This is a genomic window from Halorussus pelagicus, from assembly GCF_004087835.1.
GTDB lineage: Archaea > Halobacteriota > Halobacteria > Halobacteriales > Haladaptataceae > Halorussus > Halorussus pelagicus.
In genome coordinates this window covers 1,681,136-1,794,071 of the sequence record NZ_CP035119.1, presented here as the reverse complement: position 1 = coordinate 1,794,071, position 112,936 = coordinate 1,681,136, and the positions used below count along the sequence as shown (strand labels likewise).

The 112,936-nt window shown below is 65.1% G+C and carries 107 protein-coding genes, 2 tRNA genes and 1 other RNA gene (2 of these 110 cut by a window edge); 61 read left to right on the top strand and 49 right to left on the bottom strand.

What is annotated here, in order from left to right; genetic code table 11:
* From EP007_RS08925 to EP007_RS08910, 4 genes are all read left to right on the top strand, one after another.
* On the top strand, positions 1–400 hold the final stretch of the coding sequence (locus EP007_RS08925; RefSeq protein ID WP_128477323.1) for an RNA-guided endonuclease InsQ/TnpB family protein. 824 nt of this gene lie to the left of the window's left edge; the window shows 400 of its 1,224 coding nt (coding positions 825–1,224); its start codon lies beyond the left edge, outside the window; the stop codon is at positions 398–400.
* Positions 401–509: 109 nt separating this feature from the next.
* Positions 510–1,739, top strand: a complete 1,230-nt coding sequence (locus tag EP007_RS08920; protein WP_128477322.1) for an NAD(P)/FAD-dependent oxidoreductase — start codon at positions 510–512, stop codon at positions 1,737–1,739.
* 58 nt (positions 1,740–1,797) lie between these two features.
* On the top strand, positions 1,798–2,970 hold the full coding sequence (trpB, locus tag EP007_RS08915) for a tryptophan synthase subunit beta (protein ID WP_128477321.1): 1,173 nt from the start codon (positions 1,798–1,800) through the stop codon (positions 2,968–2,970).
* Positions 2,971–3,095: 125 nt separating this feature from the next.
* The gene (locus EP007_RS08910; RefSeq protein ID WP_166035510.1) at positions 3,096–4,460 is read left to right on the top strand and encodes a CapA family protein; all 1,365 of its coding nucleotides are present in this window, start codon (positions 3,096–3,098) and stop codon (positions 4,458–4,460) included.
* A gap of 22 nt (positions 4,461–4,482) precedes the next feature.
* On the opposite strand, the gene EP007_RS08905 is transcribed toward EP007_RS08910, so the two are convergent.
* On the bottom strand, positions 4,483–4,977 hold the full coding sequence (locus EP007_RS08905) for a deoxyuridine 5'-triphosphate nucleotidohydrolase (RefSeq protein ID WP_128477319.1): 495 nt from the start codon (positions 4,975–4,977) through the stop codon (positions 4,483–4,485).
* A gap of 164 nt (positions 4,978–5,141) precedes the next feature.
* Between EP007_RS08905 and EP007_RS08900 the strand changes: the two genes are divergently transcribed.
* The 3 genes from EP007_RS08900 to EP007_RS08890 all read left to right on the top strand — a co-directional run bounded on the left by EP007_RS08900 (position 5,142) and on the right by EP007_RS08890 (position 8,936).
* On the top strand, positions 5,142–7,118 hold the full coding sequence (locus EP007_RS08900; protein WP_128477318.1) for an aconitate hydratase: 1,977 nt from the start codon (positions 5,142–5,144) through the stop codon (positions 7,116–7,118).
* Positions 7,119–7,867: 749 nt separating this feature from the next.
* Entirely contained in the window at positions 7,868–8,380 is a 513-nt protein-coding gene (rimI, locus tag EP007_RS08895; RefSeq protein ID WP_128477317.1) for a ribosomal protein S18-alanine N-acetyltransferase, read from the top strand.
* Positions 8,381–8,447: 67 nt separating this feature from the next.
* A complete protein-coding gene (locus EP007_RS08890; protein WP_128477316.1) occupies positions 8,448–8,936 on the top strand; it encodes a DUF5810 domain-containing protein in 489 nt (162 codons plus the stop codon).
* A 6-nt stretch (positions 8,937–8,942) separates the two neighbouring features.
* Here the strand turns inward: EP007_RS08890 and EP007_RS08885 are convergent, their stop codons facing one another.
* Complete coding sequence (locus tag EP007_RS08885) at positions 8,943–9,317, bottom strand: rhodanese-like domain-containing protein (RefSeq protein ID WP_128477315.1); 375 nt, start codon at positions 9,315–9,317, stop codon at positions 8,943–8,945.
* A gap of 169 nt (positions 9,318–9,486) precedes the next feature.
* Between EP007_RS08885 and EP007_RS08880 the strand changes: the two genes are divergently transcribed.
* The 3 genes from EP007_RS08880 to EP007_RS08870 all read left to right on the top strand — a co-directional run bounded on the left by EP007_RS08880 (position 9,487) and on the right by EP007_RS08870 (position 13,264).
* On the top strand, positions 9,487–9,786 hold the full coding sequence (locus tag EP007_RS08880) for a DUF7562 family protein (RefSeq protein WP_128477314.1): 300 nt from the start codon (positions 9,487–9,489) through the stop codon (positions 9,784–9,786).
* 104 nt (positions 9,787–9,890) lie between these two features.
* A complete protein-coding gene (locus EP007_RS08875; RefSeq protein ID WP_128477313.1) occupies positions 9,891–11,168 on the top strand; it encodes a ribonuclease catalytic domain-containing protein in 1,278 nt (425 codons plus the stop codon).
* A 149-nt stretch (positions 11,169–11,317) separates the two neighbouring features.
* Complete coding sequence (locus tag EP007_RS08870) at positions 11,318–13,264, top strand: hybrid sensor histidine kinase/response regulator (protein WP_128477312.1); 1,947 nt, start codon at positions 11,318–11,320, stop codon at positions 13,262–13,264.
* Here the strand turns inward: EP007_RS08870 and EP007_RS08865 are convergent, their stop codons facing one another.
* Entirely contained in the window at positions 13,265–13,801 is a 537-nt protein-coding gene (locus EP007_RS08865; RefSeq protein ID WP_128477311.1) for a GNAT family N-acetyltransferase, read from the bottom strand. It abuts the gene before it with no gap.
* A 137-nt stretch (positions 13,802–13,938) separates the two neighbouring features.
* On the opposite strand from EP007_RS08865, the gene EP007_RS08860 reads away from it, so the two are divergent.
* Positions 13,939–14,586, top strand: a complete 648-nt coding sequence (locus tag EP007_RS08860; protein ID WP_128477310.1) for a helix-turn-helix domain-containing protein — start codon at positions 13,939–13,941, stop codon at positions 14,584–14,586.
* 9 nt (positions 14,587–14,595) lie between these two features.
* Here EP007_RS08860 and EP007_RS08855 read toward each other — a convergent pair whose 3' ends face one another.
* On the bottom strand, positions 14,596–15,126 hold the full coding sequence (locus tag EP007_RS08855) for an NUDIX hydrolase (protein ID WP_128477309.1): 531 nt from the start codon (positions 15,124–15,126) through the stop codon (positions 14,596–14,598).
* Between the two features lie 231 nt (positions 15,127–15,357).
* Between EP007_RS08855 and EP007_RS08850 the strand changes: the two genes are divergently transcribed.
* On the top strand, positions 15,358–15,849 hold the full coding sequence (locus EP007_RS08850; RefSeq protein WP_128477308.1) for a metal-dependent transcriptional regulator: 492 nt from the start codon (positions 15,358–15,360) through the stop codon (positions 15,847–15,849).
* A 9-nt stretch (positions 15,850–15,858) separates the two neighbouring features.
* Here the strand turns inward: EP007_RS08850 and EP007_RS08845 are convergent, their stop codons facing one another.
* The 5 genes from EP007_RS08845 to EP007_RS08825 form a co-directional block, all read right to left on the bottom strand.
* A complete protein-coding gene (locus EP007_RS08845; RefSeq protein ID WP_128477307.1) occupies positions 15,859–16,269 on the bottom strand; it encodes a DUF5809 family protein in 411 nt (136 codons plus the stop codon).
* Positions 16,270–16,721: 452 nt separating this feature from the next.
* Complete coding sequence (gene yciH, locus EP007_RS08840; RefSeq protein WP_128477306.1) at positions 16,722–17,015, bottom strand: stress response translation initiation inhibitor YciH; 294 nt, start codon at positions 17,013–17,015, stop codon at positions 16,722–16,724.
* Positions 17,016–17,180: 165 nt separating this feature from the next.
* On the bottom strand, positions 17,181–19,454 hold the full coding sequence (locus EP007_RS08835) for a transglutaminase TgpA family protein (protein WP_243700354.1): 2,274 nt from the start codon (positions 19,452–19,454) through the stop codon (positions 17,181–17,183).
* Complete coding sequence (locus EP007_RS08830; protein WP_128477305.1) at positions 19,451–20,584, bottom strand: DUF58 domain-containing protein; 1,134 nt, start codon at positions 20,582–20,584, stop codon at positions 19,451–19,453. Before EP007_RS08830 ends, EP007_RS08835 begins: the two co-directional genes overlap by 4 nt.
* 1 nt (position 20,585) lies before the next feature.
* The gene (locus tag EP007_RS08825) at positions 20,586–21,563 is read right to left on the bottom strand and encodes an AAA family ATPase (RefSeq protein WP_128477304.1); all 978 of its coding nucleotides are present in this window, start codon (positions 21,561–21,563) and stop codon (positions 20,586–20,588) included.
* Positions 21,564–21,772: 209 nt separating this feature from the next.
* On the opposite strand from EP007_RS08825, the gene EP007_RS08820 reads away from it, so the two are divergent.
* Together EP007_RS08820 and EP007_RS08815 are read left to right on the top strand one after the other, a co-directional pair.
* Positions 21,773–22,339, top strand: coding sequence for a hypothetical protein (locus EP007_RS08820; protein ID WP_128477303.1), 567 nt, complete (start codon positions 21,773–21,775; stop codon positions 22,337–22,339).
* A gap of 133 nt (positions 22,340–22,472) precedes the next feature.
* Positions 22,473–23,081, top strand: a complete 609-nt coding sequence (locus EP007_RS08815; RefSeq protein ID WP_128477302.1) for a TetR/AcrR family transcriptional regulator — start codon at positions 22,473–22,475, stop codon at positions 23,079–23,081.
* Between the two features lie 30 nt (positions 23,082–23,111).
* On the opposite strand, the gene EP007_RS08810 is transcribed toward EP007_RS08815, so the two are convergent.
* A complete protein-coding gene (locus tag EP007_RS08810) occupies positions 23,112–23,453 on the bottom strand; it encodes a DUF7573 domain-containing protein (RefSeq protein WP_128477301.1) in 342 nt (113 codons plus the stop codon).
* A gap of 112 nt (positions 23,454–23,565) precedes the next feature.
* Between EP007_RS08810 and EP007_RS08805 the strand changes: the two genes are divergently transcribed.
* A complete protein-coding gene (locus tag EP007_RS08805; protein WP_128477300.1) occupies positions 23,566–23,772 on the top strand; it encodes a hypothetical protein in 207 nt (68 codons plus the stop codon).
* A 10-nt stretch (positions 23,773–23,782) separates the two neighbouring features.
* Here the strand turns inward: EP007_RS08805 and EP007_RS08800 are convergent, their stop codons facing one another.
* Entirely contained in the window at positions 23,783–24,763 is a 981-nt protein-coding gene (locus EP007_RS08800) for a 5,10-methylenetetrahydromethanopterin reductase (RefSeq protein WP_128477299.1), read from the bottom strand.
* Positions 24,750–25,517 (bottom strand): coenzyme F420-0:L-glutamate ligase, encoded by a 768-nt coding sequence (locus EP007_RS08795; RefSeq protein ID WP_128477298.1) that lies wholly within the window; start codon positions 25,515–25,517, stop codon positions 24,750–24,752. Before EP007_RS08795 ends, EP007_RS08800 begins: the two co-directional genes overlap by 14 nt.
* Positions 25,518–25,969: 452 nt before the next feature.
* Between EP007_RS08795 and EP007_RS08790 the strand changes: the two genes are divergently transcribed.
* Both EP007_RS08790 and EP007_RS08785 read left to right on the top strand, forming a co-directional pair.
* Entirely contained in the window at positions 25,970–27,628 is a 1,659-nt protein-coding gene (locus EP007_RS08790; protein ID WP_208023476.1) for an Hvo_1808 family surface protein, read from the top strand.
* Positions 27,629–27,716: 88 nt separating this feature from the next.
* Positions 27,717–29,003, top strand: coding sequence for an NUDIX domain-containing protein (locus EP007_RS08785; protein WP_128477297.1), 1,287 nt, complete (start codon positions 27,717–27,719; stop codon positions 29,001–29,003).
* A 32-nt stretch (positions 29,004–29,035) separates the two neighbouring features.
* On the opposite strand, the gene EP007_RS17425 is transcribed toward EP007_RS08785, so the two are convergent.
* The gene (locus EP007_RS17425; protein ID WP_166035509.1) at positions 29,036–29,176 is read right to left on the bottom strand and encodes a hypothetical protein; all 141 of its coding nucleotides are present in this window, start codon (positions 29,174–29,176) and stop codon (positions 29,036–29,038) included.
* A 115-nt stretch (positions 29,177–29,291) separates the two neighbouring features.
* Positions 29,292–30,347, bottom strand: a complete 1,056-nt coding sequence (locus EP007_RS08780) for a hypothetical protein (protein WP_128477296.1) — start codon at positions 30,345–30,347, stop codon at positions 29,292–29,294.
* Positions 30,348–30,533: 186 nt separating this feature from the next.
* On the opposite strand from EP007_RS08780, the gene EP007_RS08775 reads away from it, so the two are divergent.
* Both EP007_RS08775 and ddh read left to right on the top strand, forming a co-directional pair.
* On the top strand, positions 30,534–31,058 hold the full coding sequence (locus tag EP007_RS08775) for a helix-turn-helix domain-containing protein (RefSeq protein WP_166035507.1): 525 nt from the start codon (positions 30,534–30,536) through the stop codon (positions 31,056–31,058).
* A gap of 226 nt (positions 31,059–31,284) precedes the next feature.
* Positions 31,285–32,214, top strand: coding sequence for a D-2-hydroxyacid dehydrogenase (ddh, locus tag EP007_RS08770; RefSeq protein ID WP_128477294.1), 930 nt, complete (start codon positions 31,285–31,287; stop codon positions 32,212–32,214).
* A 1-nt stretch (position 32,215) separates the two neighbouring features.
* On the opposite strand, the gene EP007_RS08765 is transcribed toward ddh, so the two are convergent.
* Together EP007_RS08765 and engB are read right to left on the bottom strand one after the other, a co-directional pair.
* On the bottom strand, positions 32,216–33,166 hold the full coding sequence (locus EP007_RS08765; RefSeq protein WP_166035505.1) for a type I restriction enzyme HsdR N-terminal domain-containing protein: 951 nt from the start codon (positions 33,164–33,166) through the stop codon (positions 32,216–32,218).
* A 174-nt stretch (positions 33,167–33,340) separates the two neighbouring features.
* The gene (engB, locus tag EP007_RS08760) at positions 33,341–33,961 is read right to left on the bottom strand and encodes a GTP-binding protein EngB (RefSeq protein ID WP_128477292.1); all 621 of its coding nucleotides are present in this window, start codon (positions 33,959–33,961) and stop codon (positions 33,341–33,343) included.
* A gap of 307 nt (positions 33,962–34,268) precedes the next feature.
* Between engB and EP007_RS08755 the strand changes: the two genes are divergently transcribed.
* From EP007_RS08755 to EP007_RS08745, 3 genes are all read left to right on the top strand, one after another.
* On the top strand, positions 34,269–35,570 hold the full coding sequence (locus EP007_RS08755; RefSeq protein WP_128477291.1) for a TIGR00341 family protein: 1,302 nt from the start codon (positions 34,269–34,271) through the stop codon (positions 35,568–35,570).
* 108 nt (positions 35,571–35,678) lie between these two features.
* Entirely contained in the window at positions 35,679–36,425 is a 747-nt protein-coding gene (locus EP007_RS08750; protein WP_166035503.1) for an SIMPL domain-containing protein, read from the top strand.
* Between the two features lie 101 nt (positions 36,426–36,526).
* Positions 36,527–37,846 carry a TIGR00341 family protein gene (locus EP007_RS08745; RefSeq protein ID WP_128477289.1) on the top strand — a complete coding sequence of 440 codons (1,320 nt, stop codon included), beginning with the start codon at positions 36,527–36,529 and terminating at the stop codon, positions 37,844–37,846.
* Between the two features lie 25 nt (positions 37,847–37,871).
* Here EP007_RS08745 and EP007_RS08740 read toward each other — a convergent pair whose 3' ends face one another.
* Positions 37,872–38,837: an NOG1 family protein gene (locus EP007_RS08740; protein ID WP_128477288.1), complete on the bottom strand. Its 966-nt coding sequence runs from the start codon at positions 38,835–38,837 to the stop codon at positions 37,872–37,874.
* A gap of 150 nt (positions 38,838–38,987) precedes the next feature.
* Here EP007_RS08740 and EP007_RS08735 point away from each other — a divergent pair, with 150 nt between their 5' ends.
* The 6 genes from EP007_RS08735 (at position 38,988) to EP007_RS08715 (ending at position 42,426) form a co-directional block, all read left to right on the top strand.
* Entirely contained in the window at positions 38,988–39,410 is a 423-nt protein-coding gene (locus tag EP007_RS08735) for a hypothetical protein (RefSeq protein ID WP_128477287.1), read from the top strand.
* An 86-nt stretch (positions 39,411–39,496) separates the two neighbouring features.
* Positions 39,497–40,885, top strand: a complete 1,389-nt coding sequence (thiD, locus tag EP007_RS08730; protein ID WP_166035501.1) for a bifunctional hydroxymethylpyrimidine kinase/phosphomethylpyrimidine kinase — start codon at positions 39,497–39,499, stop codon at positions 40,883–40,885.
* 96 nt (positions 40,886–40,981) lie between these two features.
* Positions 40,982–41,113 (top strand): hypothetical protein, encoded by a 132-nt coding sequence (locus tag EP007_RS18180; RefSeq protein WP_281062921.1) that lies wholly within the window; start codon positions 40,982–40,984, stop codon positions 41,111–41,113.
* Between the two features lie 7 nt (positions 41,114–41,120).
* A complete protein-coding gene (locus EP007_RS08725) occupies positions 41,121–41,621 on the top strand; it encodes a hypothetical protein (protein ID WP_128477286.1) in 501 nt (166 codons plus the stop codon).
* A 122-nt stretch (positions 41,622–41,743) separates the two neighbouring features.
* Positions 41,744–42,037 carry a hypothetical protein gene (locus tag EP007_RS08720; protein ID WP_128477285.1) on the top strand — a complete coding sequence of 98 codons (294 nt, stop codon included), beginning with the start codon at positions 41,744–41,746 and terminating at the stop codon, positions 42,035–42,037.
* A gap of 191 nt (positions 42,038–42,228) precedes the next feature.
* Positions 42,229–42,426, top strand: a complete 198-nt coding sequence (locus EP007_RS08715) for a heavy-metal-associated domain-containing protein (protein WP_128477284.1) — start codon at positions 42,229–42,231, stop codon at positions 42,424–42,426.
* A gap of 285 nt (positions 42,427–42,711) precedes the next feature.
* On the opposite strand, the gene EP007_RS18175 is transcribed toward EP007_RS08715, so the two are convergent.
* The gene (locus EP007_RS18175) at positions 42,712–42,837 is read right to left on the bottom strand and encodes a hypothetical protein (RefSeq protein WP_281062920.1); all 126 of its coding nucleotides are present in this window, start codon (positions 42,835–42,837) and stop codon (positions 42,712–42,714) included.
* Positions 42,838–43,060: 223 nt separating this feature from the next.
* On the opposite strand from EP007_RS18175, the gene mutS reads away from it, so the two are divergent.
* The 5 genes from mutS to acs all read left to right on the top strand — a co-directional run bounded on the left by mutS (position 43,061) and on the right by acs (position 54,874).
* Positions 43,061–45,853 (top strand): DNA mismatch repair protein MutS, encoded by a 2,793-nt coding sequence (mutS, locus tag EP007_RS08710; protein WP_128477283.1) that lies wholly within the window; start codon positions 43,061–43,063, stop codon positions 45,851–45,853.
* Positions 45,854–45,922: 69 nt separating this feature from the next.
* Positions 45,923–48,616, top strand: a complete 2,694-nt coding sequence (locus EP007_RS08705) for a PKD domain-containing protein (RefSeq protein WP_128477282.1) — start codon at positions 45,923–45,925, stop codon at positions 48,614–48,616.
* A gap of 107 nt (positions 48,617–48,723) precedes the next feature.
* Positions 48,724–50,664 carry an acetate--CoA ligase gene (locus EP007_RS08700; protein ID WP_128477281.1) on the top strand — a complete coding sequence of 647 codons (1,941 nt, stop codon included), beginning with the start codon at positions 48,724–48,726 and terminating at the stop codon, positions 50,662–50,664.
* Between the two features lie 252 nt (positions 50,665–50,916).
* A complete protein-coding gene (locus tag EP007_RS08695; RefSeq protein ID WP_128477280.1) occupies positions 50,917–52,722 on the top strand; it encodes a bacterio-opsin activator domain-containing protein in 1,806 nt (601 codons plus the stop codon).
* Positions 52,723–52,882: 160 nt separating this feature from the next.
* Positions 52,883–54,874: an acetate--CoA ligase gene (acs, locus tag EP007_RS08690; RefSeq protein WP_128477279.1), complete on the top strand. Its 1,992-nt coding sequence runs from the start codon at positions 52,883–52,885 to the stop codon at positions 54,872–54,874.
* A gap of 139 nt (positions 54,875–55,013) precedes the next feature.
* Here acs and EP007_RS08685 read toward each other — a convergent pair whose 3' ends face one another.
* Both EP007_RS08685 and EP007_RS08680 read right to left on the bottom strand, forming a co-directional pair.
* Positions 55,014–55,322, bottom strand: coding sequence for a metallophosphoesterase family protein (locus EP007_RS08685; protein ID WP_128477278.1), 309 nt, complete (start codon positions 55,320–55,322; stop codon positions 55,014–55,016).
* A 51-nt stretch (positions 55,323–55,373) separates the two neighbouring features.
* Positions 55,374–55,574 carry a metallophosphoesterase family protein gene (locus EP007_RS08680; RefSeq protein ID WP_128477277.1) on the bottom strand — a complete coding sequence of 67 codons (201 nt, stop codon included), beginning with the start codon at positions 55,572–55,574 and terminating at the stop codon, positions 55,374–55,376.
* 132 nt (positions 55,575–55,706) lie between these two features.
* Between EP007_RS08680 and mutL the strand changes: the two genes are divergently transcribed.
* The 3 genes from mutL to EP007_RS08665 all read left to right on the top strand — a co-directional run bounded on the left by mutL (position 55,707) and on the right by EP007_RS08665 (position 59,065).
* Positions 55,707–57,920, top strand: a complete 2,214-nt coding sequence (gene mutL / locus EP007_RS08675; RefSeq protein WP_128477276.1) for a DNA mismatch repair endonuclease MutL — start codon at positions 55,707–55,709, stop codon at positions 57,918–57,920.
* Positions 57,921–57,985: 65 nt separating this feature from the next.
* Entirely contained in the window at positions 57,986–58,597 is a 612-nt protein-coding gene (locus EP007_RS08670; protein ID WP_128477275.1) for a DUF7342 family protein, read from the top strand.
* Between the two features lie 6 nt (positions 58,598–58,603).
* On the top strand, positions 58,604–59,065 hold the full coding sequence (locus tag EP007_RS08665) for a hypothetical protein (RefSeq protein WP_128477274.1): 462 nt from the start codon (positions 58,604–58,606) through the stop codon (positions 59,063–59,065).
* Between the two features lie 5 nt (positions 59,066–59,070).
* Here the strand turns inward: EP007_RS08665 and EP007_RS08660 are convergent, their stop codons facing one another.
* From EP007_RS08660 to EP007_RS17420, 4 genes are all read right to left on the bottom strand, one after another.
* On the bottom strand, positions 59,071–60,375 hold the full coding sequence (locus EP007_RS08660; RefSeq protein WP_128477273.1) for an O-acetylhomoserine aminocarboxypropyltransferase/cysteine synthase family protein: 1,305 nt from the start codon (positions 60,373–60,375) through the stop codon (positions 59,071–59,073).
* Between the two features lie 101 nt (positions 60,376–60,476).
* Complete coding sequence (locus EP007_RS08655) at positions 60,477–61,244, bottom strand: SIR2 family NAD-dependent protein deacylase (RefSeq protein ID WP_128477272.1); 768 nt, start codon at positions 61,242–61,244, stop codon at positions 60,477–60,479.
* A gap of 94 nt (positions 61,245–61,338) precedes the next feature.
* A complete protein-coding gene (locus EP007_RS08650) occupies positions 61,339–62,313 on the bottom strand; it encodes an oxidoreductase (RefSeq protein ID WP_128477271.1) in 975 nt (324 codons plus the stop codon).
* Between the two features lie 62 nt (positions 62,314–62,375).
* On the bottom strand, positions 62,376–62,519 hold the full coding sequence (locus tag EP007_RS17420) for an FmdB family zinc ribbon protein (RefSeq protein ID WP_166035499.1): 144 nt from the start codon (positions 62,517–62,519) through the stop codon (positions 62,376–62,378).
* 135 nt (positions 62,520–62,654) lie between these two features.
* Here EP007_RS17420 and EP007_RS08645 point away from each other — a divergent pair, with 135 nt between their 5' ends.
* A complete protein-coding gene (locus EP007_RS08645; RefSeq protein ID WP_128477270.1) occupies positions 62,655–63,371 on the top strand; it encodes a DUF7119 family protein in 717 nt (238 codons plus the stop codon).
* Between the two features lie 390 nt (positions 63,372–63,761).
* Here EP007_RS08645 and EP007_RS08635 read toward each other — a convergent pair whose 3' ends face one another.
* A complete protein-coding gene (locus EP007_RS08635) occupies positions 63,762–65,069 on the bottom strand; it encodes a M20/M25/M40 family metallo-hydrolase (protein ID WP_128477268.1) in 1,308 nt (435 codons plus the stop codon).
* Positions 65,070–65,152: 83 nt separating this feature from the next.
* Between EP007_RS08635 and EP007_RS08630 the strand changes: the two genes are divergently transcribed.
* Positions 65,153–65,265: transfer RNA gene (locus EP007_RS08630), tRNA-Lys, on the top strand.
* A 495-nt stretch (positions 65,266–65,760) separates the two neighbouring features.
* Here EP007_RS08630 and EP007_RS08625 read toward each other — a convergent pair.
* Together EP007_RS08625 and EP007_RS08620 are read right to left on the bottom strand one after the other, a co-directional pair.
* A complete protein-coding gene (locus EP007_RS08625) occupies positions 65,761–66,348 on the bottom strand; it encodes a DUF7090 family protein (RefSeq protein WP_128477267.1) in 588 nt (195 codons plus the stop codon).
* A 66-nt stretch (positions 66,349–66,414) separates the two neighbouring features.
* Positions 66,415–66,855 carry a DUF2391 family protein gene (locus EP007_RS08620; RefSeq protein WP_128477266.1) on the bottom strand — a complete coding sequence of 147 codons (441 nt, stop codon included), beginning with the start codon at positions 66,853–66,855 and terminating at the stop codon, positions 66,415–66,417.
* Between the two features lie 150 nt (positions 66,856–67,005).
* Between EP007_RS08620 and EP007_RS08615 the strand changes: the two genes are divergently transcribed.
* Entirely contained in the window at positions 67,006–67,707 is a 702-nt protein-coding gene (locus EP007_RS08615; RefSeq protein ID WP_128477265.1) for a class I SAM-dependent methyltransferase, read from the top strand.
* A 191-nt stretch (positions 67,708–67,898) separates the two neighbouring features.
* Here the strand turns inward: EP007_RS08615 and EP007_RS08610 are convergent, their stop codons facing one another.
* Complete coding sequence (locus EP007_RS08610) at positions 67,899–68,747, bottom strand: hypothetical protein (protein WP_128477264.1); 849 nt, start codon at positions 68,745–68,747, stop codon at positions 67,899–67,901.
* A gap of 142 nt (positions 68,748–68,889) precedes the next feature.
* The gene (locus tag EP007_RS08605; RefSeq protein WP_128477263.1) at positions 68,890–69,465 is read right to left on the bottom strand and encodes a DUF1684 domain-containing protein; all 576 of its coding nucleotides are present in this window, start codon (positions 69,463–69,465) and stop codon (positions 68,890–68,892) included.
* Positions 69,466–69,838: 373 nt separating this feature from the next.
* On the opposite strand from EP007_RS08605, the gene EP007_RS08600 reads away from it, so the two are divergent.
* The 3 genes from EP007_RS08600 (at position 69,839) to EP007_RS08590 (ending at position 71,686) form a co-directional block, all read left to right on the top strand.
* Positions 69,839–70,261 carry a DUF5807 family protein gene (locus EP007_RS08600; RefSeq protein ID WP_128477262.1) on the top strand — a complete coding sequence of 141 codons (423 nt, stop codon included), beginning with the start codon at positions 69,839–69,841 and terminating at the stop codon, positions 70,259–70,261.
* Between the two features lie 86 nt (positions 70,262–70,347).
* Positions 70,348–70,626 (top strand): hypothetical protein, encoded by a 279-nt coding sequence (locus EP007_RS08595; RefSeq protein ID WP_128477261.1) that lies wholly within the window; start codon positions 70,348–70,350, stop codon positions 70,624–70,626.
* 67 nt (positions 70,627–70,693) lie between these two features.
* Positions 70,694–71,686: a carbohydrate kinase family protein gene (locus EP007_RS08590; protein ID WP_128477260.1), complete on the top strand. Its 993-nt coding sequence runs from the start codon at positions 70,694–70,696 to the stop codon at positions 71,684–71,686.
* A 9-nt stretch (positions 71,687–71,695) separates the two neighbouring features.
* Here EP007_RS08590 and EP007_RS08585 read toward each other — a convergent pair whose 3' ends face one another.
* The 3 genes from EP007_RS08585 to EP007_RS08575 form a co-directional block, all read right to left on the bottom strand.
* Positions 71,696–72,514, bottom strand: coding sequence for a BtpA/SgcQ family protein (locus tag EP007_RS08585; protein WP_128477259.1), 819 nt, complete (start codon positions 72,512–72,514; stop codon positions 71,696–71,698).
* A complete protein-coding gene (locus tag EP007_RS08580) occupies positions 72,511–73,650 on the bottom strand; it encodes a DHH family phosphoesterase (protein ID WP_128477258.1) in 1,140 nt (379 codons plus the stop codon). Before EP007_RS08580 ends, EP007_RS08585 begins: the two co-directional genes overlap by 4 nt.
* A gap of 102 nt (positions 73,651–73,752) precedes the next feature.
* Positions 73,753–74,184 (bottom strand): universal stress protein, encoded by a 432-nt coding sequence (locus tag EP007_RS08575; protein WP_128477257.1) that lies wholly within the window; start codon positions 74,182–74,184, stop codon positions 73,753–73,755.
* Positions 74,185–74,391: 207 nt separating this feature from the next.
* Between EP007_RS08575 and EP007_RS08570 the strand changes: the two genes are divergently transcribed.
* Complete coding sequence (locus EP007_RS08570) at positions 74,392–76,887, top strand: ABC transporter ATP-binding protein (protein WP_128477256.1); 2,496 nt, start codon at positions 74,392–74,394, stop codon at positions 76,885–76,887.
* Positions 76,888–77,168: 281 nt separating this feature from the next.
* On the opposite strand, the gene EP007_RS08565 is transcribed toward EP007_RS08570, so the two are convergent.
* Positions 77,169–78,113: a twin-arginine translocation signal domain-containing protein gene (locus EP007_RS08565; RefSeq protein WP_166035497.1), complete on the bottom strand. Its 945-nt coding sequence runs from the start codon at positions 78,111–78,113 to the stop codon at positions 77,169–77,171.
* Between the two features lie 161 nt (positions 78,114–78,274).
* Between EP007_RS08565 and EP007_RS08560 the strand changes: the two genes are divergently transcribed.
* The 6 genes from EP007_RS08560 (at position 78,275) to EP007_RS08535 (ending at position 85,333) form a co-directional block, all read left to right on the top strand.
* Positions 78,275–79,051 carry a helix-turn-helix transcriptional regulator gene (locus EP007_RS08560; RefSeq protein WP_128477254.1) on the top strand — a complete coding sequence of 259 codons (777 nt, stop codon included), beginning with the start codon at positions 78,275–78,277 and terminating at the stop codon, positions 79,049–79,051.
* 291 nt (positions 79,052–79,342) lie between these two features.
* A complete protein-coding gene (locus EP007_RS08555) occupies positions 79,343–81,007 on the top strand; it encodes an ABC transporter substrate-binding protein (RefSeq protein WP_128477253.1) in 1,665 nt (554 codons plus the stop codon).
* A 110-nt stretch (positions 81,008–81,117) separates the two neighbouring features.
* A complete protein-coding gene (locus EP007_RS08550; RefSeq protein ID WP_128477252.1) occupies positions 81,118–82,836 on the top strand; it encodes an ABC transporter substrate-binding protein in 1,719 nt (572 codons plus the stop codon).
* A gap of 65 nt (positions 82,837–82,901) precedes the next feature.
* Positions 82,902–83,915 (top strand): ABC transporter permease, encoded by a 1,014-nt coding sequence (locus EP007_RS08545; RefSeq protein WP_128477251.1) that lies wholly within the window; start codon positions 82,902–82,904, stop codon positions 83,913–83,915.
* A complete protein-coding gene (locus EP007_RS08540) occupies positions 83,912–84,877 on the top strand; it encodes an ABC transporter permease (RefSeq protein WP_128477250.1) in 966 nt (321 codons plus the stop codon). The genes EP007_RS08545 and EP007_RS08540 overlap by 4 nt, the downstream gene beginning before the upstream one ends.
* Positions 84,878–84,880: 3 nt before the next feature.
* Complete coding sequence (locus tag EP007_RS08535; protein WP_128477249.1) at positions 84,881–85,333, top strand: DUF7268 family protein; 453 nt, start codon at positions 84,881–84,883, stop codon at positions 85,331–85,333.
* Positions 85,334–85,729: 396 nt separating this feature from the next.
* Here the strand turns inward: EP007_RS08535 and EP007_RS08530 are convergent, their stop codons facing one another.
* Together EP007_RS08530 and EP007_RS08525 are read right to left on the bottom strand one after the other, a co-directional pair.
* Positions 85,730–87,040 carry a dihydroorotase gene (locus EP007_RS08530; RefSeq protein ID WP_128477248.1) on the bottom strand — a complete coding sequence of 437 codons (1,311 nt, stop codon included), beginning with the start codon at positions 87,038–87,040 and terminating at the stop codon, positions 85,730–85,732.
* 96 nt (positions 87,041–87,136) lie between these two features.
* Complete coding sequence (locus EP007_RS08525; RefSeq protein ID WP_128477247.1) at positions 87,137–87,838, bottom strand: lipoate--protein ligase family protein; 702 nt, start codon at positions 87,836–87,838, stop codon at positions 87,137–87,139.
* Here EP007_RS08525 and EP007_RS08520 point away from each other — a divergent pair.
* Positions 87,837–88,796 (top strand): hypothetical protein, encoded by a 960-nt coding sequence (locus EP007_RS08520; protein WP_394346042.1) that lies wholly within the window; start codon positions 87,837–87,839, stop codon positions 88,794–88,796. The genes EP007_RS08525 and EP007_RS08520 overlap by 2 nt on opposite strands.
* Positions 88,797–89,819: 1,023 nt before the next feature.
* On the opposite strand, the gene EP007_RS08515 is transcribed toward EP007_RS08520, so the two are convergent.
* Positions 89,820–90,392: a cysteine hydrolase family protein gene (locus tag EP007_RS08515; RefSeq protein ID WP_128477246.1), complete on the bottom strand. Its 573-nt coding sequence runs from the start codon at positions 90,390–90,392 to the stop codon at positions 89,820–89,822.
* Positions 90,393–90,511: 119 nt separating this feature from the next.
* Between EP007_RS08515 and EP007_RS08510 the strand changes: the two genes are divergently transcribed.
* Both EP007_RS08510 and EP007_RS08505 read left to right on the top strand, forming a co-directional pair.
* Positions 90,512–91,999 carry an Hvo_1808 family surface protein gene (locus tag EP007_RS08510; protein WP_128477245.1) on the top strand — a complete coding sequence of 496 codons (1,488 nt, stop codon included), beginning with the start codon at positions 90,512–90,514 and terminating at the stop codon, positions 91,997–91,999.
* 116 nt (positions 92,000–92,115) lie between these two features.
* Complete coding sequence (locus EP007_RS08505; RefSeq protein WP_128477244.1) at positions 92,116–93,267, top strand: nicotinate phosphoribosyltransferase; 1,152 nt, start codon at positions 92,116–92,118, stop codon at positions 93,265–93,267.
* A gap of 54 nt (positions 93,268–93,321) precedes the next feature.
* Here EP007_RS08505 and EP007_RS08500 read toward each other — a convergent pair whose 3' ends face one another.
* Positions 93,322–93,924, bottom strand: a complete 603-nt coding sequence (locus tag EP007_RS08500) for a TIGR00296 family protein (RefSeq protein ID WP_128477243.1) — start codon at positions 93,922–93,924, stop codon at positions 93,322–93,324.
* 186 nt (positions 93,925–94,110) lie between these two features.
* On the opposite strand from EP007_RS08500, the gene rnpB reads away from it, so the two are divergent.
* Together rnpB and EP007_RS08490 are read left to right on the top strand one after the other, a co-directional pair.
* Positions 94,111–94,556: RNase P RNA component (gene rnpB / locus EP007_RS08495), an RNA gene on the top strand.
* Between the two features lie 416 nt (positions 94,557–94,972).
* Entirely contained in the window at positions 94,973–97,489 is a 2,517-nt protein-coding gene (locus EP007_RS08490) for a heavy metal translocating P-type ATPase (RefSeq protein ID WP_128477242.1), read from the top strand.
* 18 nt (positions 97,490–97,507) lie between these two features.
* On the opposite strand, the gene EP007_RS17415 is transcribed toward EP007_RS08490, so the two are convergent.
* The 5 genes from EP007_RS17415 to EP007_RS17410 all read right to left on the bottom strand — a co-directional run bounded on the left by EP007_RS17415 (position 97,508) and on the right by EP007_RS17410 (position 102,014).
* The gene (locus tag EP007_RS17415) at positions 97,508–97,672 is read right to left on the bottom strand and encodes a hypothetical protein (RefSeq protein ID WP_166035495.1); all 165 of its coding nucleotides are present in this window, start codon (positions 97,670–97,672) and stop codon (positions 97,508–97,510) included.
* A gap of 180 nt (positions 97,673–97,852) precedes the next feature.
* Positions 97,853–98,872 (bottom strand): histone deacetylase family protein, encoded by a 1,020-nt coding sequence (locus EP007_RS08485; protein ID WP_128477241.1) that lies wholly within the window; start codon positions 98,870–98,872, stop codon positions 97,853–97,855.
* Between the two features lie 158 nt (positions 98,873–99,030).
* Positions 99,031–99,462, bottom strand: coding sequence for a histone family protein (locus tag EP007_RS18170; protein ID WP_128477240.1), 432 nt, complete (start codon positions 99,460–99,462; stop codon positions 99,031–99,033).
* Between the two features lie 283 nt (positions 99,463–99,745).
* The gene (locus tag EP007_RS08475) at positions 99,746–101,215 is read right to left on the bottom strand and encodes a single-stranded DNA binding protein (protein WP_128477239.1); all 1,470 of its coding nucleotides are present in this window, start codon (positions 101,213–101,215) and stop codon (positions 99,746–99,748) included.
* Positions 101,216–101,405: 190 nt separating this feature from the next.
* Positions 101,406–102,014: a hypothetical protein gene (locus EP007_RS17410; protein WP_166035380.1), complete on the bottom strand. Its 609-nt coding sequence runs from the start codon at positions 102,012–102,014 to the stop codon at positions 101,406–101,408.
* A 129-nt stretch (positions 102,015–102,143) separates the two neighbouring features.
* On the opposite strand from EP007_RS17410, the gene EP007_RS08470 reads away from it, so the two are divergent.
* A tRNA-Arg gene (locus tag EP007_RS08470) sits at positions 102,144–102,216 on the top strand.
* Positions 102,217–102,626: 410 nt separating this feature from the next.
* On the top strand, positions 102,627–103,271 hold the full coding sequence (locus tag EP007_RS08465) for a DUF309 domain-containing protein (protein WP_128477238.1): 645 nt from the start codon (positions 102,627–102,629) through the stop codon (positions 103,269–103,271).
* A 538-nt stretch (positions 103,272–103,809) separates the two neighbouring features.
* Here EP007_RS08465 and azf read toward each other — a convergent pair.
* Together azf and EP007_RS08455 are read right to left on the bottom strand one after the other, a co-directional pair.
* Positions 103,810–104,565, bottom strand: a complete 756-nt coding sequence (azf, locus tag EP007_RS08460; RefSeq protein WP_128477237.1) for an NAD-dependent glucose-6-phosphate dehydrogenase Azf — start codon at positions 104,563–104,565, stop codon at positions 103,810–103,812.
* A 53-nt stretch (positions 104,566–104,618) separates the two neighbouring features.
* Entirely contained in the window at positions 104,619–104,855 is a 237-nt protein-coding gene (locus tag EP007_RS08455) for a hypothetical protein (RefSeq protein ID WP_128477236.1), read from the bottom strand.
* Positions 104,856–104,940: 85 nt separating this feature from the next.
* On the opposite strand from EP007_RS08455, the gene EP007_RS08450 reads away from it, so the two are divergent.
* Positions 104,941–105,168 carry a DUF7860 family protein gene (locus tag EP007_RS08450; protein ID WP_128477235.1) on the top strand — a complete coding sequence of 76 codons (228 nt, stop codon included), beginning with the start codon at positions 104,941–104,943 and terminating at the stop codon, positions 105,166–105,168.
* 92 nt (positions 105,169–105,260) lie between these two features.
* Here EP007_RS08450 and EP007_RS08445 read toward each other — a convergent pair whose 3' ends face one another.
* Entirely contained in the window at positions 105,261–105,869 is a 609-nt protein-coding gene (locus EP007_RS08445) for a translation initiation factor IF-2 subunit beta (protein ID WP_128477234.1), read from the bottom strand.
* A 154-nt stretch (positions 105,870–106,023) separates the two neighbouring features.
* Between EP007_RS08445 and EP007_RS08440 the strand changes: the two genes are divergently transcribed.
* The gene (locus tag EP007_RS08440) at positions 106,024–106,479 is read left to right on the top strand and encodes a dihydroneopterin aldolase family protein (protein WP_128477233.1); all 456 of its coding nucleotides are present in this window, start codon (positions 106,024–106,026) and stop codon (positions 106,477–106,479) included.
* 57 nt (positions 106,480–106,536) lie between these two features.
* Here EP007_RS08440 and EP007_RS08435 read toward each other — a convergent pair whose 3' ends face one another.
* Complete coding sequence (locus EP007_RS08435) at positions 106,537–106,941, bottom strand: CBS domain-containing protein (protein ID WP_128477232.1); 405 nt, start codon at positions 106,939–106,941, stop codon at positions 106,537–106,539.
* 194 nt (positions 106,942–107,135) lie between these two features.
* On the opposite strand from EP007_RS08435, the gene EP007_RS08430 reads away from it, so the two are divergent.
* Complete coding sequence (locus tag EP007_RS08430) at positions 107,136–107,672, top strand: DUF5790 family protein (RefSeq protein ID WP_128477231.1); 537 nt, start codon at positions 107,136–107,138, stop codon at positions 107,670–107,672.
* Positions 107,673–107,700: 28 nt separating this feature from the next.
* On the opposite strand, the gene EP007_RS08425 is transcribed toward EP007_RS08430, so the two are convergent.
* Positions 107,701–108,438, bottom strand: a complete 738-nt coding sequence (locus EP007_RS08425) for a creatininase family protein (protein WP_128477230.1) — start codon at positions 108,436–108,438, stop codon at positions 107,701–107,703.
* 197 nt (positions 108,439–108,635) lie between these two features.
* On the opposite strand from EP007_RS08425, the gene EP007_RS08420 reads away from it, so the two are divergent.
* Entirely contained in the window at positions 108,636–108,953 is a 318-nt protein-coding gene (locus EP007_RS08420; protein WP_128477229.1) for a DUF5789 family protein, read from the top strand.
* A 48-nt stretch (positions 108,954–109,001) separates the two neighbouring features.
* Complete coding sequence (locus EP007_RS08415) at positions 109,002–109,976, top strand: ornithine cyclodeaminase family protein (RefSeq protein WP_128477228.1); 975 nt, start codon at positions 109,002–109,004, stop codon at positions 109,974–109,976.
* Between the two features lie 9 nt (positions 109,977–109,985).
* Here the strand turns inward: EP007_RS08415 and EP007_RS08410 are convergent, their stop codons facing one another.
* Both EP007_RS08410 and glnA2 read right to left on the bottom strand, forming a co-directional pair.
* Positions 109,986–111,503 carry an MATE family efflux transporter gene (locus EP007_RS08410; RefSeq protein WP_243700353.1) on the bottom strand — a complete coding sequence of 506 codons (1,518 nt, stop codon included), beginning with the start codon at positions 111,501–111,503 and terminating at the stop codon, positions 109,986–109,988.
* Positions 111,504–111,730: 227 nt separating this feature from the next.
* A protein-coding gene (glnA2, locus tag EP007_RS08405; RefSeq protein ID WP_128477227.1) for a gamma-glutamylputrescine synthetase crosses the window boundary here: on the bottom strand, positions 111,731–112,936 show its 3' portion. The gene runs 135 nt beyond the window's last position; the window shows 1,206 of its 1,341 coding nt (coding positions 136–1,341); its start codon lies beyond the right edge, outside the window; its stop codon occupies positions 111,731–111,733.

The following is a 112,936-nucleotide window of genomic DNA, read 5'->3' as shown; positions in this document are numbered from 1 at the left end:
CGGGTTGGTCGAACTGCCGGGCAACTCCCGAAACCGCGCTGGCGCGGCGTGGGGAACGTTCCTGCGGATGCTCGAGTACAAATGCGAACGCGAAGGAACGCGCTTCGTCGCGGTGAATCCAAGAGGGACGACCAAAGAGTGCGCGTCCTGCGGCGTTTCGACGGACAAGCCGCTGTGGGTGCGCGAACACTCCTGTCCTGCCTGCGGGTTTGAGGCGGACAGGGACGCGAACGCGGCGTGGAACATCCGTTCTCGCGGTATCACGAAGCGGTTAGGAGCGGGACGCTCCGAAGTAACGCCTGTGGAGACTGCGCTCCCTGTGGATACGCCTGTATCTGCAAAGCGCGTCCTCGAAACAGGAAGCCCCACCCTCAAGCGCGAGCCGTCAGGCGAGCGATAGGGCGGGGTAGTTCACTGCGTCGTGCGACGACAGACAGGAGATTTCGTCTGTTCTGTCCCCGCCCCTCGCGCACGGCAACGATTAACATCTGGGCGACCGACGAGTGCGTATGAACGTCGCTATCGTGGGCGGTGGTATTGTTGGTCTCGCTAGCGCGTACTATCTCGCCGAGCGCGGGGCAGACGTGACCGTCTACGAGAAAGGGTCGCTCGGAAGCGGTAGCACCGAGCGGTCGGTCGGCGGCATCCGCGCGCAGTTCTCGACGCCGGTCAACGTCGAGTTATCGCTGGCGAGCATGGCGGTCTGGGAGGCGTTCGCCAACGAGTTCGGCACCGACATCGCCTACCGGCGGCCGGGCTATCTCTTCGCGGCCCGCGAGGAGGCGACCGCTCGCGCGTTCGAGGAACAGGTCGCCATGCAGAACGACCTCGGGGTGCCAAGCGAACTGCTGGCTCCCGAGGAGGCGACCGACCACTGTCCCGGTCTCCGCGCCGAGGAGTTCGTCGCGGCGACCTACTCGCCGACCGACGGATTCGCCGACCCGCACCTCGCGCTACAGGGGTTCGCCGAGGCCGCCCGCGAGTCGGGCGCGGAGATTCGGACGCGGACCGCCGTCACAGAGATTCACCGCGAGGGCGAGGCGAACGATGCGGAAGTGACCGGTCTCACTGTCAAGGGAAGTGAGCGCCGCGACGCCGACTTCGTGGTCAACGCCGCCGGACCGTGGGCGCGCCGAGTCGCCGCGATGGCGGGCGTCGAGATTCCGGTCGCGCCCGAGCGCCGTCAGATAGCCGTCGTGGACCCCGAAACGCCGGTCCCCGAGGACGTACCGCTGACCATCGACCTCGATACCGGGTCGCACTTCCGGCCCGAGCGCGAGGGGAAGGCGCTCGTCGGCGGCCACTTCGGGGGCGACAGCGAGGAACGTCGTTCCTCGGAAAGCGCAAGCGGTAAAACTGCGACTGGCGAGGACCCGGAGGCCGACCCGGAGCAGGACCCCGACGGATTCGACCGGAAGATAGACCTCGACTGGGCGGTCGAGGCCGTCGAGCGCGCGAGCGACTGCGCGACCTACTTCGGGCCGGACTCCGAGATTCGCCGCGGGTGGGCGGGTCTCTACGCGGTCACGCCCGACCACCACCCCATCGTGGAGGAGACGCGACCGGGGTTGGTCAACGCCGTCGGCTTCTCGGGCCACGGGTTCCAGCACGCGCCCGCGACGGGGCAACTCGTCGCGGAACTCGTCCTCGACGGCGAAGCGTCGCTGGTGGACATCTCGGCGTTGGGGAGCGACCGGTTCGAGCGCGAGACGTTACTCGAAGAGCGAAACGTCGCGTGACGCCAGCGGTTCTGTGCGGAATCGTACATTTATATACACCGATACTCAACAATGAGATATGACAACAGAAAACACGAACAATGGCGACTTCGAGGGATTCGGCGGCCGTCACGTCCCGGAATCGATGGCGGAACCGCTCGCGCACCTCGCGGACGCCTTCGACGAGATTCACGACACCGAGCGATTCCGCGAGCGGTTTCGCGGCTACCTCGAAGAGTTCGCCGGGCGACCGACGTCCGTCTTCCACGCCGAACGGCTCTCCGAGGCGTTCGGCGCGCAAATCTATCTCAAGCGCGAGGACCTGCTCCACGGCGGCGCGCACAAAATAAACAACTGCCTCGGACAGGGCATCCTCGCCGAGGAGGCGGGCAAGACGCGACTCATCGCCGAGACCGGGGCGGGCCAGCACGGCGTCGCCACCGCGATGGTCGGCGCGCTGTTGGGCATCGACACCGAGATTTACATGGGGAAAAAGGACGCCGAGCGCCAGAAAATGAACGTCTTCCGGATGCGTCTGCTGGGCGCAGAAGTCACGGAAGTCACTCGCGGCGGGGCCGGACTCGCCGACGCGGTGGACGTGGCGCTCGAAGACTTCGCGGAGAACATGGAGGACACGCATTATCTCGTCGGTTCGGTGGTCGGTCCCGACCCCTTCCCGCGGATGGTCCGGGAGTTCCAGTCGGTCATCGGCCGCGAGGCCCGCGAGCAGATTCGGGAGGAGACCGGGCGACTCCCCGACGCCGCGGTCGCCTGCGTCGGCGGCGGATCAAACGCCATTGGTCTCTTTCACGCGTTCCGCGACGACGACGTGGCGTTCTACGGCGCGGAGGGCGGCGGCAAGGGCGAGGGGTCGGGCCAGCACGCCGCGCCGCTCGCGGAGGGCGAGGAAGGCGTGATGCACGGCATGAAGACCCGCACGCTGGACGACGACACCGAAGTCCACTCGGTGTCGGCGGGACTCGACTACCCCGCGGCCGGTCCCGAACACGCGATGTTCGAGGCGGTCGGCCGGTGTGACTACCGGGCGGTCGAGGACGACGACGCGCTCGACGCCTTCCGGAATCTCGCGGAACTAGAGGGCATCATCCCCGCGCTCGAATCCAGCCACGCCGTCGCGCTCGCCGAGAAGTTGGCCGCCGACATGGACGAGGACGACGTAATCTTGGTGAACCTCTCGGGCCGGGGAGACAAGGACATGACGCAGGCCGCCGAGCTGTTCGACCTCGGGTGAACCGGAACGGTACGTGGTCCCGCCCGCTCGGGACTCCCATCCCGGTTCACTATCGAGACGTGATATGACACCGTTACGCGCGACGTGACGGAATCCATAACTGTTCTCGCACGTCACCCAACCCCGTGACGACAGATTCGTTTACCTTCGCCGCCACCGGCGATGCGATTATCGCTCACTCGGCGCTCCGGTTTGAGGACGAGAGCGAACGGTTCGACGCGCTGCTCGACGTGTTCCGCGGTGCGGACGCGGCGGTGACACAGGTCGAACCGGTGTTAGTTGACGAGGGCTGCCGACACGCATCGATTCGGCAGGTAACCGACCAGTACCAATACCTCGCTCCCTTCCCAGGCGCCATCATGGGAACCGAGCCGTCCGTCCTGGACGAACTGACGGAGATGGGGCTGAATCTGTTCACCGCCGCCTCGAATCACGCGCTGGACTTCGGACGGGACGGACTCGAGACCACGCTCTCGGCCATGCGCGAGCGGGAACTGACGTTCGCCGGTATCGGACGGGACCTGGCCGACGCCCGAGAGCCAGCGTATCTCGAAACTGAAGCTGGCCGCGTCGGGCTGATAGACGCGTCGACGAGCGTCCCGCCAGGCGGCGAGGCCGGCGTTTCGACGGCCGAATTCGACGGCGAGTGCGGCATCAACCCGCTCCACGTCGAGTGGACGTACAGAGTCACGCCCGAGCAACTCGACCGGCTTCGCGCAATCGCCGAAGAGACCGGTATCGAACGGGTCAAGTGCGAGTGGCTCCGGCGGGAGAACTCCGACTGGGCGAGCGACGACGCGTTCTACTTTATGCAGATGCGGTTCGCTCCCGCGACCGAGCAGCGGCCGCCGGGAATCTATCAGTCCGTCCATCGACGCGACCGCGAGGCGCTTCTCGACCAGGTCGGGAACGCCGACGCGAGCGCCGACTGGGTGGTGATGGCTCTGCACTCTCACCAAGCCGAAAGCGGCAACCGGAACACGAGCGAGACGCCGACGTTCCTCCAGCGGTTCGCCCGCGAGTGCGTCGACGCCGGTGCCGACGCGGTCGTCGTGACCGGTCCGCACACCCTTCGGGGCATTGAACTGTACGGAGGGAGGCCGATCTGCTACTCGCTCGGGAACCTCTTCTTCCAGGAGGAGACTATCTATCGAATTCCGGACATCGTCGGTGAGAACGCCGCTTCGACCGTTCCGGACGTGCGCGGAGACGACGCGTCGGAGGAGGCGGACACGGACGTCGACCACGACGCGGACAACTGGATGTCCGTCGTCCCGGCGTGCGAGTTTGACAAAGACGGAGCGCTCGACCGCGTGACCCTCTATCCGTGTACCCTTCAGCCAGGGGCTGAACCGCCCCGCCGCGGAACGCCGGTCCTCGCCACTGGCGAGCGGGCGAATTCAATTCTCCGGACGGTCGCCCGCCGCTCGGAACCGTTCGGAACGAGCGTCCGTATCGACGGTGACGTCGGGGTTATCGAGCCCTCGTGAGAGATCGAGCGGTTCGCGTCGCTCAGAACTCGGTGATTTCGACGTTCTCGCCCTGATACGACCCGTCGTAGGTGCCGTCGTGGTCGGCCTCCGCGAGGACGAGTTGCGCGATGCGCGCGCCCGTCTCGATTTCGATGTCGTGGTGGACCTCCAGCAGGCCTTCGCCCTTGCCCTCGTAGCCCGCGTCCCAGACGGCGGTGTTCAGCATACAGGAGTTGCGCAGAAGCGACGACCGAGGGTAGATGTAGCCGACGTGATTCGCCGGGATGTGGACGGTTTCGGCGTACTGGACGATGTAGCCGCCAGCGGTGAGGTAGTACGTCTCCGGGGCGTCGTCGGCGACCTGCTCGGTTTCGAGTTCTCGGCGCTCGCCGACTTCCTTGTCGTCGCGCCCGATGCGGCCGGGTTCGCGTTGCTCGTACACTGCTTCGAGCGTGAGGTCCACGCCGTTGGGCTGAATCTGGTCGTCGTCGGTCTCCGAGACGTGTTCGGCGACGAAGGAACCGCTCTCGAACATACTCACGAAAACCTATCGCGGACGTATAGCCGTAACGGAGTCTACGCACCACGAACGGTCAGTAGTTCGCGTAAGAATTGCCACTCGGCGTCCGGATTTTCAATAATCGTGATGAACCGAAACGCGCGGGATTTATAACCGAGGAGAGTCGATATTCGGACGATATGGGACAGACACTAACGGAAAAAATTCTGGAGGACCACCTCGTCGAGGGAGACCTCGAAACCGGCGAGGAGATCGGTATTGAAATCGATCAGGTTCTTACACAGGACACGACTGGGACGCTCGTCTGGCTACAGTTCGAAGCGCTCGGACTTGACGAAGTACAGACCGAGCTGGCCGCGCAGTACTGCGACCACCAGACCTACCAGTTCGACTTCAAGAACACCGACGACCACCGCTTCCTTCGGTCGGCCGCGGGCACCTACGGTGCGCACTTCTCCCGACCCGGAAACGGTATCTGTCACAACGTTCATAAGGAGAACTTCGCCGCACCCGGCAAGACGATGCTCGGTTCGGACTCCCACACGCCGACCCCCGGCGGACTGGGCGAACTCGCCATCGGTTCCGGCGGTCTCGACGTAACCGTCGCCATGGGCGGCGGCGCGTACTACATCGAGATGCCGGAAGTCGTCGAGGTCCGACTCGAAGGCGAACTCCCCGAGTGGGGAACCGCGAAGGACGTTATCCTCGAGATGCTTCGACGCCTCAGCGTGAAGGGCGGCGTCGGCAAAATCTTCGAGTACACCGGTCCGGGCGTCGAGAGCCTCTCGGTCCCCGAGCGGACGACCATCACCAACATGGGTACCGAACTGGGTGCCACGTCCTCGATCTTCCCGACCGACGACAACACCAAAGACTACCTCGAACGCCTCGGCCGCGGCGACGAGCACGTCGAAATCGGTCCCGACGAGGACGCCGAGTACGCCGACCAGATCACCATCGACCTGAGCGACCTCGAACCGCTCATCGCCAAGCCGTCGATGCCCGACAACGTCGTGCCCGTCAGCGAAGTCGAGGGCACGGAAGTCGATCAGGTCATGATCGGCTCCTGTACCAACGGCGCGTACGAGGACATCCTCCCGGCCGCGAAGATGCTGGAAGGCCGCGAGACGAACAAGACGACCGAGATGATCGTCGCACCCGGTTCCAAGCAGGCCTCCGAGATGCTCGCCAAGGAGGGCTGGGTTTCCGAGATGATGGCCGCAGGGGTCAACTTCTCCGAGGCGACGTGCGGTGCCTGTATCGGCATCGGTCACGTCCCGGCCAGCGACTCCGTCTCGCTGCGTACCTTCAACCGGAACTTCGAGGGCCGTTCGGGCATCGAGGACGACAACGTCTACCTCTGCTCGCCCGAAGTCGCAACCGCGGCCGCCATCAAGGGCGAAATCGTGGACCCGCGCAACCTCGCCGACGAACTCGGCGACCTCGAGGACCCCGGATTCGAGATGCCCGAGAAGTACACGGGCAGCAAGGCCGACCTCATCGCGCCCGACGAGGCTCCCGACGACGAACTCATCAAGGGACCGAACATCGGCGACGTGCCGCTGAAGGACGAACTGGACGCCGAACTCTCCGGTCCGAACCTCCTGAAGATGGAGGACAACATCACGACCGACCACATCATCCCGGCGACCAGCGACATCCTGAAGTTCCGCTCGAACATTCCGAAGCTCTCGGAGTTCACCCTCTCGCGAGTGGACGACCAGTTCGCCGACCGCGCCAAGCAGTCCGACGGCGGCTTCCTCGTGGCTGGCGAGAACTACGGTCAAGGTAGTTCGCGCGAACACGCGGCGCTCTGTCCGATGTACCTCGGCGTCGAGGGCGTCCTCGCCCAGAGCTTCGCCCGCATCCACAAGGCGAACCTCTTCAACTTCGGTCTCATCCCGCTGACCATCGACGAGGACACCTACGAGAAGATCGACCAAGGCGACAACATCGAAATCGTGGACGACGTGGCCGAGGCAGTCCGCTCCGGTCAGGAAGAGTTCACGGTGCGCGTCAACGACGAGTGGGAAGCGACGGCCCACCTCGACGCGTCCCAGCGCGAGCGCGAGATTCTCGCCGACGGTGGCAAGCTCTCGCACACGAAGAAGCAGGCCGAGTCCGGCGGCGACTCGCCCGCGCCCGCAGACGACTAAGTAGTACGCCACTTCTTTCATCTTTTCTCACGTTCGCTAGCGACTGGTACCGTCGGGGCGACCGCGGCGGACTCCTCGGTTGGCGGGCGAGCAACTCCCGAATCCGAGTACGGTACGGGCCGAGAGTGCCGGAGAGACGTAGCTCAAAAAAGGAAGTTCGCGTACGAAACCGAGCCGTCTAAATAACACGATTATTCGATGCACTCTATTTCGTCGAACGGCGGTCGTCCGCAATCGAACAGCGTGATTCCAAACACGATTTTTCACCTCCACCAATTCCGCCTCGGCGACCTGCTCGTCACGATAAGCGATTGGACGCCGACAGGAGCGACGCCGAGAAACGACGGAGTCGCGTTACGAAATCGTCCGTAGGCCGATTCGACTGGACGGAACCCTTAGACTTCACAGAACGGTTCGTCGTATGGTGGGCGGGAGCCGCAACCGGTCATGATGAATCCGAACATACTGTCTCACCTCCAGTAATACGTTACCAATTCACGCACTTAAATTTATATCATCTTCTTTTTCTTTGCAGGGTAAAATTTCAATTATACCGACAACAGCGATGCTTCTGATAGTCGAACAGTCTACGCCGACGCCCGCAAAAGGTGGGGTGGGTGGGGGAGATTTCGGGAGCTTGCACTTCCGGCCGGAGAGTGCATTTCGTTCTTATGATTAGGGCTACTAAAGAATTTCGGGGAGTCGGTCGGGCATGACACTCTTAAGCGTCGGGCGAGAAATCGCGGTCAGTGACAACGACTCCCGCGGAGGACGGTGACGACGTACGGATACGGCAGGCGGTACAGGCCGACCTGTTGGCCGTGCTACGAATCGAGCGGGCATCGTTCGACCAGCCGTGGCCCTTCTCGGCGTTCGAGCGGTATCTCGGCGACCCCGGTTTTCTCGTCGCGGCCGCGCGCGAGGAGTCAGCGGGCTATCTCGACGACGACAGTGACGAGAGTGTCGTGGGCTACGTGGTCGCCAACCTCGTCCCGAACCACGGCCGGGCGTTCGGCCACATCAAGGACATCGCGGTCCACCCCGACTACCGCGGCGAGGGTGTCGGTGCGGGACTGCTCAAGCGCGCGCTCACCGTCCTCGGAGCGCGCGGTGCCCAGAGCGTGAAGTTGGAGGTCCGGGCGAGCAACGACCGCGCGGTGGGGCTGTATCAGGACTTTGGCTTCCAGTATCTGCGAACTATCCCGCGGTACTACGACGACGGCGAGGACGCGCTGATTATGGTCGTGGACCTAGACGAGTAATACTCTCGAAGAGGGACGGCCCACGTCGAGCGTGGCGCTTTTCGGCGCGGGCGACCAACTGCGGCGCATGGGATACGCTTGTCCGGTCTGCGAGACGCCCCAGTCCGACGCCGAACACCTCGCTAACCACCTCGCGTTCACGGCGATGCTCGGCGACGACGACCACGAGGCGTGGCTGGACGACCACGCGCCGGGGTGGAACGAGGACGGCGAGGACGAACTGGCCGAGCGAATCGAGGAGTACGCCAAGGAGGTCGGCTTCCCGCAGGTCTTCGAAGATACGACTCACGACCACGACCACGGCCACGACCACTTCGAGGACGAGTTAGAGCGCGCCAACTCGCAGGGTCGCGGGTCGATGGCCAGCAGTGCCCGAGCGGGTGCCAGCGGTGCCGCCGCGCTCGACGGCGACGCCCAGTCCATCCTTCAGGAGGCCCAAGAGATGACCGAACAGATGCTCGACGACGAGAGTGAACAGAAAGAGGCCGATGCTGGCGAGGAGAGTGCCGACGGCGATACGAGCGCCGACAGCGACGGCAAAAGAGACGAGCGGTAACGGCGGTCAGAACGGCGATTGGGGACCTTCGTCCGAGTCGCCGCTCGCATTCCCGCCAGCGTCGGCAGTTTCCAGTTCGTACTCCCACTTCGAGAGACCGCCCGCCATGCTCTCGACGCGCGCGTCGTCGGGCACGCCCTCGTAGGACGCGACGAGTCGCGCGGCCTGCACGCTGGATTGACCGTGCGGACAGACGGTGACGACTCGCTTCGCACCGTCGAGTCGCTGTATTTCGTCGGCGAGCGCGTGAAACGGAATGTTCTCGCTGTCAGGGATGTGTCCGCGCTCGAACTCCGCTTCGGAGCGGATGTCCACGATTCGGACCTCGTCGTCGGCGTCGAGAAGTTCCCGAACCTCGTCGGGAGCGATTTCGGCGTCCATCGACTCGGCGTTGTCGGTCCGGGCGAATAAGCCCCGCGATGCCCGAGAGTCGTCTCGGGACGGGCAGTACAAACCGTGAGGAAGCCGCCAGCAGGTCACGGGCGCGTCGGACGTATCTGGCGAACCGTTGACCAAAAATCGCAAGTAATGCCCACCCGTGGGTACGAGTATGTGGGGTTCCCGGAGCAACCGGGGCAGAGACTCGGTCGATTGCATCGCCTGCGGCGAGACCGTCCCGCGGTCGGACGCCCGCGAGTACGACAAGGAGGGCGACCGCTGGGACCGGAAAGGTAAGGATTTCGAACATCTCTGCAAGGGCTGTCACACCGACCTCTGTCACCAGCCGCGGGACGAACTCGAAGACCTGCTGGTGGACATCGACGCCGGAGGATTGGCCGAGATGGAGTTTCTGGACAGGTACTGGCAGGCCGTCGAGGAGCGATACGGACCGCTGGACCACGAGCGATAAGCGTCGGCTACCCGACGGCCGATTTCCCACGACGGGCGCTTCGTTGCGAGCGAGTCGCGTACCGCTCCGACACGACTAACTACTCGACTCCGCTATCGTACGGTATGACGAGTGACACGCAAGCCGAGGCCGGAACCCCCGAGGGACAAGGCCCGGTCGAGATTTCGCCCGAACTCGCCGACAAACTCGAAGAGAAACGCAAGGACCTCTTCGAGAAGTTCGAGATTCGTGACGAGTTTCCCCAAGAGGTACTGACCGAGGCCGAGAAGCGCACCGAGGATATCCAACAGGAGATTCAGGACGAGGTTGACGAGCGCGAGGACCTCCGGGAGATGACGACGTGGACCACCGACCCGGTGGACGCACAGGACTTCGACGACGCCCTCTCCATCGAGGAGCGCGACGACGAGTACGTCCTCTGGGTCCACATCGCCGACGTGACCCACTACGTCAATCCCGAGACGAACATGTGGGAAGAGGCCGTCGAGCGCGCCAACACGGTCTACCTGCCCGCCTACACGATGCACATGCTTCCGCCGGTGCTTGCGGAGACCGTCTGCTCGCTGGTGCCCAACGAGGACCGACTCGCCCACACCGTCGAGATGCACCTCGACAAGGAGAATCTGGGCTACGAGAACATCGAGATTTACAAGTCGGTCATCAACAGCGACGAGCGACTGACCTACACGCAGGCCGAGCGCCGAATCGACGACGAGGACGCCGACCTCCACGAGGAGAACAAGTTGGCCTTCGAGTTGGCCGACAAGATGCACGAACAGCGCAAGGAAGAGGGGAGCCTCGTTCTCAACCCCCGCCGAGACCGCGCTCACACCATCATCGAGGAGTGCATGCTGAAGGCCAACAAGGCCGTCACGCACACGCTGATGTGGGACCGCGGCGTCGAGGCGATGTACCGAGTCCACCCGCAACCGAGTCCCGACGAGTGGGGCGAGGCCTTGCAGGAGATTCAGGACCTCAACGGCGTCTCGGTTCCGGGGTCGAAGTGGGACGACCCCCGCCAAGCGGTCAACGCCACGCTCGAAGAGTCGCCGGACCGACAGCTCGACAAGATTCAGTGGGCCGTCATGAAGGTGATGCCCCGAGCGCGGTACATGAACGACCCGTTTGGTGGCCACCACGCCCTGAACTTCGAGATCTACGGCCACTTCACGAGTCCCATCCGACGACTCTCGGACCTCATCAACCACTGGATCGTCTACACCAACGACGTGCCCGAAGACCTCGTGGCGCTCTGTGACCGCGCCAGCGACAAGCAGGCCGACGCCGAGGCCTGCGAGCGCGAGTACAAGCAGTTCCTCGAAGAGGTCGGTCTCGACGCCGCGGCGGTCAACAACCGCGGTCTCGAAGTCGTCGAGGAGTAACGCGACCACGGTCGTTCCTTCGGGGACCGCGGAAATCCCGATTTCGACGCCGATTTTCGAGACTATGGGGAATAATTCGCCCGGCAGAGTTTTTGATGTACATATTATATAGAAAAAATTTATAGTTCGATGTCGGCGTTTAACGGACAATGGTATCTGCTAGCAAGCGAGTTCTCGTCGTGGACGACGAACCAGGTCTCGCGGACGTGGCGGCCGAGTATCTCCAGCGAATCGGCGACGACATGTCCGTCGTCACCGCGACTGCGGCGAGTAACGCGCTCGCCCGACTGGACGAAGACGGCGACTTCGACTGCGTCGTCTCAGACTACAACATGCCCGAGATGAACGGGTTAGAACTGCTGGAGGCGGTACGCGAGCGATACCCCTCGCTCCCGTTCATCCTCTACACCGGGAAGGGGAGCGAGGAGATCGCCTCCGAGGCCATCTCGGCGGGCGTGACCGACTACCTCCAGAAGGAGACTGGCACCGACCACTACGAGGTGCTGGGAAAGCGCATCGAGAACGCCATCTCCCAGAACCGCGCCAAGGTGGAACTCCGCCAGACGCGCCACAAGATAGAGGCCCTCCACGAGACCGCGGCGCAGGCAGCGACCTGCACCGACCGCGACGACCTCTGTGACCTCGCGGTCGAGGCCGCCGAGGAGATTCTGGAGTTCGACCTCTGCGACATCAGCCTCGTGGTGGACGGCCGACTGGTCCCGCAGGCCGTCTCGAAAGGCGTCCCCTCAGACGGGTACTACCGCTCGACGCCGGTCGATGCCGACGACAACCTCGCGGCGCGGGCGTACCGAAACAACGAGTCGATGCGTCTCACGGACCTCGGCAGCCACGAGTTCGCCCCCGCAGAGTCCGACTATCGGTCGGCGCTGACCATCCCCATCGACGACCACGGCATCTTTCAGGCGGTTTCGCGCGACGTGAACGGGTTCGGCGACCGCGACCTCGAACTCGCGGAGTTGCTGTTAGCCCACGTCTCGGCCGCGCTCGACCGAATCGGTTCCGAGGAACAACTCCGGGCCGAGCGCGACAAGTTCGCCGCGCTGTTCCACAGCATTCCCCACGCCATCGGCATCGGCGGGTTCGAGGACGGCGACCCCGTCATCTCGGAAGCGAATCCGACCTTCGAGGCGGTGTTCGGGTGGGACATCGACGACATCGCGGGCCGACCGGTTGACGACCTCATCGTCCCCGACACCGAGGCGGCCGCGGCCGAGGCCGCCACAATAAACCGACGCATGCAGGAGGGCGACCACGTCACCGGCAAGGAGGTCCGTCGCGTCACCGCTGACGGCCCGCGGGACTTCCTCCTTCACACCGTCCGCGCGCCCAACGAGAACGCCAACGGGTTCGTCATCTACACCGACATCACCGACCAGAAGCGCCGCGAGCGCGAACTCCAGCGACAGAACGAGCGCTTCGACGAGTTCGCGGGCGTCCTCGGTCACGACCTGCGCAACCCCCTCGAAGTCGCCGACGGCAACGCCCGACTGCTTGCCGACGACTGCGACAGCGAGTACGTCGAACCGCTTCGGGACGCGCTCGGCCGCATCGACGAACTGGTCGAGGAGGCGCTGGAACTCGCCCAGCAGGGCCGGACCGTCCGGGAACCGACCACGGTCTCGCTCCCCGACGCGGTCGAGGAGTCGTGGGAGATGGTCGAGACCGGCGAGGCGACGCTCGTGACCGCCGACCCGCCCGCGGAGGTGTCGGGCGACGAGTCCCGACTCGGCCGACTGTTCGAGAACCTGTTTCGAAATGCGGTCGAACACGGTTCGACCAACCCTCCCTCGGAGACTCGGGAGGACGCCGTGGAACACGGCCACGAGACCACCACGGTCGAGGTCGGCGGTCTCGCCGACGCCGACGGACTCTACGTCGCCGACGACGGCGTGGGCGTCGAGGGCGACCACGACCGACTCTTCGAGCGGGGATACACGACCAGCGAGGACGGGACCGGTCTCGGCCTGCGAATCGTGGAGGACATTGCGCGCGCTCACGGCTGGTCGGTCCGGGCGACGGACGCCGAAACCGGCGGACTACGCGTCGAGATACGCTTTACCGGCGTCGGAACCTAATTACAGCTCCTTTTCGCGGACGTAATCTGTGACGGTCTCGCCCTCGAACTCCGACTCGCGCGAGCCGACCGTCCGGTAGCCCCGCGACTCGTAGAAGGCGTTGCCGACCTCGTTGTCCGCCAGCACGACGAGGCGGACTCGCTCGGCACCCCGGTCGGCGGCCCACGACTCGATTCGCTCGGCGAGGGCGGTGCCGACGCCCTCGCCCCAGTGGTCGGGGTGGATGTAGAGGCGCGGGAGTTCGGCCGCTCCGTCGTTTTCGCCGTCGAGGAGGCTCTGGCCGAATCCGAGCAGTTCCGCTTCGGTCTCGCCCTTGTCGTCGTCTCCGCCGCCCGCCTCGCGTTCGGCGACCAGAAACAGGCCATCCTCGCGCTCGACGGACTGGCGCAGGCGATAGAGGTCGTACCAGTCGTCAACGACCTCCTCGACCGCGTCGGTCCCGAGGAGGTCGTCGTAGGTCTCGTGCCACGACTCGCGGGCGACGCGGCGCACCGCTGCCACGTCGCTCGTCGTCGCCGGGCGAACGTTCGCGTCCATGTGGGTTCGGTGTGCGACCGGCGACAAATAGCTTCCGCGAGCAGGAGACCGACGACCGCCGCGAAATCGGTGAGGCGCCGATTTCGCGCCGCCGGGTGCCACTTCGGTTTTAGGTGTGGGCGTCTTCCTAGAAGGGAATGAGCATCATCGCGGAGTTCACGACGCCAGCGGAGGCGTTCGCGCTGGGCGACGTGCTCGCGGCCCACCCCAACGTGCGCGTCGAGTTGGAGAAGGTCGTGCCGACCCGCAGAGAGATTCTGCCGTTCTTCTGGGCGTGGGGTTCGAATCTGGCGGCGTTCGCCGAGACGGTCCGCGAGCAGTCGGTCGTGGAGTCGCTGGAGCGAGTCGAAGGCATAGACGACCGCGTTCTCTACCGGGTAGTGTGGGCCGAGGGCACGACCGACCTCGGGCGAATCCTCCGGGCCACCGACGCCACCGTGTTGGAGGCCAGCGGGCAGGACGACGCGTGGCGGTTCGAACTCCGGTTCGCGGACCACGACGACGTGCGGGCGTTCCAATCGAAGTGCGTCGAACGCGACATCTCGCTGGAACTGCGGCGACTCCACACGCTGACCGAACTCGCCGCCGACGGGAACTACGGATTGACGCCCGAGCAACGCGAGACGCTACTGACCGCGCTCGAACGCGGCTACTTCGAAGAACCGCGCGACATCACTCTGGAAGAACTCTCCGAGGAACTGGGCCTGTCGCCCACCGCGGTGTCCGGGCGGATGCGCCGCGCCGAGTCGAAACTCATCGCGCGGACGCTGGTCACGGAGTCGTGAGGTCCCCCCTCAGAGCAGGCCCTCCTTCTCGGCAAGCAGGAGCGCCTCGATGGTGGCGTCGTTTGCCGGGTCCTCGCGTGCGGCGTCAAGGGCGTCCTCGACGGGCATGGCTCGGACCGAGAGGAACTCGTTGCTGTCCAGTTCGCGCTCGACGGGGGTCAGTCCCTCCGCGAAGACGATGCCTCGCTCGTGGCGCAGGACGCCGGTCGAGCAGTAGAAGTCCTCCAGCAGGCTGATGCCCGCGGGGTCGAAGCCGGTCTCCTCGCGCAACTCGCGCGCTCCGGCCTCGGTGTAGGACTCGCCGTCCTCCACGATTCCGGCCGGACACTCCAGACACTCCTCGCGGATGACTGGTCGGTACTGCTCGACGAAGACGACCTGTCCGTCGGTGACGGCCAAAATAACGACCGCGGGCGGAAGTTCGGCCCAGTAGTAGCGCTTCGTGGACCCGTCGGGTTGCTCCACGAGGTCGTAGCCGCCGGTGTACCACACGGTTTCGTACTCTTCGACCGACTCGATGACGCGCCAGTCGTCGCTCATGGGAACTGGGTCGGGGTCAGAGGGCTAAAACGTGGCTACTTCGGAGACGGTGCTACCTCGGAGTTTCACCACTTTACGGTCGGCGCGTGGCTGATGCGGTGGGGATGGGGTATGAGTGGTGTCGGCAATAGCTAGCTCTCACTCGTCCTCCACCGTTGCACGACAGTATCAACTCGCGTCCCGTAGGTATCCGGGAACAAAATTATACCCTCTCACAACTACGCTAGTAGCATGACCGAGGTATCCGAAAGCGTCGGGCGCTACCTCCGGGCCATCCACCTGCTCACTGCCGAGACCGACCGGCGGGCCGAGACCGGCGAACTCGCCGCGGTGCTGGACGTGAGCGACGCGAGCGTCACCAACATGGTCACGACGTTGGCCGACCGGGAACTCGCCGACTACGAGAAGTACGAGGGCGTCGTCCTCACTGGCGAGGGCGAGTCGGCCGCCCGCGAGTTCGCGTGGCGGCGCTGCGTCGCCGAGAACTTCCTCAAAGACGACCTCGATGTGGACGTGGCGACGCTCCGCGAGACCGACAAGGATGACGCGCCGGACCCCCGCGCGCTCGGGCAGGTCCTCTCCGAGGAGGCGGCCCATCGCCTCAAGGACCTCGTGGACCACCCCTGCGACGGGAAGTGTCGCGCGCCCCACGACGAGTACAGCGAGTGTAGCGACGAGGTACAAACGACCGCCGAGCGCGTCGAGTCCGAGTCCCAGTCCTAAGCGGCGACCTTACAGCAACTCTCGGTAGACGCGCCCGAACGCCTGCCGTCGGAGGGTCGCCACCGCCGCGCGCTCCTCGCTCTGGTAGGTCGCGGCGACCGCGGTCTCGCCGAGCGCGTCGTGCCACGCGACGTTATCGACGTTCTCCGCGCCCTCTTCGAGTACCTCGCGGTCGCGGTCAGCCAGCCACTCCTCGTACTCCTCTCGCGTGCCGGTCCGAACTTCGAGAAGCGACGCGAACAGGGCGTCGCGGGCGGTCTCGATGACCTCGCCGGTCACGCGCTTGTCGTACTCGTCGGGCGCGAACTGCATCGCTTTCGCGGTTTCCTTGACGACGGTCTGGGCCGCCGGGCCGACCGCCTCGTAGCGGTCGCGGGCCTCGGTTTCCGTCTCGGGTGCGAGAAAGCCGTGAGTCTCCATAGCCGGGCGTTCGGCGGCCGGGGACTACTTGGTTTCGTCCTCGCTCGGTGCCGTCTTCGCTCATCTGGCGGTGGCGTCGCTCGGGCGTCATCGGCGTCGCGCCGCGCTCCGACGACCCTCTGGCGCGCTACGGGAGGGACGTGGCGAGGAAGTTCACGATGCGGTCGAGGAGTTCGTTTTTCTCTCCGTCGTCGAAATCGGCGTCCGAGCGGGAACTCATGGACGCGAGTACGACCGAGACCGAAAAGTATCTACCGACGGTCAGGTTCGACCGAGGGCGGAACGAGCGTCTGAGACCTGAACGAGCATTGGAAAAGATAGCTCTCTCGGTGGTAAGGAACGACGGAGATGGCCGAGCGCGGCGACGCCGAGGAGCGACAGGCCGCAATCGCCCGGCCAGATTGTGGTAGTTACTCGTTGACCCTATAACACAGCGCAAAACCGACGCGAGGTTAGGCTACGTTGAAACCCTTGTCACGTAGGAAATCCTCGACGCGCCCGGTGTGGTTGCCCTGAAGCTCTATCTGGCCGTCCTCGACGGTCCCGCCGCAGGCGAACTTGGACTTGAGGTCCGAGGACAAACTGTCCAGATCGACATCCTTGGGGTCGAAGCCTTCGATAATCGTTACCTCTTTACCGTAGCGTCGCTCGTCGATGCGGATATTAATCTGCTGGGACTCTTTGGCAACGTCCTCGCAGACGCAGAGCTCTTGAGGCAGCCCGCACGTCGAGCACACTTCCGACATTACAGTTCGGGAATTGGTCGTAGGGGTACAAAACTGTGTCGCTAGTTACCCGACCTGACTCGCGAGAAAAACCGAACGAGAACGCGACCGCTCGGGGCGACGCTGCGGCGTCTCACCGCCTGCCACGGCGTCGGCGCCCGCCAGACTCCACTCCCCGTCGAACTCTCACCGCTCGCCAAAGAGTCCCCGGCGGTCTCGGACGAGTTCGTCCACTAGCGCCACCGCTTCCTCGGCGAGACCGTCCTCGACCGCTCCGGCGTAGCGGACTCGCTCGTAGATGGTCCCGACGCGCTCGGCCCGGTCGTCGAGACCGTAGCGGGTCTCCAGCGCCGCGAGGTACTCGCGGCGCGTCTCGCCCGGTTCGCGCTCGCGGTACTCCCCGGCGAGCAGTCGTTCGAGCCTGTCGAACGCCCGGTTCACGTCGGTCTCGGGGTCCCGGCGGGGTTGCCACCGGAGCCAGACCGCCCGTCGCGCGCGGTCCAGTAGGCCGGTCCGGCGCGCGACTGCGAGCAGGCCCACGACCACGAGCGCGCCCAGCACCGCCTGTTCGCGCGACGGCGCAGAAATCGGAATCCCGCCGCCCTCGTCCCCGGAGTCGCCTCCCGGCCCGGTTCCGTCGCTGGTGGTGAACCCGTCGGTTCCGTTCAGGCCCTCGTCGGGATTGATGGGTTGTCGGTCTTCGAGACCGGGACTCGACGTGTCCGGACCGGTCGTCTCGTTCCCGGCGGCGGTCGTCTCGGGGTCGTCGGCGACCGTCGTCGTCTCGGTCGTCGTGGGCGTCCACGTCGATTGTGCGCTCTCGTCGGTGTCAACGTCCGAGACGTTGTTCTGGCGGGCCTGCTCGACGCGATTGTTCTCGACCTGTTGGCGCGAGCCGCCGGGCGTGGGGTCGAACTTCACCCATCCCATCTCCGGGACGTAGATTTCGACCCACGCGTGGGAGTCGAGTCCGCGAACGACCCACTCGTCCTCGGCGACGCGCTCGCCGGGCGTGTAGCCCACGACGAACCGGGCGGGAACGTCTTGGGTCCGGAGCATCGACACCATCGCGGTGGCGTAGTAGGTGCAGTAGCCCGCCTCCATGTCGAAGATGAAGCTCTCGGCGATGTTGCCGTCCGGTCGAGAGACGTTCTGGGAGTAGTCCTTGTTGGTCTCCAGCCACCGCTCGACGGTCTCGGCTTTCTCGTACGGCGTCGTCGCGTTCGCCGCCGCGGTGATTCGGTTCGTCCGCTGTCGGATGCGGTCGGCCGAACTGCCCGGTAGTTGGAGATAGCGGTTCTCGACGTACTCGGGGTAGTCGGTGCCAGCTAGTCGGAGTTGCCTGTCGGTAACGTTGAGGACGCGACTCTCGACCGTGTAGGACTCGCCCTGCCGGAGCGCGCCCACAGGGTCGTACGCCCCGAGCGAGCTGATGCGGGTGTTGTCGCGGTCGCCCGCGACCAACCGAGTCGGCTTCCACGCCGCGGGCATCGCGCCCATCCGCTCGGTCTCGACCGTGACGGTCTGCTCAACGGTGCGCGTCGGACCGGGCGGCCCGGCCCGCGAGCGGTAGTCGGTGGCGTCGCCGGTCCGAATCCAGCCGTTGCCGTCGTAGCGGTCGTAGGCCGCCACCCGCCAGTAGTTCCGCTCGTCCGATTCGACCGAGAACCGGACCTTCGGCGAGAGACGAATCGACCCCTGAATCGACATGCGCTCGTCGTTGGTGACGAACGCGTCCTCGACGGTCGGGGTACTCGCGCCGCCGCCCGGCAGGATGGGACTCGCCGCGCCGCCGGGCACGATGCTGACCGTCGAGGACAGCACCACCATCCCGACCAGCACGACCGCCAGCGTATCGACCTGCGCGGCGGTCCCGCCCCGGCGCGCCAAGGTTCCGAAGCCGAGGGTCGCGGCGGTCCCGAGCGTCCCGACGAGCGTGGCGAACTGGCCGAGGTCGCCGGTCAGCACGAAAAAGCCCAGCGCGGTCCCGGCCGCGCCGACCGCCAGCGCGTAACGACGCCGGAGGACGAGATACCACGGCGCGAACACCATCGCCGGGGCGACTCCGAGCGCCCACGCGCCGACCTCGGTCATCCGGAGGACCGACAGTCCCGTCAACAGCGCGATGTTGTCGCCGACGACCTTTTCGAGCGAGAACGCGACCAGATACGTACTCGGCACCGCGAGGTAGTAGCCGACGAGTCCGACCGCCAGCAGGACGGCCGCGAGCGCGGCGGCCTGAAGCGGGCGGAGTCGCCGGGCAGTCGCCGCCCCGGCGAGGAGCGTCACGACGAGGAGCGCGACCAGCGTCGTCGTCCCGCCCACCACGTCGGTGACGTGGAAGAGGACGCTCAGGTACGCCGCCGCCGTGACGCCCAGCGACCCGACCGCGAGCCAGTGGTACGACACCGTCGCGTCGCCCAGTTCGAGCGCGCGGCCGACCGCGCCGTCCGCGCTCACTTCGACTCACCTCCGGCGAACGCCGCCCCGCCGTCGGTGACGGCGGTCGTGTCGGTGTCCGTCGAGTCCGCGGTGTCGCTCGGGCCACCGGTGTCTGCCGACCCCCGAGCGCCTAAGTCCCGGTGTTCACCAGCGCCGTCGCCGCTCGCGGACCGCTCGCGCCCGCCGGACAGTTGTCCGAACGTGACGGTCCGGTCGCCAACGGTGACCAGCACGTCGTCGTCCTCGGCGTCCGAGCGGACGAGAACGTCGGTCCCCTCCCGGCGCGAGTCGCCGACCGTGCCGGGATAGGTCCGGGCTAACAGGGTCAGCAGTTCGGTGCGGTGGTCCGGTCCCGCGTCGGGTTCGACCCGACCACCGGGGACAGTCAGACCGACTGCGAGTCCGGCGTCGAGCAGGTGGGTCAAGACGCTCGCGGCCGCCGCAGCCACGTCGTCCATCCGGCCGCCCTCGGCCTCCGCGAGCAGTTCGACCCGTTCGCGGTCGGTCTCGGTCTCGAACTCCATCACCACGAGGTCGTCGGCCGCGCGCTTGGCGCTGGACTTCCAGTGAACGTCCCGGAGCGGATCGCCGCGCTCGTACTCCCGGAGTTGGTCGAACCGGTCGCGCCCGCCGATGCCGAACTCCCGGCGGAGCGCCGCGAGGTCGCCCGCGTCGTGCAGGTGGTGAATCTCGGGGAACACCACAAGGTCGTTGCTGACGGGGTAGGTGTAGGTCTCCGACCAGACGCCGAGTACGTCCTCGGCGACGACTTCGACCGGGCCGACCGACCGGACGCCGCGCTCCCGGAGCGTCACGTCGAACGCCAGCGACTCGTCGGCGATGGTCGTCTCGACTTCGGTGTCCGCCACGTCGAGACCGTCGTCGGCGTCGAGGCGGACCGTCGCGGCCAACGGCGTCGGGGCCTCGAAGTCGAGCGCGACCGAGACCGTCTCTCCGGCGAATCCGTACTCGGGCGTCTCGGTTCGGAGTTCCAGTTGTCCCGCGTACCGGACCTGCGCGTAGCCCGCGACGAGTGCGACCGCGACGGGACCGACCACCGCGTTCAACGAGCGGGCGCTGAACCACGCGGCCATCGAGAAGCCGACGACCGCGACGGCCGCGAGCGCCCATCCGCGTCGGGTCAGCATCTCACTCCACCGGAACCGACTCGACGGCCTCAGTTATCAGTTCCCGACCAGACTTCCCGCCCGACGCCGCGCCGGTCCGGACTCGGTGGGCGAGGACGCTCTCGGCCTCGGACTGCACGTCGTCGGGAATCACGTAGTCGCGGCCCTCCAAGACCGCGCGGGCTTGGGCCGACCGGAGGAGCGCGATGGACCCGCGGGGACTCACGCCGAGGTCGGCGTGGTCGCGGGTGTAGTTGGCTAGTCGGGTGACGTACTCCCGGACGGCGGCCTCGGCGGTGACGTTCTCGACGGTTTCGCGGGCGGCCAGCACGTCCTCGGCGGTCGCAACCGACTCCAACTCGTCGATGGGGTGGCCGCCGGTCACGCGACGCAGGACCTCCGACTCGTCCTCAGGGGAGGGGTAGCCCAGCGTCAGGCGCTTGGTGAATCGGTCCACCTCGGCGATGGGGAGGTCGTAGGTTCGGTCGGCCTCCACGTCGTTCTGGGTAGCGATGACGGTGAAGGGTTGGTCGAGTTCGTAGCTCTCGCCGTCCACGGTGACTTGGGTCTCCTCCATCGCCTCCAGCAGGGCCGACTGGGTTTTGGGCGGCGCGCGATTGATTTCGTCGGCGAGGACCACGTTGCCGAAGACGGGACCGGGCCGGAACTCGAACTCCCGCGTGCGCTCGTCGAAGACGTTGACGCCGGTCACGTCGGTCGGCATTAGGTCGGGCGTGAACTGGACCCGCGAGAACTCACAGTCGATGGAGCGGGCGAGCGACCGGGCGAGCATCGTCTTGCCGACGCCGGGCACGTCGTCAAGCAGGAGGTGGCCCTGAGCGAGAATGGCCGTGACGATGTGTTCGGTCACGTCGTGGTGGCCCACGATGACCCGCTCGACGTTCTCGACCACGCGCTCGGCGACGGCGGCCGCCTCGTCTACCGGGAGCGGGTCGGGTGACGCGTCGGTTCGTCGCTGAGGGGAGTTAGCTTCCGTCATGGATTGGTGGTCTGCACGCAGAGGGCGGAACAGTCGGCGACCGGACCGTCGGCCGCCGAAGCGTGCGGGTACTACACGTACGTTTCGGGGCCACCTTTGAAACTTTTGTCCCGGCGATAACCTGTTTGGTAATTACCACTCGATTCCCGACGAGTGATACGTGACGGGAGAAGAACAAGAATTACGGGCCAAGAGCGCGTTCGACCCGTATGGCCACTGACGCCCGTCGGGAAGAACCGCTGGCAGAGGTTATCTCCGGTATCCTGTACGAAATCGCTGGCTGGCTTTCTATTCTTCTAGGTCTGGCGGCCGCGGTCAGCGTCGTCGCCCACGCGTTCAGCAGTCGCGCGGCGGTCGGTCCGCTCGCGGTCCTCACGGTGTTTTCGGCCCTCTTTCTCGCTTTGGGCGTATCTGTCCATCCGGGACTCCGCGATCGAATCGAACGGCGTCACGGAATCGGTCGGTTCGGGCGGGCGACGACGGTAGACCAGCGCGTCGTTCGACCCCACGAAACCCACCCGGAGCAGTGCGTGCGGTGCGGCGCGGGCGTCGAGCGCGGGGTCGTGCGTCGCTACCGCGAAGAGTACGTCCTCGCCGGAGTTCCGGTTCTCACGGCGTCGGCGGGCCGCAACTCCTACTGCGCCGAGTGCGCGCTGGACGAACTGAGTACGCCCGAAACCGAGGATTTAGGCGACGACGAATCGTCGAGTCGCGGCGAGCAGTCGGTCAGCGACGACCGCGAGATATCGAAGCCATCCCGAGAGACGACTCGGTGAGACGCTTCGCGTCGGTCGAACGCCGACGTCTCCAACGTCTTTCGATTCACGCCATTTCTAGCTCGAAGTTGAAAGTTACAACAAATAAATACGAGAGTTAAAGTTCGCCCCGTGCTACGATTTCGCCAATCACATGCCGCCCGATGGTCTCTTCGACGACTCGGCCGACGACACCCGCGTGGCCATCATGGAAGCCACCTATCAGGCGCTCGTTGAGTACGGCTACGCCGACCTGACGATTCAACGCATCGCCGACGAGTTCGACAAGAGCAAGTCACTGCTCTATCACCACCACGACGGGAAAGACGACCTGCTGGTCGATTTCCTGGGGTTCGTCCTCGACTACTTCGAGGAGGGCGTGCCCCTCGGGGAGGGCGCGCGCGCCGACGAACGACTCCGGTCGTTCGTCGGGGCGTTCGCCGCCGGGGACGCCGGGCCGAGCGAGGAGTTCGCCGGAGTCGTCGTGGAACTGCGCGCGCAGGCGGTCCACGACACCGACTACGAGGCGCAGTTCACTCGGAGCAACCAGTTTTTCCGCCAGCATATCGCCGACATCATCGCGGATGGCATCGAGGAGGGCACCTTCAGGGAGGTGAACCCCGACCAGACCGCCGGATTTCTGCTCACGCTCGCCAACGGCGCGATGACCGACTCCGTGACGACCAACTGCCCGGAGACGACGCGGGACGCCCGCGACGAACTGGACGCGTACATCGAGACTCGCCTGCTGAAACCGAAGTGAAAAAGCGACGCGCCGCGCGCCCCGCGACGACTACCACTCCTTGCAGTCGGCACAGACCAGCGCGCCGTGTCGCTCGCCGTCGGCCCGCCAGCGGCGCTCGGCCGACGCGCCGCAGTCGGCGCACTCGCCGCCCTCCGGCGACCACCCGTAGGTCGAGACGGCGGGGTCGGCGTCCTCGACAGTCGGGGTGGAATCGGTCGGCGTCGAGTCCGCTGGCGATTCGGCAGTCGCCGAATCGCCAGCGGGCGCGTCCGAATCGGTCGGTTCAGCGTCGGCGAGTTCCGATTCGTCCGTCTCGGCGTCGCTGTTTTCGGCGTCGTCGGCCTCCTCGTCGGGCGACGCGAAGGCGTCGAGCGATGCGTCCTCTGGCACGGCCGCGACTACGGCGGCCCCCGTCGTAAGGGTAGCGGAGCGCAGTCGATAGCCGGTAGACCGCTCGCACGCATACGGAGCAAACAAGTATCCCGACTCCACAGATGTAGACATGGCGAGCATCATCCAGAACGTCGTGGACATGATCGGCTACTTCACCGACGCCGCGCTGGCGTTCCCCACTTCCATCATCCTGCTGGCGGTCGGGTTCGTCTTCGTCGCGGGGTCGTCGCTCGCGCTGGCGTACCTCGCGGCGGGCGCGGCCATCGACTTCATCATGCCCGACTCGGTCGGACAACCGCCCGCACAGCGCCGATAACGTTCTCCTTCTACTCGGCCTCGTCCAGCGCCGCCGCGACGAGACCGACCGACTCCGTCGGGTCCGGACCGAGCGGCGACCCGGCGACGAAGCTATCGGCGTACTCCAGCACGCCCGCCATCTTCTCGGCGGCTTCGTCGGGCGTGCCAGCGATGCAGAAGGCGTCTATCATCGCGGGCGTCACGCGCTCGAACGCCGCCGCAAAGTCGCCCGACTCGATGGTCTCGCCGATTGCCTCGGCCCGCTCGCGGTCGATGCCGTGTCTGTCGAGGACCGGCGGGGCCGCTCCGGCCGCGATGAACGCGACCGGCGGGCGCGCGGCCTCCCGCGCCGCGTCGGCGTCCTCGGCGACGCTGACGCTGGCGTAGGCCGCAAAGTCGAAGTCGCCGCGCCCGTCGGGCCTGTCGGCCAACCCCTGCCCGACCTGCTCGTCGGCCCACGCGAAGTCGTCGGGGTGCGAGGCGTTGACCAGCACGCCGTCGGCGTGTTTCGCGGCCATCCGAATCATGTGGGGTCCCTGCGCGCCGACGTAGACCGGCACGTCGCTCACGGCGTCCGGGTAGTTAAGGCCCGCGTCGGTCGCCTGAAAGGTGCCGTCGTGGTCCACGCGCTCGCCCGCCCAGAGCTTCTGGGAGACCTTCATCGCCTCCAGCACGCGCCGGAGCGGCCTGTCGCGCTCGAAGCCGAGATTTCGGAGCGTCGAGCGGTCGCCCGCGCCGAGACCGCAGAGCGCCCGGCCGTCGCTGACCTCGTCAAGCGTGGCGACCCGCGACGCGAGCGAGACCGGATGAGTCTCGTAGGGGTTGGCGACGCCCGGCCCGACCCGGAGGTCGTCGGTCGCCGCGGCCACCCTATCGAGGACGGCGAAGGGGTCGCGGTTGTTGTAGTGGCAACTGGCAAAGAGGGCGTCGAAGCCCTCGTTTTCGGCGCGCTGGCCGATTTCCACGAGGTCCGAAATCGGATGCTCGGGCGTGAGTTCAATTCCGCGCAAACTCCCACCCCCTGAGCGCCTGCCGGACGAAGTCGCCGTCCACGTCGCGGTAGAGGTTGTCGCTCCCCTCGTGGTCGCCGAACTCCCAGTCGCGGACGACCGCCACGGGGAGACCGTCGTCGCCCTCGCCGGTCACGAGGTTTGCGGCCGCCGCGAGTTCGTCCACCACGGTCTCGACGGTGACTTCGAGTTCGTGGCCGTCGCGGTCCTCCTCGCCGCGCCAGTCGCGCGAGGCCGGGATGCCCGACCACCCGATTGCGACTCCGCGCTGGCCGTGACGGAAGGGTCGCCCGGAGGTGTCGGTCACGACGACGGCGGGGTCGGCATCGAGATTTTGGCGAATCCGGGCCGCGCTCTCGCTCGGGCGTTCGGGCAGGAGCAGGAGGTCTGCGCCATCGTCGCCCACGTTCGAGCGGTCGATGCCCGCGTTGACGCCGACGTGGCCGAACTTCGTCGCCGTCAGCAGGAACGGCGCGTCCATGATTATCTCGGTACTCTCCTCAAGCACGGCCTGCGCGAACCGGGGGTCTTTCTCCTCGCCGGAGATGTCTTCGAGTCGTTCCGCGAGTTCCGTCGCTCTGGGTCCCGCCGGGAACTCCTCCAAGTCGGCGCGCCGCCCCTCCGCTTTCGAGACGATGGTGCTGGCGACCAGCAGTACGTCGTCGTCTCGAAGGTCGGCCTGCGCCTCCACGAGGGCCGCGAGGTCGTCGCCCGGCCGGACTTCAGGGAGTCCCGGCACCGCGAACACGTCCATGCCCGGAGATTGGCGCGTCGGCGGTAAAAACCCGCCCGAAATGGGCAAGCGATACGACGGCGGTGCTCGGTGGCAGGAGAAGAGACGAGCGCGCTGGTAGAAACATCGTCCGGCGCTTGCGGGCGCGGCGCACAACTGCGCGCCGCGCCCATCCGCGAGAGGTCTGCGCGAGCGAAGCGAGTGCAGGCTCGTCAGAGTGTGCCTCTGACGGTGGATGAGTGAACGACCGAACGTAGTGAGAGAGTGAGCGAATCGGTTGGGGAGGCGTGAGGTTCGCGGTCACGGTGCCGTGCGGGTGCAGTATGAGTGTCTCAAGTCTGAAGCTAGCTTCTTCGAATCCGTCCACCGAGACCCACAAGCGAGACTGACAACCTCTCCCGACGCTCCACACTCGCGGGCGATGACCTTTATCCCCGACGCGTCCGTGCTTTCTCTCGGGGGAGATGTGGGTAATGCAACCACGGGGCAGTAGACTGACGGCCGTACTATTGGTAATCGCACTGCTCGGGTCGGGAGTCGCCGGGGCGACGCTCAGTGGCGCGGACGCCGACGCGACGCCCGGAGACACCGACACAGGGGTCACCCCGGCGGAACCGACGCCGAGCGCGAGCGCACAGGACGGGAGCGACGCGGCCCGGACCGCGAGTTGCGCGGCGACCCCGCCCGAGAACGGGTCGGACCCCGACTCCGACGTGAGGGGGTGGGAGAACGGCATCTGGTACGACGAGTCCATCGACGTGGACCAGAGCGACGGGGTCCAGCGGGGCGAGCGCAAGCGAATCGTCTCGCGGACGATGGCCCGCGTCGAGGCGGTGCGGTGCGTCGAATTCGACCAGACCGTTCCCGTGTCGGTCATTAGCCGCGAGGAGTTCCGGCGAGCGCAGGCGAGCCAGAACGTCCCCGAGCGACTTCGGACGTTCGACAACGGGAAGTTCGAGGCCCTGTTGCTCGTCGGCGAGGACAACGACTCCATCGCGGTCCAGACCGAGAACCGCGGGAGCGGCGTCCTCGGGTTCTACAGCCCGCAGACCGACGAAATAGTGGTCATCGCTGAAAGCGCCGAGGAGCTTCGCCTCGACGAGTTGACGCTCGCGCACGAACTGATGCACGCGTGGCAGGACCAGCAGTTCGACCTCGCCGGAAGTCCGTTCGACGCGAAACTGCGCGACCAAGTGAACGCCCGGAACGGTCTCGTCGAGGGCGACGCGAGTTACACCGAAACGCTCTACGAGCGACGGTGTAGCGAGGGGTGGCAGTGTCTCGACGCGCCCGAGCGCGGCCAGCGCGGCGAACTCGCCAACATCGGCGTCTACCTGCTGAAGTTCCAACCGTACAGCGACGGTCCCGCGTTCGTCCGGATGGTCCGGAACGTGGGCGGATGGGACGCCGTGAACGCGATGTACGCGAACCTACCAGCGAGCGCCGAGCAGGTCATCCACCCGCTGAAGTACCGGAGTGACCCGCCGACGAACGTGACGCTGACCGACGCCACGACCGACGCGTGGGAGCGCGTACGAGCGCCCGACCGGCCCGGCTACGCCCGACTCGGTGAGGCCGCGGTGATGATGACGTTCGTCTACCCGTACTACGACAGCGGGAGAGAGACCGAAATCGTCCCGGCCGAAGAGTGGTTCGACTACAACCAGTCGGGCGGTCTCAGTGAGACCGACCCGCTCAACTACGAGTCGAACTACTCGACTGGCTGGGACGGCGACCGACTCCACGTCTACGAGAACGAAGAGGGCGAACTCGGCTACGTCTGGAAACTCGCGTGGGACTCGCCACAGCACGCCCAGCAGTTCATCAGGGGCTACCAGCGCGTCCTCGAATACTGGGGCGGCGAGCAGGTCGGCCCGAATACGTGGCGCATCCCCGACGGCGGGTTCGCCGACGCCTTCCACCTGAAGGTAGACGGCCGGAACGTGACCATCGTGAACGCGCCGACCGTCGAGGGTCTCTCGGAAGTCAATCGGGATATCGGCCCGATTTCGGCGGCGAACCAGTCCGTCGAGACCGTCGCCGACCCCGCCGAGATAGTCGGAAACGAGACGACGAACGCGACGGCAAACGCGACGACGGCCGAAGGAAGCGTCACGGCCGCGGCGTCGTAGGCGCGTTCGCCATCGCCGACCGATTTCGCTGAGACTTCTTTCGCGGTGCGAACCCGAAATTCAAGCCGTCCGAACCCGATCTGTCGGTATGGACGAGACACACGTCGTCACCTGCTTTCTGCGGAATCGCGGCGAGGTCCTTCTCTTGGGCCGCTCCGAAGAGGTCGGCACCTACCCCGGCGAGTGGGGCGGCGTCGCGGGCCACGTCGAAGGTGCCCCGGACGCCGGAAGACAAACTGCGTCCCCCGAGTCCGCGCTCGCCGCGGCCCGCGAAGAAATCGCCGAGGAGACCGGACTGCTCGACGCCTGCACGCTCGCCCGCGAGGGCGTCCCGTTCAGTTTCGAGGACAAGGACCTCGACACCGAGTGGACCGTCCATCCCTACTGCTTCGACTGCGAGCGACGCGACGCCGAGACGAACTGGGAGACCAGCGAGTTCGAGTGGGTCCACCCGACCGAAATCCTCCGGCGCGAGACCGTCCCGAACCTCTGGGCGTCCTACTCGCGGGTCGGACCGACCATTCAGCAGGTCGCCGAGGACGACAGGCACGGGTCAGCGTACCTTTCGGTCCGGGCGCTCGAAGTCCTGCGCGACCGGGCGGGGTCGTTCGCGGCGAACGACCCCGACGCAGACAGGTGGTCCCAACTCGTCGCCATCGCCGAGCGACTGCTCGACGCCCGGCCGAGCATGGCCGCAGTCGGCAACCGAGTGAATCGCGCAATGGCCGAAGCGAGCGACGAGCGGACCGCCGAAGCGGTCGAGCGGGCCGCCCGCGAGGGCATCGAGCGCGCCTTCCGCGCCGACGAGGCGGCCGCCGAGAACGCCGCCGACGAAATTCGCGGCGAGCGCGTCCTGACCCTCTCACGGTCGGGTACCGTGCTGGACGCCCTTCCCGCGGCCGAGCAAGTCTTCATCGCCGAGTCGCGCCCGGCGCGGGAGGGCGTCGGCGTCGCGGAGGCCCTCGCAACTGAAACCGACGTGGCGCTCCACACCGACGCCGCCATCGCTCGCGTGCTGGCGACCGAGGAGGTGGACGCCGTGGTCGTCGGCGCGGACGCGGTACTCCCCAACGGGCGCGTAGTGAACAAGACCGGCACGCGGGGCGCGGCGCTGGCCGCGAACAGGGAAGGCGTCCCGGTCTACGCCGTCGCCGCGAGCGACAAGGTGCGGACCGACGACGAGACGTATCCGGAAGAGGGCGACGCCGAAGACGTGTACGACGGCGACGCCGAAATCAAGGTACTGAATCCGACGTTCGACGCGACGCCCGCGGACGCAATCTCGGGCGTCGTCACGGAGCGCGGCGTGCTGGACGCGGGAGAGATTTCGGAAGTAGCGGACGAACTGCGGGAGTTGTCGGCGTGGCAGGAGTGAGTTCGGAACCGTCGGCGTGGCGCGACTGACCGTCAGTCGTCGTCCGCGGGCGCGCCGACGGCCCGCCTCGCCGAGCTATCGCCGTAGAGCGTCCGAACGGCGAGCAGACCGGCGACGCCGACGAGCGCGACGCAGGTCGGATACTCGACGCTCGGGTCGTCGTCGCCAACCAACCGACTCAGACGAACCGGGTAGTCAGTCGAGAGGCAGGGGTATTGGCATCTTCTCTTCGGACGACGGCTCCGTCAGCGCAGGTTCGGTTGACGGGTGACTGTCGGCGGCTACCGATTAGCTGTCGTCGGTCGTCTCAGCGAGTTCCCTTGTCGTTGTTTCACCCTCGTCCGCGCTCGCTCCGCGGACGACCACCTCTTCGATAGTGTCTTGGTCCCACATGAAGTGGACGAACGGCTGGGTCTCGCCGTTCGGTAACTCGAACTGGGTCGGCACCGGACTCGGCGTCGGACCCTCCGGCGTGGCCTTGATGGGCGGCAGGAACAGGTGGGTGTGGTGCGGGTGGCCGAGGAAGCGCTCGTCCGCCGTGAGCGGAAGTTCCTCGTCGAGCGCCAACCCGTAACTGTCGGCCTTGCGGACGTTCTCGCTGGTCATGAAGTGGATGACGCGCCCCTCGTCAACGAGTTCGTCGTTGACCCGTAGCGCCCCGACGCCCCACAGCGCCGCGTAGTTGAACAGGCGCGGCATGAGCGGCGTGCCCGTGCCGGTGATTCCGTGTAACCACGTTCCGGTCACGACGCCGCCACCCGTCTCCCACGGCGGAAACGGCGGTTTGACGATGTGGTCGAGTATCACCTCGTACTCGTTGCCAGCGGGGTCGTTGAACCGGGCGGTCACCTCGGCGGTGTCGCGCGTATCACCTGATTCGCCCGGCGTGTCCCACGGCTGGCGGTCCCGGTACGTCACGTCGAGTTCGCCCGCGGCCTCCTCGGCGGCGTCGCTGTACCCCGTCAGGATTTCGGTGACGGTGAATGCCGACCCGTCCTCGGTCGTCCGGCGCTGTTCGACCGGAAGCCCCACCTGATACGTCTGTTCTTCTAAGAGTTGCTTTACCGGACCCTCCGCGGTATCGACCCAGTGTCGGCCGGTCCGGCGCGGATTGTCCGGCGTCCCGAAGACGTACTCGCTTATCCGTCGCCTCCCCGGAAGCACCCAGTGGGCGGTCCTCCCGCGTTCCTGAGTGACGCGAACGTCGATTCCCGGCCAGTCAAGGTCGCCGCTCTGCCGGTCGCGGTCGAATCGAATCGGTACGTCGGCGATGCGGTCGGTTCCCAGCGCGCCGACCCCCGCGAGCGCGCCGAGTTGCAGGAACTCTCGTCTGTCGTGTGTCATCGTTCTCCCCCGCGAAACCGACTACGGGGGTGTACATAAGCGCAGTGCGGTCGTGCGCTCGGCATGCGAAAGCGAGAGACGAGCGACTATCTTGCGATGGAGGCGCGCCCCGGCAGCTTTCCCGGTCGAACTGTCCGATACTCGACCCACCAAACACCCTTGAGGAGTTGTACCGAACAAGAGCGTATGGCTCACGGTAGCGACCGAATCGAAGTGTACGAGTGCCGAGAGTGCGGCAATATCTCGCTCGACAGTGTTTCGTCAACCTGCTGTGACGGTCGAGTGGTAGCCGTCGATGGCGACGGAGTGGTCGAGTCGCCGGAACTTCCGGACCTCCTTCGGAACGTCTTCGGTATCTCCGAGACGGGACTACACGTCTGTCTCTGTCTCATGGAGGAGAACGAAGCGACCGCCGCGGAAATCGCCGAGCGACTCGATATCGACCGAAGCACCGTCGGCAGACAACTGAACCACCTGACCGACATCGGCCTGCTGGACAAGCGCCAGCGACTCCTCGAAAGCGGCGGCTACGTGAACGTCTACTCGCCCGTTCCGGTCGAGACGGTTCAGAAGCGGCTCAGGGTCGGTCTCTACGCGTGGGTGAACGACGCTCTCGACTTGGTCGAGAACGTGAACCGGGAGAAGATTCGGGCGATGGCTCGCGGCGACGACGGCGGGAGCGACGACGGAGCCAGTATCTACTGGGAGTAGCGTTGCTCGTGCGGTCGTCGGGTGACGGAGTAATCGATAGTCCGTGGTCGGTTACGTCGGCGAGACACGACTACGGACACGCAAGAGCCAAAAGTCCGACTCGCCTACTTCCGGCAGGCGGCAGTGACGAGGGTTACCCCCACCGAGCCCCTTGTGACGAGGCCTTTTACCCGAGCCGCCTTCTGCGACCCGAAGATTCAACCGCTGAGACGCACAAAACTCACGCATGCAGATACAGCGCCTCGGAATTCACGACTCGGTGAGTGCCGTCTTTCCGCCGGAACGACTCCGCGAGGAACTCTCGGACCTCGACCTCGCGGTCCCGGTTGTCGGCGACGACGAACTGGGCGACTGCGACGCGGTCGTGACCTTCGGGTACTCCGACGCGTTCCTCGACGCCGACCTCCAGTGGATTCACTCGATTCAGGCCGGATACGACCGATTCCCTCTCGACGCCTTCGAGAAGCGAGGCGTCGCGCTGACCAACAGCACGGGCATCCACGACACCAGCGTCGGCGAGTTCGCGGTCGGTCTCATGCTCTCGTTCGCGCGCCGACTTCACACCTACGTCCGCGCGCAGGCCGACCGCGAGTGGAGCCGTCCCGCGTGGGACACCCCGTTCACGCTCGACGGCGAGCGCCTCTGCGTCGTCGGTCTCGGAACGCTCGGGCAGGGCATCGCCGAGCGCGCCGACGCGCTCGGCATGGAGGTCGTCGGCGTCCGGCGCTCGGGCACCCCGACGCCACACACCGAGGAGGTCTACACGCCCGACGAACTTCACGAGGCCGTCGCTGACGCCCGGTTCGTCGCGCTCGCGGTCCCGCTGACCGACGAGACGACGGGACTCGTCGGTGCCGACGAACTGTCAGCGATGCGTGAGGACGCCTACCTACTCAACGTCGCTCGCGGGCCGGTCGTCGCGCAGGAGGAACTGGTCGGCGCGCTCCGCGACGGCGACATCGCGGGCGCGGGTCTCGACGTGTTCGAGGAAGAACCCCTGCCCGAGGAGTCGCCGCTGTGGGACTTCGAGGAGGTGCTGGTGACGCCCCACCACGCCGCGGCCGAGCGCGACTACTACCGGCATATTGCGGGACTGGTGCGGGAGAACGCCGAACGCGCGGCGTCGGGGACGGAGTTGACGAATCGGGTGGTGTAAGCTACGAGTATTGTTCGCCGAGGTATAGAATGTTTTGTTTAATTTGCTCTGTTTTTTGATTGGCTTCGACGAATAGACCGTTTTCTAGCTGCTTCGGTCGCTTCATCTTATCTCCTTGTTGGTCTACTGGTCCGGTGTTGACAAGATAACGTTTCCGACCCATTGGAATAGGAACATCAGTCTCCTCAAGATAGCCTTGTCTAAGCAAAAAGTTAACAAACGCTTGCAGTTGACTCGCTCCACTCTTTTGTTCCTGCAGGATTATATTGCCGTCCTGTTTCACGATTCCTATCTCGCGTTCTACCTCCGCCCAGAACCCATCAGAAGTGTCGGGTTCTGCGTATCCAGCCTCCGCCTCTTCTTTCAACTCAGCGACAAGATTGTCCACGAGCGTCTTCGCCTCGTTTTCGGCCTGTTTAGAAATCGAGTCGCCAACTCGCTCGGCGATAGTTCGCGCGACTTCCTCAGCGATTTCTTCCTTGTTGTCTCGAAGTTCGTCCTTCGCCTGTTCGATTTCGGTGATTCGCTGTGCGATTTGCTCGGCCTCACCCGTTTCGATGGACTGTTTCGAAAGCGCAGAGAGGAGGTTCGACTTCTGAGACAGTTCGTCAATCTTTGCACTACCGAGGCGTTCGACCGTTACCTTCGCATTTTCGACGTGACGCTGGTAGATTTCGTTTTCCCGACCGTTGGTGAGTAGCCCCCAGTCGATGTTCTGGTTGCGCATGTACGACCGTAGTTGCTCGCGGTGGTCGTCCGAGAGCGACGAGTCCGAACTTTTCGCTTCGACGAAGACGACCGGCGTATCCTCCAGCAAGAGCGCGTAATCGACCTTGTAAGTCCGGGTCGCCATCGGAACCGGATACTCTAACTCCACGTCGGTCGCAAAATCCCAGTCGAGAAGCTCTATCAGGTCACGGACAAGTTTGGCCTTCGTGTTGGCCTCGTCCATCTGTGGATTCGCATCGAGGATGTTCCTCACGTACGTAGCGTATTCCTCGATAGCTGCCGTATCCATCTTATTCCGAAGAGGTGTGGATAGTCCCTTAAAGAATCCTGTTATCGTGTTCGAAAAAGAGAGAACAGACCGTCCGCAGTTACGAACAGAACTCCGCCGCCACACTCGTCACGAGAAGAACTTCATCAGGTCGTCGCGCTTGGCTTCGTGGAGGTGGTCTTTGACCGCCTCGTTCAGCGCGTCGATGTTCCCCCGCTTGGCGCTAATCGGCGCGATGGTGTCCTGCCACTGCTTCCACGGCGGGTGGAGTCCGAGTCGGTCGGCGAGTTCGTTCAGGCGCTCGTCCTCGTCGTCCACCTTGTCCATCTTGTTGACCGCGACGACGGTCGGAATGCCAACGTCCCGGAGGAAGTAGAACATTTCCACGTCGTAGGGAATCTCGTCCTCGCCCGAGTGGCGGTCGATGATGTCCACCGCGCTCTTGCCGTCCACGACGAGAATCCCGACCAGAATCTTGTCGGCGTTGTCCTCGACGTAGCGTACGATGTTCGTCTTTATTTGCTCGCGTTGCTCTTCGGGGACGCCGGACATGAAGCCGAACCCCGGCAGGTCCGACAGCACGAAGTCTTCGCTGGCCCAGTCGTAGTGGTTGGGCGAGCGCGTGACGCCGGGCTTGCTCCCCGTGTCGAAGGTGTGGCCGGTGATTTCCCGCATGAGCGTGGACTTGCCGACGTTCGACCGGCCGACGAAGACGACTTCGGCGTCGCGGTTCGGGCGACTCTCGAACATACCGATACGTAGTCGCCACGGGTTTTAACGGTGAGGTTCTGTGAGTCCGAGCAGGCGAGTCCGACTCGGACGAAGAGTCGGCGGACACGACCGCAACCGGCGAGGCGCTAGCTTTAGGCGTGAGCAATTAGACCGCGACCGCACTGCGACGGCGCAGAACCGCGACGGCGCAGAACCGCAACCGCGTTCGCGGCGCATCCCGTGGCCACTTTCAACTCACGATTCCGACGCCCGGTAAACCCCCTCGAAACCCGCCGTTGTCCCCGTCCCGCGACTTATTTACCCCTTCCGTGTCATCTCGAAGCATATGCGGCTCGTGCAGGTTTCAATTCCGGCGGGCAAGCGAGAGTTAGTCGCCAACGTCCTCGAAGAGGAGGGCGTCGATTACATGCTGACTGACGAGACCAGCGGTCGGGAGTACACCGCCATCGCGTACTTCCCGCTCCCGACGGCCGCCGTCCAGCCGATTCTCGACAGGCTACAGGACGCCGGACTCGGCGAGGACCCCCACGCGGTCATCATCGACGCCGAGACCGACACCTCCCGCCAGTATGAGGAACTCGAACAGCGATTCGCCGAGGAGAACGACGACACCTCGACCATCGCCCGCGAGGAGATTCGGACCGAAGCCCGCGAGATGACTCCGGAGTTCCCGACGTTCGTGGCGATGACCGTCATCAGCGCGGTCGTCGCCACCGCCGGAATGCTGTTGGACTCCCCGGCGGTCGTCGTCGGGTCGATGGTCATCGCGCCGCTCATCGGCCCGGCGATGGGTGCGAGCGTCGGGACTGTTCTCGGCGACCGACAGCTGTTCCGTCGGGGGGTCAAGTACCAGTTCCTCGGCGGGTTCGCGGCCATCGCGTCGGCAACCATCTTCGCGGTCCTCGTGCGGTACGGCTTTCTCGTACCACCGGGGACCGACATCCTCGACATCTCGCAGGTCAGCGGCAGGCTAACGCCGGATTTCCTCTCGCTTGCGGTCGCGCTCGGCGCGGGCGCGGCGGGCGTCCTGAGCCTCGCGTCGGGCGTCTCGGTCGCCATCGTCGGCGTCATGATCGCCGCGGCGCTCGTCCCGCCCGCCGCCGCGGTCGGCATCGCCATCGCGTGGCAACAACCGCTCGCGGCGGTCAGTTCGCTGGTTCTCGTCCTCATCAACATCTTCTCGATAAACCTCGCGGGACTGGTCGTCCTCTGGTATCTGGGCTACCGACCGAAAAACTGGTTCGAGCGCAGCGAGACGCGCTCGGCGCTGTTCAAGCGCATCGGCGTCCTCGTGGCCCTGATCGCTCTGCTATCGCTGTTCCTCGGCGGCGTCACCTTCACCAGCATCCAGAACGCGACGTTCCAGAATCAGGCCCAAGAGGAGGTGTCGGGGGTCCTCGGCGAAGAGGGGACTCCCTACGAGGAGGCCCGACTCTTCGGCATGGAGTTCGAGGAGGGCGGCACGCTCCCGTTCGACCAGTCGAAGAGCGTCGTCGTCACCGTCGGGCGTCCGCCCGGCGAGAAGTACCCCGGTCTCGCCGAGCGGTTGGGCCAGCGCATCAACCGCAATACCGACCAGAACGTCGATGTGCAGGTCAGATACGTCGAGTACGACGACGCCGGATAGGTTGGGCGAGCGCGCGAACAGTCGGTGCAGGCACGCGCCGCCCGATAGGTCAAACCGCTGTTTCACTCTTGGAGAGGTTTTTGCCGGGCGGCGGCGTACCGCGAAATGATGTCGAGGAAACTACTTGCAACGGTGGGTGTCGCGCTCCTGTTGGTGACTGCCGGATGCGCTGGCAGTCTCAATCCGACGGAGAGCGCGAACGCACAGACCGAACAGGGAGACAGCGGCAGCGAGACCATCGGCGTCTCGGCGTCCGGGCAGGCCGCGGCCGAACCCGACCAAGCCGTCCTACAGGTCGCCGTCGTCGCCAGCGACGACGACGCCAACGCGGTCCGGGAGCGACTCGCGCAGAACGCGACACAGATGCAGGAGGCGCTCCGAAACGCTGGCGTCGCCGACGACCGAATTCGAACCGTCCAGTACAGCATCGACCAGCGGTACCGCGAGGAGAACGGCGAGCGCCGAGCGGCCGGGTTCGAGGGGGTCCACGCTTTCGAGATTACCCTCTCGAACGTGTCTCGTGCAGGGGGCATCATCGACACCGCGGTCTCGAACGGTGCCGACCGCGTCGATAGCGTCCAGCTCACGCTCTCCGAGGAGCGCAAACAGGAAGTCCGCGCGGATGCGCTCCGCGACGCGATGGACAACGCCCGCGCCGACGCCGACGTTATCGCCGAGAGCGCGAATCTAACCGTTTCGGGCGTTCACACCGCGACGACTAGCGACGTTGGTTTCAGCCCCATCCGGACCGAGTCGCTGACCGCCGATGTCGCGGGCGACGCCGGGACCAGCATCGAGTCCGGTCCCGTCACCGTCACGGCGCAGGTGTCGGTGACGTACAACGCGACAGGATAAGGAATCCACTCCGAGCCACGCAGACGACGCCAGCGACTGCGGCCCGCGGTCGCTTGCCTTGCGGCCTGAATCCTTTTCTTCTGCACTCGCGTGGCTCCCGTGTGCGACTCATCCACGTTCTGGTTCCGGCCGAGCGCCGCGAATCGATTCTCGATGCGCTCGACGAGAAAGACATCGACTACGCCGTCCTCGGAACCGACGGGCGGGCGAGCGAGGAGGTCCTCGTGGAGTTTCCGCTCCCGAGCGACGGCGTCGGCGACGTGATGGACGCGCTCCGGGACGCCGGACTCGAAGAAGAAGACTACACCGTGATGGCGAACGCCGAGACCGCTTCGACGCCGAACATGGAGCGCTTAGAGAACAGATACGCCAACGACTTCGACCCGCTGACTCGGAAAGAACTCCGGTCGAAGGCCCGCGACATGGCCCACGACCGGAACTCCTTCGTCTGGATGATATTCCTGAGCGCCATCATCGCCACCGCGGGGTTGCTTGTCAACTCGCCCGCGGTCGTGGTGGGTTCGATGGTCATCGCGCCGTTCGTCGGACCGGTACTGACCGCGGCCGTCGGCGGCGTGACCGGCGACCGGGAGATGCTCAGGGACAGTATCTGGTTGCAGGCGGTCGGAATCGTCGTCGCCGTCGGCAGCGCGCTGGTGTTCGGCTACCTCCTCAAGACGTTCGCGTTCGTTCCGCCGCTGGAGATCACCGCGCTCGGCCAGATTAGTTCGCGCGTCGCGCCGGGACTGATGACTATCGCGGTCGGTCTCGCCGCCGGGGCGGCGTCGGCGTTCGGACTATCGACGAAGGGACCGACCTCGCTCATCGGCGTCATGATAGCCGCGGCGCTGATTCCGGCCGCCGGGACCGTCGGCATCGCCGTCGTCTGGGGCTACCCCGTAATCGCCGCCGGGTCGCTGTTGCTCTTGCTCATCTCGATACTGGCAATCAACGTCGCCGCGTTCGTCACGCTCGGGTATCTCGGCTACCGCCCCAACGGGTTCGACCGCGGTCTGTTGACCCCCCGCGACTCCACGAGTACCGCGACGTTCGTACTGGGGGTGGTGGCGCTGCTCGTCGTCGTTGCCGGGACCGGGACTGCCACCTACCAGCAAATCACCTACGAGCGAACGGTGAATCAGGAGGTGAGTTCGGTCCTCGACAACTCGGAGTACGCGAATCTCACCTACGTCTCGACCAACACCGAGTACGCGTTCAGCGGGCCGTGGTTCGAGTCCGAGACGGTTACCGTCACCATCAGTCGCACGTCCGATGGCGAGTATCCCGGACTGGCGACTCGCCTTCAGCGACGCCTCAGCACCGCGACCGGTCAGAACCCCTCGGTCCGAGTTCACTTCGTGGACTACGAGGTCGCCAGTTCGTCGCAGTCGTCGCTGGCGAGGCCCACTCAGGAAGCGTAGCGTAATAATTCGAGCCGTGCGCCTATCAGTCTCGGTCCTCGAAGGGCAGTTCCGGTTCGTATCCGGTCGCGTCCACGGCGGCGTCGAGTACGTCGTCAACGTTCTCGCCGTTCTCGACGCTCATGTAGGCGTCGGCCTCCACGTCCGTCGAGAGGTCCGACTTGTTGCAGACTGTCAGCACGTCCACGTCGCCGAATCGCTCGGCGAGGGCGTCCCGGAGTTCGAGTTGCGCGTCGATGGGGTAGCCACAGTAGCCGCTGGCGTCCACAACGAAGACGATGGCGTCCGCGAGGTGCGTGAGGGCCGAAACCGCCTGATTCTCGATGTCGTTGCGCTCGTCCTCGGGGCGGTCGAGCAGGCCGGGCGTGTCCACGATTTGGTACCGGATGTGGTCCTTCTCGAAGTGGCCGACGCGGACGCCCTTGGTCGTGAAGGGGTATTCGGCGATTTCGTTCCGGGCGTTCGTGACCTCGTTGACGAACGATGACTTGCCGACGTTGGGGTAGCCAGCGACCACGACGGTCGGTTCTTCGGGGTCGATTTCGGGGAGTCGCCGGAGGTCTTGGTGGGCGTCGCCGATTCGCAGGAGGTCGTCCTCGACTTCCTCCACGATGTCGGCGAGGCGGGCGAACCCCTGCTTGCGAATCTTGCGGTCGGCGTCGGCGTCGCCCGTGAGTTTGCCCTGATACTCCCGGCCGATGTTGTGGGTCTTGCGACTCGCCCACTGAATCTCCGAGAGACTCTGGCGCAGTTCGTCCACGTCAACGATGGCGTCCGCCAACTCGTAGTAGAACGGATGAACGTCGTCGAAATCGGGCCACTCGGCGGCCACGTTCTGCAAGTTGTCGCTCAGGATGTTAGAAGCGGTCTGGAGCATCGACTGCTGGGCCTCCGACCCGCTCTTGGCCCGACCGGCGCGTGCGGCCCGCGAGAAGGCTTTGTCGATGAGTTCCTCCGACGTAGGTGTCGTCGGCAGGTTCTCGAAAATCATAGAGATATGTAGGGTCTCGCGGGCTTAAAAGGGCGTCCATACGAGCGTGAGCGAAGCGGAGAATACCCAGCCAGAAGCCGAGCGGACGTGCGCCGAGTGGTGACACAGCAACCATCGTTAACTACCCCGGAAACTAACCAAAATAAACGCATGTTTCCCCTCCAAAGACGCCGACGACGCGCTGTTTCAACTCTCGCCGGACTCTCCGGAGCGTTCCTGCTCTACTGGTCGGTCTCGGCGCTCTTCTCGGCGTCGTATACCCCCGACACCGTCCCGGCGGTCGATTCGTTCCTCGGCGGCATCGACTGGATATGGCTCGCGGGACTGGGCGCGTTGCTCGTCCTCGTCGGCCTGAGACGACCCCTGCTTGCGCTCTCGCGGCGCTCGCGGGTCGTCTCGGTCGCGCTCGGCGGGGTCGGTGCGTGCCTCGTCGCCGCGTGGGTCGGGTTCGTCGCGCTCTCGCTCAGTAGCGTCGGCGGAATAGTGTTCTTCTCGCCGGTTCTCGGAGTGGGCGGTCTCCTGCTGTCGGTCGGCGTAATCGGTCGAAAGTCGGCGGACGAAGGACCGGAGTAGCCGGTCAGCCTCGTCTCTCGAATCGGTGGCGGAACCCCCACTCCGACCAGCCACCTTGAAGTACCACTAAGTTTTACCAGCTAGTAATGAGCGACGAAGACGCCTCCCCGCCGACCGAGACGCGGATTCCGTTCCCCATCGAAATGCCCGTCGCGCTCACCGTCGCCGGAAGCGACTCCGGCGGCGGCGCGGGCGTGCAGGCCGACCTGAAAACCATCGAGGCTCACGACGCCTACGGGACGAGCGCCGTGACTGCCGTCACCGCACAGCACACGCGCGGCGTCGAGTCCACGCACGTCCTGCCAACCGAGGAAGTCGCGGCGCAACTCGACGCCGTGACCGGCGACTTCGACGTGCGGGCGGCCAAGACCGGGATGCTCGCCGACGCCGACATCGTGGAACTGGTCGCCGAGCGCGCGGCCGCGGCCGACTTCCCGGTCGTCGTGGACCCAGTGATGGTCGCGGCGTCGGGCGACCGACTGCTCGACTCTGCGGCCGAGGATGCCTACGCCGACCTCGTGAGCGAGGCCGCGCTCGTGACGCCCAACGCAGACGAGGCCGCCGTACTGACCGACGTGGAAGTCGCAGGCCGGGAGTCCGCCATCGAGGCGGGCGAGCGCCTGCGCTCGATGGGTGCCGACGCCGCCGTCGTGAAAGGCGGGCACGTCCCCGGCGAAACCGTGCGCGACGTGCTGGTGACGCCAGACGGGGTCCGGACCTTCGAGCATCCCCGTATCGATACCGAGGCGACCCACGGGTCGGGATGCACGCTCTCGGCCGCCATCGCGGCCCGACTCGCGGGCGGCGAGTCGCTCACGGAGGCTGTCGAGGCGAGCGCGGCGTTTCTGGAGCGCGCGGTCAGGTACCACCTCGACGTGGGCGAGGGACCGGGCGCGGTGCATCACGCCGTCGGGATGCGAAATCGCGCGGCGCGCGAGCGGACCGCCGAGGAAGTCCGCGAAGTCGTCCGGAAATTCGCCGAGGCGGACCCGTCCGCGCTCGTTCCCGAGGTTGGAATGAACGTCGTCGGCGCGACGCCCTACGCCGAGGCAGTCGGGGAAACGGCGGCGGTGGAGGGCCGAATCACCCGGACGTTCTCGGGCGTGAAACCCAACCGCGGCGTGCGCTTCGGCGCGTCGAGTCACGTCGCGCGTTTCCTGCTGGCCTGCCGGGAGTTCGACCCCGACCTGCGTTTCGCCGCGAACTGCCGGTTCGACGCCGACGTGGAGACCGCGCTCGACTCGCTGGACTGGGACGTCGCGGCGTACGACCGGGGTTCGGAACCGAGCGAGGTGAAAACACGCGAGGGGAGTACGATGCAGTGGGGCGCGCGGCAGGCGTTCGAGTCGGCGGGGCGGACGCCGGTCGCGGTGGTCGATAGGGGCGAAGTCGGAAAAGAGGCGATTACGAAGGTCCTCGCGCCCGACTCGGAGACGCTGGCCGAGCGCGTGCTGGCGCTGTCAGAGGCCCTGTAGCAGTCGGTTAGCGTTCCGGCGAAGAAACTACCTGTCGGAGTCATCTCCTGAAGCTTTTAATAGCTGTAAGCGCGTACTATCACCCAGTGAACGTGTATGAGTGAGAGTGCTACTGAAGTGTGGTCTCAAATTAAGGATAAATATTGGGACCGCGAGTGGGACGTAGATGAGATGTTGGCGGACGACGAGTCCTCTCACGAGCAGTCGGTACCGACCGCCGACGATTAACCGGTGAATGCGAATTCTCGACTCTAATCTCTGGGTGTTCGCATTTACCGGAACGAACCGCCGTGCCGCGAATTTCGTCGAGGACGCGATCTCCTGCGAGACGGAAATCGTTCTCGACGCCTACGTCGTCAACGAAGTTTTAGAGGCATTCGAACGTTCGACACTGCTTCAAGGACCAGAAACAAGCGAGGCAATGAGTCACTTTCTCAAACTGGTACGGGCAACCTCCTGCATCATACAGGATTTCAGTGAAGCGGAGCGCTACGAATACGACCTCGAACTCGAACGACAGCAGGAGTACAACAAGCTTCTCGGGCAGATTCTCGATATTCAAGCGAAAGACGCACCTATTCTCCTTCTCGCCTCGAAATACTACAACGAGAGTCCGACCGTGTATACGAACGACAAAGACTTTGCGGACCTCACTCCGGGGGAGTATGGACTGCCAAATATCGAACTCGAATACGTCCCGGACAGTGACGAAGAAGTTTCCGTTCCGGAGTTGTAAGGCATCAAGGTTCACGGGAGCGTCGGGTCGTCTATCCAGTTGCCCCAACGCAGGTGTTGTCTACCCAGTCCTCGTAGGTCTTCGACCGTACCTTCCTTCCGGGTCCGGTCCGAAGTCCGAGTATGACCACTTCGGACGACGCCACCGACCTCACTTCGCTCGTCGCCGACCTGCACGACCACCTCGAAGCGACCGCGGAGTTGCCCGTCGAGACCCGCGCGAGCCAGTGGCTCGGTGAGACCCAAGCGGTCTGCGAGGACGCGCTCGGGCCGGACGTTCCGGAGACCGTAATCGAGAAGCGCGTCGAACAGGTCCGGATGCTCCTCTCGAACGTCGAGACGACGGGAAGCGACGCCGCCGACGACCACGTCGTCGCGGCGCGCGAACTGGTCGATGAAATCGAGTCTCGCCTCTAGGCCTGTTGCACTATTTGGGGCAGGATTCGGCGAGGCAGTTGTCCATGCACTCTTCGTCGGTGTCGCTCGGGTCGAGTTTTGCTAGTGCTATCGCATCGGGACGAAGATACCGAACGTCGTACGCTCGACGGCGAAGAGAATCCGGATTCGAAGGGGAAAGTCCGAAGAATGACCACCCCCTAGAGCGAGACATGGCGAAACAGATTACCGTCGAAGGCATGAGCTGTGGCGGCTGTGAGGAGACCGTCGAGAACGCACTGCGCGACGTACCGGGTGTGGAAGACGCCGACGCGGACAACGAGTCCGACAGCGTGACCGTCAAGGGCGAGGCCAGCGACGACGACCTCGTGGCGGCCGTCAAGGACGCTGGCTACACGGCGAAGGCCTGAGTTCGGCGTCGGTCCGTCGTCGTTCCCGCGTGCGTCTGTGTCCGCACAAAACTGTGCGGACGCAGTGTATGGGAAAGACATGGCGTCTTCGATAGCTTGGGACGATTTTCGAGGGGAGTAGCCGATCACGGTTTCCGAATGCGTTGGGAGAGTAGTCGTGTTTCCCAAATCTTTATACGCGGTCCGAGAACAATGTTTATTCGTCGGTAGACGACGACTAGACTTCGGTCGTCTGCGAAGCGAGCGAACACCGAGTACCGAAAAAAGTGGAAATCGGTCGAAGGTCTAGTCCACTAATTCCAACACGATTCCGGCCACGAACAGCGGCCAACCCAAGGGCATCTCAGTGCCGATGAGGGTGCAACCGCCAACGATGAACGCGACCGGAAGTTCGTTTCCTTCCCGTTTCATTTCTCTTTAGGCAGTCGTTTGCTCCGCACGGAACGATGCCTAGCGTCCCGTGCTATCGAAATTCAGTGAAGCACCCCGTATAGTCGTCACCTATTTTCCCAATCAGTTATACGGTAGGATATTTCCGACGCCCTACCGCCGAACCCGCACCGTTTTAGTCGCCGACGCCCCTCCGAATCGACTATGACTCTACTCGCGCGGACCCTCCGGGGAGGTGGCCGACATGGCGCAACCTGACGGCGATGTCGGGGGCATCGTCGGCGAGTTCTTCTCGCTGAAGGACGAGACTGACGCCGACTATCTGGTGATGCAGGTCGGGGACTTCTACGAGTTCTTCGGCGACGACGCCGAGGAGGTCTCGGACCTCCTCGATTTGAAGGTCTCCCAGAAGTCCTCGCACGGTTCGAACTACCCGATGGCTGGCGTCCCGGTGGACAAACTCACGCCACACCTCAAGCAGTTGGTCGAGCGCGGCTTCCGCGTCGCGGTGGCCGACCAACACGAGACGCCCGACGGCCACGCCCGCGAGATAACGCGAGTCGTGACCCCTGGCACCCTGCTGGAGACGACCGACGCCGACGCCCAGTACCTCGCCGGAGTCGTCCGGGCCGAGGACGACCGCTACGGACTCGCCTTCGCCGACGTGACCACGGGCCGGTTCATGGTCACGGCGGTCGATGGGCCGGACGCCGACGCCGCCAGCGACCGCGCGTTCACCGAACTGTACCGGTTCGACCCCGCCGAAATCCTGCCCGGCCCGGAGGTCCGCAACGACGACGCCGTCCTGAAGCGAGTCCGCGAGCGCACCGACGCGACGCTCACGCTCCACCGCGCCGAGGCCTTCGCCCCCGGCCGGGCGACCCACGAGACGAAAGCGCAGTTCGGCGAAGAGACGCTGGTGAGCATCGGTCTCGACGGCGGGGCGAGCGGGAGTCGTGGCGGCGACGCGCCCCAGATTCAGGCCGCGGGCGCACTACTCTCGTACGTCGAGGAGACCGGCACGGGCGTCAAATCCTCGATGACGCGCCTCCAAAACTACGAGGGCGACGACCACGTCTCGCTCGACGCGACGACCCAGCGCAACCTCGAACTCACCGAGACGATGCAGGGCGACCGCGACGGCTCGCTGTTCGCCACCATCGACCACACCGCGACGAGTCCGGGCAAGCGCCTCCTGAAAGAGTGGGTCCAGCGCCCCCGCCAAGACCTGCCGACGCTCCGGCAACGCGCCGACGGCGTGGCGGCGTTTGCGAACTCCGCGCTCGCCCGCGAGACCGTGCGCGAGACCGTGGATGGGGCCTACGACCTCGAACGACTGGCGAGCAAGGCGGCCCACGGGAGCGCGGACGCCCGCGACCTCCTGCGGGTCCGGGAGACACTGGCGCTCCTGCCGGAAGTCGCCGACGCCGTGGCGAGCGACCCGACGCTGGCCGACTCGCCGCTGGCGGACATCGTCGCCCGGCCCGACCGGGAGGCGGCCGCCGCGCTCCGCGAGGAACTGGCCGCCATCGTGGAGGACCCGCCCAGCACCGTCACCGAGGGCGGCCTGTTCCGGCGAGGCCACGACGACGAACTGGACGACCTCATCGAGCGCCACAAGGAGGCCGAGGAGTGGATAGCGACGCTGGACGACCGCGAGAAGCGCGAGACCGGCATTACGCACCTCACCGTGGACCGTAACAAAACGGACGGCTACTACATTCAGGTCGGCAACTCCGAGACCGGGAAGGTGCCCGACCGCTACGACCGCCTCAAGAGTCTGAAGAACTCCGAGCGGTACACCACCGACGAACTGAACGAGCGCGAGCGCCGAATATTCCGCCTCGAAGAGCGCCGCGGGGAGTTGGAGTACGACCTCTTCACCGACCTGCGCGAGCGAGTGGCCGCGCGGGCCGACCTCCTGCAGACCGTGGGCCGAACCCTCGCAGAACTCGACGCGCTGGCCAGTCTCGCGGTCCACGCCGTCGAGAACGACTGGGTGCGCCCCGACCTGCGCGAGTCGGGCGACCTCGACATCGAGGCGGGCCGCCACCCCGTCGTGGAGCAGACGACCGAGTTCGTGCCCAACGACCTCCGGATGAATGGGGCGCGGCGATTCCTCGTTGTCACGGGACCGAACATGTCGGGGAAATCGACGTACATGCGACAGGTCGCGCTGATAACCCTGCTCGCGCAAATCGGGAGCTTCGTCCCCGCATCGTCGGCCGATATCGGCGTCGTGGACGGTATCTACACCCGCGTCGGCGCGCTGGACGAACTCGCACAGGGGCGCTCGACGTTCATGGTTGAGATGCAGGAGTTGAGCAACATCCTCCACTCCGCGAGCGAGGACTCGCTGGTCATTCTGGACGAGGTGGGCCGCGGTACCGCGACCTACGACGGCATCTCCATCGCGTGGGCGGCGACGGAGTACATCACCAATCAGGTCGAGTCGAAGACACTCTTTGCGACTCACTACCACGAACTGACCGCGCTCGGCGATAGCCTTCCGACCGTCGAGAACGTCCACGTCGCCGTGGACGAGGAATCGCCGTCCTCGGGCGACGGCGGTTCGCCGGAGCCGACCGCCGGGAGCGACGTGACCTTCCTCCGGACCATCGAGGAGGGACCGACCGACCGCTCGTACGGGATTCACGTCGCGGGGTTGGCTGGGGTTCCCGACCCGGTCGTCGAACGCTCGCGCGAGGTGCTGGACCGACTGCGAGACGACGAGGCCATCGAGGTGCGCGGGAGCGACACCGGAGACGGCACGACGCAGGCAGTCTTCGACTTGGAGTCCGGACAGTTCGAGACCGCAGATGCGAGTAGTTCGAGCGAGGGCGAATCGTCGTCAGCGACGGACGAACCGTCGTCAGCGACGGACAAATCGTCCTCGGCGGCGGACGAACCATCGCTGACTCCCGAGCAGGAAGCGGTGTTGTCGGAGGTCCTCGACACGACGGTCAACGACCTCACGCCGGTCGAGGCGCTGTCGAAGATTCAGGAGTGGAAGTCGGAGCTGAAGGACGCGGAGTAGGTGACGGCGGGTTTATGTTTTCCAGAGCGTAATACTCTTAGTTCCGACATACCCGTCTGTTTATGTAGAATGCCTCCGGGAACTGATACACGAGATTGGACAGCGGGGCGACTGCGGCGTCGCGCGCCAGCGACCGCGCGGTCGCTGGGTGTACTTTTACTCGGCGTCCTGCTGCTCTGTGGTGGCTTCGCTGGGACCACCGCCGGGACCGGGGTCGCGTCCGCACCGCCCGCGGACACCTGCGTGTCGGTCGCCACCTTCGACGCCGACGGGAACGACCACGAGACGACGGTGGCGTTCGAGCGAATCGACGGCGACCTCACAAAGGTCGCCGAGACCGACGAGGATAGCGGTCCCGCCGGGTGCATGAACGAAGACCAAGATAACTCCTACATCTTCGAACTGCCAGCGGGCGAGTACCACGCCCACGTCATCAACAACGGCAACGAGCGCCGCTGGGGTCTCTACAGGGTGACCATCCCGGACACCGACGAGGAGACGCTGGTGTTCGAGCGCGGTGCCGTCTACCACACCGACGCGGACGTGTCCTCGCCGCGCGACTCCCGGCGCTTCGAACCGGGCGAGGACGCGGAGTTCGAGGCACGACTGTACAACGACAACCCCTCGGGGTGGAACTCCGGGACGAGCGACCCCGTCGAGGTAGAGCGCGTCACCCCCAAGGTGTACGTCTACCCCAACGGCGCGTCCAGACCCGACAGGCCGACCAAGCGCCTCTCCGCCGAGAGCGTCTCCGGCGGTCGCCACGAGTCGATACGCGATTCGATTCCGATTCCCGACGAGACCGGAACGTACCGAGTAGCCGCCCAACTCGTCACGGAGTTCGAGGGGTACGGACGGGACTACACGACCGACTACGTTGACCTCGGGACGATTGAGGTCGCCTCGTTCGAGCCGCCCCGAATCGAGAGTCGGTCGCCCGGCTCGGGCGGACCGAGCATCGGTCCCGAGGACGAAACGACCTTCTCGGTCGATGTCACCGACCCGGACAGCACGCCGTCGGTGACGTGGTACGTTGACGGCCAGCGAGCGGGAAGCGGCCAGCAGTATCGCTTCGCCGCCGAGCGATTCGGCGACGGCGACCACCGAGTCCGAGCGGTCGCCAGCGACGATACGGATTCGACCGACGACGCCGTCGCCGAGTGGACCGTCGATGTGGCCGAGGCCCCGGAGCTAACCGACGTGCGGCCGGGAAGCACCGAGACGATTCCCGGACGCACCGTGGAACTTGCCGCCAGCGGCGACTCGTCGGACCTCTCCTACGAGTGGACGATAGACGGCGAGTCCGTCTCCGGGCCGGACGTGGAGACGACGTTCGAATCGACCGGCGAGAAGCAGGTTCGCGTCGTCGCCGAGAACCGCCGGGGCATCTCGACCGAGCGGTCGTTCACCATCGACGTGAAACCCCGGCCGCCGTCGGTCGGGGAGGTGACGGTCTCTCCGTCGTCGCTGACGGCCGGTGAGGAAATCAACCTCTCGGCGAGCGCGACCGACACGACCGACCGAGACGTGGACCTCTCCTACGAGTGGACGGTCGGCGACGAGACCTACGACGGCGAGACCGTCTCGACCACCTTGCGGACGGTCGGGTCGCGGGACATCGACCTGACCGTGACGAATCAGTTCGGAGCGTCGATAACGCGAACGCGGACGGTCGAAGTGGAAAACGACGACCCGGAACTCGAACGGGTCTCCCCCGAGGAGTTCCCCACGCCGAAATCCGGGGTGGAACAGCGATTCGTCGCGTCGGTGACCGACGCCGACGCGTCGCCGGAGACGGTGAAATGGTCGGTGGACGGGGAGGTCGTAGCCGAGCGAAAGGCGTCGTCGGGAAGCCAGCGGGTGACGTTCTCACATGCCTTCTCGTCGCCCGGCGACCACACCGTCGAAGCGACCGTCGAGGACGGCCACGGGGGACAGGAGACGATTTCGTGGGAGGTCCGTGCGGCCAACCGAGCGCCGGAACTGAGCGTCGAATCGCCCGACTCCTCGTCGCTGTCGCTCCTGTCAGGGAGTTCGAAAGCGTTCGAAGTCGCCGCCTCGGACCCGGAGGGCGACGCCGTGAGTTACCGGTGGTATTTCGACGGCGAGGAGGTGGCGACCGGCGAGCGGTTGAACCGCACGTTCGTCGGTTCAGGGACTCGAAACGTCACCGTCGTCGCCGAGGACGCTAACGGCGGGACCGACCGCGAGAGTTGGTCGGTCGCGGTTCGGAACTTCAGGAAGCGTCCGGAGGTCGAGTCCGCGGCGACGATTCAGCGACTGGACCGGAACGGTTCACAGGAGTTCATCACCCTCTCGCTTCGGAATCCCGACGTGAACTCGCGGACCGCGCACGTCGAACTGGCGCTCTCGCCGCCCAACGGTATCGAGGTCAACGGCGGCCGGAACGTCGAGGAGGGGAGCATGGCCGAGTACGTCAACGAGGCCGTGGTCCGGCCGGGCGAGTCGGCCAGTCTTTCGGTCGGCGTCGCAATCGGCGACGACTCGCTCTGGGGCCAGCGAATCGAGATTCCGTATCAAGTCGTCTACTATCCGGAGGGAAGCCGAGACAGTTACCGGGTCGTCGAGAACGCGACAAAGGAAATCTTCGTCGGCGACGAGGCGGCGCTCGCCGCGGCCAACGAGTCGGACGCCGAATCCGACTCGCAGGGCGCGACGGGGATCGACGGGAGCGTCCCCGGTTTCACCCCGGCGCTCACGCTTCTCGCGCTCGGTCTCGGAGTGCTCCGGGCGCGACGCTGAGGACGCGACGAGTCGCCGAACGACCTCGTTGACCGTCTTGCCGGGGCGACCGCTCGCCGTCTGGCGAGACGAACGATTTTTCCCCTGTTTCCACCAAACTCGACGCAATGGCCGACCGGAGTCCGGAGGAGACGACCCGCGAGCGCGAGTGGGTGGACCCGCCCGAGTCGTTCGCCGAGCAGGCGAACGTCACGGCGGCCGACCGCGACGCGTTCCGGGACGCGGGGTGGCCCGAGTGCTGGCGACGGCCCGCCGACCTGCTGGACTGGGACCGCGGGTTCGACGCGGTGCTGGACGACGACGGGCCGATGCGGTGGTTCCCCGGCGGGCGACTGAACGCCTCGTCCAACTGCGTGGACCGACACGTCGCCGCGGGGCGCGGCGACGAGACGGCCGTCGCGTGGGAGGGGAAACTCGGCGAAACCCGGACGTACACCTACCGGGAGCTACACCGCGAAGTCAACGCCTTCGCGGCGGCCCTGCGGGAGATGGGCGTCGGCGAGGACGACGTGGTAACGCTCTACCTGCCGATGATTCCGGAGTTGCCCGTCGCCATGCTCGCCTGCGCGCGCATCGGCGCGCCCCACTCGGTCGTGTTCGCGGGCTTTTCCGCCGACGCGCTGGCGACGCGACTGGAGGGTGCCGAGTCGCGGTTCCTCGTCACCTGCGACGGCTACTACCGGCGCGGGGCCGCGCTCGACCTGAAGCGCCGGGCCGACAACGCCTGCGTCTCGGTGGACCACGCCGTCGAGCAGGTCGTGGTGAACCGCCTCGACGACGAGCGCAGGGCGGGCGACCACCGCGCGTACGCCGACCTCGTGGCCGAACACGCTGGCAAGGAGGTCGAACCGGTCGCGCGCGACGCCGAGGACCTGCTCTTTTTCATCTACACGTCGGGGACCACGGGCGAACCGACGCTGGTCCGGCACACGACCGGGGGCTATCTCACGCACGTCGCGTGGACGAGCCACGCCGTCCTCGACTTGGGACCCGACGACACCCACTGGTGTTCGGCCGACGTGGGGTGGATTACCGGCCACTCCTACGCGGTGTACGGGCCGCTTGCGCTCGGGGCGACGACGGTGTTGTACGAGGGGACGCCCGACCACCCCGAAACCGACCGCCTCTGGGAGATAATCGAGCGCAACGAGGTTGACGTGTTCTACACTGCGCCAACGTCGATTCGGGCGTTCATGAAGTGGGGCGAGGAGCATCCCGCGCGCCACGACCTCTCGTCGCTCCGCCTGCTCGGGACGGTCGGCGAACCGATAGACGAGACGGCGTGGCACTGGTACCGCGACCACGTCGGCGACGGCGAGTGCCCGGTCGTGGATACGTGGTGGCAGACCGAGACGGGCGGCATCGTCCTCTCGACGCTCCCCGGCGTTGACCGGATGCGCCCCGGCGCGGTCGGCAAGAGTCTGCCCGGCATCGAGACGGCCGTCGTGGACGAGATGGGCGAGGAAGTCGCCGACGGCGAGGCGGGCCAACTGGCCGTCACACGCCCGTGGCCGGGAATGGCCCGGTCGCTCTGCGAGGCGAGCGGGTGGGGTGGGCGTCGGACGCGAGAGGTCGATGGCGGGTGGCAGTACGCCACCGGCGACAACGCGGTCCGCGACGCCGACGGCTACCTCCACCTGCTCGGGCGGGCCGACGACGTACTGAAGGTCTCCGATAGGCGACTCAGTACCACGGAAATCGAGAGCGCCATCGTCGGCGTCTCCGGCGTCGCGGAGGCCGCCGTCGTCGTCGGTGCCGACGACGACGCCGCCCACCAGTCGGAGATTCACGCCTTCGTCAGCCCCGAGTCGAACGTCGCGGGCGACGACGCGCTCCGCGAGCGCGTCGGGGCGGCCGTCGAGGCGGCCATCGGACCCATCGCAGTCCCCAACGCGGTGACGTTCGCGCCCTCGCTCCCGAAGACGCGCTCGGGGAAAGTCGTCCGGCGGTATCTCGCCGCCATCGCCAACGGCGAGGATTTGGGCGACACCAGCGCGCTCCGGAATCCGGAGGTCGTCGGAGAGTTGGAGTCGCTTCTGGACAAGTAGCCACTCGGCGTTTCGTTTCTTTTTGAGAGTGCGAAATCGAGGATTTTGGCCGGGAGCGCGGGGTTTGAGTCGCGTAGGCATCTATCGACGACTGGGACTCAAAGCGTCGTTCCGTGACGATGCCGTAGCCGCAACGGGCCGCGACAGTACCGCAACCGCGACAGAAACCGACTCCGACGACCCCGAAAAAGGGATACACGCTTCTCGCATCACCGAAAGTTTATTCGTGTTTCTTCAAGAATACGAAACAGAATGTCCGCCGACTCGCGCGACGACTACCTGACCACCGCGGAGTTCGAGCGGCTTCGGCGACGCGCCGAGACGTACCGCGAGGACCTCGTGGTCGCGCTCGCCGGGCGCGTCGGTCTCCGGGCCGCGGAGATACCCCGAATCCGGCCCGCGGACCTCCGGGAGCGAGAGCGCGGCGGTCGGAGCCACTTCCTACTCACGGTGCCCGAGAGCGACGACGTGCGCGAAAGCGGGGACCCGCGCGAAAGGGACGCCGACATCCGCGAGGCGTACGTCCCGCGGGCGGTCGCTCACGACCTCCGGAAGTTCGCCAACGCCACCGACGTTGGCCAGCGCGACCCCCTCGTGGACGTGTCGCCCCGGCGCGTCCAGATGCTCGTCGGCGAGGTGGCCGACCGGACCGCCGACCTGCGGGACGTGACCTGTCGGGACCTCCGCCAGCATTTTGCGCGGCGACTGCTCGCCGAGGAGGGCGTCCCGCCCCGCGTCGTCGCGGCCGTCGGCGGGTGGGCGAGCGTCCAGAGTCTCGCGCCGTACCTTGAGGACCCCACGCCCGCGGAGGTCGTTGACGCCTTCGCCGACGACGCCCGAAGCGCTGCGCCTCGGCGGACAGGCCCGCCTCGGAGCGACCACCGCGCCGACGCGCGAAGCGACGACTTGCTCGCGTGCGCTGGCGAACTCGGCGAGGCGCTGGCGGACGCTTCGACAACCGAGGACGCCGAGCGCGTCGCCTGCGAACGCCTCGCCGACGCCTATCGGGCGGTCTGGGTCTGCGACGAAGACGGGACGGTCCGGGCGAGCGCCGCGCCGGAGGGCACCGACGGCGTGCCCGCCGACGCGCTACGGGGGACCGACTTGCCGGACGAGAGCGCGAGCGAGGCCGCGACGGTTGATTCCGTACCGGGCGGCCCGCTGGCGCGGTGTTCGGTCGCGGTCGCGCCGCTTCGGTCGAGCGAGACCGTCCACGGCCTGCTCTGTGTCGCCCACGACTCGTTCTCGTCGGCCGACCGGACGTTTCTCGCGGACGCCGGGCGGCGCGTCGGCCGGACCGTCACCGCAATCGCGCGCAAGCAGTTGCTCTTGGCCGACACGGGCGTCGAACTCTCGCTCCGGACGACCGACGGCGGGGTCTTCCTCGTGGGGGCGTCTGCGGATTTGGGCTGTCGATTCGAACTCGAAGGCGTCGTCCCCGTCGAGGACTCGCTACTCTACTTCGTCACCGCGAGGGGTGCCGCGGTCGGGGACGTGCTGGAGCGAGTCGCGGACGCGGACGCCGTGGACGACGCCCGCCTCATCCGGGACTACGGCGACGGCGCGCTCTTCGAGTTCGCCGTCTCCGGCGAGTCCGTCGCGCCGATGCTGGTCGAGCGCGGCGGCACGGTCCGCGAGTTGTCGGCCGAGGGCGGCGTCGCCGACGTGTCCGGGGTCTTCTCGCGGCGCGTGGACGTGCGCCGCGTCGTAGAGGCCGTCGAGTCGGCGTTCCCCGAGACCGACCTGCGCTCGAAGCGCGACATCGAGGAACCGGTCCGGAGCGCGGCCACGGTCCAGCAGACGGTTCGGGACCGAATCACCGACCGCCAGCGGAGCGTCCTCCGGGCGGCCTACCTCGCGGGCTACTTCGAGTGGCCCCGCGGGAGTACCGCCGAGGAACTCGCGGCCTCGATGGGCGTCTCGTCGCCGACGCTCCACAACCACCTCCGGAAGGCCCAGCAGAAGGTGCTGGACGCGGTGTTCGACGACCCCGACACGCGCGGGGCGACGGAGTTCAGCGCGGGAGCGACCGACGGACTCGACGCCGGTAGACACTAGCTATTTAACCGTGCTGGCGGGCGGTGGCGTCGAACGCATACGACGGGAGTGATTAAAGGTCCTAAAACACACTTATGAAAGCTATACGGCACGAAATTCGGGGTTTGATATAGTTAGTTCCAGCACTTATATAGCTAAGACGGAGTTGTGAACACGTCTCATGCCGGAAAAACACGATACCGAACTCGAAGCCCGACTGGAAGATCAAGAGCGATTCGTCCCGCCCGAATCGTTCGTCGAGCAGGCGAACGTCTCCGACGACGCCGTCTACGAGCGGTTCGAGGAGGAGTGGCCCGAGTGCTGGGAGGGAGCCGCGGACCTCCTCGACTGGAACGAATCGTACGACGAGGTGCTGGACGACTCGAACCCGCCGTTCTACGAGTGGTTCACGGGCGGAGAGCTGAACGCCTCGGCGAACTGTATCGACCGGCATCTGGACGAGCGCGGCGACGAGGCGGCCATCGAGTGGGTCGGCGAACCGACCGACGAGAACAACCGGACCTACACCTACGAGGAGCTACACCGCGAGGTCAACGAGTTCGCGGCCGCGCTCCGTGACCGAGGCGTGCAAGAGGACGATGTGGTGACGCTCTACATGCCGATGGTACCGGAGCTACCCATCGCCATGCTCGCCTGTGCGCGCATCGGCGCGCCCCACTCGGTCGTGTTCGCGGGCTTCTCCGCCGACGCGCTCGCTACGCGGATGAACGCCGCCGACTCGGAGTATCTCGTCACCTGCGACGGCTACTACCGCCGCGGCGACCCCCTCGAACACAAGGCGAAGGCCGACGAGGGGCTGTCGGGCGTCGAGCACGAAGTCAGCGACGTGGTGGTCGTTGACCGCCTCGGCGACGACTACGACCATCCGATGGGCGAGAACCACACCGCCTACGCCGACCTCGTGGCCGAACACGAGGGCGCGGAGGTCGAACCGGTCGCGCGCGACGCCGAGGACATGCTCTTTTTGATGTATACTTCGGGGACCACGGGCGAACCGAAGGGCGTCAAGCACACGACCGGCGGCTACCTCGCGTGGAGCGCGTGGACCTCCCAAGCCGCGCTGGACATCAAGCCCGAAGACACGTACTTCTGCTCGGCGGACATCGGGTGGATTACGGGCCACTCCTACATCGTCTACGGGCCGCTCGCGCTCGGGACGACGACGATGATGTACGAGGGCACGCCCGACTACCCGGAGAAAGACCGCCTCTGGGACATCGTGGAGACCTACGAGGCCGACCAACTCTACACCGCGCCGACGGCGATTCGGGCGTTCATGAAGTGGGGTCCGGAGTACCCCGACAAGCACGACCTGTCGAGTCTGCGCCTGCTCGGGACCGTCGGCGAACCAATCAACCCGAAGGCGTGGAAGTGGTACTACAAGCACATCGGTGGCGAGGACTGCCCCATCGTGGACACATGGTGGCAGACCGAGACCGGCGGGATGATGGTCACGACGCTCCCCGGCGTGAAGGACATGAAGCCGGGCAGTGCAGGACCGCCGCTCCCCGGCGTAGACGCCCAAATCGTGAACGCGCAGGGCGAGGAGGTCGAACCCGGCGAAGCGGGCTATCTGACGGTCCAGAAGCCGTGGCCGGGGATGCTCCGGACGCTCTACAACAACGACGAGCGATACGTTCAGGAATACTGGGCGGAGTATTCGGACACCGACAGCGACGACCCCGACGACTGGGTGTACTTCCCGGAGGACGGCGCGAAGATAGACGAGGACGGCTACATCACGGTTCTCGGGCGCGTTGACGACGTACTCAACGTCTCGGGCCACCGCCTCGGCACGATGGAAATCGAATCTGCCATCGTCGGCGTCGAAGGCGTCGCCGAGGCCGCCGTCGTCGGCGGCGACCACGAGATGAAGGGTGAGGCGGTCTACGCCTACGTCATCACCGAGGACGGCTACGACGAAGACGACGAGATGCGCGACCGAATCGTGGAGGGCGTCGAGGACGGAATCGGTCCCATCGCGCGCCCCGAAGAGGTCGTCTTCACGCCCGAACTCCCCAAGACTCGCTCCGGCAAAATCATGCGCAGACTGCTCGAAGACGTTGCCAACGGCGAAGACCTCGGTGACACGTCCACACTCCGGAACCCCGAGGTCGTCCGGGAGATAGAGGCGAAGGTCGGCGACGACTGAGAACCACTCCATCCTTCGATACTCGAACCGAAATCGAACGAACACGCGACGAAACTGTGCAAGACAAACCCAGTCACGGACCATGTCAGATAATAACTCGCATCAGTCAGACACTTCCTCACGGGAATTTGACGACGATTTACGAACCGACGAACAGACTCGCGTCGTCAAGGAGTCGGTCAAGCCATGTGAATCGAGTGATGCAGTCGAGTAGCGTCGGGAGACCGAGGGGTGTGTAGTCTATCAGTTCGACCGAGAGGTTGACGCGGCGCTCGTCCGGATTGACGAACGGAAACCGGTCGGGCCAGTTGTTGTGGTGGTGTCCGTGGAGGACCCACCCGCGCCAGTTGGTCGGCGCGTCGTCGGGGTCATGGACGCAGTAGAACGGGACGCCTTCGTACTCGAATTGATAGGTCTCGCGTATATCGACCCCGTCGAGCGTGGGCATCATCCACTCGTCGTGGTCCCCGAGGACGAACTAAATCGTCCCGTTCAGACGCTACACCCACGACGCGAATACGCCGAAGTCGTTCGCCATCGTGAGGTCGCCGAGGAAAATCACGTCGTCGTCCTCGCCGACGGTGGCGTTCCAGTTGGCCACGAGCGCGTCGTTCATCCGTTCGACCGAGTCGTACGGTCGGTCGCAGTAGTTGATGATGTTTCGGTGGTCGAAGTGCGTGTCGGAGAGGATGAACTTCACAGTCGCTCTTCCAGTCCCGCCGAAATAGTCTCTCCGACAGCATCGGGTTTGAAAGGGTCGTGCCGTCTCGTTGCAGGTGATGACGACCGGCACCGTCGCCCTGCGACCGACCGAGACCACCGACGCCCGACCATGAGCGACCGAATCACCCAGTTGGACGACGCCACCGTCCGCCAAATCGCCGCCGGGGAGGTCGTCGAACGCCCTGCCTCCGTCGTCAAGGAGTTGGTCGAGAACAGCCTCGACGCCGACGCCGACCGCATCGACGTGACCGTCGAGGACGGCGGCACCGACCGAATCGCGGTCAGCGACGACGGCATCGGCATGAGCGAGACCGACCTCCGGGCCGCGGTCCGCGAACACACTACGAGCAAAATCGAAGACGCCGACGACCTCGACGCGGGGGTGACGACCTTGGGGTTCCGGGGCGAAGCACTCCACACCGTCGGCGCGGTCTCGCGCGTGACCATTACCTCCAAGCCGCGGGCCAGCGGCGGAGACGGCGGCCGAGCGACCGAACTTCGGATGGCGGGCGGCGAGGTCGAGTCGGTCGGTCCCGCCGGTCGCCCCGTGGGGACCACGGTCGAAGTCGAGGAGTTGTTCTACAACACTCCCGCGCGCCGGAAGTACCTCAAGACGACGACCACGGAGTTTTCACACGTCAACACGGTCGTCACGCGCTACGCGCTGGCCAACCCCGACGTGGCGGTGTCACTGACCCACGATGACCGGGAGGTGTTCGCCACGACCGGTCGGGACGACCTTCGGTCGGCGCTCCTCTCAGTGTACGGCCGCGAGGTCGCCGAGTCGATGATAGCAGTCGAGGGCGACTCCGAATCCGCGTCGGTCTCGGGCCACGTCAGCGACCCAGAAACGACCCGAAGCACGCGCGAGTACATGTCCACCTTCGTCAACGGCCGGTACGTCAGTTCGCCGGTCGTCCGCGAGGCGGTCCTCTCGGCCTACGGCGGCCAACTCTCCGCGGAGCGCTACCCCTTCGCGGTCCTCTTCGTGGAGGTCCCCCCGAACGAGGTCGATGTAAACGTCCACCCGCGCAAGATGGAATGTCGGTGGAGCGACGAGAGCGCGGTCAAAAACGCCGTCGAGAGTGCAGTCGAGGACGCCCTGCTCGACCACGGACTCGTTCGCTCGTCGGCCCCGCGCGGCCGGAGCGCGCCAGACGAGGCCAGCATCGCGCCCGAGTGCGAGAGCAAGAGCAACGAGGAGCGCGAGACCCAAGCGAAACTCGTGGACGCCGACGAACGCGAGCAGGCCACGCTGGACGAGCGTCCGGACACGGAGAGCGCGACGGCGAAATCGGTCGAGAGAACTACGGACCCCGACGAGTCGAGTTCTGGGGCACATTCGGACGCGGTGGAGGCAGGACGCCGCGATAGCGGGGCGACGACCGGGACGACTTCGGTCGGCGGCGAGACGGCGGGCGACACCACCGAGACCGCTACCGGGACCACCGACACCGCCGAGACGGCCACGACGACTCCCGCGAGTTCCGACACCGAGAGAACTGCGCGGACGGCCACCGACGCGACCGCCAACACCGCCGACCCGACCGGAACCGCGACCGACGCCGACCGGAAGTTCGCGGCACCGACCGAGTCCGGGACGTTGGCGGGCGAGACCACAGAGGACCCCGAGTTCGACACCCTGCCCCGGATGCGGATTCTCGGCCAACTCCACGACACCTACGTCGTCGCCGAGACTCCCGATGGACTGGTGCTGGTGGACCAGCACGCGGCCGACGAGCGAGTCAACTACGAGCGACTGCGCGCGGAGTTCGCCGACGACTCGACCACCCAGATGCTCGCCCGGCCCGCCGAGTTGGAGTTGACCGCGGGCGAGGCCGCCGTCTTTGAGGAGTACCGCGAGGCGCTGGAACGACTCGGGTTCCGCGCCGAGCGAAAGGACGAGCGCGACGCTGGAAGCGCGCAGAACGACGGAGCGAGCGACGGCGAGGACGAACCCGCGAGCGGCCGCACCGTCGTCGTCCGGACCGCGCCGACCGTGCTGGACGAGACGCTGGACCCCGCACTCCTCCGGGACGCGCTCGGAGAGTTCGTCTCGACGAACCCCGACGACCGCGGCGAGACGGTGGAAGCGGTCGCCGACGACCTGCTCGCGGATTTGGCGTGCTACCCATCGATTACCGGGAACACATCCTTGCGGGAGGGGTCGGTCGTGGAACTGCTCGCGGCGCTGGACGACTGCGAGAACCCCTACGCCTGCCCGCACGGGCGACCGGTGATAATCGAGTTCGGCGAGAAGGAGATAGAAGACCGGTTCGAGCGCGACTATCCGGGGCACGCGGGGCGGCGCGGAGAGGAATAAGTATAGTTTCTCGGAGAAAACTATTTTTGTTCGTGTGGTGTACCGTACTGGTAGGACCACCGACAATGACGAGTCAGAATACACCGCCGTCCTCGCCGTGGGAGGGCGACGTGAACGAGGCCGCAGTCGAGGAGTGGGTCGAAGCGACGACGCCGTTCGAGCGCGTCCACGAGGTGCTGGACGTGACGAGCGAACCGCAGTTCGCCAAGGAACTCGGCGAGCGCGCGCAGGTCAGCGAACCGACCGCCAGAGACCACCTCTCGACGCTCGCCGAAATCGGACAGGCGGAGACGGTCCCCGCAGAGCAGGGCACGAAGTACAAGCGGTCCGCCCAAAGTGTCGCCGTCCGGCGTATCGCGTCGATTCACCGCGAGTCCTCCAAACCGGAGTTGACCGACGCCATCGAGCGACTCCGCGACCAAATCGCCGACCTCCGCGAGGAGTACGGCGCGAACGACCCGGACGACCTCGCCTACGAACTCGACTCCGGCGACGAGGGCTGGCAGGACCTCGCCCGGTGGCGGACACTCGAAGAGAACTTGGACATAGCGAAGGCTGCGCTCTCGCTGTACGATTTCGACCCGGACGACGAGAGCGCCGCAGGTGCCAGCGACGAGCGCGTCGGAAACAAGACCAGTGGAGCGTTCGCCGGAACCGAATCGGGAGCGAACGTCTGAGAGCCAATGCTGGCTGAAGACGACTTGGACGGTGACGTAGGGGCACCCGATGTGGCCGCCATGGAGCAAATCCGGGAGGTGTTCTCGAACCTCGACGGACTCGTAGACGAGAGCGAAACGGGACTGAACAACCTCATCAACCCGCGAGAGCTTCACGTCCACTTCGACGACGGCATCGGGGGCGCAGAGTGGGCACGATTCGACGTGACGTGGTACCGGACAGGCTGTTACACGTTCCATCACGTCGATTCCAAGACCGTGAACTTCCGGTGGGACCGCCACCCGAAGGACGGCGCTCCCGGCCGCCACTTCCATCCGGCACCGAACGCACCGTCGAAAGACGCCGAGGCGTCCTGCATTCGTGTCGAAGAGCCGAAAACGGTGGCTCGGGCGATTCACAAACTCTGGCGACGAGCCTACGAGACCGAGTCGCTGACCGCTCTCAACGACGCCGAAAATCCGCCCTGACCCGATTAGGCTCGCTTCTGTGCCGCCGCGATAGCCTGCTCTAAGTCCGCGATAATGTCCTCCACGTCCTCGATGCCGACCGACAGGCGAACGAGGTCCGGCGTCGTTCCGCTCGCCAACTGCTCTTCCTCGGTGAGTTGCTGGTGGGTCGTGCTGGCCGGGTGGATGATGAGCGTCTTCGCGTCGCCGACATTGGCGAGCAGACTAGCGAGGTCGGTCTCCTCGGTCACGGCGCGTCCGGCCTCGTAACCGCCTTCCAGTCCGAACGTTATCATGCCGCCGTAGCCGCCATCGAGGTACTTCTCGGCGTTCTCGTGGGTCTCGTGACTTTCGAGTCCGGGGTAGTTGACCCACGCCACGTCGTCGTGGCCCTCCAGATACTCGGCGACCGCCAGCGCGTTCTCGGCGTGGCGCTCGACGCGGAGGGGCATCGACTCCAACTTCTGGAGCGTGACCCACGCGTCGAACGGCGACTGCTGGTTGCCCAAGTCACGGAGTCCGCGAGCGCGAGCGGCGAAGGCAAAGGCGGCGTCGCCGAACCGCTCCTTGAAGTTGACGCCGTGGTAGGCCGGGTTCTCGTCGGCGATTTCGGGGTAGTCGTCGGCGTCCCAGTCGAAGGTCCCGCCGTCGATGAGCGCGCCGCCGACGGTCGAACCGCTCCCGTGGAGCCACTTCGTCGTGGAGTGCCAGACGAGGTCCGCGCCGTGGTCGAGGGGGTTGCAGAGGTACGGCGTGGCGAAGGTGTTGTCCACGAACAGCGGCACGTCGTGGTCGTGAGCAATCGCCGCGACGCGCTCGATGTCCGGCGTGACGAGCGCGGGGTTGCCGACGGTTTCGAGGTGGACGAACGCGGTGTCCTCGTCGATGGCCTCCTCGTAGGCCGAATAGTCGAGCGTGTCCACGAACTTCGCATCGACGCCCCGGCGCGGCGCGGTGTGCGTGAAGTAGGTGTAGGTGCCGCCATACAGCGACGACGCCGTGACGACGTTGTCGCCGACCGAGGCGAGCAGGAAGGTGGCTAAATCGAGCGCGGCCATGCCGCTCGACGTGGCGAGGGCCGCCTCGCCGCCCTCCAGCGTGGCGAGGCGCTCTTCGAGCGTGGCGTTCGTCGGGTTCGTCAGCCTGCTGTAGATGTTTCCGGGTTCTTCGAGCGCGAACAGCGAGGCGGCGTGGTCGGCGTCGTCGAAGACGTACGAGGTGGTCTGGTAGATGGGCGGCGCGCGCGACCCCGTGGCCGGGTCGGGGTCTTGGCCCGCGTGGACGCTGTCGGTGTGAATCGAGCGGTCGTCGGCGTCGTCGGAATCGGTCATGGTCGTTTCCACCGAGGCGGGCCAGCGGCTTAGGTCGGCGGGTGGTCGCAACTTCTGCTTCGGGGCCGCGGTTCCGGCAAATTTTCGCTCGGACGGCGACCCTACTCGCCGAGCGCGTCCCGGAGCGCGGGCAGGACCTCGGTCACGTCCTCGCGGAAGACGTAGTCGGCCCGCTCGTCCAGCGGCGTCTCGTCCAGATTGACCACGACGAGGGTCGCGCCGCCGTCGGCGGCCGCCGCGGGGAGCGACGCGGCGGGTTCGACCGTGAGCGACGACCCGGCGACCAGAAACGCGTCGCTGGCGTGGGCGTGTTCGTGGGCGCTGGCCAGCGCGCCTCGGGGCAGTTGCTCGCCGAACAACACCGCGTCGGGCTTGAGCGCGCCGTCGCAAACGTCGCACCGCGGCGGCAGGTCCCCCGACTCGGCGCGCTCGTGGGCGTCATCGGCGGCGGTGGTCCGCCCGCAGTTCCGGCAGGCCGCGCGCCGGACGTTGCCGTGGAGTTCCACGATTTCGTTCGCGTCGGCGGAGACGCCGCTCGCGGCGTCTCCGTGCAACCCGTCGATGTTCTGGGTGAGGAGGGCGTCGAGGTGGCCCGCCGCCGAGAGGTCGGCGAGCGCGCGGTGGGCGGCGTTCGGTTCGGTGTCGGCGTCGAGTAAGTCCGCTCGGAGGTCGAGCCAATCGGTCCAGAACTCGCCGGGGGTCCGCCGGAAGCGCCACACGTCGAAGGCATCGGGGTCGTACTCCGACCAAATTCCGCCCTCGCCGCGGAACGGCGGGACCCCCGAGGGCGCGCTCACTCCCGCGCCGGTCAGCGCGGCCGCGACGTCGGCGTCTCGGAGTTCGCGGGCGGCGGCGTCGATTCTGTCCATACCCGGAACTTGCGGCCGAGCGGGCAAAAACCACGCGACAGCGCGGGCGTCGGTCCGCGGTCGCTCGACTCTCCGGCAGTCGGCGGCGAGTCGCTCAGTCCGCGGTCGCCGGTCGTTCGAGGTCGTAAGTCACGCTGGTCAACTCCTCGGAGACTTCCCAGAGCCGTTCGGCGCGATTTCGGTCGTAAGAGATTTCGCTCGACCGCTGGGCTTCGGGCGCGCCGCGCATGTTCAACAGGCCGCCGGGACCGACGTACTCCCCGCCCTCGATTTCGGGCGCGGTCGCGGCGTAGAGCATCGGGAGCGCGCCGTCCGCGGCCGACTGGGCGAGGACGGCGTTCGCGGCCTTCATCGCCCAGAGTCGGAGCGTCGAGTCGCGCATCTCGGGACCGCGGTGCTGGAGGTTCGTCGCGGCGTATCCAGGGTGGCAGGCCGCGCTGATGGCGTCGGCGTCCGCGTCGTCGAATCTGCGCTGGAGTTCGTAGGCGAACAGCACGTTCGCCAGTTTGCTCTGGGCGTAAGCGTCCCACTCGTCGTACGACTCCTCGTGGTGGAGGTCCCTGAAATCGATGTCGCCGCGCTCGTGGACGCCGCTGCTCTGGGTCACGACGCGCGTCTGTCCGGGCGTGTCGAGCAGTGCATCGAGCAGGTGGCCGGTCAGCGCGAAGTGGCCGAGGTGGTTGACGCCGAACTGCATCTCGAAGCCCTCGGCAGTCTCACGTCGCGGAATCGCCATCACGCCTGCGTTGTTGCACAGGACGTGGAGTTCGTCGTGGGCCGCCCGGAACTCGTCGGCGAACGACCGGACCGAATCGAGGTCCGCGAGGTCGAGTTCGGCCACCTCCAGCGACCCGCGGGCGCTCCCCTCGGCGTCCTCGGTTCGAATCTGGCGCTTGGCGGTCTCGCCGCGCTCCTCGCTCCGGCAGGCCATGACGACGTGCGCGCCCTGTCGGGCGAACGCGCGAGTCGCTTCGTAGCCGAGACCGCTGTTCGCGCCCGTGACGACCACGATTTGCTCGTCCATCTCGGGCATTCGGGCCGTCGTCCACTCGCCGCGGTTCGGTGACATGTACGAACGTACGGACGGCACGCACTGAAAGGCATCGCCGCGACGACTCGCCGGAACGCTCGCTACGTCCGGCGCTCCACGAACCCGCGACACTCGGGGCAGACGACCACCGCGCGCGAGTCGAACGTCTCCCCGCAGAGCGTGCAGACGTACTCTCCCTCGTCGTCTCCGCGGCGTCGCTCGGCGAGTCGGCGAAAGATTCCCATCGTGAGCGAGACGTTCCCCCACCGCAAAAGCGATTACTAATCACGCCTGACCTGTCCACCCGCTTGCGGCCCCGGCAACGGCGACTATTGTCCCCACCCGCGGCTTTTTGCCCGGCGAGCGTCACCGTTCGTCCGATGAGCGAAGACGGAGAGAGCGACGAAGTCGGGCGTTCGCCCGACCGCGAGTCGTCGCCCGGCGAGCGCGGCGTACCGCCGACCGACAGGGAGTCGCCGGTCGGCCAACCGGTCGTCCGGGGCGACGCGGCCGTCACCGGCCAGAGCGCCGCGCAAGCGAAGGCCTTCGACCCCACCGACGACGAGAGCGTCGTTGAGGCCGCCGAGACCGTCGCGCGCTTCGCCGAGAACACGGCCGGGGCCGAGGACAACGTGTTCATGCTCCGGGGCGCGGCGGCGTGCGCGGCGCTTGTCCGCGGCGAAGGGTCGTACAAGGCCGCGGCAGAGCGCGCGGGCGGGGAGGTGACGGTCGCGTTCATCCGGAAGTGGGCGCGAGTCCACGACCTGCCCCAGTCCATCCGGCGGTACGTCGCCATGGGCCACATCGCCCCGACCGCGGCCAAGCACATCGCCCGCGTCAGCGGCGAGGAGCGCTTTCAACTCGCGTGGGCGGTCCTCGACGGCGACCTGACGGTCCGGGAGGTCCGGTCGGCCGCCAGCGCGGTCAATGGCGGAACACCCGTTGAGGAGGCGCTGGCCGACCGCGGCGTCCGGCCCGGCCGACTCACGCTCTCGCTCCCGACCGACACCTACCGGGAACTCCGGCGCGTCGCCGCGATGGAAGGCAGGGACCCCGAGGAAGTCGTCGCCGAGGCGTTAGACGAGAAGTTCGACTAATATAGTAAGAACTCTGTAGCGCCAAGAATGGTCATGCGAGTCGTCAGCAGACAGTCGTCAGGTTTGACGTAGTGCCGCGATAATTGTCGCTAGCGACAATGACCGGCAGGAAACCGAGAATTACCACCGACGACGTACTCGACTGCTTCAAGGAAACCGACGACCGATGTGAACCGTTCACTGCACCGGAGATTTCTGAGGAGTTGAACTGCCATCGAAATACCGCGAGAAACAAGTTGGACGATTTGGTTTTTGTTGGCGACCTCGCCACGAAGAAGGCGAGTGCCAGCGGCAGAGTGTACTGGCGGCCCTGCTCGAAAGAATCGTAAGTGGCTCTCTCTACGAAGAGGCGACTTCGCATACCTCGCCGACAGAGCAACTATCGCGCCTCTACCCCAAGAACTCCGCCGCCGCGTCCGCCAGCACCTCGCCAGCGGTCAGCACCTCCGACCAGCGAATCGTCTCGTCGGGGAAGTGCGCCTGCTCGATGTTCCCCGGTCCGAACATCACGGTCGGGATACCGGTCTCGATGTACCAGCGGGCGTCCGCGCCGTAGGTCGCGCCGCGCGGGTCGGTGTCGTCGAGACCGTGGCGCTCCATCGCGCGCTGGACCGCGCCGACGACCGGTTCGTCGGCGTCGATTTCCGACGGCTTGAACTGGACCGAGAACCGCTCGAACTCGGGCGGATGCTCGGCCAACCACTCGTCGTCGGCGACCAACTCGGCGAGTCGCTGGTCGAACGTCTCTTCGACTTCCGCCACCGTCTCGCCCGGCGCGACCCCGATTCGAAGCTCGGCGGTCAACTCCGAGGGGACCGACGACGCCCAGTCGCCCGCCTCGACGCGCCCGACGACCACGGGCCACGGCACTGGGAAGCGGTCGTAGAGCGGGTGGGCCACGCGCTCGCCGCGCTCGCTTTCGAGGTCCCGGAACGCCCGGCGAATCTCCTCGAAATACGGGAGCACGTCCACGCCGCGCCACCGCGTCGCGGCGTGGGCCGACCGGCCGGTGAGTCGCAGGCGCTTCATCAGACTCCCCTCGGAGGCCGTGACGGGGCGCAAGTCGGTCGGTTCGGCGATGATTCCGGCGTCGCGCTCGAAGGGATAGGGGTTCGAGAGCGCGGACGCCGCCGCGCCGACGCCGCCCGCCTCCTCGCCGACCACGCTCTCGACCACGAGTCGGCCGTCGAGGGCGGAGTCCGCGGGCGAGTCGCCGGTCGCGCGCTCGTGGAGGTGCTTCGCCGCGAACACGCAGGTGGCGAGGCCGCACTTCATGTCGGCCGCGCCGCGGGCGGTCAGGGTCTCGTCGTTTGCTCCCCCGGCGTCTCCGCGTTCTCCCTCGCGCCACGTCGGGTCGAAGGGGTCGCTTGACCACGAGTCGCGCGCGACCGGCACCACGTCAACGTGGCCGTTCATCACGAGCGTCGGTCCGGCGTCCGGGTCGCCGAGTTCGAGGACGCCGCCGACCGAGGGGCGGCCCGCGACCGGAATCTCGTCGGGGTCGTCGGGGAACGAGTCGTGTTGGGCCAACCGCTCGGCGTCGGCAATCCACTCGTAGGTCTCGAAACCGAGGTCGTCGAGTCGCTCGCGGACGAACGCTTGGGCGGGCGCTTCGTCGCCGTCGGTGGTGTCGAACCGGAGCAGTCGTTCGGCGAACGCTCGGAGGTCGGCGTCCCACCTGCTGGCAAAGTCGCTCATACCCGTTTCGACTGACGACGGCGGCGTAAAGCTTCCGAGAAATTGTAAACGTTTAACTACGCCCGGTGCAATCGATAACCTGAGGGCTGGTAGCTCAGTTAGGCAGAGCGTCTGGCTTTTAGCACGATTCACCCGGAGGTTCCGGATGGTCGTGGAAGACACCAGACGGCCAGGGGTTCAAATCCCTTCCAGCCCGTATTCTCTCCGCAAGCAAATCGGCGAGCACCGCGTAGCGTGTGCTCGCCACGACTGCGAGCGGAGGAATCATTCGTCGGAAGGATTTGAACGAGACGAGTCGCACGCCCGCGCAACGAAGTGAGCAGGAACGTCTCGGCGTTGTTCAAATCCCTTCCAGCCCGCTTCTGCGACGTGACTTTTGCGACGAGCAACGCGGTGAGAGTTGCATTTTGGTGAGACTGGCGAGAGTCGAAGCAGAATCAGTGAGAGCTGGCTACTGCCGACGCCTATCAGACCGCACGGCCCCGCACAGCACCGCACGGGCCTCACGCCTCCCCAACCTCCTCCATCGCTCCTTTCAGTCGCTCAGTCGTCCCTCGCGCGGATGGGCGCGACGCACACGGCGTCGCGCCCGCACGCGCCAGACAGAAACGTCGAAGCCAGCGCAAAACCCCAAAATCGACCGAATCGTCTCTCGCGGTCGCCGGGAAGAAGAAAGCCGCCGGAGAAGGCCTCAGACGTTCTCGAAGTCGCTGTTGACCTCGCCGTCGCGGTTGAGGTCGATGATGGCGTCGAACAGGCCCATGAACTTCTCGACGTGTTCCTCGTCGTGGACACCCTTCGAGAGGTGGAACAGGCCGACGGCGTCGTGTTCGCGCAGGAGACCCAGAATCTGGCGAATCACGTCGCGGACCCGCGCCTCGTCGGCGTAGTAGGCCATCTCGGTGATGGAGTCGAGGCTGATGCGGCGCTTGCCCTCGGTCTCTTCGAGGAATCGCTGGGTGATGTCAAGGACGCCCTCCAAGTCGTCGGGCGAGGAGACGTAGTGGACGTTGTCGGTACTGCGCCGCGAGTAGCCCCGTTCGATGCTCAGCGTGTCCAGAATCTCGGCTTTCTCCTCGTCCACGTCGTAGTGGTCGAGTTTCTGTTTGACCTCGCGCGCGGTCGTTCGCGTCGAGATGACGAGGAAGTGGTCGGTGTCGGTCTTCAGGAAGTCGGTGTCGATGCGGTCCGTCTCGCCGGTACTCGGGTGCAGGAGGAGGACGCCGGTGCCACCGGGTATCGTCTCGGGGGTGTTTTCGATGGCGAGTTGATAATCCATATCCACCGATAATACGTGCGGAGGACTTAAGAATGCGGGTCAATCGCCGATTCGGGTCGCCGCCCGTCAGAACACGCTGTCGGCGGTGGCCGCGCCGACCACGCTGAACACCGCGCCGACGCTGATGGCGCGGAGCGTGATTCCGACGGTCTCCATCGACGGGCGGCCGGACGTGAACGTGTCGCTGAGGAAGGTTCCGGGCGCGCCGAACGCGACCGAGAGGATGGCGACCGACCCGAACGAGACGATCATCAGCGAGATGAACCGCGCGGGGACGCCCGCGACCTCCGTCTCGCGGTCGGGGTCGCGGTCGTCGTCGGCCTTGTACAGCGCGCCGTAGCCGATGAAAAAGACGATGAGTACGGTGAGCAACGACTCGGGGGTCGTCATATCCCTCGCCAGCACCCACACCTCCTCGGTTACGACGAACGGCCCGGCCAGCAGGAACCCGCCGACCACCTGCTGGGCGGTGTCCGCCAGCGCGTAGCGCTTCTTCGATCCGACCATACGCGTCGTGACACACCGCGGGGGTAAAAGCCCCGCGTCCGGGAGTTCGCCGGACCGCAGTGAACCTTCCGAGTCGCGCCCCCGACACTCGCGCGCGGAGCGAACGACCGTTCCGAATCGGTTTTGTCCGTGGCACCGCTCGGTTCCAGCATGAGCGTCCGCGAGGAGTTCGACGACTGGGCGGCCGAGGGCCGCGACAAGGGAATGGAGGACCGCCACTGGAACACCGCGAAGTACGTGCTGGCACGGATGCCTGTCGAGGAGGACGATACCGTCCTCGACCTCGGCACCGGGAGCGGGTACGCCGTCCGTGCGCTCCGGGACACCAAGGCGGCAGGCCGGGCCTACGGACTCGACGGGTCGCCGGAGATGGCGCGCAACGCCACGACGTACACCGACGACCCGCAAGTCGGCTTTCTGGTCGGCGACTTCGACCACCTGCCGTTCGCCGACGACAGCGTGGACCACATCTTCACGATGGAGGCGTTCTACTACGCCAACGACCCCCACCAGACGCTCCGGGAAATCGCGCGCGTCCTCCGGCCCGGCGGCACGTTCTTTTGCGCCGTGAACTACTACGAGGAGAACGTCCACTCCCACGCGTGGCAGGAGAACATCGACGTGGAGATGACGCGCTGGTCGGCGGCGGAGTACCGCGAGGCGTTCCGCGACGCCGGACTCGCCGTCGCCGAGCAGGACAACATTCCGGACCGCGAGACCGAAATCCCCGACGAGAGCGAGTTCCCGACCGACAGTTGGGACTCACGGGAAGAGATGGTGGAGCGGTATCGTGAGTTCGGGACCTTACTGACGGTGGGCGTGGCGCGCGGACTAGAATCTGGAGACCACTGACGAGAGCCAACCCAATCTGGAGAACTCCCAGACGAGAGCCAACCCAACTTTATACGTGAGGGTTGTATAGATACAACTGTGACCATCGAAGAAGCCCTTGAGGAAGTCGAAAATCGGGTCAAGCAACGATCCGAACTCTGTCAGAGTGCCAGAGAAAAAGGCCGTGAAGCCGCGTCTCTGCAGGACTAGTTTCAATCCAATCTACTCACGAACGCGCTCTTCCCGTCGTCGGTACGATTGAGTAAATCCTCCCGACCCGCACGTTCGATTAGTTCAGTAACGAACTCGATGCTTTTCTCTCGGTGACGACGGCCGTAATACCTGTGAGGGTTGTCTACGTTTAACTCTCGCCGAGAGAGGTTGATGTCAATGGACTCCTTTCGAGTGACAGTTGAGCAACCCCACTGTTCGAGGTAGGAGAAGGAATCTGCATTTCGACGTACTGTGAGCAATCGCTTCGATTCCCGAATGTATTCATTCGCCCAAGAGTGCCACTGTCCTTGGCCGGTACCTGCTGCTGGCGTTTCTATTTCCGGAGCTATAGATTCGAGATACGTTCGGACGACTGAAAGCGCAGTGCGGTGGTTGGCATTCAGAAGTGGGTGACCAAGAATCAAATTCGAGAGAAGATTCCCTGCCACCTCGGGAACAGACTGCCGCCACTGGACGCGCTCAAACTGCGTCAGTATTTCACCAAAATTCGGGCGCTTGTACCATCGGAGTGACTCTCCGCGACTCTCACATCGTTCCTTGACGCCCGTAAATGCGTAGAGAACCGTATCGAGGAGTACCTGTTCTGCATCGGTCATGTCCGCGGCGTAATCGTCCGGTAGTTTTGCAGGGAACAATTCAGCAGTGTAGAGAGAATAAACCCGTTGGTCGAGAGGATGCGTGCGTATCTCAGTTCGTACTTCGCCCTCGTTGGAACTCCTCGATTCGTACTGATTTTTTCTCTTTACCACAGTCGTTCTGTCCGGGTTTACGAACTCCAAGGAGAGAACGGCCTGAGTCGAATCGATATGATACGGTACTGTTTCCATATTTGATAGGTGTTAAATTATTCATTGGAAATATAACTTCCTATCTATAGTCATTTTCGTATGAAGGTAGTAATATAGTCTATTTATGAATTAATTTCTACAGCGATTTTACCACAGACAATACCGGTGTAAAACCCGTCTGCTATGCCTTCTCGCCTGCAAGAATTTCTACATCCAGCCAGTTCTCCTCGGGCGCGAGCGGGCAGGCGAACGTCTCGCTGTACGCGCAGAACGGCGAGTACGCGAGGTTGAAATCGAGGACTATCTCGCCGCCGTCTTCGAGGTCACCCTCGGTCTCGAACTCCATGTACCGGCCGTCGCGGTAGGTCTGCTGGCCGGTCGTCTTGTCGCGGAACGGGACGAACAGGCCGTCGTCGTCCTCCTGCTGGCGGTAGCCCGCGAGTTCGTACGAGTCGGCGTCCTCCCTGTCGCCGAGTTCGAAGCGGAGCGTGGCGACTCGGAGGTATCGCTGTGGCACGCTCTCGCTGACCTCCATCTCCACGGGGTCGGGTCGCTCGTGAACCTCGACGCTCGCGGTGACGCGGTAGTCTGGGTCCGGGTCGAAGTAGTCGAGGCTCTCGAAGTCGTCGCGCTCCGCGGGCGGAATCGGCGACTGGGGGTGGTCGGCGAAAAAGTCGTCCTTCTCGTCGCGGTGGGCGCGGAGTTGCTCGCGCCACTCCTCGGGGTCGAAGCCGTCCTCGGGCGTCGTCTCGGTCATGGACGTGCGTAGTCGTTCGCGCCGGGTAACGCTTCTCATCACTGCTGGTCGGAAACCGAGGCGGGGTTTTTCGACGGCGAAGCGTCCCGCGACGACATGGTTGCGAAGTCGTCGGAGCGAGCGACTGCCGACGCCTATCAAACCGCACGGCCCCGCCCCGCACAGCACCGCGACGGCCTCACGCCTCCCCAACCGATTCGCTTACTCCCTCACTGCGTTCGGTCGTTCGCTCATCCCTCGCGCGGTTGGCGCGGCGCGCAGTCGCGCGCCGCGCCCGCACGCGCCGCGTGGACTGTCCAGCCTCCTCATCCTCCCGCCTGCTCGCACCCATCGAGAACGCGGGCCTTTTCCCGTCGCTCTCCCTACCAAGGGTATGGATAAACGCGAGCAGTTCCTCGCGGGCGAGCGACCCGAGGACGTGGCGCTGTTCCTCTCGGACTCGTTCGTGGAGGGCGACGGCAACGGTCTGGCGAAGCACGGCAAAACGGTCGAGAAGGGCGTCGTGCTGGTGGTCGAGGGCGACCAGGGCCGGAGCGTCTTCAAGACCGCGACCGGCATGGACGCGATGGGGTTCGCCAAGCAGGCGATGGGTACCGAAGGCACAATCGCGCGGGACCTCTCGGGCGGCGACTGCCCTGAGTGCGACGGTGACTCGCAGTTCGTCTTCGCGTTCGCCGAGGAACAGAACGAGGAGGTCGGCGACCTCTACGCCGAGGGCGACGTGATCCACGCCTACTCGTACTGCGACTGCGGGACGGCGTACTCCGAGAAGTGGGTCGCCGACAACGCGGAGTAGGCGTTTTTCTCTCGGACGTTCGATTTATGCGCGACCTGTGAATCGCTGGCCCAAGCCGTTTTGCCGTCCACGACCGCAGAACCCTCATGGACGACTACGAGCGCGTCCCCATCGAGGACTGGAACGCGGTCGCCGACCACCTCCGGGAGTTCGGCGCGGGCGGTGAACTCGCAGAGAGCGACGAGGGCATCGAGGTGACCGTCGGGAGCGCCACCCTTCTCGTCACCAAGGACGGCCGCGTCGCGGCCGGAATGCCGCTCCACGACTTCGAGGACGGTGCCGTCGAAGCGCTCTACTTCGACCACGACGCCGAGACCGTCCGCGTCGAGGGCGGCGATGTCTCCTACGAGTTTCGGAAACCGTAGCTCCGAGAATCGTCCCGACCGCCCGGCGTCGTAAGCGGTTTGACCGCCCGGTCCCTCGGTCACGGCGATGAACGAGTTCGACGGCGACGGCGCGGCGACCGACTCCGAGGCCGCGGACGACCGCGCCCTCGATGTCGTCACAGTCGGGAGCGCGGTCCTCGACCGAATCTACGGCCTGACCAACCTGCCGGAACCCGACGGCGGCGCGTTCGTCCGCGACGAGGCGACCGCGGCGGGCGGGGTCGCGGCGAACGTCGCGGCCGGACTCGCCGAACTGGGCCGCGAGACCGGCGTCGTCTCGCGGGTCGGCGACGACGCGGCGGCCGACCGGATTCTGGCGGACCTCCGCGAGCGAGGCATCGACGCCCGGCGCGTCCAGCGCGGTGCGTCCGACGAGCGCACCACCTACTCGATGATTCTGCGCGACCCCGACGGTGAGCGGATGATAGTCAACGGCGGCGAGGCCGTCCCCAACCTCCGACTCTCCGGCGAGGACCGCGCGTACGTCCGGCGGGCCGACCTCGCGTTCACCAGCGCGTACGCGCCCGACCCGGTGGTCGCCGACCTCGTGGACGCCCGGAAACGCGACGACTGCCCGCCGCTGGTCTTCGACCTCGCGGGACCCCTCTCGGAACTCGAAGAGAGAGCGACGCGGCCCGAAACCCTCGACGCGCTCTTGCCGGTCTGTGACTGCTTCGTCGCCAACGAAGTCTCCGCGCGCTCGTACCTCGGCAAGGACCCCCGCGGCGCTGTCGAGACGCTCCGAGAGCGCGGCGTCCGACGCGCCGCGGTTACCCGCGGAACCGACGGCGCGCTCCTGCTGACGGAAGCGGGCGACATCCTCGAACTCCCGGCGTTCGCGGTCGAGACGGCCGACACGACCGGCGCGGGCGACGCCTTCACCGCGGGTCTGATTCACGGGTGGCTACTCGACAATCGGTCGGCCCGCGAGGCCGGGCGCTTCGCCGCGGCGGCCGCGGCGCTCAACTGCCGCGCCGAGACCGCGAGAGGCGGCCTGCCGACCGAGACGGAAGTCCGGAGATTCCTCGACTCGCGGTAGCGAACCGGGCTACCGGACGCGCTCGACGGCTTCGAGGACCGTCTCCACGCGCTCGACCGAGACCGGATTCGTCGTCTCGCCGCCCTCTTTCAGCGCGGTGCCGACGATGGCTCCGTCCGCGACCGAGAGGATGTCGGCGGCGTTCTCGGCGGTGACGCCGCTGCCGACGAAGACCGGCGCGTCCAGTCCGGCCTCGTCGCGGGCCGAGGCGACCGCGCGGAGGTGGTCGCCGCCGACCTCGTGACCCGTGCCAGCGCCCGAGACGACGATGCCCTCCGCGAGACCGCGTTCGACCGATTCGGCGACGACCTCGGCGTCGATGGGGCGGTCGGCAAGCGCCGCAGAGTGTTTCACATCGAGGTCCGCGAGAATGGCGGCGTCAGCGTCCAGTTGCTCGCGCAGGCGAATCGTCTCGTGGGCCTCGCCCTCGACGATTCCTTGGTCGGTCACGCGCGCGCCGACGTGAACGTTCACGCGGACGAACGCCGCCTCGACTGCGGCGGCGACCGAGAGCGCGGCCTCGGCGTCGTTGCGCAGGACGTTGATTCCCATCGGGAGGTCCACTTCCTCGCGGATGTCGGCGGCGATGCGGGTCATCGACGCGACGACGTGCTTGGGCACGTCGTCGGGATAGAACGGCGCGTCGCCGAAGTTTTCGAGCATTAGCGCGTCCACGCCTCCGGCTTCGAGTCGCTGGGCGTCCCGCAGTGCGGTTTCGCGGACTTCCTCGAACGCTCCGGAGAACTTCGGCGCGCCCGGCAGCGGTGGGAGGTGAACCATGCCGACGATAGGTTTCTCGGCGTCGATGGCGAGGTAGTCGGTCGTCATTCGTCGCTCTCGGCTGACTCGTCGCTCGTGTTGGCGTCGTCGCCCTCGGCCGCCGCCGTTTCGGTCTTCACGTCCCGCGCGACGTTCCAGAACGCCTCAAGAATGACCTGCTTTGCGGTCGCGCCGCGGGTCGTCCAGTGATGGGCGTAGTCGAGCATATCGTCGTAGATTCGCGGCTTACAGCCCGCGGCCTTCGGGTGGCCGCCGCCGTTGACCTGCCGGGCGACCTCGTGAGCGCGCTCGAACTCGTCGGTGCCCCGAATCGACGCGCTTCCGGAGGGTTTGACGACCACGGCGGCGTCGGTGCCCTGCTGGCGCAGCGCCTCGGCGACCTCGTTCTGGGAACACCGGCCGTAGGTCACGCCGACGGTCCACGGGCCGACCTCCTCGATGTCGGCGCGGGCGACCGCCTTCTCGATGAGGGCCTCCTTCTCGACGCGCATCTCGGCGAGGAATTCCTCGATGTCCTCGGGGAGGTCAGCGCCGTGTTGGGCGACCGTCTCGATGTACTCCTCGGGGTCGGACCAGTAGGAGAAGTCCGCCAAGTCGTCGCTGCGCTCGTCGTCCCGAATCCAGAGGTCGTGGTCGCGCGTGACCGCCGCGAGTTCGACGAGGTAGTCGGGGAAGTCGTAGTCGAGCGACCGCACGGCCACGTCGGCGGTACACTCCTCGTCGCTGTCGCCGACGACCAACTCGACACCAGCGTCGCGGACCGCCTCGGCCACGTCGTCGGTCCACTGGTGGTGGTCGAACCACCGGAGTTCGCCCGCCTGCTCGACCAGCGCCTCCAGCGACTCGGCGACCTCGTCGTAGGTGTCGGGACAGAGGTCGCAGACGAAGATTTTCGCGCCGGGTTCGCTGTAGTCGGCGACCCGCTCCAAGGCCTCTTCGAGGTCGTGCGGTCCGGCGGGAATGAGCGCGGCCTCGCCGTAAACTTCGCGGACCAGCGCGGTGCAGGCGAGTCCGTCGGCGTCGGGGTCGGCCACGACCGCGACTTCGGTCCCGGTCAGGGTCGCCTCGGCCTCGGCCTCCTCTTTGGCCTCCTCGACGGAATCGGGGACGAAAAAGCCCTCGCCGGGCAGGATAGATTTTCGCTCTACGGAGAGATTGTCGTCGTCGATGACCCAGTCTTTCATACCCTTCCGTCGGGGAGCGCCGGGGAAGAATCCTCGGTTGTCGGACGGTGGGTCCCGTCGCCCGGCGCGCCACGACGCGTCTCGAAAACGGTCGTCGCCGCGCTACTCCTCGTTTTCGAGTTGCCGGACCGTCAGCACGGGCACCGGACACGACCGGACGACGCGCTCGGCGACGCTTCCGATGAGAAAGCGGTTCTCGCCGTGGCGGCCCCGCGTTCCGGTCGCCACCATGTCGGCGTCCCGCTCGCGGGCGTACTCGGTAATCTCTGCGGCCGGGCGACCCTCGCGGACCGCGGTCGTCAACTCCCGGTCGGCGTGGTCGCGCACGGCGTCGAGCGCGTCCGCGCCCTGGGACTCCAAGGCGTCGCGGAGTTCGTCGCGCAACTCCTCGGGCGAGGACTCGATTTCGCCGGTGTCCACGACGTAGAGGGCGTGGACCGTGGCGTCGAATCGCTCGGCAAGGTCGAGCGCGACGCGGACCGCGCGGGTGACGCTCTCGGACCCGTCCGTGGCGACGACGACGGTGTCAATCATGCCTGCGTCTACTGCCGGACGCCTCTTAAAGTTCGGTGAGTCGTGCCGGGTCGGGAGTACCAAAATACCCCCGTGGTCAGTTTTGCGAGAGCGAGTGAGATGGCTCGTCGGTGGTCGCTACGGCGCGCCTCGTTGATTTTCACCCGCTAAAGCCGGTAGAAAAAGTGGAAAGGTATTTGCCCGCGGACGCACCACTTTCGCGTAATTGTGAGTGACTTACTGTCAATCTCGAATCTGCGGACGCAGTTCAACACCGAACGAGGTGTGGTGAAGGCCGTTGACGACTTCGACCTGAACATCCGGGAGGGAGAGACGGTCGGTCTCGTCGGCGAGTCGGGGTCCGGCAAGAGCGTCAGCGCGCTCTCGCTGATGCAACTCGTGGACAACCCCGGCGAAATCGTGAACGGCGAGGCGGCGTTCCGCCACGAGGAACTGACCGCCGACTTCGCCGAGCGATACCCCTCCGGCGTCGGCGACTTCGTGTTCCCCGACGAGGGGTACATCGACCTGCTCGCCGCGCCCGAGGACCCGATGCGCGAGATTCGGGGCGGCGAAATGAGCATGATTTTCCAAGACCCGATGACCTCGCTCAATCCCGCGCTGACCGTGGGCGAGCAGGTCGCCGAGAGCCTGCGTCTCCACCAGTACGGCGGCCAGAAGAAGGACTCGTGGTGGAATGCGGTCCGGGAAATCGCGCCGAGTCTCGGCGGGAAGGAGATGGACGAGGAACTGCTGGCCGACACCATCGACATGCTCGAAGAGGTTGGCATCCCCGAACCGACCGAGCGCGTCGAGGAGTACCCCCACGAGTTCTCCGGCGGGATGCGCCAGCGCGTCCTCATCGCCATCGCGCTGGCCTGTCAGCCGAAACTGCTCGTGGCCGACGAACCGACGACGGCGCTCGACGTGACGATTCAGGCCCAGATTCTCGACCTGATCAACGACCTGCAGGACGAACTCGGCATGTCGGTCCTCTTTATCACCCACGACCTCGGCGTCGTCGCCGAGACCTGCGACCGCGTGGCCGTGATGTACGCGGGCGACATCGTGGAAGTCGGTCCCGTGGACGAAATCTTCCACAACCCGAGCCACCCCTACACCTACGCCCTGCTCGAATCCATCCCGCAGGAGGACAAACAGCGACTCACGCCCATCGAGGGCAACGTCCCCGACCTCATCGACATGCCCGAGGGGTGTCACTTCGCATCGCGGTGTCCGTGGGCACAACCCGAGTGTACCGAGGGCGAGATTCCGAACCTCCAGCACGGTCCCGAGGACGTGGACCACCGCGCGAAGTGCGTCCTCGAAGAGTTCGACCAGAGCCAGTACGGCGAGGAGTTCGAGAGCGTCACGACCGACGACCACGAAGTCGGCGACCGACTCCTCGAAGTAGACGGGATGAAAAAGCACTTCTCGCGGGCCGACGGCATGCTCGACGAGTGGTTGGGCGACGACACCGAGAGCGTCAAAGCCGTTGACGGCGTGAGCTTCGACATCTACGAGGACGAGACGGTGGGTCTCGTCGGCGAGTCGGGATGCGGGAAGTCCACCGCGGGCCGGACCCTGCTTCACCTCGAAGAGCCGACTGACGGTCGCATCGTGTTCCAAGGAACCGACCTCTCGGAACTGGACCGCGAGGAGTTGCGCGACAAGCGCAAGGACATGCAGATGATTTTCCAAGACCCGCTGTCCAGTCTCGACCCGCGGATGACGGTGGGAAGCATCATCGCTGAGCCGCTGAAGATTCACGACCTGCCCGAGGAGTCGCCGCCGGAGGGGATGTCGCGCAAGCAACAGCGGCGAAACCGCGTCACCGAGCTGATGGAGGAAGTCGGTCTCGAACCGGGCCAGTACGACCGGTACCCCCACGAGATTTCCGGCGGTCAGCGCCAGCGCGTGGGCATCGCCCGCGCACTCGCGGTCGATCCCGACTTCATCGTGGCCGACGAACCCGTCTCCGCGCTGGACGTATCGGTGCAGGCCCAGATTCTGAACCTCTTGGAGGACTTGCAGGAGGAGTTCGGACTCACCTACCTGTTCATCGCACACGACCTGAGCGTCGTCCGGCACATCTCCGACCGCGTGGCCGTGATGTATCTCGGCAAAATCGTGGAGGTGGCCGACACCGACGAGCTGTTCGCCGACCCGAAACACCCCTACACGCAGGCACTGCTGTCGGCGATTCCGGAACCAGACCCGCGAATCGACACCGACGACCGGGTCATCCTCGAAGGCGACGTTCCCTCACCCATCGACCCGCCGTCGGGGTGTAACTTCCGGACGCGGTGTCCCCAGATTATCCCGCCGGAAGACCTCGACGTGGACCAGGACGCCTACCGCGAAATCATGAACTACCGCGAGCGCGTCGAGACCCGCGCCATCGACCTCGACGCGATGTGGGAGGAGGCCGCAGCGAGCGAGAGCGCACAGACCGAAACCGCGACCGCCGCGGACGGTGGACGCCCCGACGCCTCGCCCGCCGCGTTCAAGGCCGTCCTCTGGGACCGACTGTTCGACGCGGAACCCTCGGGGCGACCCCGCGAACTCGTTGCGGAGTCGTTCGACCACCTCGCGTCGGGCGACTGGGAGGCCGCCGAGTCGCTGCTGATTCAGAACTTCAGGAGTGTCTGCGAGATGGAGGACCCGGTCCTGCAGGACGACGCCCATCCTGCGGCGTGCTACCTCTACGAACAACCGCAGTGAGCGTTCACTCGGGTCAGACCTGTTGAAGAGATGCCCAAATTATGAGCAGTCCAAGTAATATGACGAACGCACCGACGCCCCTCACCAACCAATCTGCGACGGAATTCGGTGCGGGTTCGCCGAGACTGTAGATTATAAGGAATAGTTGTGCGATCTGCGTTGACAAATATATCATCCCTGATCCGAGCACGAGAAATACCACCCCTGCAACGAGACCATTTAAGTACACCATAGTTACGTTACTATTGCAGTATGAAAAATCCTTTCGACGCTGTTTCTGACTACTCGTCGAGGAGGGTTACCTCAATCGGGGCTGTGTAGATTTTCTCGTCCGGTCTAACGCCTTCGAGTCGATGAGGTGAGAACCCGAATTTACCGGGGGTCTTCTTGACCTCGCTCGCACGGTAGACGTTGATTCCACGCTCCTTTCGCTCAGCCGTCGTCATCTTCGAGATGGCGTTTGGTGACGATTCCGGTGCAGTAATTTCGATGCTGTAGTCATTCACCAATTCGGTATGTGCTGCGACGTGGTCTTCGATATCGATAGTGATACTATCGTCGGGCTTGAGTTGCACGTCGACCTTGTCCCAGTAATGGGTTTCTGAGAGTTCATTGGGATTCACCCAATCATAGTCGACTCGCCACTCACCAGTATTGTCACCCACTTTGCTTAGATTCGTCCCAAAGTTGTCGAGTACCTTCCCAGCACCGTAGACATCACCCGCAAGTGGGACGAGACCGGCGAGGTAATCGAGTCCGTCTTTTGTGGTGTCCTCGGCAAGGTTCCAGTACGTGTAGTCTTTCTCGTGATCGACATCGTAGCCTCCGTAGTGACTACTGTCTTTCTCTGCGTCAACCTCATTCAGGTCACTGTACTTGTTCGATGGCCACTCACACTTGAAGTAAGATGAACGAATTTCTCTGACCCACTGCCAGTTTCCATTGTAGTCTTTGAAGTGGCTCGTAACATCTGATTCGACTTCGACGGGGATGAACCAGTGCTCATAGGAATTTAATGAGTCTGCTTGGTAAACGTTCGTGTAGGACGTGAGGTGTCCTTCGAACCGGTCGACGTTGTAGTCGTCGTGTTCTGGGTGGTTCCAAGCAATGGCAGTCTGCGCAGCAGCGGAAGTTGAAAGCGTTCCACCGGCCACAGAAGCTGCCGCGCTGGCTTTGATGAAGTCTCGTCGGTTCAGGTTCTTCCGACTCGCGTCGTTGTCTGACATCTTTGACACCGACAGAACCATATCGTGGATACATATTCTACTTAATTACTGTCTTGGGAACGAAAATCAATGTCCGGGGGAAGACAGTATCTGTCCACTATATCTATAATTATAATTTTGATAAGGCTTAATTATAATCGGCTCCAAAGTGTTAGATAACTATGGCTTCAAGCGAGAAAGATGCGCTGGTGCACGCTTTGGAGCATCATGAATTGACTTCCGCCCTCCAGAGAGGACCGCAGTACAAGAGTTGTCTCGCTCAGGAACTGGATGTGTCCTCCAAAACGGTCTATCGACGGGCACACAAGTTAATCGAATCAGGATTAGTTAAACGATGTCAAAACGGGTATCGGTTGTCGAACCTCGGTCAGTTGTACTGCAATCTCATTAGTGAACTCTGGAACATCTCTGGAAATATTTCCGAAATCAAGCCACTTCTCCGAGACGCTTCACTCCAAAAGTACCCACCCTATTGGTTCTTTGCAGAGATACGAACAGTGTGCGCGACCGAAGAAACGCCTTTGCGCCCAATTGAAGAACTCGAAGCTGTATTCAAGAATGCGGAGAAACTTCATGGCCTTTTACCTGTCGTTGCCTCTCGTTTCGTGAAACTCCTTCGTCGGCGAGTCGAAGCGAGTGAACTGTCCCTCGAACTAATCGTTAAATCGGCCGCTATTGATAAACTCCGACAACGAGACGACGAGGGAGATGGAATGTTGATGAGAGACGCACAACTCTGGCAGATAGAGAGCGTTCCGTACGGATTAATCATAGTTATAGAACCCAAACCTTCCGTCTTTCTCGTAATGCACAACGAGAACGGAATGGTGACCGGAATAATAGAAAATCAGAACCCAGTTGCTACCACTTGGGCGCTCCAGAAGTTCGATCAGTACCTCACCGATGCAACATCCGCTAACTGGCAGTTACCCGCATAACTAAAGTTGGTTTGTTTGAGGCTAGCATCGATTTTCCAAGACAAGGCGCATTCGGCGTCTCGTCTCTTCTACGGAGAGTCGAACCTGACGTGGACAACCAAAGACTTCGTTTTTGGGCAACACCCGAGCCGTCACGTCTTCGGCCCGCCGTGGCGGTGACATTTCAGTACTCGGCCGGAAAACCGTACCGTAATTAATAGTTTCGTATACATAATATGGTTGAGCTAAATTAAACCGCCTCTAATCCGCTCCCGTAGTCTTATATTCTGAATGATTGATTGGTAGCAGTGGATGACTTCAAACGACACATCCGTTTCGAGACGGAGCGTGCTGAAGGCGGCCGGTGGGGCGGCGGCGTCGGTCTCGGTGGCGGGCTACGTCGATACCGGCAGTGCCGAGGAGGTACAGCAACAAGGGGGCACGGTCACGTACGCTCGGGGGAACGATTCGGGGACGCTCGACCCGCACAACACCACGAGCGGCGAGGACGTGAAAGTCATCAACCAGATGTACGACACCCTCATCGACTTCGAACCCAACCAGACGAGTCTTCAGGCGGGTCTCGCCACCGAGTTCTCGCTGGAGGAGACGACGGCGAACTTGCAACTGCGCGAGGGGGTTCAGTTCCACAACGGCGAGGAGTTGACCGCCGACGACTTCGTGGCAACCGTCGAGCGGTTCACGAATCCGGACTCGGAACTGTATCCGGGGCAGGACTACATCTCGGCGTACGGACCGTTCACGCTGGGTAACTGGGTCGAGAGCATCGAGACCGGCGGCAACTACAGCATCACCATCCAACTCAATCAGCAGTACGCGCCGTTCCTGCGGAATTTGGCCATGTTCGCGTCGAGCGTCCTCTCCCGACAGGCCATCGAGGAGTTAGGGACCGACCTCAGCCAGCAACCGGTCGGCACCGGCGCGTTCACGTTCCAGAACTGGGACCAAGGCAATCAGCGGATTCGTCTCAGCGCGAACGGCGACTACTGGGGAGAGGGACCGTACGTCGATGAGGTCGTGTTCACCGCTGTCGGCCAGAACACCACCCGCGCTCAGACGCTCATCTCCGGCGGAGCCGACATCATCGACGGACTGGGCGCGCAGTCGTCACAGATAGTCAGCAACGCGGACAACGCCGAGTTGATCGAGACACAAGGTATCAACATCGGCTACATGGCGTTCAATCAGGCCCGGTTCGAGCCGTTCCGTGACAGACGGGTTCGACAGGCCATCAGCTACGCCGTGGACACGCAGGCCATCGTCGAGAACATCTTCCGGGGTATCGCGGTGCAGGCGAGCCAACCCATCCCCGAGCAGGTGTTGGGCTACAACGACGAACTGGAACCGTATCCCCACGACCCCGAGCAGGCCCGGAGCCTGCTCGAGGAGGCGGGCTACGGCGACGGCTTCGATTTCGAACTGGCCACGTTCCAGAACCCGCGGACCTACAACCCCTCGCCGGTTCAGGCAGCCCAGACGGTCAAGTCGAACTTGGGCGAGGTCGGCATCACGGTCACCATCAACCAGATGCCGTTCAATCCGTTCCTCGACTACACCGCACAGGGCCAACACGACGCCACGTTCCTCGGGTGGATGACCGACAACGCCGACCCCGACAACTTCTACTTCACCCTGTTGCATCCCGGCGTCTCGGTCGAGGAGGTGCCCGAGGGACAGGACTGGGTGAGTTTCGACACGGAGGGATACAACACGACCAACCGCGCGGCGTGGGCCAACACCGAGTTCATGGAAATCGTCGAGGAGGCCCAGAGCACGCTGGGCGAGCAACAGCGGGCGGAACTCTATCGGCAGGCCGGGCAAATCGCACACGACGAGGCTCCGTGGGTGTTCATCGACCACGCACAGGAACTGCGCGGCGTCGCCGACCGAGTGCAGGAGTTCCAGATCGCCCCGATTAGCGGTCCGCTACTGAATCGCGTCCGAGTGCAGGGCTGACTGCGCTCCCCCCGATTCGGCTATTGACGGCTCTATACGGTGTCGTTGTTCTATTTTTACACCCCTATAGGTCCGGCATACTTATGTGGGCGGTGTGAGCATAATGGTCTATGGCGACAGATGATGCTCTTAAGCGGCGTAGTTTCTTGAAGGCTGCTGGCGGTGCGACGGCGGCGGCGACGCTCGCCGGATGTACCGGCGACGACGGCGGCGACGGGACGACCACCGACGGAGCCACCGAGGACGGCGAGTCCGAGACGACCCAGAGCGGCGGCGAAAGCGAGGGAACCCAACTGCTCACGTACGCTCGCGGGTCCGACTCGACGACTATCGACCCCCACACGACCACGAGCGGCGAGGACGCCAAGGTGATGAATCAGGTGTACGACCGCCTCATTCACTTCAAGCCGGGCAAAACAACCATCGTCGGCGGTCTCGCCAAGGACTACAGTCTCGAAGAGACGACCGCGACCCTCCAACTCCGCGAGGGCGTCGAGTTCCACAGCGGCGAGGAGTTTACGGCCGACGACTTCATCGCCACCTACCGGCGCTTCGTGGACGAGGAGTACGAATACTTCGTTGGGACGGAGAACCAGTCCATCTACGGTCCGTACCTGCTGGGTCAAGTCGAGAACATCGAGAAGGACGGCGACTACACGCTCAACTTCGAGCTTACCTCGGCGTACGCGCCGTTCATGCGCAACCTCGCCGTGTTCGCACTCGCAGTGCTTTCGAAATCGGAAATCGAGAGCGACGCCGACCTCGGAGGGAATCCCGTCGGAACGGGACCGTTCGAGTTCGATACGTGGAACAAGAGCGACCAGCGTGTCCGACTGACTGCCAACGACGACTACTGGGGCGAGGGTCCGAGCGTTGACGAAGTCGTGTTCACGACGGTCAGTGAGAACACGTCGCGCGCCCAGACGCTCCTTTCTGGCGGCGCGGACATCATTGACGGCATCAGCGCACAGGCCGCGGGCGTCATCGAGGGCGACGACAGCGCGTCCCTACAGAAGGTCCCCGGCATGAACACCGGCTACATGGCGTTCAACATGGCCCGCGTCGAGGCGTTCCGGAACAAGAAGGTCCGGAAGGCTATCAGCCACGCCATCAACATGGAGGCCATCGTCAAGAACATCTACCGCGGGCAGGCGGTGCAGGCCAGCCAACCGCTCCCGCCGAACATCATGGGCCACAACGACGACGTGAGTCCGTACGAGTACGACCCCGAGAAGGCCAAGAGCCTCCTCGAAGAGGCGGGCTACGGCGATGGACTCGAGTTCGAACTGACGACGATGACGAACCCGCGACCCTACTTCGCGTCGCCGGTCCAGACCGCCCAGACGGTCAAGTCGAACCTCGCCGAGGTCGGCATCGAGATGAGCATCAATCAGCAGTCGTCGTGGGACGCTTATCTCACCTACACCGCCGACGGGAAGCACGACGCCTGTTTCCTCGGGTGGATTACCGACAACGCCGACCCCGACAACTTCTACTCGCCGCTGCTCCACCCCAGCATCCCGGCCGAGGACGTGCCGGACGGACAGGACTGGGCCAGCGCGGACGTGAGCGACGACTTCAACACCGGGAACCGCGCCCGGTGGGCCAACACCGAGTTCATCAAACTGGTCAACGAAGGAAAGACCACCTACGACACCGAATCGCGCAAGGAGACCTACCGGAAAGTCAGCAAGCTCACCCACGACGAAGCGCCGTGGGTGTTCATGACCCACACCGAGGAACTCCGTGGCGTCAACAGTCGCGTGCAGAACTTCACGGTCGCGCCGATTAGCGGACCGTTCCTCAACCGCGTCTCCGTGGACGAGTAACGGGTACGTACAACGGTACCGCGTAACGAGCCTTTTTTTATCCCCGCGTGTTATTGTCCGAGCGAATGATTTCCAAGCGGTTCGTTATCAAACGACTCCTGCTACTCGTCCCGGTGCTGTTCGGGGTGGCGACGTTCGTGTTCGCCATTCTCCACCTCGCACCGGGCGACCCCGCGAGGGTCATCGCGGGACAGCGGGCGTCCGAGGAGTTCGTCAACCAGATACGGACGGAACTGGGGCTGAACGACCCCATCTGGGTGCAGTACGGTCGGTTCCTGTTGGAGGCAGTGCAACTGGACTTCGGCGAGTCCTACCAGATTCAGCGCGGGACCGCCATCACGGAGGTTCTTCGGAACCGACTGCCGGTCACGCTGGAGATGGCGCTGTACGGCCAACTGTTCGGCATCCTCCTCGGGATTCCGACGGGACTGTTGGCGGCAATCAAGCAGGACTCGCTGAGCGACCACCTCACGCGAGTCGGCGCGCTGACCGGAATCAGCATCCCGATTTACTGGAGCGGTCCGCTCCTCATCCTGCTGTTCGCACAGGTCCTCGGTTGGTTGCCCGCAAGCGGCCGTATCGCCTCCCAGTACAGCGTCGAGATGGTGACGGGAATGGTGACCATCGACACGTTCCTCAGCGGCAACTTCGCGGCGTTCAAGTCCGCGGTCAGGCACATGTTTCTGCCGTCGCTGGTCATCGGCATCTACTCGATGGCGCTCATCTCCCGGATGATGCGCTCGTCGATGCTGGAGGTCATCCGCCAAGACTACATGCGGACCGCCCGCGCGAAGGGACAAGGCTCGAAGATAACCGTACTGAAACACGGCTTCCGGAACGCGCTGATTCCCGTCGTGACCATCATCGGCATCCAGTTCGGAAGCCTGCTCGGCGGGGCGGTCCTCACCGAGACGGTCTTCGGCATCGGCGGCATCGGCACGCTACTCGTGAACGCGATTCAGGTCGGCGACTACCCGGTGGTGCAGGGGACGGTTCTGACCTTCGCGTTCCTGTTCACGCTGGTTAACCTCGGCGTGGACATCACCTACTCGTACCTCGACCCGAGGATAGACCAATGAGCACGGAAACACAAACCGAAACCGACGACGTGGGACAGCGCGGGGTCGTCGAGCGACTGCGCGCCTCCCCGTTCCTCTCGGAACTACTGTCGAATCGACTCGCCGTCATGGGGCTGACCATGATATTCGGAATGGTGGCGGTCGGTCTCTACGCCCGACTGTTCATCGACATCCAAGCCATCTCGGCCAGCCAGATGGGGACGAACCCCAACCTCGCACCGCCGAGTTGGTGGGGCCAGAAAGAGACGCAGGTCGTCACCGACTACGGGGCGTGGGCCTACCCGTTCGGCACGGACATCCAGTCGCGCGACATCTTCCCGCGAGTGCTCTACGGCGCGTGGCTGGCGATAAAGTACGGCACCATCACGGTCGGAGCCTCGACGGTGCTGGGCGTCGGTCTCGGCATCCTCGCGGCGTACTACAGCGACCTCACCGACAACGTCATCATGCGAACGATGGACGTGCTGTTGGCGTTCCCGAGTCTCCTGCTCGCGCTGGCGCTGGTCGCCATCTTCGGCACGGGTCTCTGGAAGGTCGTCATCGCGCTGACGCTGGTCTACACGCCGCGGTTCGCCCGCGTCGTCCGCGGGGCCGCGCTCAAGGTGCTCGAAGACGAGTACATCGAGGCGACGGAGGCGCTCGGGGCGAAAGACCCCCGCGTCATCGTCCGCCACATCCTGCCGAACTGCCTCGCGCCCATCACGGTCCAGTCAACGCTCAACTTCGGTCTCGCCATCATCGACATCGCCGCCCTCTCGTTCCTCGGGTTCGGCGCGCAGGCGGGGACGCCCTCGTGGGGACTGATGCTCTCGAACGGCGTGAGCGACGGCCTGCTGACCGGCGACTGGTGGTGGTCGGTCTTCCCCGGTCTCTTCCTTGCCATCACCGTCCTCGGGTTCAATCTGCTGGGCGACGGGATGCGCGACGCGCTCGACCCGCGGATGCGCGAGACCGTGGACTAATCGATGAGTTCGGGCGATGCGGACGGGCCGCCGCGCGATTCGACCGGGCGCGGCGACCCATCGAACCGCGGGTCTCACGACGGCGGCGCGTCGTCGGTCTCCGACGACGCGCCGACCCCCCGCGAGCGCGTCCGACGCCTCGGGCGCGCGGCCCTGCTCGGCGCAGTGCTGGCGGGTCTCGCGGTCCTAGCGCTCGTCCTCTCGGGCGAATCGGTCCAGTTCGCCAGCGAGAACGTCTTCGCGCTCGGCGCGCTCGTGTTCGGCTTCTCGATGCTGGGCTGGTCGGGGTCGGTGTTCGTCGGTGACGGTATCGAGAACGTCCAGCGGCATCTCGGCGGGAACTCCAACTGGACGGAGACCGGGTCCCGGCAGGCGATGGCGGTCCTCGGGTCCGTCGGTCTCGGCGGGATGGTCGGCGCGAGCGTGGTGACGGTCGTTCTCGCAAGCGTGACGTAGCTCTCGCAAAGGGAGTCGATTCGAAAACGAGTTTCGTTCTCGCGCGGAGCGACCTCTGGATGGCGGTTACGGTCCGAAAAGGAAACGACGAGGAGTCCGAGCAAGAATCCTCGCCGATGGTTCCGTCGGCGGACGAGTACCCTTCTGGTCGGTGGTCGGTTGGCAGTGCGTCAGTCGGCGGGAGCGCGCCGACAGTACATGCCACGAGGTATTTCCACATAACTGCGCGTTTTTGGGCAACTCTTTCGACTTCTCGCCTGAAAGATAGACGCTCGTTTTCTAGTAGTGGATAGATGAACACGAACGTGTAGAAATAACTGGCGTCGTTACCTATCAGTTTGCGATTTGTCGAGTTCCGAGTCGTCGCGGATTAGCGGCGACGACCTGAATGCGGTGCTACTCGCGGACGTTCCGGCCGACCGCATCGCCGAACTCGCCGTCGATGTCTACACCCTCGAAGTCGGCGGACTCGCTCCGGTACACCACGTTTCCGCGGACCACCGTCAGTTCGGGGAACACCCCTCGCATGCCCTCGAACGGCGTCCAATCGCACTTCGAGTGAAGGTCTTCGCCACGAATCTCGCGCGAGTCGTCGGGATCGACCAGCACGAGGTCGGCCATCAGGCCCTGTTCGACGTTGCCCTTGCGAGTCAGGCCGAACACGTCGGCGGGGTTCGCGGCGGTCAGGTCCCGGACGCGCTCGTAGCTCAGGTTCTCTTTCCGGGCCTCTTCGAGGAGAAGCGGTAGTGCGGTCTCGACGCCGGGCACGCCGCTCGGCGCGTCCCAGACGCTCGCGTCCTTCTCCTCGCGGGTGTGTGGCGCGTGGTCGGTCGCCACCATATCGACGGTCCCGTCCGCGACGCGCTCGAAGACTGCCTCGCGGCGCTCCTCGCTCCGGAGCGGCGGGTTCATCCGCCCGAAGGTGCCCAACTCGTCGTAGTCCGACCGCGAGAGGAACAGGTGGTGGGGCGTCACCTCGCAGGTCGCGTCGCCCGCCTTCGCGGCGTCCACTCCCTCGGGCGTGCTGGTGTGGGCTATGTGAACTCTCGCGTCTTCCTCGGCACCGATTTCGACCGCGCGCTTGACCGCGGCGGTCTCCGCCTCGGCGGTTCGGTAGGCGCTCCACGCGTCGTAGTCGTCGCCCGCTCGGTCAGTCGCTTTTTCCGAGAACAGGTCGGCGTCCTCGGCGTGAACGGTGACGACGCGGTACTCGTCGGTCGCGGCCGCGACCGCCTCGCGGAACAACTCTTCCTCGATGCCCATCTCGCCGGTCGAATCCGCAAGGAACACCTCTCCGAGCGCCAGCGTCGGCCGGTCGAACAGCTCCTCGGGGTCCCAGTCGGCGGTGACGCCGCCGTTGATGCCGTAATCGACGTAGGAGGCCGCCGCGAAGTCGACCTTCCGGTCGAACGACTCGCCGTCCACCGTCGGCGGGTCGGTGTTCGGTTGGTCTACCACAGTGGTCACGCCGCCCGCGGCGGCCGACCGGCTTCCGGTCTCCCACGTCTCCTTGTGGGAGAAACCGGGTTCGCGGAAGTGGACGTGAGCGTCTATCATCCCCGGCAGGAGGAGCTTTCCGCTGGCGTCGATGGAGTCGCCCGAGTGAGTGAGCGTCGATCCGACGCCCGCGATGCGGCCCGCGGACGTGTCGATGCGCACGTCAACCTCGCGGCCGTCAGCAAGCGTCGCGTTCCGGATGGTGAGCATTCTACTCGGTTGCTTCGGGGGTGGGCGTCCTAAGCGTCTCGATTCCGAGTTTCCGAGCGGGAGGCTACCGGCGGTCAAATCGTCTCGAAACCCGTCTCAGTCGGCGGGTTCGGCGTCCGCGTCGCCGAGCATCTCGACTATCGTCTGCTCGTCGCCCACGAGCATCTCTTCGATGGTCCGAGCGACGGTCTCGGGGTCGTCGCTCCCGCCAGCCTCGGCGATGCTCCCGACAGAATCCGGGTCGAAGGGGATGTCGAGCGGTTCGTAGACGCGGTCGAGAACGTCCGCGATTTCCTCGTGGTCTCGGACGACGACGACGCCCGAGACCAGCGCGGCGTTCTTCCGGACGCGCTGGGCGACCCCGACCAGTTTCCCGCCGCGCCGGAGCGAGTAGTCGCCGGGGCAGAAACTCGCCTCGGGTTCGCCCCGCGAGGCGGGCACGCCGAGTCGCCAGAGCGCGCGCTGGACCGCCCGCGTGGTCGCCTCGTACCGCTCGTCCATGCCGATTCGCATGTCCTCCAAGGGGACCACCTTGGCGAACGCAACGGTGTTGCCGGTGTAAGCGACCGCTCGGCCGCCGACCGAGCGCTCGACGGGGGGAAAGTCGCAGGCGTCGGCGACGGCTGTCGCCGTCTCGTAGCCGTCCGCTCGGGAGTCGCGCCGCCCGAAGGCGAGTTGGCGGTGGGGCCGCCACGCTCGAACCGACGCCTGTCCGGTCTCGGCCGCCCGTTCGAGCATCGCCGCGACGACTTCGCGGTCGGCGTCCCGACTCGCCGCCCGGCCGCGGAGTACGCGCATGTCGGGACTTTTGCAGTCGGAGTACCTAAACCCCCGCGTCTCCGAGATGCGGCCGATGGTCGCCATCGGCCCGGAACTACTCGAACGCTTTCCCCGATTCTCGCTGTACAACTCGCCGTACGACGCCCACGACGAGGGGTGTGCAATCGACCTCTACCCCCACGAGGGCGACTGGCGGACGACGAGCGACGAGCGAGCGCCGAACGACGCCCGCGAGACCGCCGCGCCGAGTCCCGTCGCTGGCGAAGTCGTCGAAACCCGGACCGTCTCCGCGCCGCCGAAACCGTACGCCGTGGACGACGACCACCTCATCGTCGTCGACACCGGCGACTCCCTCGCGCGGATGCTCCACGTCGACCCCGCGGTCGAACCCGGCGACGAACTCTCTCGGGGCGACTCGCTCGGCGAGATGGTCCGCTCGGGCTTTTTCGCGCCGTGGGTGGACAACCACATCCACCTCGGCTTTCGCCCGCCCGACGCGAACCCGCTCCGTGCCTCGGGGTCGCTCCCCCTCGAACTCGCGGGCGTCGACCCCGTCGGCGTCTCGTGGGACGGCCGCGGGACGGTCGTGGCGTCGGGCGACACCTACGCGATTCTGGACGCGCCGGACCACCCCGCGCCGGGCGAGCGGTTCGCCGGGATTTCACCGGATAGAAGTGGGATTCTGGACGGTGGGCTTCCGCACTACGACGGCGGAGGTCTCATCGCGGAGGCCGGTGGCGAGAAAGACGACGAAGCCGGGCCGGGTAGCCCGGTTTCGCTCGCTGGCCAACGGGTCGGAACCACGGAGGACAGGACGATTGCGTGGGACGACCTGACCGTGGTGGCGAATGGGACACCGATTACCGGCCTCTCGTTTTTCTTCGCGCGCGAGGCCTTGGGTGCGAAATTGGTCTGTCCCGACGCCGAGTTCGAGGTAGGGGAGGAAATTCTTCTTGGGTTCTCAGCCCTAAAATGACATTTTCTTTCATGAACTATATGTTAACCTCTTGTAACCAAACATTTTTGTGATTGGCGAAGTCAATTATAAGTAAGGCGGATAAGAGATAGTGATAGTCTTGGTGGACTATCTGGTCCCTTCATTCGCTCAAACACGTAGCGGGGTCCAAAGCTCCCGCATGGCCATTACGATCATGGCCCCCTGTGTGTCAGCTCTACAAAATGTATTCTCATCTACAACGATGAGTCAAAAGACCAGGAATAGGTCCAAGACGACTAGTGTCTCTTTGGATGGTCGAACAACCGATGGTTCTGCTATCCCTAGTCGTCTTGAAATGCTCCTTAGAGCGTTGGCCTTATTCGGGTTGGCTTGGATTCTTCTTTCTGCTTCCAGCCTCTCGATGACGTTTCTGAACCTGCTTACCGTAGCAGGCGGAATCTGGCTCCTACTCGATCTTGCCGAAATCTAAGTCGGCTACGTACCAAGGATACGTAACGGGAGTCCTTCCAACGCTTGCCCCCTCGGTTATGACAATAGGACGCCGGGTGGGTCAGAATTTGTATTCTTTGGCGAGTTACTGTCTATGCCCTGCAATAGTTAGTAGATATAGAATTGGTGCTAGTTTCTCTAGGAGGGTATGCAGAATATTGTTTGAGATAGCGATAGCTTGGTGGACTATATCGAATCGAGAAGTTCCGTGGATATAAAAATTGCGTCTAGAGATGGGAATTCAGCCTCTAGAGGCTAGGGGTTCAACTAGAGAAACCACTTCTAGACGGTAACTTAATCTAGGAACTGTCTTAATTCCGTTTCTCGATGTTATCCCCCATTGTTATTCAACTATGATAATAATTTTCTGAGATGTTCTCGTGCATTCATCCACGTCTTCTTCACCCAACTGCTCGTTGAGGGAGTCGAGCGTGACTCTAAAACCGTAGGCGGTGCAACCCGGTTCTCGTTGTGGATTCCGGTTTGGCGGTCTATGCGTTTCGTTTGGTCTCGGGTCGCTAATTCGTCGTCTTCGGTCACGATTGAATAGATTTACTTGAGCTCGATTTCGGCCTTCGTCGTCAGTTCGCCGAACAGGAACTCCGAGTGGTCGACGGCGTACTCCCTGTGAGACTCTTCGATATAGCCGAGCGCGTCCTCGACCAACACGGGTCGGTAATCTCGCAGGCCCGCGCTCCCGGCGGTGTGGAGGACGCAGACGTTCGCCAGCGTCCCGCAAAGTAGCAGGTCGTCTATCCCGTGGGCGTCGAGATGCTCCTCCAAGTCGGTCTGGTGGAAGGCGTCGTAGGTGTGCTTGTCCACGACGTGGTCGTCCTCACGCACGTCGAGATCGTCGTGAAGTTCCGCTTCCCACGACCCTTCGAGGACGTGTTCGCCCCAGCGCTCGAACTCGTCGTAGTAGTGGTTGCCCTCGAACTGTTCGGGCGGGTGAACGTCGCGGGTGTAGACGACCGACGCGCCCGCGTCCCGTGCGGCCGCGACGACTTCGCTCACGTCGGCGAGAGCGTCCTCGCTGGCGGGCGCGTAAAGGCTTCCCTCCGGGTGACAGAAGCCGTTCTGCATGTCCACGACGACGACTGCGGTCGAGTCGGGGTCGAAGTTCATACCCAACGGTAGTCGCTCGTCGCCGAAAACAGTTTTCCGGAACGGCGTCGATTTCGGAAAATTCCAGCAATTTTTCAAGAGGTTTTTGTCGGTGTAGTCCCACGTCATCTGCATAGGAAATGCGCACGACAATCGCAATCGCGGTCGTTCTGATGCTCGTCGTCGCGGGCTGTTCGCAGGCCCCCGGCACGGGGACGACCGATATGGACGCTAACACGACCGACGCGACGACCGACCGGCAGGATGTGGTCATCAAACCGGACGACCCCGAGAGCGACGTTCTCGGCTGGGAGGACGGACTCTGGTACAACGAGACCATCGACGTGACCCCCGAGGACGGCCTGAACGAGACCGAACTCAACCAGACGGTCTCTCGTTCGATGGCCCGCGTCGAGCGCATCCGGGAACTCGAATTCGAAGATCGAGTCTCGGTCGAAATCGTGACCCGCGACGAGTTCCGCGACGAGCAGTCGAACAGCACGACCTCCGACGACAGTCGGCTGTTCGACAATGCGAAGTACGAGTCGCTGTTCATGATCGACGAATCGACCGACTCCATCGCGGTCCAGAACAACAACTCCGGAGCGTCGGTCGGGGGCTACTACGACCCGACTAACAAGGAAATCGTGGTCGTCTCCGAAAACACATCGACGCCGCAACTCGACGAGATTACGCTCTCCCAAGAGCTATTCCACGCGCTACAGGACCAGAAGTTCAATTTCTCCTCGTTCAACCAGTCCACGCGCGAACTCCACAACGCGAAGGACGGCATCATCGAGGGCGACGGAAACTACGTCGATTACCTCTACTCGCAACGCTGTGAAGACGAGTGGAACGGCGACTGCCTGACCCCGGAGACGCCGTCCTCCGAGTCGAGCAGCAGCGGTCTCGCCAACATCGGTCCGTATCTCCTCAACTTCCAGCCCTACAGCGACGGCCCGGCGTTCGTCCGGAACATCAAAAACGAGGGCGGCTGGGAGGCCGTCAACGAGGTCTACGAGAACTCGCCCGAGAGCACCGAACAGACGATCCACCCCGAAAAGTACGGCACCGACTCGCCCGCGGAGTTCGGCGTCGAGAACCGGGCCAGCGACGGCTGGGAGCGGCTGACTTTCGAGGATCGCCCGAACTACGGGAGCGTCGGCGAGGCGGGCATGATGGCGATGTTCATGTACCCCTACTACGACAGCGAGGGCCAGACCCAAATCGTCCCCGCACGGAACTTCTTCAACCGAGCGGCAGGGACGAGCCAACTCAGCAAAATCGACCCGCTGAACTACAATAGCACCTACTCGACCGGCTGGGACGGCGACAAACTCGCGGTCTACACCAACGACGACGCCGAGACCAACGAGACCGGCTACGTCTGGAAGTCCGTCTGGGACTCCGAGCAGGACGCCAGCGAGTTCGCCGAGGGGTACCGCGAGGTGCTGACGTACAACGGCGCCAAGAAGCTCGACGGCTACGAGAACACGTTGCGAATCTCCGACGGCGGCTTCGCTGACGCCTTCTACGTCCAACAGCAGGGCGACACTGTCGTCGTCGTGAACGCCCCCTCCGTCTCGGAACTCTCGAACGTCCGGCAGGGCGCGGCACCGGAAGCGTAACTACCTGCGGCGCTCTTGCTTTTTCTCTCCGTCTCGCGGTCTCCGCGACCGGCAAGCGGGACCTTTTTCGCTTCGGCGGAGGTACGTCCGGGCATGAATCTCCCGAGGTGGCGGCGATGAGCGACGGGTTCGACGTTGTGTCGGAAGCGGCCATCCGCGACGGGTCGGCGACCGACGCCTACTTCCTTCGGACCGAAGAGACGCTGGAGGGGACCGACCGCAACCCCCACGTCGTGGCCGAGGTCACGCAGGACCAGTTCCCGACCGGCGAGTTCGACCTGCTCGCGGGTCTCAAGGACGCCGCCCGCCTGCTCGAAGGACTCCCCATCGACGTGGACGCGATGGCCGAGGGGCGACTGTTCGACGGCGGGCCTGTCATGCGAATCGAGGGCGACTACCTTGACTTCGCGCGGTACGAAACCTCGCTGCTCGGCTTCCTCTCTCACCAGAGCGGTGTCGCCACCGCGGCGCTGGAGGCACGGCGGGCCGCACCCGACTCGTCGGTGCTGAGTTTCGGCGCGCGCCACGTCCACCCCGCCATCGCGCCGATGGTCGAGCGCGGCGCGCTCGTGGCGGGTCTCGACGGCATCTCGCACGTCGCAGCGGGCGAAGTCCTCGGCCGAGAGGCCAGCGGCACGATGCCCCACGCGCTCGTCATCGCCTTCGGCGACCAAGAGGCGGCGTGGGAGGCGTTCGACGACGCCGTGGACCCCGACGTGCCACGCATCGCCATCTGTGACACCTACTCCGACGAGAAAGACGAGAGCCTTCGGGCCGCGGCGGCGCTCGGTGACGCCCTCGACGGGGTTCGCCTCGACACGACGAGTTCCCGGCGCGGCGACTTTCGACACATCATCCGCGAAGTGCGCTGGGAACTCGACGCCCGCGGCCACGACGATGTGGACATCTTCGTCAGCGGCGGTCTCGGTCCCGACGACCTGCGGGAACTCCGGGACCTCGCCGACGGATTCGGCGTCGGCGGCCACGTCAGCAACGCCGACCCGCTGGACTTCGCGCTCGACATCGTGGAACTCGACGGCGAATTGGTCGCCAAGCGCGGCAAACTCTCGGGCAAGAAGGAGGCGTTCCGGACGCCCGACGGCGGCCACCACGTCGGACTCGCCGACCGTGCCGACCCCGAGGGCGGCGAGGCCCTGCTCGAACCGCTGATTCGTGACGGCGAACTCGTCCGGGAGTTCGACATCGACGAGGCCGCGGAACGCGCGCTGGCGGACGCCGACGCGGTCGGGTTCCGCGAGGGCGAGTGAGCCAGCGGCTATCTGGGAGCTTTTCTGTGGAAATTTTCGGAAGAAGTGCGGCCGTTAGAGTTCTTCGACGGTTCCTTCCGGTTCGCGCTCGGTGAAAACCTGTCCGTCGAACAGCGTCACCATCACGTCGTCGTCTTCCCAGGCGCCCTTGGGGAGACCGGCCTTCCGGCAGGTCCGGTCGAGATACTCGAAGACGCTCCACTCGTTCTCGATGGGAAGGGTCGGGTACATCCACGCCTGCTTGCCTCGACCCTCGATTGCGACGCCGTGGGTGCCGAGTTCGATGTCCTCCACCGGGTCCTCGGTGAACTGCGTGTCGCGGACGACGCAGACGGAGATTTTCAGGTTCGGAAGCTCCGCCTCCTCGACTTCGGAGCCACACGAGGTGTCGCTGGCCGCACTAATAGCCGAGTCCACGATGAGGTGACCGAGTTGGTCGGTGCCCTCGTAAGCACCGTCACACCCCCGAAGTCGGCCGCGCCCCCGCGTGGACGCGAGTCGGATGAACACGCCGGTTCGAGCGTAGAACGCTTCGCGCATGCTACCGGGCTGCTCTCGCTGCCCGTTAATGACGTAGGATTCGACGGATTCCCGTGCGAGTTCAACCGCCCGCGAGCCATCCTCGTAGGAGAGAGTTACTGCCTGAGCCTGTGCCATACAGAAACCGATAGGGCAGGTAGCACCTTCAAGCCTTCCCTTCAATACTAAACGCGGAAATCTCCCACTACCTTTCATGTGGGTCGCGTTATCATCCGTTAATATCGGCGTTCGAGCCGGGTAACGACGGCTTTCGACGGGGGTCGCACCGAACTTCTTAAACCCGGCGAGGCGCTAGCGACGACCGGCAGAGGGAGCCGAGTTCCCGCGAGGACGCGGCGTCGCCGCGTCCCCGTGAGGAAAGTCCCCCCACCGTTCGGGCAGGCGACCGGGCGCAAGTCCGGAGCGGGAGACCGCTGGCTCTGGAACAGAAACGAGACCCCTCTCCCCGACCGATGAGGTGCGCGAATCCGAACCGAGAAGGCTCACGCCGAGAAAGGAACGGAGAGTTGACCCACCGAGGGCGTGGCTTCGCCACGTTACGCGCGGCGATTTCACCGCCGAGCGCGCGGCGCTCGACGCCGTGAGACGGGAGAGAACGGATGGAACGGCGAATCCTCGCCGGTGCAAGTCCACGCCGCGATGCCCGGCGTCGAATTTCGACGCTGGTCGTCGTCAAGGTAGCCCGAACGACGGCGCGGACGCTCAGCCGAATACTCGGACGAACAGAAGGGGGCTTACTCCCCTCAGCCGTTTTCGGACGACCGGAGCGTGTCACTCTCAGAGGCCCTGCCTCGTCCTATCCGAACGCGAACGCCAGAAGCGCGAGCGCGACGAGGACTTCGCCTACGAGAAGCGTCACTGCGGCCCCGATTTTCAGGACCCTCGTTTCCGCCACCATCTCTGTGGTGCCCATTGGAGTAGACTTGCGGACAATTCACAATAAGTTAGACACACCGTTGAACACAGTTCGCGCTTACGACCGATTCATAACGCAATGAACGCTCGTGAACGGTTTCAGGCCGCACGAAACGTGAAATTGAAACGAGAGGAACGGCGGCTCCGACAGACTATAACAACTCAGCCCGTCTTAATTATTAAGAAATCGCATCCACGGCCGGTTTTCTGACAGTGCAATTAATAACCTTCTGGTGACTACTCTCGAGTAATGACTACCAACGAGCGCGAACGGACCGTCCGCCTCTCCGTCCCGGAGATGGACTGTCCGTCCTGCGCCGGGAAGGTAACCGCGAGCGTCGAGCGACTCGACGGCGTGCGCGAGACCGACCCGGCACCGACGACGGGAACGCTCCGCGTCACCTACGACGGCGAAGCGACCGACGTAGACGACATCCGCGAGCGTGTGGAGGCCGCCGGGTACGCGGTCGAAGGCGATGCCGGAGCGGACGACGACGCCGAACTCCGCCTTTCGGTCCCCGAGATGGACTGCCCCTCGTGTGCGGGCAAGGTCGAGAAGGCACTCGACGGCGTGACCGGCGTCGAAACCGTCGAGACACGGCCAGCGACCGGCGAGGTGCTGGTGACCGGCGATGCCGACCGCGAGCGCGTCGTCGCCGCAATCGAGGGCGCGGGCTACGACGTAGAGAACACCACAGACGGCGGCGGCCCGGACGTGGCCGGACCGAGTGAGGTCTGGACGAGTCCGCGCGCGCTCAAGACGTGGGCCGGAGGTGCGCTCATGGTCGTCGGAATGGCCCTTGAGTTCCTGCTGACGGGCGCGAACGACCTGCTGTTCTCGGCGCTCGGCCGCGAGTTCCACCTCTCTGCGGTCGTCCTCCTGCTCGCGGCCGGAATCGCGGGCCAAGAGATTCTGCGAAACGGCTACTACTCCGCGAAGACCCTGAGCCTCGACATCGACCTGTTGATGGGCGTCGGCGTCCTCGCGGCGGTCGCGGTCGGTCTCTACTTCGAGGCCGCGACGCTCGCGGTCCTCTACAGCGTCGCGGAACTGCTCGAACGCTTCTCGATGGACCGCGCGCGCAACTCGGTCCGGGAACTGATGGACCTCTCGCCCGACACCGCGACGGTCCGCCGAGACGGAAGCGAAACGACGGTCCCCGTCGAAGAGGTCGCGGTCGGCGAGACCGTCGTCGTCCGCCCCGGTGAGAAGATTCCGGTCGATGGCGAAGTCACCGAGGGCGCGAGCGCGGTGAATCAGGCACCCATCACGGGCGAAAGCGTCCCGGTAGACAAATCTCCCGGCGCGGAGGTGTACGCCGGGACGGTCAACGAAGAGGGGTATCTCGAAGTTGAGGCGACCGCAAAAGCCGACGAGACCACCCTCTCGCAGGTCGTCGAGTTGGTCGGCGACGCCCAGCGCGACCGGACCGACCACGAGCAGTTCATCGAGCGGTTCGCCGCCTACTACACACCGATTATCGTGGTCGGGGCGCTGGTGACCGCGTTCGGGCCGCCGCTGCTGCTCGGCGGTCCCTTCCGCGAGTGGTTCGTTCGCGGCCTGACGCTCCTGGTGGTCGCCTGCCCGTGCGCCTTCGTCATCTCGACGCCCGTCTCGGTCGTCTCGGGCGTCACGAGCGCGGCCCGGAACGGCGTCCTCGTGAAGGGCGGACCGTACCTCGAATCGATGGGCGCGGTCGAGGCCGTCGCCTTCGACAAGACCGGGACGCTGACCGCGGGCGAGTTGACCGTCACCGACGCCGTGGCGCTCAACGGCAACGACGAGCAAGACCTGCTGCGCTGTGCCCACGACCTCGAACGCCGGAGCGAACACCCCCTCTCCGAGGCCATCGTCGAGTACGCCCACGACCACGGCGACCCCCACGACGAGGGTGGCGAAGACCGCCCCATCGAGAACTTCGAGAGTCTGACCGGCAAGGGCGTTCGCGCGGACCTCGGCGGCGTGACTCACTACGCCGGAAAGCCCGCGTTGTTCTCCGAGTTGGGCTTCGACCTCGAACACGTCCATCTCTCGACGGACGGTGGTGAGCGAGCGACCGACGGTGGCAGGGTCGTCGCCGACGCGACCGACAGCAAGTGCGCCGACCGCGAGGACTGTCTCGATCTGCTCGCGGACGTGGTGCCCCGGTTCCAGCGCGAGGGCAAGACAGTCGTTCTCGTCGGCACCGACGAGGAAATCGAGGGCGTCCTCGCCATCGCCGACGAGGTCCGCCCGGCCGCGAAGAAGACCGTCGCGCGCCTGCAGGAGTTCGGCATCGAGACGGTCATGCTCACCGGCGACAACGAGGGCACGGCCCGCGCGGTGGCCGAGGAGGTCGGCGTCGGCGAGTTCCGGGCCGAACTCCTGCCCGAACAGAAGGTCGAGGCCGTTGACGAACTGACCGAGCGCTACAACTCGGTGGCGATGGTCGGCGACGGCGTGAACGACGCGCCCGCGCTGGCCGCCGCGACGGTGGGCGTGGCGATGGGCGCGGCCGGGACCGACACCGCCATCGAGACGGCCGACATCGCCCTACTAGGCGACGACCTGCTGAAGGTACCGTATCTCTACCGACTCGCGCGCACGGCCAACCGCGTCATCCGCCAGAACATCTGGGCGAGTCTCGCGGTCAAGGCGGTGCTGGCGGTCGGCGCACCCCTCGGACTCGTCTCGGTGGCGATGGCCATCGTCGTCGGCGACATGGGGATGAGTCTGGGTGTGACCAGTAACGCGATGCGACTGGCAGGAGTGGACCCGGAGAAGTGATTTGTTTCGACTCGGGATTCAGCGGTCGCGGAAAAGACGTTTCGCTCGTCGTTTGAAATCTCGGTCCAGTTTCTCGCGGGCTTCCTTGACGCCGGAAACGAACTCGTTGCCGTCTTCGTCGTCGAAGACTCCAAATCCGTTGTGGCGCTCGTCGTCGTCCGAATCTGAATCTATACCTGCCACTCGACGACGCTCTTCCAGTTCTTCGAGGGAAATACCACGACGACGTGCGATAGATTCTAAGGCTTCGCTCTGACTCCGGTGTGGGTCCTCTGGCGAATCCGCAATGTGCCAAGCCATATTTGACTACTCCAACCCAAAGTGACGAAAAGGTGCCGGATAAACTTTCGAAACCGTAGTGCCCTACTCCTCGAAAACCGGATGCGACGCCCGAATCTCCTCGATTAGTTCCCGCACGTCGTCGTTTACCTCCTCGTCGGGCGTCAGCGGTTGCTTTCCGTCGAAGGTCTCGTGGACCTCGGCCACGCTGTCCGAGAGGGTGTCGAGACCGTATCCGCCTTCGAGGACGAACGCGAGCGCCGCGCCCAACTCGTCGGTGAGGTCCCGTACGCGGTCGGTGAGCATACCGTACCCCTCCGTCGAGACCCGCATCCGGGAGATGGGGTCGTGACGGTGGGCGTCGAACCCCGCGCTCACGAGTAGCAGGTCCGGGTCGAACTCGCGGAGGGCGGGTGCGACGAGGTCGTCTACTGAGTCGCGGTACTCCGGGTCGCCAGCGCCCGCGGGGAGCGGAACGTTGAGCGTCGTGCCCGCGCCCGCGCCCTCACCGGTCTCGTCGAGTTCGCCCGTGCCGGGGTAGAGACCGTCCTCGTGGAGCGAGGCGTAGAACACGTCGTCGGCCTCGTAGAATATGTCCTGCGTGCCGTTACCGTGGTGAACGTCCCAGTCGAAGATGGCGACCCGCGAGGCGTCCGAGTCGGTGTGGTCGATGACGTGACGGGCCGCGACCGCGACGTTGTTGAAAAAGCAAAAGCCCATCGCGTCGTCTTCGACCGCGTGGTGGCCCGGCGGCCGCCCGAGCGAGAAGGGCGTGTCGCGGCCGTCGATTCCGTCGAGCGCGGTCTCGGCCGACCAGCAGGCCAGTCCGGCCGACTGGAGGGCGGCCTGCCACGTCTCCTCGACGGCCACGGTGTCGGGGTCCCAGTTGCCGCCGCCCGAGTCGCAGAATTCGCGGAACTCGGCGACGTAGTCGGGGTCGTGGACCGCTTCGACGCAGTCGCTGGTCGCCGGTGTCGAATCGACATATTCGACGCCGTGCTTGCGGGCCAGTCGCTCCTGAATGGCGCGGAGTCGGTCGGGGGTTTCGGGATGGCGCTCACCCGTATCGTGGGCGAGACAGTCCTCGCTGTAGCCGAAGTTCATGAATTATGTGTCGCTTGCTCCTACCGGCAGGCACGATTCGGTAGTTGATAGCACGTACGCTAGTCGGACGCAACGGAATTTAATCGCTTCGCTCCCGGCGGCGATTTCGACCGGTCTCGCAGACGGAGGCGAGCGGTTCCGAACTCACGAGTGAACGCTCACTCGAACAGTTCGAAGTACGTCTCGATGTCCTCGGCCTTGACCGTCCGCCGGTCGGCGTGGCGCGCGAGGACGGCAGCGGCCTTGGCGACGTTGTCGGCGTAGTCTTCGAGGATGTCCGCCAGCGCGATGCGGGCGTCCATAGCGACCCGGTAACTGTCGTCGATTTCGAGGCGCGCGATGCGGTCAACGGGCGCGACTGGGAGTTCGAGGTCTTCCTTGTCCACGACCTGCCCGACGCCGAAGTCGTCGCTCATCAGGGTCTTGCGCCCGTCAACGGTCGCCTCCTCGGCGGCGTCGATGGCGAGTTCGGCCCCGCGGTCCTGAATCCGACGCGCCAACTCCTCGGCGGCGTCGGCGCTGACTCGGAGATCGCCCGCGTTCCGTCTGATAATCGTGTCCACCGGCGCGAACGGCAACTCGACGCTCATATCCAAAGCCGGGAATCTCGCGCCCTTAGTTCTTTCCAAAGCGTTGTTCGAGGAACCTGCGGGCGTTTCTCTGTGGGGCGTTGTTCCGATTCCGCAGTCGGCGTCTCAGCGCCGGACGGTTGCTTTTCGTGGCGCAGAGCGGTTTAGCCGTCCGAGAGTTCGATTACTGATCTCGTCGCGTGCTGGCGTCATCGCGCCCGAGGCGCGGTGACGCCAGCACGCGAGGTCCTGCGGAGTAAAAGAGACGTGTCGAAAGAGCGCGATAGAACGTCGGTGTCGAGATTCAGACTACCTCCTCGGCGTCGAGGGTGCCGTCGCGCAGTTCTCCGCGCGCGGTCACTTTCTCGCCGAGCGTTACGTCGGCGCTCTTCGACGCCACGCTGACCGTCTCCTCGCCGTCGTCCAGAATTATCGGGTCGCCAGCCTGCACGACGGTGCCGGTGAACTCCACGAACTCGCCGCCTCCAGCGTTCGCGTGTCCGCCGTCCGCAGTTTCACCGCTCGCGGCGTCCGACCCGGACGCGCTTGCGCCGTCGCCGCCGAAGGCGTCGAGTCCCGTGCTGTCACTTCCGGAGTCGTCGCCGCTCCCGCCAGCGTCACCGCCGCCAGCGCCGCTTCCGGCCGACCCCGTGCCGGGGTCGGCCTCGCCGAGGACGGTCACGGTGGACTGCCACCCGGCCGACCCCTCGATGTCGTCCTCCCATCCGTCCTGAATCTCCACGTCGGCGAGTTGGATTTCGTCGCCCGGCGCGACATCCACGTCGGCCTTCTCGCCCCAGAGCGCGACCCGGAGGTCGCCGGTTTCGTCCTGCACGCGGACGTTCCGGACCTGTCCCTCAGAGCCGTCGTCGCGGTCGAAGGTGCGCTTGGGGTCGGTCGAGCGCACGACGCCGCCGATGTCCGCGTCGTCGCCGATTTCGAGGTCGGCGATGTCGGCGGTCTCCGGTTCGTAGGACACGTCTTCGTCTATCTCCTCGACCGCGCCGCGGTTGCCGACGTGGAGTTCCAGACTCCCGTCGCGCTCCCGGACGTAGCCGTCCACGACTTCGACGGAGACGCCGGGGTCGAGTTCCTCGGCGCGCTCGGTGCGCTCGTCCCAGAGCGTCACCCGAATGCGGCCGGTCTCGTCGCCGAGTTTGAGGTTGGCGACCTTCCCCTCAGAGCCGTCGTCGCGGTCGAAGGTCCGCACCTCGTCGGTGTCCAGCACCTTCCCGCGGAGGTTCACGTCTGAGACGCCCAGCGAGAGGTCTTCGACGCGGTAGGTGTCCTGCACCGGAACATCCACCTCGGTCTCCTCGTCGGCCTCGGCGTCGTTAACGTTGACTTCGACGCCGTTGTAGCCCTCCTTGGGGCGGCCAGCGATGCGAAGCACGTCGCCGACTTCGAGTTCTTCCTCGCCTGCGTCGGCCTGCTGGTCCCAGAAGGTGATGCGAATCGACCCGGTCTCGTCGGCGACTTCGACGTTGAGAACCCGGCCGTCCTCGCGGTCCTCGTCGTCGCGCTCGAAGGTGCGCACGTCGCCGATGCCGACGACCTTGGCGACGAACTTGACCTCCTCCATGCCCGGTTCGATGTCGGCAACGGTCTCGACCTCCCCGCCCTCCTCGTCTAACTCGTGGGCGATGAGCATCGCGGCCGTCTCTTCGTCGGCGAGACCCCCCATCTGCTCGACCTTCTCCTCGACCGCCTCGCGGAACTCCTCGAGAGATACGTCGGCGTCGAGGTCGGCGTGAACGTCCTCTATCGCGCCCATAATCGTATCATAGCGCAGGGGTGGCCCGCGCTTAAGCATTGTCTTTGGAGAGAGCGCGGACGAACCTCGCTCTCGTCGGGCGATTCCGGCGCGCCCGTCGGTCCGGCGTTTCGTTGCGGCGGTCGGCGAGTCACGGGCCGAACTGGTCCCGTCTCCGTATATAAACGTTCGTCCTCGTCTCCGGCAATCGTCACGAGGACTCGGCGGTGGCGACAGTCTTCGACTCGCCCATCCCGGAGTGGGTCACGGACACGCTCGCGGGACCATCGTCGGCGAACGAGACGGTGGCCTCGTACTCGATTTCGGCGATGCACTGGGCACACACCGCGGTTCCCTCTTTCGCCATCGAAACAACGGTCAGGTCGAGCGCGCCGGTCTCGGCGTCGTAGCTCGAATTGGCCAGTTTAGCGGTGTAACAGCCGTTCGCCCCCGAGATCGTCCCAGTGACGACGACCGACGACCCGTCGTCGCCGAACGCAACGCTGGCCTCGCTCCGTGGCTGTCCGCACCCGGAGTTGACCACCTCGAAGGTTGTCCCGGCCAGCGCGCCCTGCTGGTCGTCGGTCGTCCGCGTCTCGTCGGTGGTTTGGCGACTGTCAGTAGCAGTCTCTTCGGTCGTCGTTTCCTCGGTCGTCATCTCTTCAGTCGTCGTCTCGCTGGTCGTCATTTCCTCAGTCGTCGTCTCGCTGGTCGCGTCTCCGCCGTCTCCCGCGCCGTTCGGGTCTTGTCCGAGACAGCCCCCGAACGAGCCGATAGCGAGGACACCGCCGAATCGAGCGAGCATGTCGCGTCGGTTCATACGAAGTGACACGGAAGCGTGTTTCATATGCTTCACGGATGGAAAAATAGCGATTTTAGCGTGTGTAACCGTGCCACTACGCGGTCAGACCGTAACCCCTATTAGTATAACCGGCATACGTAGAGATGAGTCCTGATAGGGTAGTGGACTATCCTCTTGGCTTGCGGAGCCAGGGACCGGAGTTCAAATCTCCGTCAGGACGTTCACTTCGTTCACGACCTGACGTGCTTCACGCTCGCTTTGCTCGCGTGAAACTCCGTCAGGACGTTTCTGCCGCGACGCAACGACGACGAGCGGAGCGAGTCGTCCGCGTCGCGGAAACTCCAACTACGGAGATTCGAGCAGACGGGTCGCATGCCCGGAATGGCGCGAAGCGCCACACGCCCGGACCGTCTCGGCGAGTTCAAATCTCCGTCAGGACGTTCACTTCGTTCACGACCTGACGTGCTTCACGCTCGCTTCGCTCGCGTGAAACTCCGTCAGGACGTTTCTGCCGCGACGCAACGACGACGAGCGAAGCGTTATTGCTATCGTGAGAACGTCATCGTAAAGATATTCAGTTGCCACTTTCGAGTCCGAACGCACTTGCTCGCCGACGCCCAATCGGGTCGCATGGATGATCATCTCCGGGAGGGGCAACGCGACTATCTCCGGGCCGGAATCGCCATCTACAACGACGGCGAGTTTCACGCGGCCCACGACGCGTGGGAGGACCGCTGGCTCGAACTCGATACGGGCACCGACGACGAGCGACTGCTCCACGGTCTCATCCAGTTCACTGCGGCTGTCCACCACGCTCAGAGCGCGAACTGGGCGGGCGTCCGGGGTCTCGCCGAGAGCGGCGCGGGCTACCTCGCGGACCTTCCGGCCAACTACCGCGAGGTGAACGTCGGCGAAGTGCGGGCGTATCTCCGAGAGGTCGCGGCCGACCCCGAACACGTCGAGCGCGCCGCGCCGCCTAAACTGACTCACGAGGGCGTCGCGCTCCGCCCCGAGGACCTACGCTTCGAGACCAGCGCGGTCGTTGCGGGAGTTCTGGCCGAGGAGTACGGCTACGACGAGGAAATCGTGGCGAAGGCGGCCGAGTACGCCCGCGACGACCTCAACGGCGAGAAAGCGACCAGTCCGTTCGTGACGTTCGTGATGGACTTCGCGCGCGACCCCGCGAATCGCGGTATCATCTTCCAACGCATGGAGGGCGCGGTCGGCAAGCGAGACCACAAAGAAGAGGACGTAGAAGGGTTGTTCGACGTTTAACTCGGGACCTCTCCGGAGCGGTGCGCTCAATGGAATAGTATTTTTGCGTGAAGTCATACGGACGAACTAGCAAAATCAGTAGCGGCTAAGTGCCGTAGTCACTTCTGTTCAAAACTTCGAGTCATCTATCCACGACCATACTGCGAAGGCCACAAAAACCAACGAGAGAAAGATAACAAGACGGAAGTTTGGAATTGCTATCTGTAGGATGGCAGGAAGGGTACACGCTCGCATATTGAATCCAGACTCTCCGAGATGTGGAATGCAGGAGAGCAATATGAAGCATGCAATGATAAGCCCAATAGCGCCTGCAAGGCCTTTGGCTCGTTCAATCGGCCCCATAGGTAGCGGAAGTACCTGACACTTGATAGTCCTTCGGCATAGGTGAACAGTCGAAAAAACTAGAATCTGAGAGAAAATCACGAGTGAACCGACGGATGGTGACTCCCCACCGACACGCCGTATATGACTACGAAAGCGAATCTCGAAACTAGGCGCGAACCCAGAATTGCTTAGACGGACTTAGATACCGTTTTTATCAGCACTCCGCGTTAGCGAACTCCGCGGAGTTGTCTTCGGGGTCGTAACCCAAAACCTCCTTCGCGCGCTCGATGGAGTAGTATTTCCGGTCGTTGTCGGAGATGCCGTAGACGATTTCGTAGCCGTAGTCGGCCCGGATGCATCGGTCGAAGAGGTGCGCGCAGTCGCGGTGGGAGAGCCACATCGCCTGCCCGCGCTCGTAGTCTTTCGGCGGGTGGTTCTTCGTCAGATTGCCGATGCGGACGCAGGCCACGCTGAGACCGTGTTCGTCGTGGTAGTACCGACCCAGCACCTCGCCGGTCGCCTTGCTGACGCCGTAGAGGTTGCTCGGGCGCGGGAGTTCCGTGCCGTCGAGTTGGTAGTCGTCGTGCGGGCGATACATGTCGGGGGTGCGCTCGTCGGTCTCGTAGGCACCGACGGCGTGGTTCGACGAGGCGAACACGACCTTCTCGACGCCCTCGGCGACGGCGGCCTCCAGCACGTTCCGAGTGCCGTCGATGTTGTTGCTCAGCACGCTGTTCCACGGGGCCTCGGGGCGCGGGTCGCCCGCGAGGTGGATAATCGCACCGACGCCCTCGGCGGTCTCGCGGACGGCCTCCTCGTCGGTGATGTCGGCGACGACGAACTCGTGGTTCGTCTCGTGAGTCGGCGGGTCCCGGTCGAGGAGTCGCCACTCGTACTCGTCATCGAGGTCCGAGAGGATGGCCTGCCCGACGCGGCCTTCCGCGCCCGTTAGCAGGACTGGGTCGTCCATTCGGGTGAAGAGAAGTAATCGGGCGATAAGTAAGGTACGATTCGTCCCAGACGTTAGCTGTCGGCGGCGAGACGCGGGAGTAGCTTCTGACGGCCGAGTTGCACCGCGAACGCGAACGCCACGACGCCCATGACCGCGAACCACCCGGCGAGCAGGGAGTCCCCGCCGCCGAGTTGCTGGAGGCTGTTGTATTCGGCGGCGAGTCCGAGGGCAGACAGCACGAGCGTGCCGAACGCGTACGCCGCGACCGAGAGCAGTTCAGTTCCGAGTTCCGCTAGCAGGTCGTACATTACCACGACGGATGCACTCGATACGTAAACGTGTTGTGCGACTCAGTCGGCAACGTTTTTCTCGCTCGGCGGACCACTCCCGAGTATGGGACGATACGGCGACCTCGACTACCAGCAGTGGGCCAAGACCGGATTCCTGTTCAGCCTCGCAGTATTCGCACTGGGAGCGGGAAGCGAGATGACGGCGGCGGCGATGCACCTCTCGCTTCCGGCGTGGGAGAACGCGCTGTTCGTCGATATGGAGATACTCGGCACCCTCGGCGCACTGCTGTTCCCGCTGATGTTCGGCATCGTACTGCCGCTGACCGAGTAGAAGAGCAGTGAGTAGTAAAACGTAGAGAAGCAGAAAGTAGAGACCCGCAGAAAACCGAGAAGCGAAGAACCGGAGAACTCGCGCGAAAGCGATTAAGCCAGTCGCGCGAACGCCAGATTGCCACTGATATTCTTGATGTAGACCTGCACCACGTCGCCCTCCTGTGCGCCGGGCACGAAGATGGTGTACTTGCCCTTCTCGGCGACGCCGTCGCCCTTGCGGCCGGTGCCGGTAATCTTGACTTCGTAGGTGGCACCCTCTTCGACCGCGTCGCGGTTCTGGTTCTGCGTCGAAGTCGAGCGCTTGGTGACGGGGCGGAACGCACCGCAGGCGTCACAGCGAAGCATCAGGTTGCGGTTCTCGCGGACGAGACGGGTGTCCGGCAGGCCACACTCCGAACAGAGGACGAACTCCTGCACGTAGCCTTCGAGCGCGGCGTCGAAGTCCGACCCGGAGAAGGTCCCGTTGTAGCGCGCGCGGCCGTCTTCGAGTTTCCCGTTGGTCCCGAGTTCGCGCTGGAGCGCGCTGTGAATGTGTTCTACGTCACGGCTGAGCGCGTCGGCGATGTCGCTCAGGTTCGTGAGTCGCGTGAACGCGCCGTCCTTCTGCGCGGCGGCGTCGGGGTAGCTGAATCGCTCGCTCTGGCCCTCGAAGTCGGGCGTCTCGTCCATGGCTCTGTCGAGGTTAGCTGCGTAGTCCATGCGTACAGGAGGTATCCGACACTAAAAGGCGTTCCGTGTTTGGAAACGGACTGCCCGGCGCGGACGCCGCGCAGGCGAGCGTGACGCGTTCAGACGCCAAGGGCGAACGCGTAGACCGGGCGGCTTTAACCGATTGCCCGCGACAGTTTCGACCATGGAACCGACCGACGGAGACACCGATTCGACGCCGACCGATTCGGACCCCACGGACGGCGAGCAGGCCTGCTTCGAGGCGGGCATCAAGTTCGGCACGCTCTACCACCAGTTCGCCGGGACGCCGGTCAGTCCCGACTCCGCGCCGAGTCTCGAACGCGCCATCGAGGAGTCCATCGAGAACCAACCGTTCTGCGAGTCCGTGAGCGTGGATATTCTGACGGAGAAGTTGGCGGAAGAAATCGACCATGTTCCCGCGAGCGGTAGCGAGGGGGAGCGCGGAGAAGGCAGTCTCGCCGAAGGCGAGGAAGCGTCCTCCGGTGGCTATACGGAACTCACCGGCCGGTTCATGGAGGTCGAAATCGTCGTGGACCGGGAGGGACGCGAGGTCGTCACTCGGATGGAGATGGAAGACGGCTACCCCCTGATGAAAGTCGAGTCCGTGACCGAGACGTAGATTTCGCTCGGCGCGCGACGAGTTTCAAAAAGGAACCTCAGAGTCCGAACCGGTCGCTTACGACGGTGTCGGCGTCTGAACGTTAGAAATGTAGGCCGTGATGTCGGTCGTCGTGATGATGCCGACGACACCCTCTTGCTCGTCCACGACCGGGACGTGGTGGAACTTCTCGGTTATCATCAGGTCGGCGATGTCCTGCACTTCCGCGTTCGCGTCCGTCGTCGTCACGTCGGTCGTCATGTACGTCTCGACCGTCGCGTCGGTGGCCCACCGCTGTTCGGCCGCGATGTGAACGAAGTCCGTGGCGGTGAGGATGCCGAGCAACTGGCCGTCGTCGTCGGTGACGATGACCGACCCGATGCCCTCGTCGAGCATCGTCTCGGCGGCGACGTGCGCCTTGGTGTCGGGCGAAACTGTCTCGACCGGCGACGACATGAGTCGTCCGACGAAAATGTCTTCCATGCGGTTACATTTCGCCCGCCCGCTGATAAATATTCGGTCAGCGGAGTTCGACGGAACCATCCTCGTTCCCGCCGCGAGAAACCGCTCTCGGGGTCGTCGCTTTCGATTCGACGCCGCGAGTCCCCGGCGAGTATCGGGGTTTCACTTTCGGTTTCGGGCGTGGTTTTAAAAGGAATCGCGGTGAATGTGAACGTATGAACCAATCGACACTCGACGAGGACGAGCTATTCGGCGAGGCCGCCAGCGAGGTCCGCGAGGACGTGGAGACCAGCCTCGAACGGGCGGGCGACGCCCTTCCCGACACCGACGACATCTGGAACGTCGAGGCCGACAACACCCTCGGCGCGCTCAACGCGCTCCGGTCGGCGCTCGACACCGGCGACGCCGCCGACCACCTCCGAGACGCCAAGAAGTGGTACACCATGGGCGAACGCGCCGACGCCTTCGAGGACGCCGACGACCTCGCAACAGAAATCGAGCGCGTCGAGGAGACCATCGCGGATATCGAGGATGCCAAAGAACAGGTCGGCGACCTCACCAGTACCATCCCCGGCCTGAAGAACACGCTGGAGGGTCTCGGGACCGAGGAGAACACTGACGATTCCGCAGGCGACGATGCGGGAGACGAGACCGAGGGGACCGACGCCGAGAGCGAGCATGCAGAAGCCGACGAGTCGGAGGAGAGAGACGACCACGCGGAGGACGCCGAGGAAGCCGAGGCCGCCGACTGACTGGCTCTCGCCGGGCCAGAGTTTCCCGCTACTTGTGGGGCGGGAGCGCCACGTCCCGCGATTCGACGGCTTCGAGTAGCGAGACCAACGCCTCGCCAGCCAGTTCCAGCAACTCCTCGCCGCGCGCTCGCGGTCCCTCCGTGGGGTCGCCGACGACGCCGTTCTCCGTGAACTCCGCGGAATCGACCGCCAGATTCGCGTAGCTGACCCACTCGCCCCAGCCGTCGCTGGCCCCTTCGCGGGCCTCCTCGACGCGCTCCTCGCGCACGAGGTCGGGCGCGACGTGTCGGAGCATCGCAGTTTCGAGCGGGCCGCCGTGGCCCATGTCGTCGCTATGGTCGCCGACCGCCTCGAACCACGTAAACGGGACCGCGTAGGCCGAGTCGTGGCGCGCGATGGTGGCCGCCACCTCTCGGAGCGCGCCGACGTTGCCCCCGTGGCCGTTCACGAGGACCACCCGGTCCCAACCGTGGGATGCGAGGCTGGCGACCGTCTCCCGGACGTAGTCCCGGAAAGTGTCCTCGCTGACCCACAGCGTGCCGGTGAACTGGCGGTGTTCCTCGGCGACGCCGACCGGAATCGCTGGCGCGACGACGACCTCGCCGTCGTAGGCCGCCGCGCCCGCCTCGGCGACCGCCTCGGCGGTCAGCACGTCGGTCCCGAGCGGCGCGTGGGGACCGTGCTGTTCGGTACTCCCGACCGGCAGGAGCGCGAGGTCGGTCGCGGCCGCGTCGGCGTCGGTCCACGTCGAGTCGAAGAGGTGCATAGCCGTGGCGTGGGCGCGTGGAGACTTGTAGGCGAGGGATTTCGGACGATGTGGTTTTTGATGGGGGACACTGGACGCGGCGCATCTCGTGGAATGGAGAGATTCGCGGAAGGGTGGCGGGTGGCGCTTCCGGCGACTCGGCCCGCGGACTCTCTCGGGGCCACACGCCTTATTCGGATCCCCGGCGTAGCCCCGCCATGAGCGAATCAGGCGACGACAGCCGCAAGATGGGTCTCGAACTCGGCGACCTAAAGGCGGACCTCGAAGACGCCGACTACCCGATGGACGCCGACGAACTGATGGCGCGGTTCGGCGACCACGAAATCGGTCTCCCGGACGGCGAGGAGAGCTTTCGAGAGGTCATGGTCACGGGCGGTGACGAGACCTTCGAGTCGGCCGACGAGGTCGAACAGGCCATCCTCAATCGGGTCAGCGCCGACGCCGTGGGCCGACAGGGCTACTCCGACCGGGGCGGTGGCAATACCGAGAGCCAGAACACCGACAAGTCGTTCTGAGCCGATTTTTGGGGAACGCCTAACGCTTCGGACGTCGAACCGTCGGGCATGGTCAGAGTTTGCTCCGACAGCGATGTCGCCGACTGTCTCGACCTCGGGGACCTCTTGGAAGTCGTCCGCGAGGCCATTCGCAAGCAGGGTCGCGGCGAGGTCGAGCGCCCCGAGCGACCGCACTTCCCGGTGGGCGCAGGTCTCGACGGCCCGGACCCCGCCGGAACCGGTCTCGTCATGCCCGCGTACCTCCACGGGGCGCGCTTCTACGCGACGAAACTCGTCGGCGTCCACGAAGGGAACGCCGAGCGCGGTCTCCCGACGGTCAACGCCCAAATCGCGCTCACCGAGGCCGACACCGGGCTTCCGGCGGGCTATCTCGCGGGGACCGAAATCACCAACGCCCGCACGGGGTGCATCGGCGGTCTCGCGGCGGACGAACTCGCAATCGGCCCGGTCACGCTCGCGCTCGTCGGCGCGGGCGAACAGGCGCGCTGGCAGGCCCGCGCAATCGCGGCCGCGACCGACCTCGACTCGGTGCGAGTCTACTCGCCGAGCGAGTCGAAAGAGACGTGTGCCGCGGAGTTGCGCGAGGAGTTGGGCGTCCCGGCGCAAGCGGCCGACTCCCCCGAGGAAGCCGTCTCGGGTGCGAACGTGGTCGTCACGGCGACGACCGCGACCGAACCGGTGTTCCCCGGCGACGCGCTCGACCCCGGCGCGCTGGTCGTCGCGGTCGGAGCCTACACCGCCGAGATGCGCGAACTGGACGCCGAGACCGTCGAGCGCGCGAGTCGCGTCTTCGCCGACGTGCCCGCGGAGGTGGCCGAAATCGGGGACGCGCTCGAAGCGAACGTCGGGGAAGACGACCTCATCGCGTTCTCGGAAGTCTTGGAGAAGCGCGCCGGGCGCGAGGAGGAAGACGAGATTCTTGTCGTCGAGAGCGTCGGGAGCGCGGTCCTCGACGCCGCGACCGCGGAGTACGTCTTCGAGCAGGCCGAACAGAAGGGAATCGGCGAGGACGTAGCGCTGTAGAGCGGTCGGTTACTTGCCCTCGGACGCCCCGGAGGTCTCCGGCAAGTCCGACTCCGAAGACGCCTGCGTCGGCGCGTCGGGCGTCTCCGGCGTTTCGGGTTCGTCGGCGGTCGTCTCCGACTCCTCGGCGTCCGCCTCGGTGTCCTCCTCGATGACGGTCTCTTTCCACGTCCCGCGGGTGAACCAGAGCGCGGCGGCGATTGCGCCGAGGATGCTCCCGAGCGCCATCCCGATCCAGACGCCGGTCGCGCCCATTCCCGCGACGAACGCGAGGTAGTACACCGTCGGCACGCGGCCGACCCAGAGCGCGACCATCGAGAATATCATCGCGGTCTTGGTGTTGCCAGCACCGCGGTAACCCCCGAGCATGACCTGTAGAATCGCCATGAAGACGAACTCGGCCGAGCGAATCCGGAGGTAAGTCGCCCCGTAACCGACCGTCTCGCGGGCGGCCTCGCTCTCGGTGGCAAGGAACACCGAGACGATGGGTTCGGGGAAGAGCGCAGCGACGACCGCGACCACCGCCATCACGGCCGCACCGACCTTGGCGGCTATCCAGACCGCGCGCTCGGCCCGTTCGGACTTGCCCGCGCCGAGGTTCTGGCCGACCATCGTGTTGGTCGCTCGACCCAGTCCCATCGCTGGCAGGAAGACCAGCGAGGCGAGTCGGTTGCCGAGTCCGTAGGCCGAGACCACCGGCGGCGCGAACTGGACGACCATCGCGGTCAGGGTTATCATCGCCAACGCGCTCATCGACTGCTCGACGGTCGAGGGGACGCCGATGCGCACGATGTCCCAGATGTAGCCCAAGTCGGGCACGAGGTCGCCGACCGCAACGTCCGGCCCGGCCTTCGCCACGAACAGGACGTAGAAGCCGAGCGCGCTGGCGACTGCGCGCGAGAAGATGGTCGCCAGCGCCGCGCCCTCTATCTCCATGGCGGGAAACGGCCCGACGCCGAAGATGAGCAGAGGGTCCAACACGACGTTGAGCGCAACCGAGACGAACATCACGCGCATCGGCGTCTTCGTGTCGCCGTAGCCCCGCATGAGCGACGTGAACACGAAGAAGCCAAACAGGAAGGGGAGTCCGAGGAAAAACACCTCCATGTAGTCGGCCGCGAGCGGAATTATCTGCTCGGTCGTCGCGTCCTGACTCGGAAGCAGGCCGAGCATCGAGTCGGTAGCGACGTAGCCGACGATACTCAGCGCGAGCGCCAGCAGGGTGACGAACGAGACGATTTGGCCCGCGACTTCTCCGGCTGACCCCTTGCTGTCGGCACCGGTGTACTGCGCGACCAGAATCGACCCCGCCGTGGTGAACCCGCCCGCGATGGAGATGAGCAGGAAGATGAGCGGAAACGCGAGGCTCAGCGCGCCCACCGCATCGGCCGACAGGCGTCCGAGCCAGAACGTGTCGGCGATGTTGTACGTCACCTGCAACAGTTGGATGACGACGATGGGCCACGCAAGCTTGAACATCGGGCCGAGGAGTCCGCCCTCGGTGATACTGTCGTCAACGTGGTCCATGGTGTTTCGAAACGAAGGGATCCGGTTTGAACGTTGCGGGTCGGCCAGCGGTTCGTCCCGCAAGTTCTCGCGGGAGATTTCGTCGTACCGGGTCTACTCGGAGGTCTTACAAGTCGATTATCGATGCGTGGTAACAAGAATCACGAATCTCCGAGCGATTCGCGGGACCACGCGAATCGCGTCCTTGCGCCGGTAGAAAAGAGGCGACGCCCCCAACTGGCACGCCGTCAGTACACCTGCCGGAGGCGGTCGCGCTCCCACGAGACCGCGCTGTCGGTGAACGCCTCCCAGTGGCTTCGCTTGACTTCGAGGTAGGTCTCGAAGAGGTCGGTCCCGAGCGCGTCCCGCAGGACCGAATCGGCTTCGAGCGCGTCGAGGGCCTGCCCGAGCGTGCGCGGAAGACGTTCGATAGCCCGGTCGGCGCGCTCGCTGGCCGAGAGGTTTCCGGGGTCGGCCGAGACGGGAGACGGCGGTCCGAGGTCGCGCTCGATGCCGTCTTTCCCCGCGGCGAGCAGGCCCAGTAAGGCCAGATACGGGTTCGCAGCGTTGTCGGCCGCCCGGAACTCCAACCGGGTCGAAGAGCCGCCGTCACCGGGTTCCGGCGCGGGAACCCGGACCAGCGCCTCGCGGTTGCCTCGGCCCCAGCAGACGAACGCGGCGGCCCCGATTTGGGGGCGCAACCGCGCGTAGGAGTTGACCGTCGGGGCCGCGAGCGCGACAAGCGCGGGCGCGTGGTCGAGGACGCCAGCGACGAAGCGGCGCGCGGTGTCGCTGAGACCGTCCCGGTCGGCGTCGTAGAAGGCGTTGTCGTCGTCCCACAGCGAGAGGTGGACGTGACAACCGTTGGTCGAGTGGTCGAAGGGCTTGGGGAGGAACGTCGCTCGATAGTCGTGGTCGCGCGCGACGCTCTCGACAGTCTCGCGCAGGAGGACGTGGTGGTCGGCCGCCCGGAGACCCGAATCGTGGCCGGTCACGATTTCGTGCTTGCCCGCGGCGTACTCGGGGTAGTATTTTTCGACGGGGACGTTCTGGGCCTTCAGCGCGTCCACCATCGAGAGGACGGTCCCGTGGGTCTCGCGGGTGCTTCCGGTCGCGTACGCGCCGCGTTCGTCCACCCGGACCGGGTCGCCCGCCTCGTCCTCGGCGAAGAGATGGAACTCGCTCTCGAAGGCGACCTCCGGGGCGAGTCCCCTCGTCCGGAACGTCTCGCACATCGCACGGAGCGACGACCGGGGGTCTACCGGCCACGGGTCGCCGTCGAGCGTTTCGATGTCACAGAGCATCGCTCCCGCGCGCTCGGCGTAGGGAAGCGCGCGGAAGGTGTCGGGGTCGGGGCGAAGGCGGACTTCCCCGGCGGCGTCGAACCGGCCGTCCTTGTCCCGGAGTCCGAGCGCGTTGTACGACTGGACGAGTTGTGAGAGCGTCACGCCGTC

Excerpts from the sequence above, each read along its gene's own strand:
- EP007_RS08920 (WP_128477322.1), top strand. The coding sequence starts at position 510 with ATGAACGTCGCTATCGTGGGCGGTGGTATTGTTGGTCTCGCTAGCGCG.
- trpB (WP_128477321.1), top strand. The coding sequence starts at position 1,798 with ATGACAACAGAAAACACGAACAATGGCGACTTCGAGGGATTCGGCGGC.
- EP007_RS08905 (WP_128477319.1), bottom strand. The coding sequence starts at position 4,977 with ATGTTCGAGAGCGGTTCCTTCGTCGCCGAACACGTCTCGGAGACCGAC.
- EP007_RS08900 (WP_128477318.1), top strand. The coding sequence starts at position 5,142 with ATGGGACAGACACTAACGGAAAAAATTCTGGAGGACCACCTCGTCGAG.
- EP007_RS08890 (WP_128477316.1), top strand. The coding sequence starts at position 8,448 with ATGGGATACGCTTGTCCGGTCTGCGAGACGCCCCAGTCCGACGCCGAA.
- EP007_RS08885 (WP_128477315.1), bottom strand. The coding sequence starts at position 9,317 with ATGGACGCCGAAATCGCTCCCGACGAGGTTCGGGAACTTCTCGACGCC.
- EP007_RS08880 (WP_128477314.1), top strand. The coding sequence starts at position 9,487 with ATGTGGGGTTCCCGGAGCAACCGGGGCAGAGACTCGGTCGATTGCATC.
- EP007_RS08875 (WP_128477313.1), top strand. The coding sequence starts at position 9,891 with ATGACGAGTGACACGCAAGCCGAGGCCGGAACCCCCGAGGGACAAGGC.
- EP007_RS08870 (WP_128477312.1), top strand. The coding sequence starts at position 11,318 with ATGGTATCTGCTAGCAAGCGAGTTCTCGTCGTGGACGACGAACCAGGT.
- EP007_RS08865 (WP_128477311.1), bottom strand. The coding sequence starts at position 13,801 with ATGGACGCGAACGTTCGCCCGGCGACGACGAGCGACGTGGCAGCGGTG.
- EP007_RS08860 (WP_128477310.1), top strand. The coding sequence starts at position 13,939 with ATGAGCATCATCGCGGAGTTCACGACGCCAGCGGAGGCGTTCGCGCTG.
- EP007_RS08855 (WP_128477309.1), bottom strand. The coding sequence starts at position 15,126 with ATGAGCGACGACTGGCGCGTCATCGAGTCGGTCGAAGAGTACGAAACC.
- EP007_RS08850 (WP_128477308.1), top strand. The coding sequence starts at position 15,358 with ATGACCGAGGTATCCGAAAGCGTCGGGCGCTACCTCCGGGCCATCCAC.
- EP007_RS08845 (WP_128477307.1), bottom strand. The coding sequence starts at position 16,269 with ATGGAGACTCACGGCTTTCTCGCACCCGAGACGGAAACCGAGGCCCGC.
- yciH (WP_128477306.1), bottom strand. The coding sequence starts at position 17,015 with ATGTCGGAAGTGTGCTCGACGTGCGGGCTGCCTCAAGAGCTCTGCGTC.
- EP007_RS08830 (WP_128477305.1), bottom strand. The coding sequence starts at position 20,584 with ATGCTGACCCGACGCGGATGGGCGCTCGCGGCCGTCGCGGTCGTCGGC.
- EP007_RS08825 (WP_128477304.1), bottom strand. The coding sequence starts at position 21,563 with ATGACGGAAGCTAACTCCCCTCAGCGACGAACCGACGCGTCACCCGAC.
- EP007_RS08820 (WP_128477303.1), top strand. The coding sequence starts at position 21,773 with ATGGCCACTGACGCCCGTCGGGAAGAACCGCTGGCAGAGGTTATCTCC.
- EP007_RS08815 (WP_128477302.1), top strand. The coding sequence starts at position 22,473 with ATGCCGCCCGATGGTCTCTTCGACGACTCGGCCGACGACACCCGCGTG.
- EP007_RS08805 (WP_128477300.1), top strand. The coding sequence starts at position 23,566 with ATGGCGAGCATCATCCAGAACGTCGTGGACATGATCGGCTACTTCACC.
- EP007_RS08795 (WP_128477298.1), bottom strand. The coding sequence starts at position 25,517 with ATGGACGTGTTCGCGGTGCCGGGACTCCCTGAAGTCCGGCCGGGCGAC.
- EP007_RS08790 (WP_208023476.1), top strand. The coding sequence starts at position 25,970 with ATGCAACCACGGGGCAGTAGACTGACGGCCGTACTATTGGTAATCGCA.
- EP007_RS08785 (WP_128477297.1), top strand. The coding sequence starts at position 27,717 with ATGGACGAGACACACGTCGTCACCTGCTTTCTGCGGAATCGCGGCGAG.
- EP007_RS08780 (WP_128477296.1), bottom strand. The coding sequence starts at position 30,347 with ATGACACACGACAGACGAGAGTTCCTGCAACTCGGCGCGCTCGCGGGG.
- EP007_RS08775 (WP_166035507.1), top strand. The coding sequence starts at position 30,534 with ATGGCTCACGGTAGCGACCGAATCGAAGTGTACGAGTGCCGAGAGTGC.
- ddh (WP_128477294.1), top strand. The coding sequence starts at position 31,285 with ATGCAGATACAGCGCCTCGGAATTCACGACTCGGTGAGTGCCGTCTTT.
- EP007_RS08765 (WP_166035505.1), bottom strand. The coding sequence starts at position 33,166 with ATGGACGAGGCCAACACGAAGGCCAAACTTGTCCGTGACCTGATAGAG.
- engB (WP_128477292.1), bottom strand. The coding sequence starts at position 33,961 with ATGTTCGAGAGTCGCCCGAACCGCGACGCCGAAGTCGTCTTCGTCGGC.
- EP007_RS08755 (WP_128477291.1), top strand. The coding sequence starts at position 34,269 with ATGCGGCTCGTGCAGGTTTCAATTCCGGCGGGCAAGCGAGAGTTAGTC.
- EP007_RS08750 (WP_166035503.1), top strand. The coding sequence starts at position 35,679 with ATGTCGAGGAAACTACTTGCAACGGTGGGTGTCGCGCTCCTGTTGGTG.
- EP007_RS08740 (WP_128477288.1), bottom strand. The coding sequence starts at position 38,837 with ATGATTTTCGAGAACCTGCCGACGACACCTACGTCGGAGGAACTCATC.
- EP007_RS08735 (WP_128477287.1), top strand. The coding sequence starts at position 38,988 with ATGTTTCCCCTCCAAAGACGCCGACGACGCGCTGTTTCAACTCTCGCC.
- thiD (WP_166035501.1), top strand. The coding sequence starts at position 39,497 with ATGAGCGACGAAGACGCCTCCCCGCCGACCGAGACGCGGATTCCGTTC.
- EP007_RS18180 (WP_281062921.1), top strand. The coding sequence starts at position 40,982 with ATGAGTGAGAGTGCTACTGAAGTGTGGTCTCAAATTAAGGATAAATAT.
- EP007_RS08725 (WP_128477286.1), top strand. The coding sequence starts at position 41,121 with ATGCGAATTCTCGACTCTAATCTCTGGGTGTTCGCATTTACCGGAACG.
- EP007_RS08720 (WP_128477285.1), top strand. The coding sequence starts at position 41,744 with ATGACCACTTCGGACGACGCCACCGACCTCACTTCGCTCGTCGCCGAC.
- EP007_RS08715 (WP_128477284.1), top strand. The coding sequence starts at position 42,229 with ATGGCGAAACAGATTACCGTCGAAGGCATGAGCTGTGGCGGCTGTGAG.
- EP007_RS18175 (WP_281062920.1), bottom strand. The coding sequence starts at position 42,837 with ATGAAACGGGAAGGAAACGAACTTCCGGTCGCGTTCATCGTTGGCGGT.
- mutS (WP_128477283.1), top strand. The coding sequence starts at position 43,061 with ATGGCGCAACCTGACGGCGATGTCGGGGGCATCGTCGGCGAGTTCTTC.
- EP007_RS08705 (WP_128477282.1), top strand. The coding sequence starts at position 45,923 with ATGCCTCCGGGAACTGATACACGAGATTGGACAGCGGGGCGACTGCGG.
- EP007_RS08700 (WP_128477281.1), top strand. The coding sequence starts at position 48,724 with ATGGCCGACCGGAGTCCGGAGGAGACGACCCGCGAGCGCGAGTGGGTG.
- EP007_RS08695 (WP_128477280.1), top strand. The coding sequence starts at position 50,917 with ATGTCCGCCGACTCGCGCGACGACTACCTGACCACCGCGGAGTTCGAG.
- acs (WP_128477279.1), top strand. The coding sequence starts at position 52,883 with ATGCCGGAAAAACACGATACCGAACTCGAAGCCCGACTGGAAGATCAA.
- EP007_RS08685 (WP_128477278.1), bottom strand. The coding sequence starts at position 55,322 with ATGCCCACGCTCGACGGGGTCGATATACGCGAGACCTATCAATTCGAG.
- mutL (WP_128477276.1), top strand. The coding sequence starts at position 55,707 with ATGAGCGACCGAATCACCCAGTTGGACGACGCCACCGTCCGCCAAATC.
- EP007_RS08670 (WP_128477275.1), top strand. The coding sequence starts at position 57,986 with ATGACGAGTCAGAATACACCGCCGTCCTCGCCGTGGGAGGGCGACGTG.
- EP007_RS08665 (WP_128477274.1), top strand. The coding sequence starts at position 58,604 with ATGCTGGCTGAAGACGACTTGGACGGTGACGTAGGGGCACCCGATGTG.
- EP007_RS08660 (WP_128477273.1), bottom strand. The coding sequence starts at position 60,375 with ATGACCGATTCCGACGACGCCGACGACCGCTCGATTCACACCGACAGC.
- EP007_RS08655 (WP_128477272.1), bottom strand. The coding sequence starts at position 61,244 with ATGGACAGAATCGACGCCGCCGCCCGCGAACTCCGAGACGCCGACGTC.
- EP007_RS08650 (WP_128477271.1), bottom strand. The coding sequence starts at position 62,313 with ATGTCACCGAACCGCGGCGAGTGGACGACGGCCCGAATGCCCGAGATG.
- EP007_RS17420 (WP_166035499.1), bottom strand. The coding sequence starts at position 62,519 with ATGGGAATCTTTCGCCGACTCGCCGAGCGACGCCGCGGAGACGACGAG.
- EP007_RS08645 (WP_128477270.1), top strand. The coding sequence starts at position 62,655 with ATGAGCGAAGACGGAGAGAGCGACGAAGTCGGGCGTTCGCCCGACCGC.
- EP007_RS08635 (WP_128477268.1), bottom strand. The coding sequence starts at position 65,069 with ATGAGCGACTTTGCCAGCAGGTGGGACGCCGACCTCCGAGCGTTCGCC.
- EP007_RS08625 (WP_128477267.1), bottom strand. The coding sequence starts at position 66,348 with ATGGATTATCAACTCGCCATCGAAAACACCCCCGAGACGATACCCGGT.
- EP007_RS08620 (WP_128477266.1), bottom strand. The coding sequence starts at position 66,855 with ATGGTCGGATCGAAGAAGCGCTACGCGCTGGCGGACACCGCCCAGCAG.
- EP007_RS08615 (WP_128477265.1), top strand. The coding sequence starts at position 67,006 with ATGAGCGTCCGCGAGGAGTTCGACGACTGGGCGGCCGAGGGCCGCGAC.
- EP007_RS08610 (WP_128477264.1), bottom strand. The coding sequence starts at position 68,747 with ATGGAAACAGTACCGTATCATATCGATTCGACTCAGGCCGTTCTCTCC.
- EP007_RS08605 (WP_128477263.1), bottom strand. The coding sequence starts at position 69,465 with ATGACCGAGACGACGCCCGAGGACGGCTTCGACCCCGAGGAGTGGCGC.
- EP007_RS08600 (WP_128477262.1), top strand. The coding sequence starts at position 69,839 with ATGGATAAACGCGAGCAGTTCCTCGCGGGCGAGCGACCCGAGGACGTG.
- EP007_RS08595 (WP_128477261.1), top strand. The coding sequence starts at position 70,348 with ATGGACGACTACGAGCGCGTCCCCATCGAGGACTGGAACGCGGTCGCC.
- EP007_RS08590 (WP_128477260.1), top strand. The coding sequence starts at position 70,694 with ATGAACGAGTTCGACGGCGACGGCGCGGCGACCGACTCCGAGGCCGCG.
- EP007_RS08585 (WP_128477259.1), bottom strand. The coding sequence starts at position 72,514 with ATGACGACCGACTACCTCGCCATCGACGCCGAGAAACCTATCGTCGGC.
- EP007_RS08580 (WP_128477258.1), bottom strand. The coding sequence starts at position 73,650 with ATGAAAGACTGGGTCATCGACGACGACAATCTCTCCGTAGAGCGAAAA.
- EP007_RS08575 (WP_128477257.1), bottom strand. The coding sequence starts at position 74,184 with ATGATTGACACCGTCGTCGTCGCCACGGACGGGTCCGAGAGCGTCACC.
- EP007_RS08565 (WP_166035497.1), bottom strand. The coding sequence starts at position 78,113 with ATGTCAGACAACGACGCGAGTCGGAAGAACCTGAACCGACGAGACTTC.
- EP007_RS08560 (WP_128477254.1), top strand. The coding sequence starts at position 78,275 with ATGGCTTCAAGCGAGAAAGATGCGCTGGTGCACGCTTTGGAGCATCAT.
- EP007_RS08555 (WP_128477253.1), top strand. The coding sequence starts at position 79,343 with ATGACTTCAAACGACACATCCGTTTCGAGACGGAGCGTGCTGAAGGCG.
- EP007_RS08550 (WP_128477252.1), top strand. The coding sequence starts at position 81,118 with ATGGCGACAGATGATGCTCTTAAGCGGCGTAGTTTCTTGAAGGCTGCT.
- EP007_RS08545 (WP_128477251.1), top strand. The coding sequence starts at position 82,902 with ATGATTTCCAAGCGGTTCGTTATCAAACGACTCCTGCTACTCGTCCCG.
- EP007_RS08540 (WP_128477250.1), top strand. The coding sequence starts at position 83,912 with ATGAGCACGGAAACACAAACCGAAACCGACGACGTGGGACAGCGCGGG.
- EP007_RS08535 (WP_128477249.1), top strand. The coding sequence starts at position 84,881 with ATGAGTTCGGGCGATGCGGACGGGCCGCCGCGCGATTCGACCGGGCGC.
- EP007_RS08530 (WP_128477248.1), bottom strand. The coding sequence starts at position 87,040 with ATGCTCACCATCCGGAACGCGACGCTTGCTGACGGCCGCGAGGTTGAC.
- EP007_RS08520 (WP_394346042.1), top strand. The coding sequence starts at position 87,837 with ATGTCGGGACTTTTGCAGTCGGAGTACCTAAACCCCCGCGTCTCCGAG.
- EP007_RS08525 (WP_128477247.1), bottom strand. The coding sequence starts at position 87,838 with ATGCGCGTACTCCGCGGCCGGGCGGCGAGTCGGGACGCCGACCGCGAA.
- EP007_RS08515 (WP_128477246.1), bottom strand. The coding sequence starts at position 90,392 with ATGAACTTCGACCCCGACTCGACCGCAGTCGTCGTCGTGGACATGCAG.
- EP007_RS08510 (WP_128477245.1), top strand. The coding sequence starts at position 90,512 with ATGCGCACGACAATCGCAATCGCGGTCGTTCTGATGCTCGTCGTCGCG.
- EP007_RS08505 (WP_128477244.1), top strand. The coding sequence starts at position 92,116 with ATGAGCGACGGGTTCGACGTTGTGTCGGAAGCGGCCATCCGCGACGGG.
- EP007_RS08500 (WP_128477243.1), bottom strand. The coding sequence starts at position 93,924 with ATGGCACAGGCTCAGGCAGTAACTCTCTCCTACGAGGATGGCTCGCGG.
- EP007_RS08490 (WP_128477242.1), top strand. The coding sequence starts at position 94,973 with ATGACTACCAACGAGCGCGAACGGACCGTCCGCCTCTCCGTCCCGGAG.
- EP007_RS08485 (WP_128477241.1), bottom strand. The coding sequence starts at position 98,872 with ATGAACTTCGGCTACAGCGAGGACTGTCTCGCCCACGATACGGGTGAG.
- EP007_RS18170 (WP_128477240.1), bottom strand. The coding sequence starts at position 99,462 with ATGAGCGTCGAGTTGCCGTTCGCGCCGGTGGACACGATTATCAGACGG.
- EP007_RS08475 (WP_128477239.1), bottom strand. The coding sequence starts at position 101,215 with ATGGGCGCGATAGAGGACGTTCACGCCGACCTCGACGCCGACGTATCT.
- EP007_RS17410 (WP_166035380.1), bottom strand. The coding sequence starts at position 102,014 with ATGAACCGACGCGACATGCTCGCTCGATTCGGCGGTGTCCTCGCTATC.
- EP007_RS08465 (WP_128477238.1), top strand. The coding sequence starts at position 102,627 with ATGGATGATCATCTCCGGGAGGGGCAACGCGACTATCTCCGGGCCGGA.
- azf (WP_128477237.1), bottom strand. The coding sequence starts at position 104,565 with ATGGACGACCCAGTCCTGCTAACGGGCGCGGAAGGCCGCGTCGGGCAG.
- EP007_RS08455 (WP_128477236.1), bottom strand. The coding sequence starts at position 104,855 with ATGTACGACCTGCTAGCGGAACTCGGAACTGAACTGCTCTCGGTCGCG.
- EP007_RS08450 (WP_128477235.1), top strand. The coding sequence starts at position 104,941 with ATGGGACGATACGGCGACCTCGACTACCAGCAGTGGGCCAAGACCGGA.
- EP007_RS08445 (WP_128477234.1), bottom strand. The coding sequence starts at position 105,869 with ATGGACTACGCAGCTAACCTCGACAGAGCCATGGACGAGACGCCCGAC.
- EP007_RS08440 (WP_128477233.1), top strand. The coding sequence starts at position 106,024 with ATGGAACCGACCGACGGAGACACCGATTCGACGCCGACCGATTCGGAC.
- EP007_RS08435 (WP_128477232.1), bottom strand. The coding sequence starts at position 106,941 with ATGGAAGACATTTTCGTCGGACGACTCATGTCGTCGCCGGTCGAGACA.
- EP007_RS08430 (WP_128477231.1), top strand. The coding sequence starts at position 107,136 with ATGAACCAATCGACACTCGACGAGGACGAGCTATTCGGCGAGGCCGCC.
- EP007_RS08425 (WP_128477230.1), bottom strand. The coding sequence starts at position 108,438 with ATGCACCTCTTCGACTCGACGTGGACCGACGCCGACGCGGCCGCGACC.
- EP007_RS08420 (WP_128477229.1), top strand. The coding sequence starts at position 108,636 with ATGAGCGAATCAGGCGACGACAGCCGCAAGATGGGTCTCGAACTCGGC.
- EP007_RS08415 (WP_128477228.1), top strand. The coding sequence starts at position 109,002 with ATGGTCAGAGTTTGCTCCGACAGCGATGTCGCCGACTGTCTCGACCTC.
- EP007_RS08410 (WP_243700353.1), bottom strand. The coding sequence starts at position 111,503 with ATGGACCACGTTGACGACAGTATCACCGAGGGCGGACTCCTCGGCCCG.